Here is a 115,343-nt window from a genome sequence, read left to right as displayed (position 1 = left end):
ATGCACCAGATGATTCAATTACGATATCAACACCAAGATCTTTCCAAGGAAGATTTGTTGGATCTTTTTCGGCAAACATCTTGGTTCTTCTTCCATCAACAACAAGCTCATTTCCTTCCAATTTGATATCCTTTTGCCAAATGCCATAGTTAGAATCATACTTGGCAAGGAAAGCAAGCTGATCTGGCGGGAAAAGGTCATTAATTGCTACAATTTCAATTTCGGGATAGACCTCAGTAAGTCTTTTGAATACTTGTCTTCCAACTCTTCCAAAACCATTAATTGCGACTTTTGCCATATTTTACCTCCTAAATTTTTTACTAAAATCAAAACTAAAAATATTTTAGCAAAATACAAATTCGTGTCAATACCAGAATTTACAACTTTGTGTAAAAAATAACTAATAAATACTTAATCAAACTACGAAACTTTCCTTTTTGAGGAATTCGGAATCTTTAGTTTCTCTCTGTACTTTGAAACTGTTCTTCTTTTTATATCATATCCCTTATCTTTCAAGATCTTCTCAATTTCCTCATCTGTATATGGACGAGCTTTATCTTCTCCATCAATTATTTCTTTAATTAATAAAAGAATTTTCTCCTCGTCAAATTTCTCGTTTTTGTGTCTAAAAAAATAACGTAGGGGAAACATTGAAATAGGGGTTAGAATATATTTCCCCTGAATGAGTCTTGAAATTGTCGAATAGTCAAAATCCTTTGAAACAAAATCTTCTATTGAGAATTTCCTTAACTCACCAACCCCTTTAAAGAAATCTTTATTTTCGGAAACTATTTTCTCAGCAATTTTTTCAAGTAGATTGTCTCTTTCTTCAATCGCATGTATTGACCACCGAGCTCTGTTTAATAAATCCTCGAGTTCCTCTTTTTCAATTTTGTCCTGCAACTTATCTATCAATTTTGCATAATCTTCTACAAGACGGATAATCCTTCTTGAAGACTTATTTACTACAACTCTAAAACTATCATCGTATTTTTCGACAATAACATCTGGGAAATGACTTACAAAATTCACGGTCTTAAATTCCTTTGCAGGGCATACATCCATTGAAAGTAATTTTTCTCTTAGAGAAAAGAGTTCTTCTTTTGAGATCTTGTATTTTCTTACAAGTTCTTTATAGTTTTCATTCATAAGGAGGTCAAGGTCTTTTTGGATCAATTTTTTAATTTCAGTTGATATTTCTGCTTCATTTGATAATTGAATAATAAAATATTCTTGAATATTCCTTGCACCAACTCCAATAGGTTCAAGAGTCTGAACAAATTCAAGTGCTTTCTTGAAATCACTTGCCTTTATTCCAAGATCTTTTATAAGTTTTCTCTCATCTTCTGTCAAAAAACCACACTCATCAAGATTATCAACAATTTTAAAAGCTATTTCTTTAATTCTCTCGTCTATTGGAGAAACTTCAATTTGAGTCTTAAGAAAACTATATATATCATCATCTTGAGGTGCTGTAACTCCTTCAAATTCTTCATAAACAACAGTATCACTCTCATCAACAAAAGGATTACTTTCAATTAGTTCTTCTATGTATTTGTTAATTTCAAGATTTGGAAGTTCAAATATGTGTGATTTTAAAACAAGGTATGGCAAAAACTTCTGCCTTAAAACTTGTTTTGCTCTACTTTTATTCTCCATAGGATTCAATCTTCTTCAACCTATAGTAAATTTCCTGTTTTGAAAACCGCCCTTTTGTTTTTTCTGAGAGTTCTCTTAGAGACATAAAGGGATATTCAAGCCTTAGAATAGCAACTTCCTTAAGATCTGGATCAAGACTATCAAATTTTCCTTTTTCAATTAGTGATTTTATGGCTTTTATTTCTTTTGAGGCAGAATTTGTTTGCCTTTTTAGATTCGCATATTCAAAATTCGCAAGTCTGTTTGCCTCATTTATAACAGATTTTTCAACGGCATCCTCCTCAAGTTCAGTATAAATATGAAATGCCTTCACCACATACAGAAAATCCTTTATATTCTCGCGGCCTTTTATAAAAATCCTTCCAGGCTTTACAGAATGCTTAACCTTAAATTGAGAAAGAATAATAGAGACAAAATCTCTCTCAGTGTCTTTTTCAAATCTGAATTCAAGATGATATGAAGGGGGCGTTGAAATAATTCCACAGCCAATATAAACTCCGCGCAAAAATGCCTTCTTTTCGTTTGACTTTGCATGTTTCACTGACTCAAAAATTTTATCAATTTCAAATTCTTCTATAACATTAGAAAAAATTATTTCATAAATACCTCGTTCAGTAGAAATAATGTCTTTTTCCCTTCTTATATTAAGATCATTAAAGAGTGAAATTATCTTTCTTATAACGAATAACTCACGTGAAGAAAACTTAAGCATCTTCTCATTTGATATCACAATGTGTCCATTTCCCACTGCTATACCATAAAGCTCGAAAAGAGGCTCCTCATTAACCGATGAAAGCTCTCTTTTAAGTCTTATATTCAAGCTCTCTTTTGCACTAATTTCATTATTATCTCGCCCAGTGCTTCTGGATCGTGTCGTATGAGACCACCTCTTTCTTTTGCAAAATAACCTAATATAGGTTTGACTCCAAGCTTAGAAACATTTTCTACATCAGGTGTAACAGGTTCAGAATTTGAGAGTTTATATCTTGATAGCGTTTCCTTTGAAAATTCTTTAGTGTTTATTATAGCGTAATTTAAAACCCCATCACCAATAGTATCAACAATAACTTTCACATGATGAGAGGCCGTAAAGCCATCAGTTTCGCCATGCTCAGTCATTGCATTAACAACATAGATCTTGATGGCATTTGACCTCCTTATTGTATCAACAATTGAAGGGATTAATAAAGGTGGCATAATGCTTGTAAACAAACTACCTGGGCCAATCACAATAACATCTGCATTTAATATTCTCTCCAAGGCGGGTAAATAAGGTTTAATTTCTCCGTTTTTTAAAAACACTCTTTTTATTTTCTTTCCTCTTTCTGTAATCTCTGCTTCACCTTCAACTATTTCTCCATCCTCAAACTCTGCACAAAGAATGGCCTCATCCTCTGTAAATGGTAAAACTTCACCGTCTATGTTAAGAAGTTTTGAGAGTTTCAGAACAGCATCCCCAAAATCATTTGTAACTTTAGTAAGTCCTGCTATTAGAATATTTCCAAGATTATGACCATCAAGGCAAGAATTAGGAGCATTGAATCTATAGGAAAGAATCTTCCTTGCAAGGGAATTTTCATCTGTCAACGCAAGAAGACAGTTTCTTATATCTCCTGGGGGTGGGACATTTAATTCACGTCTAAGCCTTCCCGAGGAACCTCCTGAATCCGCAACAGTTATTACAGCGGAAATTTTTAAAAATTTTCCTCTTAGTCCTTCAAGAACTGCTGTAGTGCCAGTGCCACCACCTATATTTACAACACGTTTCTTGAGACTCTCTTTCCTTCTTTCAAAAAGAAGGTTCATTATCTCCTCATAAGGTTTGTCTGGCACAAGCGCCTTTGCAACTGATTGAACAAGCAAGGAAATACCAATATAAAGCAAAATAATGGAAGCAATAATCACAAGAACAGATACAATCTGAATATAAAAACCTTCGAAAGGCACATCGAAATATTTCCCAGGATAAAGAAAGCTGTTCATAAAATATTCATTTTGAGAGAGAACTGTTGAGAATACAAAAATCCCATACATAAGAAGAAGAATAGACAAAATAATTAGAATTACGTATCTTTTTAATTTTAAACCCGGTAAAAGAAATCTTAATCTGCTATTTTCTATCTTCATTTTCCAAATCCCTATGTACTACAGAAACATTAAAACCCTTCTCTTTAAGTTTTAGAGATAAAATTTTTCCGACTGCAACAGACCTATGATGACCTCCTGTGCAACCAAGCGAAATCGTAAGGTAGGACTTTCCCTCTTTTATGTAGTAGGGAATTAGAAATAGCAAAAAGTCCATGAGTTTATTTAAAAATTCTTTTGTCTCGTCAAAACTCAAAACAAAATCTTGAACTTCTTTGTTAAGTCCAGACTTTAATGTAAGTTCTTCTTCATAGAAGGGATTGGGAATAAAGCGGAGATCAAACACAAGATCAGATTGAAGCGGCACACCATATTTGTACCCAAACGTAATAATTGTAATATGAAGAGCTTTTTCTTTAGGCAATGTGAGAATTTCTATAATTTTTCTTTTAAGATCCTGGACTTTGAAATTTGAAGTATCTAACACAATATCTGCCATTTCCTTTATAGGCATTAGGCAATTCATCTCTTCTTTGATTTTTTCCTCAAGTGTTACCGAAGTAGTTTCATCAAAAGGATGCTTTCTTCTTGTTTCTGAAAACCTTTTTACAAGCGTTTCAACTGATGCCTCAAGAAATATAATTTTAATGTTTATATCTTCTCTTTTTTTTAATTCTCTTACGATTTGTGGAAATTGCTTCAAAAAATCTTTGCTTCTTATATCAATTACTGCACATATTTTATTAATCTTTCCCTCTGTACTTTGAGCAATTTTTATGAAGTCATTTATAAGAGTTGGTGGAAGATTATCAATACAATAGTAACCCAAATCTTCCATTACACCCACTGTTTTAGTTTTACCTGCTCCGCTTAATCCAGTTATAATTACAAAATTTATTCGATCTTTCATCAAAATATTATACACGCCATTTGAGTTTTTATAAAAATACAATATAATAAAAACAGTAAATTTAAATCTTAAAAAGGGAGGCTAAAAATGGCTTTAACTGGGGATTTAAGTGAGCTTGATCTTAAAGGTATATTAAACTTAGTTCAATCAATGAAAGGGACAGGAAAACTTGCAATCATTGGAGACTCAACTAATGTTTTTCTCTACTTTAAAGACGGAGTCATTGTTAATGCTGAAGGAGATAAAGATCCAATTTCCTCTTTTGAGAAGGCTGCAGGTTTGAGATCAGGCAAATTTGAGTTCATAAAGACGGACGATGTAAAAGAAGGTGAAAAAGCAAAAGAACTTCAGGTTCTCGCGAAGGACATAGATAACATCTTAAAACGCTGGGATGAACTAAAAAAGAGATTTCCAAATTACGATATCGTATTCGACATAGGTGAATCACAATCAGAAGAAGTAAAACTCACACCTGAGGAATGGAAAATACTTGCACTTGTAAGAGAGCCCACGACACTTTTGCGATTGCTTATGAATTCCCCCATGGGAGAAATGAAAACTCTTGAGATCCTTTCTTCCCTTTTTGATAAGGGTCTTATCACAATGAGTTTTGAAAAAGAGGATATATTAAAAGAAGAGGACCTTGTCATTCCCGTAAAAGAAACTGGATGGTATGCAGTCAATACCCCGATTTACGGTGAAAGGAATATAACCTTTTACAATAAAATTGATGGACGTAAGGATTTTCAAACAATATGCAAAGAGATGGGAATTACACTCAGAGAAGGAAGACAAATTTTAAGATACTTAGTAAGTAACGGAAAAATTTCTTTACGTAAGAAAACTAAATAAATTCACGAAATACAACATTTGCATACTGTACTCCCTTTTCGGTGAGTGCAATTTTATTTTTTAGAACTTTCAGTAAATTGAAATTTCTCAATTTTTCAATCTTTTCCTTGAAGTCTTCAAGAAGAAAACTCCCGAATCTATAATAGTAATCGTCAAAATATACACCTTCAAGAAGCCTAAGACCCATAAAAATAAACTCACTTTTCAATTCTAAAGCGGAAAGTTTCTTTCGAAAAGAATGTGGTAATTTTCCCTCATCAAGTCTTTTAAAATATTTATCAAAACTCCTAACATTCACATAACGAATGGAATTATAAAAGCCACCCCCTGATATTCCAAACCCCAAATATGGAAAACTTCTCCAGTACGAAATATTATGAACGCATTCAAAGGATTTTCTTGCGTAGTTTGATATCTCATAGTGAATATATCCGTTGTCTTCCAATAACCTTTCTCCATATTTATATTCATTTAACCAAGTTTCTTCATCGGGAAATTTGAACTTTCTTTTCATCCTATTTAAAGGTGTCCCTCTTTCGAGCATAAGTGCATAATAAGAAATATGCTCTGGTTTCAAAGAAATAGCTTTTTTTAAAGAATTAATCTCGGTATCAAACGATTCGTTAGGTAAGGCAAATATAAGATCAATATTAATATTATCAAAACCAAGTGAACGTAAGAGCTCAAACTTTGCTATTGCAGTTTTACTATCATGAACCCTTCCGAGGATTTTTAGTGTTTCGTCATTAAAAGATTGAACGCCAATACTTACTCTATTTATTTTAAGGGTTTTGAATGCTTTAAACTTTTCTTTTTCAATACTTTCGGGATTCGCTTCGATTGTAAACTCTTTAAGATTTGAGAGGTCAAAATGACACTTTAAAAAACTCAAAAAGTTAGATAACTGCTCAGCCTCTATAAGACTGGGTGTGCCACCGCCAATATAAATTGTTTGCACCCTTTTAATAGATTCCTTTGGGAATTTTTCTAAGAAAAGTTCAACTTCTCTTTTAAGGTATAAAAAGTATTTTTGTGAAAGTTCCTTATGAAACTGATATGATACAAAGTCACAATAAGAACACTTTTTTATACAAAATGGAAAATGTATATAAAGCCCAAAACCCTCAAAAACTCTATTCTTCTTTTTCTCCACTCTTTACCGAAAGGATCGAGAAGAATGCTTCCTGTGGGATTTCAACATTTCCAACCATCTTCATCTTTTTCTTTCCCTCTTTTTGCTTTTCAAGAAGTTTTCGCTTTCGAGTCACATCTCCGCCATAACATTTGGCAAGTACATCTTTCCTATACGGCACTATTCGTTCCTTAGCAATGATTTTACTTCCAATGGCAGCCTGTAAGCTTACTTCAAACATCTGTCTTGGAATAACTTTTCGCATCTTTTCAAGCATTGATCGAGCAATATAATAAGCTTTATCCTCGTGTGCCATAAAGGAGAGAGCATCAACAGGCTTTTTATTTATCAAAATATCAACTTTAACAATATCGGCTTTCCTAAAGCCAACGAATTCGTAATCAAGTGTTCCATAGCCTCGTGTAACAGATTTTAAAGTATCAAAAAAGTCAGTAATTATTTCCTGCAATGGCACCTCAAAACGAATAATTACCCTTTTTTCTTCCGGATAGAGCATCTCTTTATAAACTGCTCTTCTTGTTGTAATTAAATCCATTACATTACCAATGTAATCTGGTGGAATCATTATTGAAGCATCCACTATTGGCTCCCTTATCTCAAGAATATTTGAAGGATCTGGAAATTTGGCAGGGTTATCGATTGTAATGGTACGACCATCTCTTAAAACAACTTCATATTCTACGTTTGGGATAGTTGCTATAATTTCTTGTCCAAATTCTATTCTCAATCTTTCAATTGTTATTTCCATATGTAAAAGTCCTGAAAAACCACATCTAAAACCAAATCCAAGCGCTTCTGAAGACTCTGGCTCAAAAGTAAATGCTGGGTCATTTAGGTGAAGTTTTTCAAGAGACTTCTTTAATTCCTCAAACTCGTTTGTGTTAAGTGGGAATATACCTGCAAAAACCATTGGGACATTTTTTCTGAATCCAGGAACTGGTTCTTTTGTAGGATTCTCTGAATGTGTTACTGTATCGCCAATTTGAACATCAAGGGGATCTCTTATAAGAGCAGTAAAGTATCCAACAGAACCTACGGAAAGCATATCAGTTTGCTCCATTTTAAGTCTAAAGATCCCAACCTCTTCGACCTCAAACTCTTTTCCATTAGACATGAATCTAATTCTATCACCCTTTTTTATTGTCCCATCCTTAATACGCACGTATACGACGACTCCTTTATAGGTATCAAAATGAGAGTCAAATACAAGTGCTTTAAGCGGTGCATTTGGATCACCTTGAGGTCCTGGTATTCTTTCTATGATTGCTTCGATTAGATCATCTACACCTTCGCCTGTTTTAGCGCTAATTTTGAGAATCTCATCCTCTTTAAAACCAAGAATATCAACGATTTCTTTTGCAGTGCCTTCGATATCTGCATCTTTTACATCAATTTTATTTATCACAGGAATTATTATAAGGTCATTCTCCAAGGCAAGATATGTATTTGCAATGGTTTGTGCTTCAACTCCTTGCGTTGCGTCAACAAGAAGGATTGCTCCTTCACATGCCTTAAGGCTTCTTGAAACTTCGTAAGAAAAGTCCACATGTCCTGGCGTATCAATGAGATTAAAAAGATACTTATTGCCTTCTACCTCTATATCAAGGCTAACGGGGTGGGCTCGTATAGTTATACCTCTGTCTCTTTCGAGTTCCATACTATCGAGAATTTGCTCTCCCTTAACAACAAGCCCACCCTTTTCTAAAAATCTATCAGCAAGTGTAGATTTTCCGTGATCAATATGTGCAATGATTGAGAAATTACGAATTTTATCCATGTGATGGAACTTTCTCTTTTATTTCGAAAATAATACCCTCGTCTTCTTTGTAATCAACAACAACAAGACTTCCTTCCTTAATTTCACCTTGGAGGATTTTTACAGCAATTGGATCCTCAACTTCCTTTTCTATAAGTCTCTGTAATGGCCTTGCGCCATATTCAGGGCTATAGCCAGTTTTTGCAAGGTATTCTTTAGCCTTTTCTGTAAGTTCGATTCCAATATTATTTTCAGAAGCATTTTTCTCAATTCTCTTCATGATAATATCAACAATTTTCTCAATCTCTTTAAGCGTAAGTGGATAGAAAACAATAATATCATCAAGCCTATTTAAGAATTCAGGCTTAAATAATCCTTTAAGGGATGATAATAATTTCTTCTTTTTTTCCTCAAAGGACTCGATAGTATTGCCTAATTCAAAACCAACGCTTTTTTCTTTAAGGCTCTCTGTTCCAAAGTTAGAAGTAAGAATTATGACAGTATTTTTGAAATCGACAGTTCTTCCTTGTGAGTCAGTTAGCCTTCCTTCATCCATTATTTGCAAAAGAATATCGAAGACGTCAGGGTGTGCTTTCTCAATTTCATCAAATAGAACAACAGAATATGGTCTTCTTCTAACTGCTTCTGTTAATTGACCACCTTCTTCATACCCAACATATCCAGGTGGAGATCCTATGAGCCTTGAAACTGAGAATTTCTCCATGTATTCAGACATATCAAGTCTAATAAGTGAATTCTCATTTCCAAAAAGAAACTCTGCAAGAGTCTTAGCAAGCTCAGTCTTACCAACTCCGGTTGGTCCAAGGAACAGGAATGTGCCAATTGGTTTATTAGGATTTTTCAAACCAGATCGAGCACGTCTTATTGCACGCGATACTGCTCTAACAGCCTCTTCCTGACCAACAATTCGCTTATGCAACTCTTCTTCCATATGGACAAGACGTTCTTTTTCATCTTTAACCATTTTTTCAGTTGGCACTCCTGTCCAAAGGCTTATCACTTTACGCACATCCTCTTCACTTAATATTGGAATTTCTGTTTCCTTTTCACTTGCTATGAGCCTCAAAGCATTAAGAAGATTCTTCTCCTCTTCTCTAAGTCTTTCAGCTTCAAGAAGCCTTTTTTCTCTTATTGCTTGGAATCTTCTATCTTTAATTTCTTTAATTTTTCTTTCAAGTTCCTTTATCTCAGAATTTTTCGAAAGTTGAAGTTTCAACCTTGCAGAGGCTTCATCAATAACATCTATTGCTTTATCTGGAAGAAATCTGTCGTTTATGTATTTTACCGAAAGCTTGACTGCAAGTTCAATTGCTTCATCTGGGATTCTCACTCCATGGAATTTTTCATATCGCTCACGGATACCTTTTAATATTTGAATTGCCTCTTCAATTGAAGGCTCTTTAACATAAACGGGCTGGAATCTTCTTTCAAGTGCAGGATCTTTTTCCACATATTTTCTATATTCCTTAAGGGTCGTTGCACCAATAACTTGAATCTCACCACTTGCCAATGAAGGCTTTAATATATTAGATGCATCAATTGCACCTTCAGCTGCTCCTGCTCCAACAAGCGTATGGAATTCATCAATAAAAAGAATTACACTCCTATTTGTCTTTGCAACTTCTTTAAGGATCTTTTTCATTCGTTCTTCAAATTCGCCTCTGTATTTTGTCCCTGCAATAACAGATGCAAGATCTAAAGATACAATTCTTTTCCCTTTAAGTAAATCAGGAACATCGTTATCTGCAATTTTTTGCGCAAGGCCTTCAACTATTGCGGTTTTTCCAACTCCTGGATCTCCAATGATTGCAGGATTATTTTTCTTTCTTCGCATGAGGATTTCAATGACTCGCTCAATCTCAGATTCTCTTCCAATGACAGGATCAAGTTCGCCACGAGAAGCAAGATAAGTGAGATCTCTTGAAAATTGGTCCAAAGTTGGTGTCTTTGTTTCTCTAAATTCAGAAGTTTTCATTGCATCTCTTGTTGACTTTTCGCCAATCATTGAATAAATTGTTTCCTCAAACTTCTGTATATCAACTCCTAAGTCCTGAAGAATCTTTACTCCTACACCACCGCCCTCATGAAGAATTGCAAGAAGAATATGTTCAGTACTTATATAATTATCGCCAAGATTAATCGCCTCACGCTCAGCAAGTTCAAGTACTCTCTTCGCACGTGGGGTAAGAATTACCTCATCGCTTGTCTTTCCAGTAAAATTCCTGTTTTCCTTAATGAAGTTCTCAATTCTCAGAACAACCTCTTCTGGATCAACGCCCATATTGAGAATCGCATTGTATGCAATACCTTCCTCAACCTTGATAAGTCCAAGCAATAGATGCTCCGTCCCGAGATAATCATTCCCGAGATTGTGAGCCTCTTCCTGGGCAATTAAAATCGCCTTTTGTGCTCTTTCTGTTAAATTGTTCCAATTCATAAAATCATCTCCTAATAATATTGTAGCGAATTTTTAAAATTTTAAAAGGGGATTTTGAAATTATATTCGTGTTTTTTGAAAATGCAAGCGAATAAATGTTTGTTTACGCTTCATTAAAAAATTTAACTTAAATAAATTGAGATTTGGATTTTTTGCAATTTTTGATAAAATAAATTGTTTGGAGGTTAAGAGATGGATGAAAAAGAAAAATTTAATAGTGAAAACAAAACCGAAAGACCCGAAACAATTGAATATAACGCAGAAAGTTTAAAAGTTCTTGAAGGGCTTGAACATGTAAGAAAACGCCCTTCAATGTATATTGGCTCAACATCAGAATCAGGGCTTCACCACCTTGTTTTTGAGGTCGTAGATAACTCAATTGATGAAGCAATGGCCGGTTTCTGTACCGAAATAACTGTTAAAATGGGACGCGATGGCTCGATTACCATTATTGACAATGGCCGTGGAATTCCCGTAGACGAGCACCCGGAACTTCACATATCTGGTGTTGAGGTTGCGCTTACAAAACTCAATGCGGGAGGAAAATTTGAAGGAAAAGTATACCATGTTTCAGGTGGTTTGCATGGTGTTGGAGTATCTGTTGTAAATGCACTTTCAAAGCACCTAAAAGTAAGGGTTTACAGAAACGGAAAAATCTACGAACAGGAATATGTAAGAGGGAAACCGCTTTACCCTCTAAAAGAAGTGGGTAATTCACTTTTCAACAATACAGGGACAGAAATAACGTTTATCCCTGATGATGAAATTTTCGAGACAGTAGAATTCAAAGAGGAGATAATAAAAGAAAAACTAAAAGAATTGGCGTATTTAAACAAAGGTTTAAAAATAAAGTTCATAAATGAGAAAACAGGGGAAGAAGTTACTTATGAATCAAGAGAAGGTATTTTAGACCTTGTAAAAGACATAAATAAAGATGAACAAGTAATTCCTGAAAACCCAGTTTATTTTAGTCAAGAAGAAGATCATTTTTTTGTTGAAGTTGCAATGCAGTACAATGCAGGATTTTCATCGGAGATACACTCATTTGTAAACAATATAAGAACAACAGAAGGTGGCACACATGAATTAGGTTTCAAGCAAGCTCTAACAAAGCTCTTGAATGACGAGGGCGTTCAACTTAAGATGATAAAAGACGAGGCATTAACATTCGATGATGTTAAAGAGGGTCTTGTTGCGATAATTAACGTAAGGATGCTTGACCCTCAATTTGAAGGACAAACAAAAACAAAATTAGGTAATGCTGAAGTAAAAAATAAAGTTTATAATATTGTAAAGACTCAATTGACACTTTACTTTGATAAACATGTGGACGAACTTCAACAAATTCTTAAAAAGGTTCTCCTTGCTCAATCTGCAAGAATTGCAGCAAAAAAAGCAAAGGAGCTTGTAAGAAGAAAAGGGGCATTAGACTTTTCTGGTAGACTTCCTGGAAAACTTGCCGATTGCTCCCTAAATGATCCTGCCCAAACTGAACTCTACATCGTTGAAGGAGAGTCAGCAGGTGGAAGCGCAAAACAGGCAAGAGATAGAAAATTCCAAGCAGTGCTTCCCTTAAGAGGAAAAATCCTAAATGTCGAAAAAGTTAATATGGCACATGCCCTATCATCTGAGGAGATTAAAAACTTAATAACTTCACTTGGATGTGGAGTAGGGGAAGACTTTAGAGAAGAGCACCTTAGATACCACAAAATCATAATAATGACAGATGCCGATGTTGACGGTGCTCACATAAGAACATTACTTCTAACATTCTTCTTTAGATACATGAGGCCATTAATTGAAAAAGGTTATCTTTATATTGCTCAACCTCCGCTTTATAGAGTTTCCTACGATAAGGAAGTAAGATATGCCTATTCAGATGAGGAATTGAAGCATATTATGGAACACTTAAAAGACCCAAATAAAGCAGAGGTTCAAAGATACAAAGGTCTTGGAGAAATGGATCCACAGCAACTTTGGGAAACAACAATGGATCCAACAAGAAGAATAATCAAAAGAGTAACAATAGAGGAAGCAGAGCAAGCAGACAAACTCTTTGAACTTCTCATGGGAAGCGAAGTTCAGCCGAGAAAAGAATTCATTATGAATCACGCAAAAGAAGTTGTTAATCTTGATATTTGAGGTGATGTATGGCAGATCTATTCCATGAAAAGGTTATAAATGTTCCAATTGAGGAAGAAGTTAAAAAATCATATCTTGACTACTCAATGAGTGTTATCATAGGAAGAGCGCTTCCAGATGTGAGAGATGGCCTAAAACCAGTGCATAGAAGAATTCTTTATGCAATGAACGATCTTGGATGCCTCCCAAATAAGCCATATAAGAAAAGTGCAAGAATCGTAGGAGAAGTTTTGGGTAAATACCATCCTCATGGCGAATCATCTGTTTATGATGCTCTTGTAAGAATGGCTCAGTCTTTCTCCTTGAGGTATCCATTAGTTGATGGACACGGAAACTTCGGTTCAATCGATGGAGATGTACCTGCGGCAATGCGATACACAGAAGCTCGTCTTGCTCCAATTGCAATGGAGATGCTTGAAGGACTCGATGAGAATACGGTTGATTTTGTGCCAAACTTCGATAATACTCTTAAAGAACCAGTAGTACTTCCTGCAAAAATACCAAACCTTCTCATTAATGGTTCTTCTGGAATTGCAGTTGGAATGGCAACAAATATTCCACCTCATAACTTAAAAGAAGTTATAGATGCTCTTATTTATCTCATAGATACAGAAATTCTTAAAGGAGATCAGGTAACAACTGAAGAGCTAAGACATTTCATTAAAGGACCTGATTTCCCGACAGGGGCATCGATTCTCGGCACTTCAGGTATAAAAGAATATTTCGAGACAGGAAAAGGATCGATTACTATAAGAGGAAAATACAGAATTGAAGAAGGCAAACATAAAAGAAAATATTTTGTCATTACAGAAATCCCATATGAGGTAAATAAGGCTGAACTCGTCGAAGAAATTGCAAATCTTGCGAAAGAGAAGAAGTTAAAAGGCGTTGAAGACATAAGAGACGAATCCGATAGAGAGGGTATTAGAATTGTCATAAAACTTTCCGAAGATGTAAAACCAGAAATATTTGAGGCAGAACTTGTTAAATTTACAAGATATGAAATAAAGTATGGAGTTATTCTACTTGGGATAATTGACAATCAACCAAAAATTTTTACACTTAAAGAACTTCTTAATGAGTTTTTACAATTTAGAGGAGAAGTTTTAAGAAGACAAACTCAGTTTAAACTCGAAAAGGCAAGTAAGAGTCTTGAAATACTAAGTGGAATTAGGAAGGCAATCCTTAAAATTGATGCAGTGATACCTCTCATAAAGGAATCAAAAGATAACGAAGAAGCAAGAAATAAATTAATTAATTTTCTTGAAATTTCTGAAGAACAAGCAAGGGCGATTCTTGACATGAGGCTTGCAAGATTGACAAGCTTGGAAGTTGAGAAGATTGATAAGGATATAAAAGAAACGGAAGAACTTATAAAAAATTTGAACGAGATTCTCACAAGCAAAGAAAGATTCTATAACGAGATTAAAGAAGATTTAAGAAGAATTGGAAACAAATTTGGAGATACAAGAAAAACAGAAATTCAACACTTCTATGAGACAATCGATGAAGAAGAACTCATACCAGATGAAAATGTGATCATTATTGTGACACGTGGCGGTTATCTTAAAAGAATGAGAGAAGATGTATTCAAAGTACAAAGACGCGGAGGAAAAGGGGTGATCGGACAATCAGTCTCACAAGAGGATTATCCAATTGAAATAATTCCAACAACACTAAAAAGTACAATGCTCTTTTTCACTAATATTGGAAAAGTATATTCACTCAGAGCATTTGAAATCCCAGAACTTGAAAGAACTGGCAAGGGCACTCCAATACACAGGCTTCTTAAACTATCTCCAAGCGAAAATATTAGCAAAGTAATCTCAATAGAAAAGGACAATAAAATTAAAAGTTTGCTCTTCGTAACTCGAAAAGGACTTGTAAAGAAAACAAAGATGGAAGAATTTGCCTATATTACTTCAGCAGGAAAAATTGCTCTTAAACTCAAGAATGAGGATGAGCTGGAAACAGTTATACCCCTTACAGAAGAAGCAGAAGTTATGATGATCTCAAATGTTGGGCTTTCAGTGAGATTTGACACAAGTTCAGTAAGAGAAATGGGAAGAGCTTCCTCTGGTGTTATAGGAATGAAAGTAAAAGAAGATGAGTATGTAGTTGATGCAGAAATACTTAAAGAGACCGATAAGGTGATACTTGTTACAGAGAAGGGATACGGAAAAATTTTAAGCGTAAAGGAGATAAGAAAAACAAAAAGAGGTGCAAAAGGCGTAAAGTGCATTAAATTGAGCGAAAAAACAGGAAATCTTGTTGCAGTAAAGGTAATACACGATGAGGAAAATTTATACTTGCTTTTAAAATCTGGAAATGTGATTAAAATAGAATTGAAGGATGTAAAAGAGTTGGGTAGAAATACAAGAGGTGTGATACTTGTAAGATTTAAAGAAGGAGAGGACACAGTTTCGGCAATAGCGTTAGAATGATGATATGAATAAAGAAATAAAAAATGCACTATTTACAAGCCTTGTATTAGTGATTGCAGTTATCTTAATATATCTTTTGTATCTAGTAAGGAATGTAATTCCTACAATTATCTTTGGCTCAGTTATTGCATATGTACTCCTTCCAATTACAAATTTCTTTGAAAAGCTAAAACTTCCAAGATCTCTTGCTTCTTTTTTAACGCTTCTTCTGTTTTTCTTTTTGTTAACTTTGCTTGGATATCTTCTTATACCGCTTATAATTCGAGAGCTTCTTGAACTTGCTCATAAAATTCCCAATTTGCAAGAAAACATTACTTCATTCTTTGAAAATATAGGCAGAGCATTAAATGCTCAAGTAGAAAGTGTTTTTATCAAAAATATAATTGCAAATACAACTTCAACGCTTCAGAGCGTTATACTAAACTTTATAACAAATTTTGCCAAGCAAATTGGAACAAAACTTTCTAATGTTGGATCTCTTGTAATTTCTTTCTTGCTTGCATACTTTTTTATGAAAGATTCGAAAGCCCTTTATAGAATAACCTTAAGAAGATTCGACCCTAAGTTTAGAATAAAAATAAAGAACTTCCTCGATCGAACAAACGATGAAATGAGGACATATTTTTCAACACTTGTTATTATCTCAATCATTATAGGATTTTTTATGGGATTTGGAAGTTACATTGTTGGAGTTAAATATGCAGTTTTTATTGGTGTAATTGATTCATTCTTAGAGATGCTGCCATATGTCGGCCCTACTGTTGTTTTCCTAACAGGCGCTGTATTATCACTTACCCAAGGGTTTAAAACATTCTTAGCATTTGTTGTGATGTTTTCAATAGTTGAAGGTTTGTTTAGTAATGGCATTATCCCACATATTGTAGGAGATAAATTAAAAGTTCCTCCGGTGATTATAATTCTTATGATATCAATAGGGGGTGCGATCTTCGGCCCTCTTGGAGTACTTATCGCAACCCCCACATTTCTGATTTTACGAAATATAAGATTAATTTTTAGTTAGTTATGGCTTTTTAGGGACAGAAAGCTTTATTTTAAATCTTATAATATTTGTAATTTCAACAGTGTTTACATCAATGTATTTTCCGAGAACAAGGATTTTATCATTAACATTTAGGTCTGTTATCATTACTTTTCCTTTATAGTCTTGAGGGAATTTAAAGGTGAGTAGTGGAAGCTCAGAAAGTTTTATTGTTTTGGTTTCAAGATCTATAAAGGATACGGTCCCAGCTATCGCAACGGCTGTGTTTGGCTTAAAAGAAAGCACAACAATCGAGGTTGCAAAATAATTTCCAGTTACCTTATCAAGTCTCACATGAATTTGAACTGGATCGGAGACCTTTAAATCAGAAAAGGAAATTTTTCCTTTGCCCACTTTAGTTATTGAAGTTTTATCATTTACAAAGATTTGGTAATCAAAGTCCTTTATCTTTAAGAAATTGGAACCAATCTCAGTTATATATGAACGCATCTCAAATTCCTTATGGTTAAGAATAAGGATCTCTTTTGCAATATACACATCCTGCGAATAATCACCATGAACAACCACTCTATCACCAACTTTTAGTTCCGAAAAACTTACTAATTTTCCTTGAAGTCTAATTTTTGTTTGGTCATTTACAATAATTGTTTTTCCACTTACAACAACTGCGTTTTGTGTAATTGATGTAATCTCACCTACAACTGTGAAAGTTTTTGATGAAAGGTTTCCATTAAACACTAAAACAAGTCTTGCAACAAGGTCTTTATCAATTGTTTCACATACTGCAATCGCATGCATACCTACTTTAATATCGCTTATAGTTGTCTTTTTCCCGTTCAACCTTAAAGCGGTATCATCTTTAATTTTAATAACCTTTTTATCAATGGTAATAGTGTTATCAGAAATAGCACTTATGCTACCTTTTACAATTTCAATTTTAGGTAAAGTTGCCTTAGCTTGAGCTTTTAATGGCATAAGTGTTACAATCAAGAATAAAACCAATACAAACACTACAAATCTCTTCATTCCCATCACCTCCAATACATAATATGCTCTATCTGTCGAAAATGTTACAAAACCAAAACGATACCTACTAATTAATTTTATGTCTTATATTATTTTTTTAAATATTAATTTTTCTTAACACACAAAAATTCTATTGACAAGGAGAAAAAGTGTTCTATAATACCTTAAAAATATGGAAAGGGTTAGATTAGTAGTAGCAATCAATAATAACAATAATAATAATAACTCGCCCGGCGCCGGTCGGTTTGGGTAGCTATTGCTAATCTTTACCCATAGGCCGGCAAAAAGCCGGCCTTTTTTAATTTAAAAATAAATTTTGAGGAGGAAAGCATGAAAAAAGAAACTTTAGAAGTGCAAAGCGAAGCAATCTTTAGGATGGGAGAATTTTTAAGAAGTAGAGGCTTTGTGGAAATCTTACCTGTTATTATTTCACCTCTAACCGATCCTTTGAACCATTCACTTTACGATGCAAGAATTCCATATGGTGGAGGATACTATTCACTTACAAAATCTATGATTTTTCACAAACAACTTGCACTAAGGGAATACCCAAAAATTTTCATTTTCTCGCCAAACGTTCGACTTGAAAGAGAAGACAAAAAAGACTCAAGAAGACACCTTATAGAATTTGTTCAACTTGATCTTGAGATAAAGGATGCAACCAGAGAAGATATTCTTGATTTAGTTGAGGATCTTATAATTTACACAATGAAAAAATTAGAAGAAAAATTTGGGGATTTTATAAAAGCAACAAACCCGAAGTTTCACATTCCAAAGAAACCATTTGAGCGAATAAAATTTCTCGAAGCAAAAGAAAAGTACGGAAACGATTTTGAAATGATACTCTCAAGGGAAAGAAACGACCCGTTTTTCCTAATTGATATACCAATTGAAGAGAGAGAATTCTACGACAGACTGAGCGATGATGGAAAAACACTTATTGATATGGATCTAATTTATCCTTATGGGTTTGGGGAAGGAATGTCTGGTGGAGAAAGAGAGTATGAGTATGAGAGAATAATAAAAAGAATGAAGTTCAAAAATATGAATCTTCAAGACTGGGATTGGTACCTAAAAGAAGTAAAAAAGGGATTACCGAGATCTGCAGGATGTGGAATTGGAATCGAGCGATTTACAAGGTTCACACTTGGACTTGAAAGTATAAAGGAGGCACGACTTTTTGCAAAACTTCCAGGGGAAATTGCCCTATAGCTTGACACAGCTCACAATTTTCATATAATGCATTTAATTTAAGGAGGCATATATGACTAGCATAAAGGAAGTTTTTAGAGAAGTCCATGAAAAGAAAATCGATTTGATTTGGCTTCAATTTACAGACATGCTTGGATTTCCGAAACTTGTTGAGATTTCATCCAAAATGCTTCCGCATGCTATAGAAAATGGAATTGCGTTTGATGGTTCATCAATAGAGGGTTTTGCAAGAATTGAAGAATCGGATATGCTTTTAAAACTTAATCCTGAAACTTTTTCCATACTTCCTTGGACTTTGCATAACGATATCAAAATTGCAAAAATCGTCTGTGATGTTTATATAAATGAAAACACGCCCTTCGAGGGAGACCCTCGCTATAGGCTTAAAAAAGTATTACAGGAAAGCGAACAAAAAGGATATATTATGCAGAATGGAGTTGAGGAAGAATTTTTCCTTTTTAAACTTAAAGATGGCTCTCCATCTACAGAACTTGTAAGCATGGGAAGTTACTTTGAAATGCTTCCAGAAGATGTGGGAGAAAAAACGAGAGCCTTAATTGCAAAAAATCTTGAAGAAATGGGCTTTGAAATAGAGACATCGCACCATGAGGTATCACCCTCGCAACATGAAATTGATTTCAAATACTCAGATCCAATAACGACTGCTGATAGAATCATTACATTTAAGATAGTCGCAAAGACAATTGCTCTCATAAATGGATTATATGCCACTTTCATGCCAAAACCAATTTTCGGTGTTAATGGATCAGGAGCACATACAAATATTTCTCTTATAGATAAAAACGGAAAGAACCTCTTCTTTGATGAATCAAAAGAATTTGAACTTTCTCAAGTTGCAAGATATTTTATAGGAGGCATCTTTAAACATATAGATGCAATTACAGCAATTGCAAACCCAACGGTTAACTCATATAAAAGAATTGTTCCAGGTTTTGAGGCACCAGTTTATGTCTCATGGGCAGTAAAAAATAGAAGTACTCTCATTAGAGTGCCTCAGGCAGATGAAAGAACAAAAAGAATCGAGTTTAGAAGCCCTGATCCAACTGCAAATCCTTATTTACTCTTTGCAGTAATTCTGAAAGCAGGACTCGACGGTATAGAAAATAGTATTGAGCCAGGTGAGCCAGCAAACGAAATAAACATATTCGAAGAAAACTCAAGAAATCCTCACAAATTTAAGACTCTCCCTTCAACTTTAAAAGAAGCAATAGAAGCGCTCAAAAAAGATGAGGTTGTAAGGAGTGCTTTAGGAGACAAGATCTTTGAAAAATACATAGAGGCGAAAGAAAGAGAATGGGACGATTATAGAACAAGTGTAACAGACTGGGAAATAAAAAATATTTTGCCCCAATACTAAGGAAAACAAAATAAATAAATTTTCTGTATAATAAGATATATGGATAACAAAACTTTACTTAAATTTTCCATTGTAATTCCTGCACATAATGAGGAAAAATATATTGAAGAGACACTAAAACATCTTAAAGAAATTGGATATCCCAATGATTTTTATGAGGTTGTTGTCGTTGAAAATGGCTCAAGTGACAAAACCTATGAAATAGCAAAAAAATATGAGTGTGAAAACTTTAAGGTATTTTCAATCGACAAAAAGGGAGTTTCGGTTGCAAGAAATTTTGGAGCAAAGAAAATAAAAGAAAATAGCGACTGGCTTATATTTTTAGATGCAGATACTCATCTTAAAAAAGGATTTTTGGACGATCTGAATGACTTCCTTATTAAAAACTCTTCTAAAAATTATGTTGTCGGAACAACTTCATTACTTCCACAAAAAAATTCATTGTATGCAAAATTCTGGTTCAAGTTTTACGACATTTCTCACATATTATTACATGCTTCACTAAGCATTCAAATTGTAAGAAAAGATGTATTCTACAAAGTATGGTATGACGAAAATCTACAATATACAGAAGATTGGAAGATGATGAAAAGTGCAGAAAAATTTGGAAAATTCTTTTTCATTTGGACAAACAAAGTTTACACTTCAACAAGGCGTTTCGACAGTGTTGGATACATAAAACAACTTATGCTATTTATATACTGGGGGATATTGCCAGAAAGGTACAAAAGAAAAGTAAATTACGAGGTGATAAGATGAGGATACTTCTTGTAAACGATGATGGCATTTATGCAAAAGGCATTAGGGTCCTTGCGAAGCATTTAAGAAACTTGGGGGAAGTTGTGGTAGTGGCACCAGACAGACAAAAGAGTGCTGCAGGTCATTCATTAACAATAAACGATGTTCTCCTCATAAAAGAGGTAGAAATCGAAGAAGGCTTTAAAGGTATTGCTGTTGTTGATGGTACACCAACAGATTGTGTTCTTGTAGGCGTAAAGGATCTAATGAAAGATGATCCACCAGACTTTGTTGTTTCAGGAATAAACCATGGTGCTAACCTTGGAGGAGATATTCTTTACTCAGGGACAGTTGCTGGTGCTCTTGAAGGACTTGCAAATGGTTTTAAAGCTATGGCAATTTCTCTAGATGTTCATAGTGATGATGGTTATTTTGAAACAGCAGCAGTTGTTGCTACAAAAATTCTTCAAACACCAGAATTATTTGAAGGAATCGTTGAAGAACGCTCAATTCTTAATGTAAATGTGCCAAATGTACCAATAAACGAGTTAAATGGATTTCGAATTACAAGGCAAGGCAAAACTCAGTATGAAAATTATCTCGAAAAATATGTAAATCCACAGAAAAAGACATTTTATTGGATTGGAGGAGATAGGCCTCCTCATGAATTAGAAGAAGATACAGACTCATTTGCTGTTGCAAATAAATATGTCTCAATAACACCAATAAAAATTGATTTAACTAATTATGCTCTTATAGGAAAACTCAAGAAAATTTTGCCGAAACTGACGATATAATTTTTGATTAATAAGACATCCACAATAAAACAATGGGGCTATTGAAAGCCCCATAATTAATTTACAAAAGAGAGACAAACTACTTTATAACCAACGCTCTAAGTCTTCTTACCCTCTCTTCAATCGGCGGATGTGTTGCAAATAGTTGATTAATATTTCCAAAGGGATTAGAGATAAACATATGCGCAGTAGCTTGAGAAGCTGCTCTCATTGGCTTCCCGTATGACCCAATTTTTTCAAGAGCACTTGCAAGCGCCTCTGGATCTCTTATGATATAGGCTCCTGTTGCATCAGCAAGAAATTCTCTTTGCCTTGAAACAGCAGCTCTAATTAAAGCAACAATAATTGGAGCAAGGATCGACAAAATCAGCCCAACAATTAAAATTATCACAGAGCCTTCATTATCTCTATCACGCTTCCTTCCACCAACTCCCCACCACATACTTCTAAAAAGTATATCTCTAAGAATAAGAACAAGCCCTACCACAACACCAATAACTGTCATAAGAAGAATATCCCTGTTTCTGATGTGGGCCATCTCATGAGAAATTACTCCTTGAAGTTCCTCTCGATTAACCATTGAAAGCAACCCAGTTGTTACGCATATTGCTGCGTGGTTCGGATCTTTGCCAGTTGCAAAAGCATTGGGTTGTTGTTCGTCCATTATATACACCTTTGGTTTCGGAACTCCTGCTGCAATGGCAACTTCCTCAACAACATTATGCAAAACGTAATATTCGTTTTCAGAAGCTAACCTTGCATTAACAGATGCAAGAGCAATTTTGTCAGAATTCTCATATGCAATCCAGTTATAAAGAAAAATAAACGCAACAAGCAGAATAATTCCGAATGTTCCACCGTTAAAATACCAAACAAAGAAATAACCAATTGCAAAAAGTATTAGCGAAAATATCATCATAAATAGGTATGTTTTTCTTACATTTTCAGCCTGTAATTCATACAGGGTTTTTCTTTCCATATTCTAACCTCACAAAACTTCTAAACTAAAATTGGACTTTTACTGTTTGTCTTTCTTCCTCCATAACAGGATAATATTCTTTTGGTGTAAGATTCATCATTCTTGCAACAAACATATCTGGAATACGCTGTTGTTTTGCGTTGTACTGCATTACAATATCATTGTAAAACTGTCTTGCAAAAGCAATCTTGTTCTCAGTATTAGTAAGTTCCTCTTGAAGTTTAAGGAAGTTCTCATTTGCTTTTAATTCTGGATAATTCTCTGCAATTGCAAAAAGAGTTTTTAAAGTTGCACTAATTTGGTTATTGGCGTCTCCTATATCCTTTACTGATGTTGCACCCATCGCTTTAGCTCTTAATTCACCAAGTTTTTCAAAGATCTCTTTTTCATGTGCAGCATAACCTTTAACAGTCTCAACAAGATTTGGAATGAGATCATACCTCCTTTTAAGCTGAACATCAATCTGTGCCCATGCATTTTCAACACGGTTTTTAAGATTAATAAATCCGTTGTAAGTTGCAATAAACCACAAAACGATCAAAACTAAAATTGCAATTAAAATTATTAAACCCATTCTACACCTCCTTTGAAATTATATCACAAATTATGAAAATTTTTCAAACGATACAACCTCTTCTAAAGATTTCCTATCCTTTTCGAAAATATTTCCGTTTCTTGGATATCCAAGTGTTAAAATAGCAGCTACGCGAACGTTCTGAGGAATGTTGAGAAGTTTTTTAACTTCGCCTTCATTGAAAGCTCCAATCCAACAAGTACCAAGTCCTAAATGTGCCGCCTGCAATGTCATGTGGTCAAGTGCAATTCCTAAATCGAGGATGTTCGAATCATACCATCCTCCCATGAGATATCCTCTTTCAGTAATACAACCTACAATCAAAACTGGCGCTTCGCCTACAAACTTTTGATTTGCACACGCAGAAACCATCTTCTTCCGTGTCTCTTTATCTTTTACAACAACAAACTTCCACGGTTGAATATTGCAGGCAGAAGGTGCAAGTCGCCCTGCCTCAAGAACTTCTTTCAACTTTTCTTCTTCAACATCTTTTTCTTGATAGTTTCTTACAGACCTTCTTTTTAATATTGCTTCTAAAATCATGGCTCATCACCTTTTTCTAATTTTAATAACTCTTCATTCAAAATTTTATTAACAAGTTCTGGCTTGCCTTTTCCTCTAAGCTCTTTCATTATTTGACCAACAAGAAAACCAAAAACTTGCTTTTTCCCAGAAAGATATTGACTTACTGGTGTTGGATTATTTTTTAAAACTTTAACAACAATTTCTTTTATTACGTTCTCATCTGTAATCTGGACTAATCCTTTACTTTCAACAATCTCTTTCACGGATATGCCTTTTTCGATACTTTCTTCTATTACGCTTTTTGCAATGTTCGTTGATATGAGACCAGAATCAAGGTAAGAAAAAAGTTCCTTAAACTCATTACTACCAAATGTAAGTTCATCAACATCTTTTCCTTTTTTATTAAGGAAACCAAGAATATTAACAAGGAAAAAGTTTGCAACTTCCTTAGGATGCCCAACTTTATTTACAATATCTTCAAAATAATCTGCATATTTCTTATTGTAAGCAATTGTCCTTGCATAATCCTCTTGAAGACCCAAAGTTTCTATATATCTAACGGCCTTTTTATTTGGTAATTCTGGAATTTCATTTTTAACTTCCAAAACAAATTCTTCTGAAAGTTCAAGAGGGGGAAGGTCTGGTTCAGGAAAATATCTATAATCGTTTAGCTCCTCTTTTACCCTCATGGGCTTTGTAGTCCCTTCCTTTTCATCGAAGTGGCGGGTTTCTCTTATGATACGCTCACCGCTTTCAATTGCCTTAATTTGGCGCTCAACCTCAAAATCAATTGCACGCTTTACGCTTCTAAAGGAATTGAGGTTTTTAATTTCAACCTTTGTTCCTTTGTTTTCATCTTTTGACACAGAAACATTAACATCACATCTAAGGGCTCCTTTTTCCATATCACCAGAAGAGACACCAAGATACCTTACTATACTTCTTAAAAGAGTTAAGAATTCGTATGCTTCATCTCCAGATTCAAAATCAGGTTGAGTTACAATCTCCATAAGGGGTACGCCCGATCGATTAAAATCTATAAAGGAATACTCTGACTCTGTTATATCGCCAATGTGAATTGATTTTCCAGAATCTTCCTCAATATGACCTCGTTCAATTCTTATTTTTTTAATTTTCCCCTCCATTGGAATTTCAAGAAAGCCATTAAAACCAAGAGGAAGAGAATATTGTGTTATCTGATAACCCTTTGGCAAATCTGGATAAAAGTAATTCTTTCTGTAAAATGTCGATTTGAGATTTATTTTCATATTCAAGGCATGTGCAAGTTTTACACCATATCTTATAGCTTCTTTGTTTATAACCGGAAGTGCCCCTGGAAGCCCGAGACATACAGGACACACATGTGTATTAGGCGGGTCACCAAATTCGGTTGAACAGCTACAAAACATTTTTGACTTTGTCGCAAGTTGAATGTGAATTTCAAGTCCAATTGTCGGCTTAAACATGTTTTGCCTCCTCTTGAAGAACATAAGCAGTATTAAGAAGCTCCTCTTCCTTAAACCATTTCCCGATCATTTGAATGCCTATGGGAAGTCCTTTTGAATCAACCCCAAATGGAACAGATATAGCCGGGAGGTAGGCCAAATTAACTGGGATTGTGAAGACATCGCTTAAATACATTTCAAGAGGTGTTGCCTTTTCACCAAACCTGAATGCAGTTGTGGGAGAAGTTGGAGTAAGAATGACATCGCAAATTTCAAACGCCCTCTTAAACTCCTCAAAAATTATTCTCCTAACTTTTGATGCCCTCAAATAGTATTGGTCATAATAACCTTCTGAAAGCGCAAATGTGCCAATAAGAATCCTTCTTTTAACTTCGCTACCAAACCCTTTAGTTCTTGTGTCTTCGTAAAAATCTCTCAAGTTATCAGCATTACCTTCAAATCCATACCTCACACCGTCATAACGTGCAAGATTTGCTGATGCTTCAGACGGAGCAACAATATAATAAACGGAGAGTGCATATTTAAGATGAGGCATAGAAATCTCAACAATTTCTGCACCATTTTTCTCAAATATCTCCAATGATTTCCTGAAAGCTTCTTCAACCTCAGGTTGAATTTTAAAATTCTGTATCTCTTTTATTAAACCGACCTTTTTCCCTTTTATATCGCCTGTAAGGTAAGTCTCAAAATTTAGAACGGGCACTTTTGCAGTTGTTGAATCACGCAAATCAAATCCTGAAATAACTGATAAAGTTATTGCAACATCTTCAACACTTTTTCCAATTGGACCTATTACATCAAGAGATGAACCAAATGCAACAAGTCCATATCTTGAAACTCTTCCGTAAGTTGGTTTAAGCCCTACAACGCCGCAAAAAGACGCAGGTTGCCTTACAGAACCTCCTGTATCAGAGCCAAGAGCAATAAGAGTTTCATTTGCCTTAACTGCTGCAGCAGATCCACCAGAAGAACCTCCAGGTACATACTCTGTATTAACAGGATTTTTAGTTTTAAAAAAAGCAGAATTTTCAGTTGAAGATCCCATTGCAAACTCATCAAGATTTGTCTTGCCAATTATTATTGCTCCTTCTTCTTTTACTTTTTCAATAACAGTTGCATCAAAAGGTGCAATATAGCCTTTTAGAATTTTGGAGCCTGCTGTAAGTTCAAAATCTTTCACAGAGATGTTATCCTTTACAGCAACCGGGACGCCTAAAAGCAAACCCTTTTTATTAGGATTATTATCAATCTCTTCTGCCCTCTTTAATGCATAATCGTGGAAAACATTTAGATAAGCCTTAATCTCGCTGTCAAGTCGGTCAATATTTGTTAAATATGTGAGAACTACATCTTTTGCTTTTAATTCTTTTGTCTTTATTTTCGAAACAATTTGAGAAACACTAAGAGCTGTTATATCCATATTACTCTCCTATAATCCTCCTTACTCTGAAAAAACCATCTCCAAAAAGTTCTCTCAGACGTTTAAGATCCGTTAGATGCAAACTATCTTCAACAATATCATCTCTCAGAACTAATTCAATCTTTTCACCATATACCATTGGTTCAATACTATCTGTCTCTACTTCCTTTAAATTTTCAAAGTAATTTATTATATCTTCAAGATCTTTTAGCATTGAACCTCTTTCATTCTCATCAAGTTTTAGAGCCGCAAGTTTTTCAATTCTTTCAAGCTCAATTTTCATAACTATTTTCCTCCATATCCAATCAATTTCTTAAATTCATCTTCATTTATGATTTTTATGCCAAGTTTTTGGGCTTTTTCAAGCTTTGATCCAGGATCAACTCCCACAACGAGGTAATCCACTTTTTTGCTTACGGTATCTGAAACGTTACCCCCGAGGCTTTCAACAATTTTGCTTGCTTCATTTCTTGTAAAATCTTTGAGTGTTCCTGTAAAAACAAACGTAAGCCCTTTTAATGGTCCTTCCTTTGAAGTTTCTACAAGTGTTTCGCTTGTGTTTACACCTGCCTTAATAAGTTTATCAATAACTTTTCTGTTTTCAGAGGAGCTGAAGAATTCAATAATAGATTTTGCGGTAACAGGCCCAATCCCTTCAATTTGTAATATATCTTCAACTTTCGCATTCATTAAATTATCAAGTGATTTAAAGTGTTCTGCAAGGAGTTCTGCTGTTCTCTTACCGACATTAAATATACCAAGTGCGTATATTAGATTTGAAAGAGGTCGCAACTTGCTTTCCTCAATATTTCTCAAAATTTTTTCGGCAAGTACTGGCCCCATTCTTTCAAGCGTGAGTAGTCTTTCTTTTGTAAGATAATAAAGATCACCATAATCTGTAACAAGTCCTTTATCGACCAATTGGTCTACAAGTTTCTCACCAATTGACTCTATATCCATTGCATCTCTTGAAACAAAATGGATTATACGTTCCTTAACTTGCGCAGGACATCTGACGTTTATGCAACGAGTTACAGCAAAACCCTCTTCTCTTACAAGCGGACCACCACAAACTGGACATTTATCAGGCATCTTAAAAGGTATTTCTTTACCCGTTCTCTTTTCTTTTACAACTCTTACAACCTCGGGGATAACTGAACCTGCCTTATGAACAATAACATGGTCTCCAATTCTAATATCAAGTGCCCTTGCAATATCTTCGTTATGAAGAGAAGCTCTCGAAACAACTGATCCATCAATTTCAACAGGCTCAAAAATTGCAACTGGTGTTACAGCTCCGGTTCTTCCCACGCTAAAAATAATATCTTTAACAATTGTTTCTGCTTCTTCTGCAGGGAATTTATACGCAATTGCCCAACGTGGTTCATGGGATGTTGCCCCTAATTTTTTTTGCAGTTCAATATCATTTACTTTAACAACTACACCGTCTGCACCAAATGGAAAAGAATCCCTTACGGAAGTTAGCCTTTTTACTTCTTGTATTACACTTTCGATATCCTTATGAACCCTTACTTCAGGACTTATTCTAAAACCAATTTTATTAAGATACTGAAGAAGTTCAAACTGTGTTTTGAATTCGACGCCTACAATTTCCCCAACACCATAAGCAATCATATGAAGTTTTCTTTGTGCTGTTATACGAGAATCAAGTTGTCTTATTGAGCCTGCTGCTGCATTCCTCGGGTTTGCAAACGGAGGTTCACCTTTTTCAATTCTTTCTTTGTTGAGTTTCTCAAAGTCCTCTTTATACATAATTACTTCTCCACGTACTTCAATAACAGAAGGAGGGGTATCAGTAAGAAGCTTTAAGGGAACACCTCTTACGGTTTTCACATTAGGGGTAACATCCTCCCCTCTTACTCCGTCCCCTCGAGTTGCACCTTTCACTAAAATTCCATTTTCATATCTTATTGATATTGCAAGACCATCCATCTTTAACTCAGTTTCGTATTCAATTTGATTTAAACCTGACTCTCTTTTAACTCTTCTATCAAACTCTCTTAAATCATTGTCATCGAATGCATTACCAAGAGAAAGCATTGGGACAGTATGAATAACTTCTGGAAACTCTTTAAGAGGTGGAGCACCAACCTTTTGAGATGGTGAATCAGGAGTAACTAAGTCTGGAAAACGCTCTTCTATTGCAAGCAATTCCTGAAATAGCCTGTCATACTCAGCATCTGTAATCTCAGGAGAATCAAGTACATAATAACGATAATTATGATAATTTATTAAATCTCTTAGCTCTTTAAGCCTTTTTTCAGCTTGCTCCCTTGTTAAATGAGAGACGTCAATTTTCATTTACACCCACCTCCTATCTTGTGAGCAGCTTTATATCCACCCCCTCAATTATATAAACATTTTGAGAATTCGAAGAGACTACAAAGATGGGATTATCTATCGAAAAGGCCTTTATGAATCGCCCTATTTCTCGGTCTTGTGAATCCTTTACCACTACTAGATAAAACACTGTCCCTTGCTGGTTTACATTTTTGTAAACATATGCATGTATTTGCGAGCCTTCAAGATACTCAAAAGGAGTAAAATCCACTTTTTGTATGCTATTTAAAAGTTTGCCTCTTGTGTCATAAAAGTAAAAACCGGATCCCGTAGAAAAAACTACTTTATTTTTACTAATAAAAATATTATGTATACTTGAATCAAAATTCGTTTTTGCAAGCATGGAAAGAGAACTATTATAGAAATATACAGGAAGGCTCGAATTATTTCCACTATTTTGAGTCTGATTAATTAATAATGTTTTATATCCTGCAACAATGTTTCCATCCACAAAATATCCAAAGACATTACCAATTGAACTTGTTTGTTTTTCAGTAATTGATGCTTTTGCTGCAATTCTTGAACCGTCAAGAAGATAAATATCTCCACTTTCAAGAACAAAAACTGCATTACCAGAGGAATCAATTGAGATTTGAGAATTTTGCCCCATGTCAGGAACAACATCTTTTGTAAGAACTTTTCCTGTTTTATCAATAGTTATAATCATATAAGAAAGATCTTTCAGAGATTGAAAGAGCAATTTTACATTGCCATTATTTAGAAATGTAACAAATGGATCCCTTGGGATATAGTTATCAAAACCCAAACTATAAATCTCCTTAAAATCTTTACCCAATACGTGGAATTTAACTCCTGCAACGTAAATAGAACCATCAGAAGGATTTACAACAAATCCAAAAATTTTACTATCAATTTTTTTTGAAAATTTCGTATTACCCTCGTTGTCAATTAGGGCTACGTATCCCTGAGTATTTCCCACAAGAATTCCATTCTGATAAGAAGTAGCAGCAGTAGGAGGTTCTTGAAGAGTTTTTAAAGTTTTTTCATTAAATACGATTTGTTTAATGAAAAAAAGCCTATAGATTATTAAACCTGCAAATACCAAAACTAAAATAATTGAAACGGCAACTAAAAGTTGCAATTTAGAAATCTTCTTAATATTTACTCTATTTTTGTTCTTCATGCTTCAATTTTATGTGAATTTCCTTTTTAGTCAAGATATAAACTTAATTCCTTGATAACATAAGGATTTATATGATTTTTATTATAATATGGCGGGTTTATGTGAAAAAAAACAATTTGGACGGAGGAAGTTTTAATGCAAGAGTTAAAACTGAGGACTATTATTTTAGCAGCATTAGGAAGTGCTGTAATCTCTATGAGTTCTATCTACGTTGCACTTCGAATTGGTGCATTACCTTGGCCTACCATTTTTGTTGCTATCTTATCAATGGCCATTTTAAAGGCCTTAAAAAACACAAATTTAAAGGAGATAAACGTAGCACATACAGGGATGTCAGCAGGTGCAATGGTTGCAGGTGGTATTGCCTTTACAATTCCTGGTATCTGGATGATTAACGAACAAACAAAGATAAGTTTCACCTATGTGTTCCTTGTATCCCTAATAGGCTCAGTAATTGGAGTTTTTATGGTTGCACTCATTAGAGAATTTTTTATTGAAAAGTCGAATTTACCTTTCCCTGTAGGGGTTGCAACTGCACAAACACTTATTGCAGGCGATGAGGGAGGAAAAAAATCAAAAATAGTATTTTCATCACTTAGTGCTTCAGCAATTTTTACCTTTCTAAGAGATGGATTTTCGAAAATTCCAAAAGCAATTATTTTCAGAGGTCTTGAAAATTACGGAATCGGATTATTTATGTCACCAATGGCATTTGGCATTGGTTATATTATCGGAATTATCTATATGGGGGTATGGTTCATAGGAAGCATTATTGGAAATATTCTTATCCCTATTTTCCTTTCCTCGGCACTTCAAGGGATAAATGCCGCTATAACTTTCAAAAACAATTTGGGCATTGGGCTTATTATAGGCGGCGGTATTGCTCTCCTAATAAAAGATATAACACCTAAAATTTTGAGTATTTTCAAAAATGCATTCAGCAAACTGAACATATCCTACAAGATTATCTCTGTTGTACTTTTATCTATTCTTGGAATTGAACTTATATTCCTCAAACTCGGAATTATTGCAAGTTTATTAACGCTTGTTGGCGCAGCACTATCAGTTGTAATGGCTGCCTACACTGACGGGGCAACAGGCATTGTGCCAATGGAAATTTTTGGAATAATAATCCTTCTCTTTGTAAAACTTGTAATTGGTGGTAATTCTCTTTCTTACCTTCCTCTCTTTGCTATCGTTGCAATTGTTGCTGTTGCAAGTGGTGTTGCAGGTGATAACCTTCAGGATTTTAAAGCAGGGTCAATTATTGGAACAAATCCAAAAGCACAAATTATATCAGAACTTGTTGGTGCCATAGTGGGAGCAGTGTTTGGAACAATAGCAATGTTTATTCTCCACTTTGCGTATGGAAAGGTAGGACCAGGAACATTTCTTGTTGCACCACAGGCATATGCGGTTTCCCAGATGGTACAAGGACTTTCCAATCCAAGAAGTTTCATGTTTGGTCTCATAACAGGCTTTGCCCTCTATTTCTTTAACATCCCAACAATGATACTTGGCATTGGGGTGTATCTTCCGTTTATTATTTCTCTTACCGCATTTCTTGGAAGTGTTTTGAGAGTTGTAATTGATAAGTTCTTTCCAAAACAAAGCGAAAACTTTACACTTATTTCTTCTGGACTTTTAGGTGGCGAAGGTTTTGCAGGTACAATTGTTGCCATTATTAAGTTTATATGGAGGCCGTGATGGGAAGTATTACCGATGTTAAAGGAGTTCTTGTTGGTAATTACGAAGACTTGGAAAATCTGACAGGGGCAACTACAATAATTATAGAGAAAGGGGCATCTTCCGGTGTGGACGTAAGGGGGGGTGCCCCCGGCACTCGCGAAACAGACCTTTTAAAACCCGAAAACCTCGTTGAGTATGTTAATGCTATTTATATTGGAGGCGGAAGTGCAATGGGTCTTGAAGGTGCAAGTGGAGTTTCAAGATACCTTGAAGAGAGAAATATCGGTTTTGATACAGGAGTAAAAAAGGTTCCAATAGTAAGCGGTGCAATAATTTTTGACCTTGCCATAGGAAAACCTGTTTACCCAGATATTCAAGCAGGTTATATGGCAGCAAAAAACGCGACGGATAACTTCAATGCAAATGGTAATGTTGGTGCAGGTGTGGGTGCAACAGTTGGTAAAATAAGAGGCATGAATTTTGCAATGAAGGGTGGATTGGGAACTGAAAGCATAAAAATCGGAGATATTGTAGTTGGTGCTCTTGTTGTAGTAAATGCACTTGGAGATATCTATGACTTTGATAACAAAATCATAGCTGGTGCACTAAACAATGGCAAAAATGGATTTATAAACACTGAAGAGTTTATTCTGAAGACTCAAACTAATGAAGTACCATTTAAGAATACAACAATAGGTGTAATTGCAACAAATGTCAAATTATCAAAATCAAAATTAAAAAGACTTGCTATCATTTCTCATGATGCAATTGCAAGAAGAATAAAACCATCCCATACAATCTTTGATGGTGACACAATCTTCACCCTTTCAACTAATGAAATTGAATTTGAAGATTTACTAACACTTGGGGTCTTATTCGAAAATGTTTTAGAAAATGCCATTATCAATGCAATAAAATACGCAAAGACTATTCAAAACATTATTGCATTTGAAGACTTTAAAGTATAATATATTGAAAGGAGGATTAAATGGTTGAAGAAGGAAAAATTGCTCCAGATTTTGAATTAAAAGATGCAGAAGGAAATTTAGTAAGACTTAGCGATTTTAGAGGAAAAATTGTAATATTATATTTCTATCCAAAGGCTCTTACATCTGGCTGTACAAAAGAGGCACAGGACTTTAGAGACCACTATGAGGAGATTAAGAAATTAAACGGAGAAGTAATTGGTATAAGTGGAGACAAAGTTCTTACGATAAAAAAGTTTAAAGAGAAAGAAAATCTTCCTTTTGTTCTACTCTCCGACGAAGGATTCAAAGTTTCAACCGAATACGGGGTTTATAAAGAGAAGAGTATGTATGGGAAAAAATATATGGGAATAGAACGCTCTACTTTCATAATTGATGAGAACGGTGTAATAAAAAAGATTATGAGGAAAGTAAAAGTTCCTAACCATGTTAAGGAAGTGATTGAAGAGGTTAAAAAATTAAGAGGTTTAAAATGAAGGCACTAATTATAGTTGATATGCTTAAAGACTTTGTGTATGATTGGGGAGCTTTAAAAATAAACGGAGCAAAGGAAATTATTCCTTATATTCAAGATTTAAAAACACAGTTTAAACAAGAAAAATTGCCTATAATTTATCTTGTAGATTCCCATGACACGTTTGATAAAGAATTTGAAATTTGGCCTAAACACTGCGTTGAAGGAACAGTTGGTGCAGAAGTAGTTGATGAATTAAAGCCTGATAAAGAAGACATTATTATAAAAAAGAAAACTTACTCTGGGTTTTTCAAGACAGACCTCGAAGAAACACTTAAGAAGTTAAACGTTAACGAAGTTTACATTGTTGGCATTGCAACAAATATATGTGTGCATTACACGGCATCTGATGCAGTTTTAAGAGGTTACAAGGTGGTAATACCTTGGAAAGGAACAAAAGGAATAACCGAGGAAGACGAAATATACATGAAGAAACACTTTGAAAATGTTTTAAAAATAACAATTATTTAGGAGGATCGTGTGTTTACAAAAGAAGGGATTTTGAAAATAATTATTGATAGCGGAAATAATGGAATCACAAGAAGTGAAATCTACAAAAAAAAGACAAAGGAAAAAGATATAGTTGAGTCACTTGTTAAAACACTTATAGATGAAGGCAAAGTAGTCGAAAAGAAAAAGAGACTCTATGCAAAAGAAAAATTGCAAGAACTTCATGCTAAAACAGCAGTTTCTCAAGAGGAATTTGTAAAGTTAAAGGATTTTATAGAATTCAAAAATAAGGTCGAGAAAGCAATTGACGAACTAAAAGGGCTCATTTCGCAACTTAAAAACGAAATTGATCGAGCCTATGATTATATTAATGATGTCTTTATTTATCTAAAAGAGCCAGATCACGTAAAAGTAGACGAAGTTGATGTTGATACATTGAGGATGATATATGATAACCTGAATGCAATTTATAATTTTGGTGACTCTGTACCAATTCCTGTTTTTAAAGACGAAGTTAAAAAACAATTTAATATTTCAGATGAAGATATTGACAAAATCCTTTTAGATCTCGATAGTAAAGAAATTATTTATCTCCAGACCATAGACAATCCAAAAGATTTTCCTGATACAAATAGAGGAATAAAGTTTGAGGGGAGAACTTTTTACTTTATAACATGGATGAAAAGAGAGTATTAATAGAGAAGTTTAAAAGCCTTCATCCTTTTAAAGAAAATATTATAAAAGACCCCTTCAGTAACGATATTATTGACGTTGAAACCATAAATAAAACTGCATTTGACAAAGTTATAGAAGAACTAAAGGAAGTAAAAGAATCTAAAAAACCAGATATTTTAATCTTACAAGGAGAACCAGGCTCCGGAAAATCGCATCTTCTTGCAAGGATCTATAGACATGCAGAAACTGAAAGATTTCTCTTTGCTCTATACAACCCACTTATCGTAAAAATTGATTCAACATATTCATCGCTTTTACGAAGTATCTTTGAAAGTTTTGAGCGAAAGCATTCTGAACTAAAAGCTAAACCCATAAATCATATAAGAGGAGAAATAATTCACATCGGATTGAAAGACTACAATTCACAAGAAGAACCAAAAATACAGGTACTTCTAAGAGAGATAAAAAAGCCCAAGAAAACACTCCTTCCTGCAGTTTTCTATGAGAACTTTATGTCATTGCCAAAAGATGCCCAAAATAGACTTGTAAAAGTTATCTCAGAAGAAACCTTAAAATACATTAAAGCTGAAAGTAATTATACCATAGGCAAAAAATACCTTAAAGCAATAATTGAAGCACTTATTGATGAAGAAAAATATCCTCTGTTGAGAGATCTTGTAAATGAAGGAAGCCTAACTAATGAAGATGCAAAAACACTAAATCTTACATCAGGATTTGTAGTAAATGAAGACATTGCTTTTGAAATTATTCAATCAATTTTTCTTGTATCACCATTCCCAATACTTCTTTCAATCGACCAAATAGAGCATTTTGATCAACACCTTGATGAAAAAGGGATAATCAATTTCCTTGAAGATCTTTACAGACTTGTTTCAAATACAAAAAATGTACTTCTACTTTTAAGTGCACAAACGGCTGTTTTCAGAAAATGGAATTCATTTTTACCAGAACATCTTAAAGATAGATTTGCAAATGTTGCATCCCTTGAGGGAATGAGAGCAGAAGAAGGACTGGAAATAATAAAAAAGAGAAACGCTTACTACTTTTCGAAATTGGGAGAACAAATTAACGATCCTTATTTCCCATTTAATAAAGAAGATATACTTTCAAAAATAAAAGAACATAAACTGAAATCACCAAGGAAAGTAATCGAGCTTGCAGATGAAATCCTTGAGGGCAAGATAATAGAGAAAAGGAGCCTAAAAAACGAGTTTGAAAATATTCTTAAATCACAAATATACAATAAGGATGACTTTGAAGAAGCTTTTGGTGAGTTACTTGTAACTTTATTGGGTGGAATTAATCTTTACCCTCGTGGAAAGAAACTTGTTATACAAGTAAATGATATGTCAGTTGGCATTGATAACTCCAAAAACTATTATTCAACTGTAAGAAAACTCGCAAGTTCATTAAAAAAGAGGAAGCTTAGCAGAGCAATCTTTATAAGAGATGAAAAGATGCAGCTTAGATCTGGAACAAAATCAATGGAGTTGATAAAACAAAACGATATTTCAATAAGATACTACAATTTCGAAGAAGGGAAAAAATTAATGGCAGTTCAAAAACTCATAAGTCTTACAGAATCAGGAGATTTGGAGTTAGATACTAAAGAGGTTTCAGATTTTGCAAAAGAATTACTTAAACAATTTTTGGGAGAAATCCCTAAAAAAGGAAAAGTTATAGCGCCTCTCACGATGAAGAAACAAACAAAAGAAAAATATACTGGGGAAGCAAATAATATTGTTGAAGAAATTGTTTCAAAGATAAAAAGTGATTTTATTGAAGGAAAAATAAATATTGCAAGATTGTCAAAATATATGGATAAAAAATATGCACACCTTATACCAGAAGTTGTCCAAAAACTTAAGATGATAGAAAGTCTTTATGTTAAAGAACAACAAAATGGAGAAATTTTTATTGCAAAGAAGAGTCTATGAACTGTCAGTTTCTGATGTATTAATGTTATCAAAGTGCGAAAAAGCACTTGAATTGAAGCTTAAAGGGTATAAAGTAAACTTTAAATTCGAAAAACTTTCATATACAGGAATGCTTCTACATAAGACTTTAAACTATTTTGCTAAGAGCACAAGTGAAGGATTGTTTGATGAAATTGATTTAAATAACAAAAATGTTGAGACTTATATTAAGAACAAAATATATGAGGTCTTTTTCAGAGAAGTCAACAAAGACCACAGGTCTACACTTGATATTGTTTGGAAATACCTTGAAGACTTTTCGGTACTTCTCTCAACCATAGTTGAAGAGAACAATATATCTCTAAAAGACTTATTTATATACTCAGAAAAGCCCTTCAAATTCAAATTGACGGATCAAACTTTTATAAGGGGCCGATTTGATGTACTTTTGAGAATCGGGAACAAGATAAAAATAATCGATTATAAGACAGGAAAAGATGATTTCGAAAGAGACACATTTCAAATTTCATTATATTATAAGGCAGTGAAGGACACGCTTGGTATTGAAGCCGATCCACACATAATGTACTTTGAAGATGGAAAAATCATCACAGAAAGTTATACCAAAAGCGAGATAGAAACGACGCTTGAAGTTATAAAAAATCTTATTAACACCTTTTTGAATAAATTTGAACAAGGAAAGATAGAACTTTCAACGAACAGAAAATTTTGTAAATTCTGCAGTATGAGAAACTATTCATTCTGCAAATTCACTTAGAAATTCCCCTATAGAGTCCTATAACTTTTCCAATAATTTTCACATCTCGAGTTATAAAGATTGGCTTATATTTTGGATTTGCAGGAACAAGATATAAGCCATCTTTCATTTTTTCAACTTTTTTAACAGTTGCTTCATCTCCAATAATGGCAACACAAATGTCTCCAATTGAAACAGGCGAATCAGGATCAACAATTACAAGATCTCCGTCTTCAATATGAGCTTCAATCATACTATCCCCCTTGACCTTAAGGACAAAGGCATGTGGATGTAATCTTGGGTCGACAGGAAATGGAAGAAATCCTTGAATATCCTCAACAGCAATAGTTGGATCTCCAGCATGTACTGCACCGACAAGTGGAAATTTATTCATCACGGGAGCAACAATTTTTATTGAACGCGCCTTTCCCTCAGTTTTCACATAGCCAAGGCGTTCAAGTCTTTTAACATAATCGTAAACAGTTGCAATCGAGCGTAAACCAAGTTTTTCTTGAAGATCTCGATAAGTAGGCATAATTCCTTCACTCAATAGTTCGATTAATGCATCAAGTACCCTCTTCTGCTTGTTTGTAAGTTTTTTGTCCATTCTTTCCACCTCGTTATATTGTACGAACATTTCTTCACTTGTCAAGGTCCAAATAATATAAAAATCAATCTACTCATTTTGCAAAAATTTTACAAAAGGTAAAATTAAATATGAAATACTTCATTATATTTTTAATTATTGCTACAATTGTTTACGGATTATTCATTGAGCCAAACGTTGTAAAGATTACAATCATAAATTTTCCTTCAAGCAAAATTGAAAACTCACTTGACAATTTTACAATTGTGCAAATATCAGATCTACATCTAAAGGATTTCGGCATGAAGGAGGAGTTCATTATAAAATCACTTATTACAATAAAACCCAATATAGTTGTTTTTACCGGAGATTTTATTGATGATAAAAAGTATCTAAATTTCTTGGATCAATTTCTAAATTCATTCAGATCAAACTATGATAGTCCTGCATACGCAGTGCTTGGAAATTGGGATTATGAAAGTGCACCCAATGAAATTGAAAATCTTTTAAGAAATAACAATATTACATTACTAAAAAATGAAAATGTTTATTATTCATTCAAAGACACAAGTTTCTATATAGTAGGTATCGACGATACCATTACAGGACACTATGATCTAAACTCTGCGCTATTTAGAGTGGATTTAAGCAAATTTACTCTGGCTCTATCGCATTCTCCAGATATTGAAACAAAATTCTCTAACGATCTAAAATTTGACTTAATTTTATGTGGACATACACACGGCGGACAAATTGGTATCCCATTTATCGCAAGAAAACTTGCTCCAACATCAACAAAATACATTAAAGGTCTTTACACTACTCAACACGGATCAATTTATGTAAATCGAGGCATTGGAACATCAGTCATACCTTTTAGATTCCTTTGTCCACCAGAGCTTACAGTCATAAAACTCAAAAGCAAAAAAATAAAATGGTGCGGGAGGAGGGATTTGAACCCTCACAGGTCGCCCTACTGGAACCTGAATCCAGCGCGTCTGCCGTTCCGCCACTCCCGCAAACTACTTCTCAGTAAGCACTGAGGAAATTACCATAGGTGGTTTTACGGTCTTTTTTAGTATACTCTTTACGCTTCGCTCGATTTCCTTAGATATATTACCAAAATCACCCTTCTTTGCAAAGGTTTTTACTATCCTTTCTACTTCTACTTTAATCTCACGAATTATATCACCTTCTTGACCTCTTGGTAAGACAAATCCACGAGTTTCAATATGAATTGGACGTGCAAATTCCCTATTCTTTTTTAAAAATACAATTATGAGAAGTACCCCCTTTGTTGCAAGCTCTTTCCTCTCACCAATATGAGCAAGATCAACTTCGTTTTTCACAGGAAACTTCATATTCCCTTCAACAAGTATTTCACCGGTTGAAATTCGTGGTAGTTTTCTTAACTTGTGATCAGCGAGTGCAACACCCAGTCCATTTTCAAGAAGAACTATGTTCTGAGAGGGAATCCCTTCCTCTTCACCAATTTTCTTTGCATATACAAGATGCTTATATTCACCATGAACAGGAACAAAATACTTGGGTTTTACAAGATCTATCATAAACCTTATGTCTTCTTGGGAACAGTGTCCAGAAACATGAATTCCATCTTCTTTTCTGTAATAGACAAAAGCACCTAATTTAAATAATTTGTTCACGACTTCCGAAACAAGTCTTTCATTTCCTGGAATAGGATCTGCAGAAATTATAACAATGTCTCCTTTAGTTATTTTAATACCATTATGCTCGCCATTTGAAATCCTGACAAGTCCCGACATTGGTTCACCTTGTGTACCTGTTGTGATTATTGTTATCATTTTTTTGGGTAGTGCATTAATATCTGATAACTCAACTTCAACATTATCCTTCAGCTTAAGATAGCCGAGTTTCGAAGCAATTTTTACTGATTCAATAATGCTCCTTCCATCAAATGCTACTTTCCTACCAAGTCTTTCTGAGATATCAATTACCTGTTGTATCCTGTGGATATTTGTAGAAAAAGTTGCAACGATTACTCTTCCCGGAGCTTGCTCAATTATCTTGTAAAGACTCTGGCCAACAATCGATTCAGAACCTGTGAGACCACTTTCATCAGCATTTGTTGAATCTGAAAACAAAACATCAATTCCAGATTTAGATAATTCCTCAAGTTTTTCGATATCCATTTGTCGTCCATCTATTGGAGTAGCATCAAACTTATAATCTCCTGTAAAGAATATCCTTCCTTCTTCAGTTTTAACAACAACACCAAAGCTCCCAGGTATGCTATGTGTTACAGTTAAAAATGTGAATTCAAAATTTCCAACTTTTACAGTTTGCCTTGGTTTTACAACTTCAAAATTCAAAGTGCTTTTTAACTTTGGGGGAATATTTTCCTTCACAAGTCCAAGTGTTAAGTCAGAACCTAAAATAACGGAAGGTTTAGCTTCTTCAAGCAAGAATCTTAAGCCTCCGATATGGTCAAGATGACCATGTGTTAGCACTACTACTTTTAACTTATTTTTGTTTTTCAAAACATAATTATAATCAGGGATTATAAAGTCTACACCAAATAGATCAGGCGGTGGAAATTTAAATCCAAAATCAATAAGGGCAAGATCACCTTTATATTCAAGCAAAGTTGAATTCTTGCCAATTTCACCAATTCCGCCTAACGGAATAATTTTAAATTCATTTTTCATCTCTTGACTTCTCCTTAAAAATCATTAAAATATAAAGGCGTTGGGGCGTAGCCAAGCGGTAAGGCAACGGACTTTGGATCCGTCATCCGAAGGTTCGAATCCTTCCGCCCCAGCCATTAAAAAATATCTCTAAAATAATTTATTTCAAATTTATTTTCTAATTTAAGTATATCTAAAATTCCAATTTCGTAATCAACATTTTTACCATTGATGTAAAAATTAACCGAATTAATAATATGATCTAATTTTCTTTTGCTTACTGCCTCAACTCCACTACCAAACTCTTTACTGCTTCTCGTTTTAACCTCAATAAAATATAACTTTTTACCCTTCTTTGCAATAATGTCTATCTCACCAAACGGTGTTCTAAAATTTCGTTTAAGAATTTTAAAACCTTTTGACAAAAGGTACTTTGCTCCAACTTCCTCTCCCTCTTTACCCAAAGAGTGAGACATTGTTGATACCTCTTAAAAATTTTTTCCTATGGATTGGACAAATCCCAAAGTTTTCAATTGCCTCTATATGCTCTTTTGTCCCGTAGCCTTTATTTCTATCAAATCCATAACGAGGAAACTCCTTAGAGAAGGCAATCATAATATTGTCCCTGTATACCTTCGCAAGTATAGAAGCACAGCTTATTTCATAAATAACACTATCCCCAGAAACAATGGCCTTTTGTTTGTAAGGTAAATCAGGAATTGTTCTATTTCCATCAACTAAAATTAGAACATCTTTTGGATCTAACTTACCAAATTTACTTGTAAAACTTAAAAATAAATTATCAAGCGCTCTTTTCATTGAAAGATAAGTTGCATTCAGAATATTTAAATTGTTTATTTCTTCGCAAGATGAAACACCAATACCAAATGCAGTTGCTTTCTCTACAATTTGATTAAAAAGAAACTCTCTCTTTTTAGGGGCAAGTTTCTTACTATCGTTCACGTTATCAATTTTCTGATTAATTATTATAGCAGCAGAAACGACAGGACCTGCAAGTGGTCCACGTCCTGCTTCATCGATTCCTATCCTAAGGATGTTCCCCACTGTATGCAAGTAGGAATTGAAAATGATTTATAGGCCAATAAACAAGAATTGCTCGACCTATAATACTTGAAATCTTAATTGGACCAAAGTATCTTGAATCAAAACTAACAGACCTATTATCTCCCATAACAAATACAGAATCACTTGGAACTTTAACTGGTTCCATATCTCCCGTAGGAGAATTCAAATATGGCTCATGTAAAGGTTTATGATCAATATAAACCGTGCCATTTTTAATAGAAATTGTCTCACCTGGAAGACCAATAACTCTCTTTATGTATCTATCGTTTGGCCTATTTGGGGGGATAAAAACAACAACATCCCCCCTATGAGGTTTCGAAAATCTATATGTAACCTTTTCTACAAGTACAAGATCCCCCGGCTCAAGTGTTGCAACCATCGAAGTCATCTGAACCCTAAAGGGTTGAATAACATAAGTTCTAAGTAAAAAAGAAATTAAAAATGCAATTAATATTAAAATAATCCAACTACGAAGTTCTTTATTAAAGTCACTCATTTATTGCTCAGTCTTTTCCTCGTTTATACTTTGAGTGGGTTCTTCTTTACTTGCTGTTTCAATTTTCTCTTTTACATTCTGTGCTTTTCCAAGTCGCTCTCTAAGGTAATAAAGCTTTGCTCTTCTTACATCACCTTTTCTTTTAACTTCGATCTTCTTTATAAGAGGAGAATGTAAGGGGAATACTCTTTCTACTCCAACACCATAAGAAACTTTTCTAACTGTGAATGTCTCATTAATGCCGCCGCCTCTTTTGGCAATAACGATTCCTTCAAAGACCTGGACTCTTTCTTTTCCGCCTTCTTTAACAATTGTATGAACTCGAACAGTATCACCAACATTAAAATTAGGCCTTTCTTTCAAATATTCCTTCTCAACTTCCTTCAAAATTTCCTTCATATAAATCAACCCCTTTCACATTTTCAAATATACCAAAATATTATACAGATTTCAAATACTTTTGCAACAAATTTTTGAAAATTTTGTTATAATATCCATAAAATGCTTTTTGGAGGTTACATGGAAAAGAAAACTGGTTTATGGGTTAATTTGAGTTTATTTTTGCTTTTTCTTGTATGGGCAAACTCATATACTTTCATTAAAATTGCAGAAAGACAACTTGAACCTATTTCACTTGTAATCGCAAGGTTTTTTATAATCTTCCCTTTTCTGTTTTTGTTTAAAGACTTTTATACTGGTATTAAAAAGATTCAATCGATTAATGATTTTCTCAAAATATTACTTGTGGGGCTACTTATTGTGCCAGCATATCACATATTTTTAAACACAGCTGAAACAATGATAAACGCATCTGTTGCAGCTCTTGTTGCAGGGTTTAGTCCTGTTATTACAGGAGTGCTTTCTTCAATTATTCTCAGAGAAAAACTTGAACAAAAAAGGATAATTGGATTAATAATTTCTCTTGTGGGAGTTATAACGTTTACATACGGTATTTCCCATAAATTTGAAATAAAAAATTCATTTGGAGTTTTATTAAGTTTAACGTCTGTAACCTCATGGGCACTTGCAACAGTAACTTCAAAATCCCTATACAATAAGTTCAAGCCAATAGAAGTAAATACATTAGGACTATTCTTCGGAACATTAGCGCTTATTCCTTTTGTTAAAACTAGATATATTCAACAAATATTGACCATGAATTCGCAAACACTGATTGCTGTTCTGTATTTGGGAGTGTTATGCATTCTTATAGGCTATGCAGTCTGGTTTAAGGCACTAGAATATAAAGAGGCTTCGACAACCGCAACATTTATATATTTGAACCCCATAATTGGAAGTATAAGTGGTATTATCTTTTTAAAAGAGCCAATGAACATTGTTATGATAATTGGAGGAATTACAATTATTCTTGGTCTTTTCTTTGTAAATCCATTAAAAATGGAAATCAAAAGACAAGAGTCTTTTGAAAACAAATAAAAAGAATCACTTTTAGATTTAAGAATGTATGTTAGGTGTTAAAAAGGTTAATATTTAACTATTTATAATTCTTGAATGTTTCTCAAAGTATCTAGTAGCATAGGTAATAAGATAGAGGAACATAACTTTTAAAAATAATCTCAGGTATTGGTAAAAGGTATGTGGGGAAGTGCTGATTTTTCTTTCGTTATTATAATCATCAAAATGAGGAAAAATCACCATATTTTGAGGGGGCAACACCCCCCTCAATACTCCCCTAAACAGAGGAGATTCCTCAGGCTAAAGCCTTCGGAATGACAACCATTTTGAGGGGGCAACACCCCCCTCAATACTCCCCTAAACAGAGGAGATTCCTCGTGGCTACGCCACTTCGGAATGACAAATGAAAATTGACTTCGGAATGACAAGGAAAAATCGGCTTCGGAATGACAAATGAAAGTGATAAGTTATTCTTTTTTTAGGGGAAAGTTGGAAGGGGGATGCGCCCTCTTCCAATAATTGTCATTTCGAAGGAGCGCAAGCGACTGAGAAATCTCCTCTTTTTGGGGAAGTTCGAAGGGGGACTTTTACCCCTTCGATTAATAGAAATCTCCTCCTTTTGGGAAGTTGGAGGGGAAGACTTTCAAATCCCCTCTAATTTGAGCACTCTCTATGAACTCTGCCCCAAAGGATTCTTGACTTATGGTATTAAGTTAAAAAAGGCGTCATGCTTTTCCAATTTTTTAAAAGGTAATGCATCCTCTTAAAATATTTAAGAACTCTACGAAAAATAATTTGAAGTATTAACATTGCTTGGAATAATACTGATATGATTTTAGAATTAAATCATCAATAAATAGGAATGATAGGATTAGTTTCCACTTAAAATTATCTTAACCACCGTATTAACCACTTAAAGAATCGTTAGAGGAACAAGATTTGTATGTATTTATAATTCTATCAAGAATAATTGAAGCAGCACTTCTTACTGAAAGATGGTTGAAATCTGTTATTCCAACAATTGGTGGAAAGAAACCATCAAAGTTTCGTTCAAATTCCTCGGGGATTCCCCACCCTGTACCAAAACAAACGAGAACAGGATGGTTGTTTTTTAACTCTCTTGAAACAAACTCATATGTAACAAGCTTTTCTCTTTCTTTAGCTGATGTTCCAATGATTAAAGGTTTTTCTCCTTCTTTTCTTTCGATTTCCTTAATTACATCAAAGAGCGAATCTTTTACGTCCATAACTGAGATTGCATCTAATCTATTCGGATTGTATTCATATCCTACTGTCTGCCAGAAATGGACTATACGCGAGACAACTTTCTTCTGCTCTTCCATAGGTTGTACAACATAGAAAGTTTTTACCCCATAAGTCCGCGCCGCTCTTGACATATCATGTAAATCATGGATTACTATACTTGTTGCAACAATTTCTTTGTTTTTGTTATAAGCAGGATAATGTAGAAGTGCCATATACAGTTTAATCATGTTAATCTCCTTATTAAATCTTCAATATCATTAAAGATTTCTTTAAGAAGTTCTTTTTCTTCTTCAGAGAACGCATGTTTCAAAAGCAAATCAGGTCTTTTAAGTAAAGTTCTTCTGAGAGATTCCATCTTTCTAAACTTTTCAATTTCCTTATGATTACCACTTCTTAAAACATCTGGGACAGTTTCTCCTCTAAAATCATACGGGCGAGTATATTGAGGATACTCAAGAAGATAATTTTCAAAACTCTCCTCGGATAATGATTCTTTATTATGAAGAAGTCCCTCAACAAGCCTAAGTGATGCGTCAAGAATTACAAGTGAAGCAATTTCTCCTCCACTAAGGATATAATCGCCAATAGAAATCTCCATATCAATGTAATTCATAACCCTTTCATCAACACCTTCATAGTGAGTAGGTATAAAGAGTAATTTTTCTTTTGTTGAAATTTCTTTTGCAAGATCTTCACTAAACTTAATACCCTGTGGAGATGTGAGGATTTTAAACTGTTTGCCATAATTTTCTTCAACAAATTCTATCCCCTTTACAATTGGTTCAACAAGCATAACCATGCCTGCTCCACCGCCATAGGGAGTGTCATCTGTCGATTTGTGCTTATCTTTAGTAAAATCTCTTAAATTATGAACGTAATATGATAGAACAAGTTTTTCTCTTGCAACCTTAAAGAGACCGAAATCCTTTGCACATTCAAAAAATTCAGGAAATATTGTAAGAAAATGAACTTCCATAAAGTAAAAGAGGCACCCTTAGGTGCCTTCTTTAATCTCGATTACAACACCATCTTTTATAATAACTTCTACGCCTGCAATCTTTTTAAACAAGTTGTCTCCAACATCAATATCGACTAAGCCTTCAATCACTGTATAAGGATAAATACTATCAATTGAAAGAGCATCGACTTCTTTGAGTTTTTCTCTCAAATCAGAAGCAATTGCCTCTTGGAGCATTCTTTCTTCTTCGATTCTTGCTTTTAAGCTTTCAACATAAGTTGGATTCTGGATACCAGCACTTTCAATAACAAGGCGCGCAAGAGAAGACTTTAACTCACGCGCCTTGCTTTCTGCTGTTTCTAACTGCCTTGAAAGTTCTCTTTTAAAGTCTTCTTTAAATTTTTCAGTTACTATTACTTTAACTATTACATTTTGTTTAAGGTGAAGCACACTCATCGAGCACTCCTAAGGCTTATGCTCCTCTTGGCTTGGAATTGATTTGAATGCTTGCTGCTTTTCCAATCTTAGAGGATGCTGCTTTTACAATTGTTCTAAGTGCGTTTGCAGTCTTTCCCTGCTTTCCAATAACTTTTCCAATATCGGAATCTGCAACCTTTATTTCATAAATAACTGCAGTTTCACCTGCAACTTCCGTAACCTTAACTTCTTCTGGCTTGTCAACCAATGCCTTAACAATAGTTTCAATAAGTTCTTTCATCATTTACCTCCTTTGAGTTTTAGGTACTCTTCCCAAATTTTTGCGCGTTTAAGAAGATTAATAACGCTTTCAGTGGGCTGTGCGCCTTTTTTTAGCCAATCAAGAACCTTTTCCTTGTTAAACACAAGTTCTTCTGGTTCTACAACTGGATTCCAGTGCCCAATAATTTCAATCACTTTACTATCAGTTGCAAAACGAGAGTCGGAAACTATAACCCTATAGAATGCTCGATGAGGTGCTCCAACTCTTGCAAGCTTAATTTTTGTAGCCAACTTTCGCCTCCTAAGTCAGTTTCATCTATAGCAAACTTATTATAACAAAAATCAAATTTGTTTGCAAGTTAAAAATTTACTACTCTAATAGAAACCCTGTTATCCTTTTTAAGAAGCTCTGTAAAATCCAAAAGTAAGTCTTCGTCAATTTTTAAGACTAAAATACCTAAATCCTTAAATTCCCTTTTTAAAACTTCTGCTTGGAACTTGTTTGAAACATAGTTAACATAATTAAACGAACTATATGGAAATACTATTTCAATAGTCTTTGTCGTTTTTTCTTCGACAATTTTAGCATTGTTAATCGCAAATTCTGCAGTTTTTCCATATGCTTCTATAAGCCCTGGAATCCCAAGTTTAACGCCACCAAAATAACGAGTCACTACAATACAAACATTGTATATATCAAAACGTCTAATAGCATTGAAGATTGGTAACCCAGCGGAACCACTTGGCTCACCATCATCAGAGTAATGGTATTCACCTGAAGTTAGTCTAAAAGCATGAGGATTATGATTTGCATCCTTATACTGCACCTTTAAGCTCTTTAAGAATTTTTCGGCTTCAGCTAAATTTGAAACATACTTAATAGTCCCAATGAATACCGATCTTTTAATAACATTTTTTACAATAACATCGTCTCTTATCGTTTTGAATTTCATATAACAAGGCTTCTCAATTTTGAAAGAAGTCTCTCTTTCTCTAATTCAGAAAGCTTAGCTTTTCTAATTGCAGTCTCAAATACCTGTATCGTTTTATCGTAAGTACCCCTCATTACAGGGTAGGGATATCCATCTTTTCCACCGTGTGCAAATGAAAATGTTGCAGGATCTTTATAAGAAAGCGGAGAGCCAAAAAGTAAGTGCGAAGATAGCGCAAGTGCGCGCAAACTCTTTTCACCAAGCCCTTTAATGAGAAGTAATTCTTCAAAATCTTTGGGATTTAATTCAGAAACGTAGGAAAAAATTTTTGAGAGATGTTCCTTATCAAAATCATCTTCATAAATGGGATGATGGGCTGGAAATTTAATGCTTTTTATTTCTTTTGAAAGATTTTTGTCATTTGCAAGCTCTACCATCTTTTGTTGAGTTTTTTCTATTGTACTATCGACAAGATTTAGGGGAGCTTCAAATTTTACAGTTATAACCCCTTTATGAGGATCTTTTACAAAACTTTTTAGTCCAAACGAATTCCAATGATATCTCCGAGCATAACGAGTTGTTTCCTTCATACCTTGTTGAATAATTGCCCAGTTACCATCTTTATCAAAAATAACAAAGTGATGATAAAGTTTATAGCCATCTTGTATGCAGGATGAATCAATTTTAGCAACGAGACGGGAAGTTTTCTTCATTGAATTTGCAAGATCTAAAGAAATAAAACCATCCTCGAATATTCTATCAATTTGAGATGGTGTATCAAGTGCCCTTGCACCTTTACCGCCAGCAAAAAACAAACCTAAATTTTTACTTTCACTTGATAAACCAGAGATAATTGCACCTGTTGTTGTGGTAGTAAGGCCAGAACTATGCCAATCAAATCCAAGAAGACAACCAAAAGATTGAAACCATATTGGATCAGAGAGACGCTTTAAGTACTCTTCTATCCCAAAAAATTCAATAATTGCAAGGGAAAGATACCTTGCTAATTTTTCCATTCTTTTAAATAACCATGATGGTGCATCACCATTATGCAAAGGCAAATCAAAATAACCTTTCTTCATACAACTCAATTATATACTCTTTGTAAAAAATCCTTATTTTACATATAATAAAACTATGAAGAGGATAGCGATTATTGATGACGAAAAGGACATCGTAGATCTTGCCTCCTTTTATGTGGAAAGAGAGGGGTTTAGGGTCGACAAGTATTACACAGGAGATAGTTTTCTTAATGCAATTGGTTCGAAAAAGTACGATTGTATTGTATTGGACTTGATGCTCCCGAATGTTGATGGGCTTACGATTCTCAAAACACTTAAATCAAGGGAAGATACAAAAGACATTCCTGTTATTATCCTTACTGCAAAAAACTCTGAAGGTGATATGGTTCTTGGACTTGAAATGGGTGCAAACGATTATATTCCAAAACCATTTTCACCAAGGGTACTTGCAGCAAAAGTTAAGGCTTTTGTAAGGGAAGGCAAAAAAACTGTTATTCAGGCGGGAGATATTACTCTTGATGTTGCAAACTACCTTGTCTATTGCAAGGATAAACCTGTAAAACTTACACCTACGGAATTTAGACTCCTAAAGATTCTTATTGAAGGAAAAGGAAAGGTTTTCACAAGAGAGGAACTCCTAAATGAAGCGTTCCTCCATACGGTTTCTCCCACAGAGCGTGCTGTTGATGTGCATATTAAAAGCATTAGAGACAAACTTCATGATTGCGGTAAATACATCGCAACTGTAAGGGGGGTTGGCTACAAATTCCAGCTCGAAGAATAAACCTATATTTACTAACAGCAATAGTTATTATAACAATTTCAACAGTTTTATTATCTTTTAGGTTTTTCCTAAGATTTATTATTGTGTTCCTTTCGTTAGCTATTGTAATATTAATCTTCTATCTCTTTAATGAGCTAAACGATTTAAAAAACCTGGAACAACTTCTAAAATTAACTCTTGATGGAAATGAGATTAAAGGTGTAGAAAAATCACTTCTAATTTTTGATGAAATCAGAGAAAACACACTTTTGCTTAACAAATCATATATTTCAAAATTAAAAGAGTTAAATGATTTGCAAACTATTTGCAATGAACTCTCCAAAAAAATTGACGAAGCAATAATTATCATAAATTCTCAAGGAGAAATTATCTTTAAAAACCCTCAGTCTGATAGCATTATTAAACTTAAAGATAAGAAAATTTACTATGAAGCCATAAGAAATAGTGAAATGATATCGTTAATTAGTAATGCTTTAGAATCCGAAAAAGAAATTAAAAAGCAAATCGAAATAAATGGAACACTGTATGACATTTCAGCATTCCCTATCATAATAAAAGAGACCCCGCATTTACTTCTAATAATCAAAAAATTGGATGACTTTAAAGTAGAAACACTTCTAAAAACACAATTTTTGGAAGCAGTTTCTCATGAAATGAAAACGCCACTTTCCTCAATCCTCGGGACAGTTGAAATACTTGAAAATGAAGGCTTTATAAAGAAAAAGGGTGAAAAATTCTTGCAAATTCTCAAAGAAAACACTGAAAGACTTAAAAAACTTACAGAAAGAATTCTTAAACTAAGTGAAATTGAATCGGGAAGAAATAGTCTTAAGGAAATTGTTGATTTTTCAAAACTATCTAATGAAGTTATAAAAAAATTTGAAAATCATTTTAAGGAAAAAGGTCTTGAATTTTCGTATAACATAGAACTAAATTCAACAATAAGAGGTAATTACTTTCTTTTAGAGGATGTACTAATAAATCTCCTTGAAAATGCTTTGAAGTATACAGAAAAGGGCAAAGTAATGCTAAATGTTTTTAGTGACGACAAATTTATATATGTTGTAATAGAAGATACAGGAAAAGGTATTAAAGAAGAAAATGTTGATAAAATATTTGAACCATTCTATAGAGAAGACTCTTCAAGAAATGAAATAGTAAAGGGTACCGGGCTTGGATTAACAATTACTAAAAGAATAGTGCAGATGCACTCAGGAGAAATTAAGGTAGAAAGTAAATTAGGCGCAGGTACTAAATTTACCTTGAAATTCCCAAAAATTATTTAACTTTATTTAACCATATTTTAACTGAATTTTAACCAAAAACTCTTTTATTTGAAATTATACACCTCTATTATATAATTGGAGGCGAGGGCATGAATAATAAAAGGAAATTCTTAGCGTATCTTTTGGTAGGTATCATGGTATTTTCAGTTGTCTTTATCTTTACGGGATGCAAACAAGCTTCTCAGAAGGAAGCAACACAAGAAGCTAAAATCACTATGAATGGATCAACAACTGTATTCCCAATCGCCCAAAAGGCAGCTGAAGTGTACATGAACAAACACCCTAATGTGAAAATTTCAGTTGAAGGAACAGGTTCAGGAAATGGAATTGCCGCACTTATTGATGGCACGACAGATATTGCAAACGCTTCAAGAGAAATAAAGCCAGAAGAAATTGAAAAAGCAAAGGCAAAGGGAGTAAATCCCTACGAAACAAAAATTGCACTCGATGCAATTGCTATTATTGTAAACCCTGCGAATCCTATTACAAATCTTACAAAACAACAGGTGATTGACATTTTTACTGGAAAAATTATAAACTGGAAAGATTTAGGTTGGAAGGATACCCCAATCGTTGTAGTATCAAGAGATACATCTTCAGGTACATACGGAACATTTATGGAACTTGTAATGCCTCATGGTGCTCAGATTACAGATAAAGCAACATTTCAATCATCAAGTCAAGCATTGAAAAACACGGTTGCAACAACAGAAGGAGCAATAGGTTATGTTGGTTTAGGTTATTTAGATTCTCAAGTTAAGGCCGTAGCATACGAAGGTATAATGCCTTCTAAAGAAACTGTAGTTAATCATACATACAAATTGTCTCGATTCCTTTATATGTATACAAATGGCGAACCTAAAGGTGAAGTAAAGAATTTTATAGATTTTGTTTTGTCGCCTGAAGGACAGGATATTGTAGAGAGCGTTGGATTTATTAGAATAAAGTAGCATGAAAAGAAACTTAATAGAGTACTTACTACCAATATTTGGTTACATTGCGATTCTGATAGTTGGAGGTATCATAGTAGTTATTTCAATAGAAGGAATGCCACTTCTTTCAAAGTACTCTATTATTGAACTTACAACTTGTAAAGAGTGGAGACCGACATCAACACCTCCACTCTTTGGCTTTTTACCTTCAATCATTTCAACGTTTTTTATTGCCTTTTTCTCGATGCTCTTTGCAATTACTTTATCACTTGGAACTGCAATATATTTATCAAAATTAACCTCACCGAAATTAAGAAGTATTCTGAAACCAACAATTGAACTTCTCGCAAATATCCCTTCTGTTATATATGGAGTTTTTGCCCTTCTTTTTTTGGCACCATTAATAAAAAAGTTATTTAATCTTCCAATAGGATTAAACGGCTTAAACGCAAGCATTATACTTGCCATAATGTCTATCCCCACCATAACTACTCTTTCAGAAGATGCAATTTCCATGGTCCCTAAAGAGCATGAGCTTGCATCATATGCACTTGGTGCGTCTAACCTTGAAACAATCTTCGGAATCACGCTACCAAGTTCTTTAGAAGGAATATTTGCATCTATAATTGCAGGATTTGGCAGGGCAATTGGCGAAACTATGGCCGTTCTTATAGCATCCGGAAATTCCATAAGAATTCCTCGCTCAATTTTAGAACCAATGAGGCCAATAACAGCAACAATTGCACTTGAAATGGCAGAAACTCCCGTAGGTTCAGACCATTACCGGGCTTTGTTTTTACTTGCATTGATACTACTTTTCTTAGTTCTTTCCTTTAATTTACTAAGCAGATACCTAAAATCACTTTATAGGCGAAAACTATATGGATAAAACTAAAAAAGAATTCATTTTCTTTACAATCTTTAGATTCTTTGCGTTCGTTTCGGTATTAATAGTTTTAACACTTCTTTTCTATATTTTCTCGAGAGGATTAAAAGTCATTTCTCTCAATTTTATAATTGATTATCCAAGAAATGGCTTTACAGAAGGTGGAATATTACCTTCTATAGTTGGTAGTATTTATCTTTTGGGACTTGCAAGTCTTTTTGCTGTACCCATTGGAGTTTTAGGTGGAATATACCTTTCAGAATACACAAAGGAAAATACACTAACGAATGCTATAAGACTTTCTATCGATACACTTTCTGGCATACCCTCAATCATTTTTGGCCTTTTTGGTCTTGCAGTATTTTCAAAGATGTTGGGATTTAAAATATCTCTTCTTTCCGGCAGTTTAACGCTTTCAATTCTAATGCTTCCCACAATCTTTTCAGCAACAATCGAAAGCCTAAAGCTTGTCCCCAAAGACTTTAGAGATGCATCATTTGCACTTGGTGCAACAAAATGGCAAACAACATTTGAAATTGTTTTAAAAACTGCTATGCCAAATATTATAACAGGAGTACTTTTAAGCATAGGAAGAGCAATTGGTGAGACAGCACCAATATTGTTTACTGGAGCAACCTTTTACACAAGAGGTCTCCCTACAAGTATTTTTGAACCAGTAATGGCGCTTCCCTATACGATTTACGGACTCCTTACAGAAGGAACATTCCCACAAAAACAAGTACCGATTGCCTTTGGTGCTTCAATTGTCCTAATATTGATTGTTTTTATTATTACACTTCCAGGTATAATAATAAGGAATAAATACAGGAGCAATAAAAAATGGTAAAAATTGCTGTGAGACACTTAAATGCATACACAAAAAAGCAAAAAATTCTTAAAGACATAACTCTTGACATTTATGAAAACGCAGTTACTGCAATAATAGGACCCTCTGGATGTGGAAAATCAACATTTCTTAGAAGTCTCAATAGGATGAATGACTTTTTTGAGGATATAACCATAGAAGGAGAGGTCCTGTTGGATAACAAGAACATCTACGATAAAGATATGAATGTTTTTGAACTAAGAAAAAATGTTGGCATGGTTTTCCAGAGACCAAACCCATTTCCAAAGTCAATCTTTGAAAATATAGCATATGGACTCAAAATTCATGGAGAAAAAGACAAAAAAGTCATCGAAGAAAAAGTTATTTGGGCTCTCAAAGAAGCAAATTTATACGAAGAGGTAAAAGACAAACTAGGTGATTCTGCTTTTAGTTTATCTGGAGGACAACAGCAGAGACTTTGTATTGCAAGAGCAATTGCAATAGAACCAAAGGTGCTCTTAATGGATGAACCAGCTTCTGCTTTAGATCCAATTTCAACAATTCAACTTGAACGGTTAATAGAAAAATTGAAAAAAGAATTCACTATTGTAATTGTAACACATAATATTCAGCAAGCAGGAAGAATTTCTGATTATACAGCTTTTTTCTACATGGGTGAATTAGTAGAATATGACAAAACAGAGAAGATATTTACAACTCCAAAGAAAAAACTCACAGAAGATTATCTTGAAGGAAGATTTGGATGAGGTGAAAAATGTTAGAAGATAGATTAAAAGTTTTAACTGAAAAAGTCTTAAAAATGTCTTCCATTGCAGAAGAAATGGTTAAATTATCAGTTAAATCAATAGTAGAAAAGAAAATGGAATTAGCAGAAAAGGTTATAAATGAGCTTGAACCTCAGGTCAATGAACTTGAAATTGAGATTGATGATATTGCAATTGAAACACTTGCGCTCTATTCACCACAAGCAAAGAATCTAAGAAAAATTGCGATGATTATCAAAATGGTAAAAGACCTTGAAAGAGTTGGAGATCTCTCTGTTAATATCGCAGAATTTGGCAGAGAATTAATTCCGCAACCAGATGTAAAACCATATATTGATCTACCGAGGATGACTGAAACTGCTTTACAAATGTTAGACGATGCAATTACTGCATTTGTTAATGAAGATAGCAAATTGGGAAGAGAAATTTGCGTGCGTGACGATATTGTAGACCAATTAAATGATCAGATTATAAGAGAGTTAATCACTTATATGTTAAGCGATCCAAGAACAATTAACAGAGCAATACTTATAATAAGAGTTTCTGAAAATGTCGAGCGTATTGCAGATCAGGCAACTAATATTGGTGAATATGTTGTTTATATTGGTGAAGGAAAAATAATAAAACACCATCATTTTGAAAAAGAAGAAAACAATTAAAGGTTAAGCTTTATTTTTGCGTATTCGAGAAGAAGCCTCGAAAAACCATTGAAGTATTTTAAAGAATAAAGTAAGGCTTCATTGTATTGGGTTTGTATTTTTCTATCAAGTTTAACAATTTTATCATCTGTAAGCTTAAATTTGGCGTTTTTGCTATTTACATCGTCATGAAACAACTTTGTTTCAAGAAACCACAAAATTTTTACTCTTTCTCTATTAAGTGATGCTGCATAATTTCCAAGCTCAGTAAGAGAATTCACATTTCCCACATCAATGGGCAAGTAATTTTCTTCAAGAGTTTTCACAAAATCTGGATTTCCTATATTTACCATATAGCCTTGGTAATCCTCAAGTGCATAATGGTGATTTGAACACATTATAGTAAGTCCTTGAACGCCACTAAATATATTTTTTAAAATAATTGACGTGGGTCCTGGAGTTCCATGATAAGGTTGGGTTAAGTCCTCCATATAATGAAGTGCTCTTGCAAGGAATCTAAATGTCCAATAAAGATCACTTTTTGATTTCGCGATCTCCGCCATGTGAAACCAAAATTCAATCTGATTCGGTGCAGTTCCAATTGTAATTGGTCCCATTTTGTAATACATATGTCTATAACCCTGAGGACCACCTGTAAGAATTTGAAGTTTGGAAAGTTTCATGTTTTCATCAAGTCCCCAATCAGGCTCATCTGCATATGTTGTAAGTATTGTTATTGCATCAGTTTTATCCCCAATGCTACCTTCAAGATACTTAATTTGAAAATCTGGATTTATTGGTTGTGTCTCGTATTCTTTGTAGGTATATGGTGTAATTTTAATGCTACTATACTTTTTAAGCCAGTAAATATTTGAGACAACATAAGAGAGTGTTAATCCATGAGAATTCCAACCAAAAACAGAAGCAAAAGGTAAGAGTACAAAAATCAACACCAAGACAACTAATTTTTTAATATTTTTCATTCCTCCTCCTTTAAGTCTTCTACTACTGCTCTAAAAACCTCCAACAACTGTATCTTGGCCATCTTTCATATATGCAAAAAACATTCCTTTGGTATTAAAGGAGTATCCTATATTGCCATTTTTATCAAGCGCTATTAGACCTCCGTGGCCGTTAATTCCACTTAAATCATCTATGCATTTTTTAACAGCATCACTAATAGAGTAGTTAGGGTAATACAACGAAATTCTAAAACTTAAAATAACTTTCATTATATCCTCACCAATGCCAGTTGAAACTGCGCCAAACTCAGAATTCGCATAAAATCCTGAGCCAACTATTGGGGAATCACCAACGCGACCTACATGTTTTTTAGGCGTACCACCTGTTGAAACAGCAGAAACAATTTTATTTCCATCTAAAACCACCGCTCCTACTGTATCACCGTATGTACCTTCAAAAATTTTTATAATGCGATCCGTATAAAAATAGTATGATGGAACAAATTCAAGACCGTTTTCTAAGGCAAACTTTTCTGCTCCATCTCCTATAAGAATGTTATGGTGTGATTTTTCCATTACAAGACGCGCAAGTTCAATGGGATTTTTTAGCCTTTTAATACCTGCAACAGCACCAATTGAAAGTGTAGATCCATCCATAATTCCTGCATCCATTTCTACAAAACCTTCCTCATTGAGATATGAGCCTCTCCCTGCATCAAAAAGCGGATGATCCTCAAGCATTTTTACTACTCTAACTGCTACTTCAACTGCATTAAGACCGCTTTTTAATAAATCAAATCCATAGTTTGCAACCTTTTTAACAAAATTAACCCTTTCGGGTATTTCTTCTGTTCTTTTTGCATCACCTGCACCACCATGTACAATTATTGCCCTCATTTTGCCTCCTTTCAATTCATGCCTTTAAATTATACGAATATAAGCCTTATTTTGAAAACATTACTGTTTAAGTTATAATTGCATGCAAGTAAAATTTGGAGGTTATTAAATGGCAAAAGCCTTAGTTTTATTTTCCGGTGGAATTGATTCACAACTTGCTTGCCTCATATTAATGAAGCAAGGAATAGAAGTTGTGCCTATATTCTTTGAAACTTACTTTTTTAAGGGAGAAAAGGTAAAAAGATTTGCCGAAGAAATTGGGCTTAAATTAAGGATTGAAGATATATCAGAAGAACACCTTAAAATTGTACAAAATCCACCACATGGGTACGGAAAAAACATGAACCCATGCATAGACTGTCATATGCTTATGATAAAAAAAGCAAAAGAAATAATGGAAAAAGAAGGTTTCGACTTTATAGCAACAGGCGAGGTTCTTGATGAAAGACCTTTTTCCCAAAGAAGAACAGTTTTTGAAGAAATGGAGAAAACACTTGGTCTTGAAGGAAAAATCGTTAGACCTTTATCTCAAAAACTTCTTAAAGTTTCAGAACCTGAGTTAAAGGGAATAATCAAAAGAGAAGAAATGCTCGATATCCGAGGACAATCAAGAAAAATTCAACTTAAACTTGTAAAAGAATTTGGACTTAAGGAATATGAAACCCCTGCATCAGGTTGCATATTGACCGATCCTGAATATGCTAAAAGGCTGAAAATGCTAAAAAATATTAACCCAAATTTTGATGGAAATGATTCAGAGATTCTAAGAAATGGAAGAGTTTTATTTGAAGGTAAGACTATCTTCGTTGTCGGAAGAAACGAAATTGAAAATAAACGGCTTGAAAGTCTGAGAAAGCCTAATGATGTTATGCTTGTGCCAGATTTTCCTGGTCCAAGTGTGCTTATAAGAGGTTTTGACAATAAAATTGACGAGGAAATAATTAATAAAGGAAAAGAGCTCTTACTAAATTACTCAAAAAAACAAAATAAAGATCCTCTCAATTCCATTAAAGAAATTACGGGGGCATAAAACCCCCGTAAATCGCTCATAAGCTAATTTTTTATTTTCCTTTTGTTACAGTTTCGATCGCCTTATCAAGAACATCAAGACCTTCTTTTAGCTGTTCTTCAGTTATCACAAGTGGTATTAATAATCTTATTATATTCTTGTGTAAACCTGCACCTGCAAGAACGACACCGTTTTTGAGTGCCTCTTGTATAACAGCTTGGCAAGTCTCAGCATCAGGTTCCCATGTGTCATGATCCTTAATAAATTCAATTGCTTGCATAGCACCAACACCACGAACTTCCTTCACAGCTGGATACTTTTTCTGGAATTCTTCAAACCTTTCTCTTATGATTTTCCCCAGATGAACGGCCCTATCAAGAAGTTTTTCTCTTTCTATCATCTTTATCACTTCAATGCCAGCAACGCATGCAACAGGGTTTCCACCAAAAGTTGAACCAATAGAACCTTTAGGTAATGAATCAAAAATCTTTTTATTTCCAACAACAGCAGAAAGCGGAAAACCTGCGGCAATTGACTTACCAAGTGATATCAAATCAGGCACAACACCCCAATTTTCAACTGCAAAGAACTTTCCAGTTCTTCCATAACCACTCTGAACTTCATCAGCAACAAAAAGAATGCCGTATTTTTCAGTTACCCTCCTTATCTCCTCAAGAAGACCAGGTTGTGGAATATTAAAACCACCTTCTCCTTGTATTGGTTCAATGACAACTGCTGCAACATCGTCGGGAGCAACAGTATCAAGAAGAAGTCTCTCAAAATCCTTCGGAGTGTATTTATTTCTGTGGACATTCGGTCTCGGAATTCTATAAACATCAGGTGCTGATCCAAAAATATATTTATATGGCATTGGTCTATGGGTCATTGTCATAGTAAGAAGAGTTCTTCCATGGAAGGCCCCGTCAAAAACTACAACTGCTCTCCTCTTTGTATAACCTCTTGCAATTTTTACAGCATTCTCCACAGCTTCTGCTCCAGAATTAAAAAAAGCAACCGCTTTTTCATAATTACCTGGGGCACGTTCCGCAATCATTTTTGCAAGTTCAGCATATGGTTCATAAGGAATTGAAGTAAAATCTGTGTGAATGTAGTTTTCTACTTGTTTTTGAACTGCTTCAATAATTGGCTTTGGTGAGTACCCAACAACAAGACAACCCCAACCACCTGTAAAATCAAGGAATCTGTTTCCATCTACATCTTCTACAACTGCACCTTCACCTCTTGCAATAAAAAAAGGCGCAAGCGGTTCAAGAGGTGAAGCTACATAGCTTTCTTTTTTCTTCTGAATTTCTCTGCTCTTTGGCCCGGGAATTTCAGTCTTTATAAGAATGCTTCCCATTATAAAACCTCCTTTCGTTAACCTATAATATCAGATTTTACATATTAAGTCAAGAAAATTAATTTTTCTTAAAAAAAGAAAAAAGGAGGGCTTTAAGCCCTCACTGGAAAACCTTATTTTTCCTGTTTCTTATTCTTCGTTTTTTTCACTGCCATCATCAACAAAATCTTCAAGTTCAACATACTCATAGTCTTCGTCACCTTTAAGCGTAAATACAAATGGAATACCAAATAAGGCAGTAAGTGCAATAATTTCAAGAATTACTCTTCCAAAATCTACTGTTACTGCTTCGAAATTACTGCTAACCGCTCTTACAGCCCAAATTGGTGCATAACCAACTGAGTTTATAAGAACTGTTCCTTGTGCGACAGCTTGATTTATCCTCCAAGGCACTATGATTGTAATAAGTGCTAGAAAGAAAAAGTAAACTGCTAAAACAATTTTCGATGCTTTAGTCATTTTAACCTCCAAAATTAATATGTTTCATTTTACCACAAAAAGAAAAAATCTATATTAAAATCTATTGACTTCAAATTCAAAATTCGTATAATTTTTAAAATTTAAGAAAGGGGGAAATTATGGACGAAGAGTCGGTAGTGTTTACAAGAAAGGCGTCAGGACTTGTAAGGGAATTAAACTGGTGGGATGTATTATTGTTCACTATTGCTGGACCTGCAGCATCGGGCATGACCTATTACACAGTAAAGGTACCTGGGCTTTATCCTGGTGGTAATATGACTTTGGCATTTTTAATTGGGCTTCTTGTCTGGCTTCCGCCTGTTCTTGTTCTTGCAATTCTTTCCGCTTCATTCCCAAGAAGTGGTTCTTTGTATGTTGTAATTTCAAGAGTTCTACATCCTATACTTGGCTTTATACCTAATTGGTCTTATGTAGTTGGAGGCGGTGCTTCCCTTGCAGTTGGATTCTTAAACTATCTTGGGCTTATTCCACTTGCATCAAGCATTCAGATTGCTGGCATTGTTTCTAAAAATGCATCACTTGTGGCTTTAGGTGAAGGACTTGCAGACCCCTGGACAAGACTCTGGATTGCTTTGGGAATTACTATTATTATGTGGATACTTGAACTACTTGGCATAGACAAACTCAAGTGGGTATTACGTGCAATCATTTATATCCCACTTGTAATAACTGGAATTGCGATAGTAATATTTTTTGTAAAAAGTGGAGAGCCTTCTTTCAATGTAATTTTTGGCGCAAATTCATACCAAGCAGTTCACGACCTTGCAACCAAATTAAACATAAAAGATTCATATCTTGCACCTGGACAGGCACTGCAAGGAATGCTACTTTCTGTTTTATGGGCTTATACTGCAGTTGAAGCTGTTTCTTATGTTGGATCAGAAGTAAAAACACCGAGACTTTCTTATATGAGAGGAATGGTATTGGGACTTATTGCAGTTGGAATCCTCTATGTTTTAAATGCAGTTGCTGTATATCACTCTTTTGGGTACAACTTTATAACTGAATATAGCTGGCTTTATTACAATCACTTTGATGAATTAAAAACTGTTTTAGGAACAACTCCTCCTGCTCCATCAATTCCATTCTATGCTGCAATTATCGGCAAGAACACAATATTTTCAATAATTTTAGGTATAGGATACTTCCTTTGGTATATCAATACTTCAATGATTATATGGATGGCAGGCGTTAGAGGCATTTTCGCAATGGCATTTGATAGAATGCTTCCCCTAAAACTTACAGAGATTGGACGTCTTGGTTCGCCAACTTGGGCAAACCACCTTGTTGGAATTGTTGCAATAATTGGAGTTTTTATCGGTTTAGGAGATTCATTTGGTACTAAACTATCTTCTGCAATGCTTGCTCTTGAAGATTACACTTGCCTGATATTTATCTGGCCTTTAGGACTTGCGGCAATGTTTTTGCCATTTGCTCGTCCAGATCTATACGAAAAATCAACTTTTCAGTACAAGTTTGGAAAGATACCAATTATTACAATCCTTGGTGCAATTACATTCAGTATAGGTTGGTGGATGATTCTAAACGTAACAACAGAACAAAATACCCTCGCAATGATAATAACAACGCTTCTAATACTTATAGGTCTTTTGTTTGTTGTGTATATGTGGCACAAAAATAGAGAAGAAGGCGTTGATCCTAACAAAATATTCAAAGAGATTCCACCTGCATAATAATATTTTTGTTAGGGGGAGAGAGACCTCTCCCCCCTTAAAATTAATTTAGGGAGGCAAAAATGAAAGTGTTCTTTGCTGTAGATGTACATGGAGCAACAACTGTATGGAGAAAATGGATTTCTGCAGTTTCAATATATGAGGCAAATGTATTGATTCTTTCAGGTGATCTTACAGGAAAGGTTTTAGTTCCTTTAATTCTCCAGGATGATGGTTCATACAAGGCAAGCTATTTTGGAAATACATGGATTCTTAAAAGTGAAGAAGAAACAAAAAGTTTTGAAGAAAAACTATCAAACGCTGGCGCATATTATAGGAGAGTATCTAAAGATGAACTTCAGGAACTAAAAAATGATCCCGATAAAGTTAAAAAAGTTATGGAAGAAGAAATGGTTAAAAGAATGAGAGAATGGTTAAACCTCTTGACCGAAAAAGTTGATACAAAGAAAATTCTTACCATTGTTATGCCAGGAAATGACGACGAGTTTGTAATAGATCCAGTTATAAAAGAATTTGAAAATAAGGGAATCATTTATCCCCTTGACAAAATTTTTGAAATTGAAGGACATGAGGTTTTGAGTTTTGAATATGTAAATCCAACCCCATGGGACACTCCTCGTGAAAGAGACGATAAAGAAATCCAAAAAATGCTTGAAGAAAAAATTGCAAAATTAAAAGATCCCAAAAACGCAATTTTCAATATTCACGCACCACCTTACAATACTGCAATTGATCTTGCACCAAAATTGGATAAAAACTTAAGGCTTGTTGGTGGCCTTGATGGCGTAAAGTTTGTTCATGTCGGCTCAAAGGGTGTTAGAGCGGTTATTGAAAAATATCAACCTATACTCGGCTTACATGGGCATATTCATGAATCCTCAGGGTTCGAAAAAATCGGAAAAACTCTATGTTTAAACCCTGGCTCCGAGTATGGCGAAGGCTTACTGAGGGGATACATAATAGATATCACAAAAGATGGTATTGTAAATTACTTTAAAATTCAAGGTTAGAGGTGGAAAATGGGTGAAAAATTTGTAAATATGAGTGAAAGCGATTTTGTAAATCTTGCAAAAGAAATTATTGAAAAGGCAAAGGAAAACAATGTTGTCTTAAGAGTATTGGGTGCTCTTGCAGTTTATATGCACACAGAAAACCCATATATAAGAAATCTTTTTTATGTCCTCGAAAGACTTGGTGCAGGAAAACCACTTTTTACAGATCTTGATACAGTTGCTTATTCAAGACAGCAACCGCTTGTTAAGAAGTTTTTTGAAAATACTCTAAAATTTAAACCTAACATTTATGTAAATACCCTTTTTGCATACAAGAGAAATATTTTTGAACACCCAGAAGGACTGTTTGCCGTGGATGTTTTCTACGATAGGCTTGAATTTTCGCATAATGTTGAGTTCGGAAATGCTCCAGGGAGGGGACGTCTCGAAATTGATTTCCCAACAATTAGCTTAACTGATATCGTACTTGAAAAACTTCAAATTCATAAAATAAACAAAAAGGACATTGTTGACCTTATTATTCTTTTCTTACAGCACAATGTAGAGGAAGAACAAAAGGAACAAACAATTGATGCTTCATATATCGGAAAGGTTTTATCAGACGACTGGGGATTCTACTACGATGCCAACGCAAACCTCGATAAAGTTATAGAATTTTCTAAAGCATTTCAAAACGAAGGTAAGATAACAAAAAACGACTTCGATAATATAAACTCTAAGATAAAAATACTCAGGGAAGTAATTGAAAAAACCCCTAAAACGAGAAATTTCCAAAACAGAGCAAAAAAGGGAACATCAATTCCCTGGTATAGAGATGTAGAAGAGGTTGAAAGATAAAAACTTTATTTAGTTTATTCTTCTGAAAAATAAGTCCAATTTTCAAAAGTTTTGGGTAAATTCTCTAAGAATTTTTCAAGCTCTCTTGGTGTTTTTTGTGGATCTGGTTTCACAATGCAGTAAATTGTGTTATTTTCAAAATTTAAAGAAACCTGACCTACACGTTTTAAATCAAAGGAATTTTCCAGGAGTTTTAATAAATTTAATACATCGCTTTTCTCTTTGTAAAGTGCAATAAACTCAGCGTCATTAACTTTTAAATTCTCCTTATTTAGGTCTTTCTCTTCTTTTATCTTTGCCCCAAACCTATGAAACATTCTCCTTATAAGATGAGCATCTCTTCTTACTCTAAATTTAGGAGACACAACAATGTAAAGTCTATCTCCGCCACGCATAACATAAGAAAAAGGCAACCATAAAAAACTTTGACGAGGTAGCATTGTAAGTGTCAAATCAACATCTCTTATAAATTTATTTTGGAGTTGATATCTTGCCTTGAAACCAACTGTCCCACCTAAGTAGATGTAATCCTTATCTTTTGGTTTAAGAACATTCTCAAAACCCCTAATATAGTGAACCATTAGCATTGCATTAAGCTTTCTTCCCTTGTAAAACTGAAGCGCAAGAACGCCACCAAAAACAAGAAATATAATAACCAGAGTTGAGCTCATCAAAACCTCCTAATTTGAAATGTAATTTTGATACAATTGATAAAGCGCTTCAATACCTCTTGGAGATGATCTCAGAAGTGGTATTTTCTTAATTTCAATATTTGAAAATTCTTTTTTCATTTCTTCAAGAACTCTCTTCTGCTCTTCTATTTTGCCTAAAAGCTCTGGTGGCGGATTTTCTATTTCTAAATACTTATTAAGATATATACTCGAAAGCCTTATATTATTTTCACGAAGCGCTCCTCTAATTCTTTTAGATTCTTCAAATGCTAATTCTTCTGCCATTGTAACAATACTTACATAATTATCTAAAGATGAAAATCTTTCAGTAAGCTTTATCATATCGCTCTTATAGGAAAACAATTCCTGCATCACTGGATCCTCTTTTTCATTAGAGGGAATTTTAACTTCCTCACCATTAATTACATCTTTAATAGGTCCCTTAACATTTTCGACCATCTGCCTTTTTGTAAGAATCCTCCTTCGCATTTCAATAAGACTATTTGTCCAAATAACAGATATCCTCGGCATTGCAAAGACTCTTAATGTTATTCCTGTTGGAGGAGTATCAAAAACAATGGCATCATAATCCAATTGAAGAAACTCTTTTATTGCTTCAAGGGTAACATACTCTTCAATTCCAGGAGAATTTTTAAGAATATCAAAGTATCTATCAATGTTAAGAACTGACAAATACCTATATGTGTTTTTCATTTTTTTAGACATAAGAGATAAATAATCTACTATTTTTTTATCTATGTTAACTTCCGTCGCATCAAGAAAATCAGATACTTTTACAATCTTCCCAAATACATCCATATTAAGTGCGTCACCAAGATTATGAGCAGGGTCAAGCGAAACAATAAGGGTCTTAATTCTCTTTTTTGCAAGTCCTACCGCATAAGCAGAAGAAATTGATGTTTTGCCAACACCACCTTTGCCAACAAAAAAATAAGTTTTCATTTCGATCTCCTTAATCTATGTCAAAATGTGAGAGTGTATTTGCAAATACATCATCAAGCTCTGAGCTCTTTTTTACCATTATCTGAATTTCCCTTTCCATATAAGGAAGAATACGTAAAATTACACCTGTTGGAGGGGAAGGTAGTCCAGAAAACATACTCATAGTAACGAGCGCAAAAACATTCTCTTCTTCCCTTAATTCATGTTCTATGAGGGAGAGCGCGCTCTCCCTCATAGCAGTATCAATTCCCTTAAAGAAAAGTTTGAGAGCCTCAAGAATTTTTTTCATTTCTATTTTGCTTTGCCTGTCTCCATCAAAGGCTTATACTCTTTATTGTAGGTTCTAAAGAAACCAACAAGTAAATACACTGCAAGTACAATCTCAATTACAACAAACGCACCAAGTATAGGTCTTATTGCAGCTGCTTGAGCTGGAACAACCTTGATAAGATACCAAATAAGTGCTACAAAAACGGTTAACCAGAGGAACATTGCAGGTATCAAAACAAGAAGAAGCACTCCCCCTGATACTTTTTGTACTCTCTTAACCCAATTTGCACCAGTAAGAAGTGCAATGGAAGCAAGCATTTGGTTTGTTCCCGAAAAGCCTGCCCAAAGAGCAGTATAAGCATTTCCACCAAATCTAATTAAGATGAAGCCAAGTACTGCAGCAATTATAGAAGCGACCCATCTATTGTGGAAAATGTCATGAAGAACTTTGGAAACATTTTTTAGGGGCTCAACTAATTCCTGGAAGGCGTATCTTGCAAGTCTGTTTGTTGTATCAAGTGTCGTAAGGACAAAGGCAGAAAGCCAAAGTCCTCCTAATACAATTCCAACTCTTGAAGGAACTCCATATGCAGCTTTAAGAAGTTCACCAAAGGACTTTGTGAAAAGTCCCCCAGCACCACCTACTATAGCTTTTCCGCTTGCGTCCTTAAGGTTAATTATTAGGTTTCCATATTGTGCCATATAGGAAGGATTGGAAAGTTGCATTGCATCAATTCCGGGCTTTGCTTGAGCTATTACATCTTTAAACCCCTGAATAATGCCTAAACCAAAGGCTCCAATTGAAGTAATAACAAGAGTAGAGACCATTCCTTCCATAAACATGGCACCATATCCTACAAAAAGACCTGAAAGTTCGTTATCAAGCTGTTTTGATGAAGTGCCAGATCCTACAATTGAGTGGAAACCAGAGAGAGCACCGCACGCAATAACAAGAGGAATTGTAGGCCAGAAAGGAGAGGGAACTGTTGGTGAAACAACATTTGCAGAGAAACTTGTAAATGCAGGCCAATTGAAAGGCTTGAATACAATCAGTGCAGCAATCATTCCAATTATTACCCCACCCCAAAGTATATAAGAATTGAGGTAATCTCTAGGCTGAAGTAAGACCCAAACAGGAAGAGATGCAGCAAGAATAATGTAAATAAATTGACCCCAGTAAAGTGCATCAAGTGAAACTTTCCAGGGAAACACAAACCCAAGATAAATTGCAAGTATTGTTAGTGCAACTCCTATTGCAGAAGATAGCCAGAAGGGTAACTTTGTCTTATAAAGCAATTGACCTTCAATAAGTGCTGCAACCATAAATAAAAGTGATGCAGTTAAAATCTCGGGAGAGCTGTTTGCAAGAGGACCAAATACTCCCATAAATGCTGCGATAACAAGAATCATTGCAAAATAGACATAAAGCTCAAATATATACTTTATGTCCTTACCCATTAGCTCTCCTGCAACCCATTGAATAGATTTTCCATCATAACGGACAGAGGCCATTAATGCAAGATAGTCATGAACAGAACCAATAAACAAGTTTCCAAACCAAACCCAGAGCAATGCAGGAAGCCAACCCCACACAACTGCAATTGCTGGTCCTACAATTGGTCCCGCACCTGCAATTGAGGCAAAGTGGTGTCCAAAAAGAACAAACTTATTCGCAGGAACATAGTCCACATTGTCCCTTAATCTTACAGCGGGTGTCTCTTTGTTAGGATCTGCCTTTACTACATTTTTTTCAAGGCTCTTGCCATAGGTAAAGTAGAAGAAGAGATAAAAAATTGCACCTACTAATACACTAATACCAGTATACATAACTCACCTCCTTTAAATTTTTTAAAGTTTCTTGAGGCTCTCATACAAACCCTCAATATATTTTAACACGAAATTTAACAAGTCAACAAAAATCAAGTGAAAGTAAAAAATTGACTAATAAAAGTTAAAAAATTGAAGTTAAATTTCTTAAAATTTAAAGATTTCTCTAAACTCACTTTGTCGATGCGGTGAAAGTGGAAGTCTATCTCCATTATCCATTTCTATAAGATACCTTCCCTTAAACCAAGGAATAATTTTAGAGATTTTAGATAAATTAATGAGATACTCTTTATTTATTCTAAAAAAACCAAAAGTAGAAAACCTATTTTCTGCACCTTGAAGATTAAGTCCCTTAACAGGCATCTCCTCTTTTCCTTTTTTAATGTATAGTTTGCCCCCTTCAGAAAAGAAATACGATATATCGCCTAACCTCACAAGCAAAAGTTCGTCCTTTAAATTACACACAACAAAATTCTCTTTTTTGTTTTCTTTTTGAGAAAGCACATTTTTAATCTTTACAATTGTTTTAAAAAATCTACCTTCATCAATTGGCTTTAGAATATAGTCAATTGCACCAACATCAAAGGCATCTACTGCGAATTCAGAATAGGCAGTTACAAAAATAATCATTGGAAAATCTTTAAACTCTTTTATCTGATTTGCAAGTTTTACACCAGAAATGCCACCTAAATTTATATCAAGAAAAATAACCTCTACTGCATTTTGAGATACAAAATTAAATGCTGTAACTGCATCTTCAAATTCACCCAAAATTTTCACTTCGGGAAATTTTTGAAGAAGTCTTTTTAACTCTTCCCTTGCAGGTTCTTCGTCATCGACGATAATCGCTCTAATATCCAATTTGGAGTGCCTCCTTTTGGTATCCCAATTATAACTTTAGTTCCTTCATTAATTCTACTTTTAATCTTAAACATTGCATTACTACCGAAAAGATTTAAAACCCTATCTCTCACATTTTTAAGTCCAAAAGATTTTTTATTTTCAGAACTATTAAATATAGTTTTAAGAGTTTCTTCGCTTATACCTTTCCCATTGTCTTCTACAACAAGATAAACATAATTCCCCCTTCTGTAAGCTATGATTTTTATAGTAATATTCCTTTTAGTTAAAGAAAACCCATGCTTTACGGCATTTTCAACAATTGGCTGCAAAATCAATGCTGGAATCTTTATATCGTAAAGGCTTGAATCAATATTAAATTCATAATTTAGGCGCTCTTTGAACCTTTCTTTTTCGATCTCAAGATATGCCTTCACAAGACTAATTTCTTCGTCCAATGTGGAAAGTGTCTCTTCGGCTTCAATTGTCTTCCTCAATATAAATGAGAGCTTTTTAACCAATTCCCCACCTTTTTCAGGGTCGGTTCTTGTAATATAACTTATAGTATTCAGACTGTTAAAAAGAAAATGTGGGTTAATTCTTGATTGGAGCGCCTTAAGTTGAAAAAGGGTATTCATCTTTTTTTCAGTCTCAAGCTTATTTAGTTCAACCTGTAAAGAAAGGATATTAGCTAATCCTTTTGCCATTTCAACATCAAATAGTGTCATCGTATTGCGTTCTTTTCTATAAAGTTTAAGGGCACCAAATACATTTCCCTCTGAATCTTTTAAGGGAACAACGATGCCTGACATAAGGGGACAATCTTTTACGGAACAACCTATGTCAAATTCATTCTTCATAAGAATTATCTTTCCGCTACTCAATGCTTTCTTTGTTGATATTGTTAAAATAGGAGAAAGCGGCTTGTGGTGATAAGAACCAATTCCACGGAAAGCAAGAATTTTTTCTGTATCAGTTATTCCAACTGCATCAAGGTTAGTATTTTCAAGTATAACTTTAACTGTTTCATCAGCAGTTTCAGGTGTAAGCCCTTTACTTAGGATTGGCAAAGTTTTTTCGGTAATCTTAAGAACCTTTTCCGCAGTTATTGCCGAAACGATTTCTTTTTCCATAAAGGACACTTTTATTACAAGCAAAAACAACCCAACACCCACTGCATTTGCTGAAATCATTGGTCCTGAAACAGTTTTAATGAGAGTAAGCGCCTTGTTAAAGGGAGGAGATATGAGAAGCACAAGCAACATATGAAAACTTTCTGCTAAGATAGCGAATGTAAATCCTAAGAGAGGGGAAAAATATTTTCCTTTTTTTCTTGTATAAAGTAATCCTGCAAAAATACCATTTAATATCGTCGCAAGTGCACAAGAATTTGCCGTAAAGCCACCAAGATAAGCCCTATGCATACCCCCCATAATTCCTGCAATAAGACCAACAATAGGACCTCCAAAAAGCCCACCGGTGATTGCACCTACATCTCTAATATTTGCAATCGCATCGTTAGTTTGGACGCCAAGAAGCGTTCCCAACATTGAAATAAAACCAAAGAACAAACCAAGGTATATTTGTTTTTTTACAGAGGATTCGAGATTGAATAGAGCTCTTGCAATTGGAGTTTGGGTAAGAATAAATGCAACAGTTATTATAACTGTAAGTGACTGAAATAACCATACATACAAAGAAAATTTACTCAAATACAAATTAATCATCAATAAATTATACAAAAATACTATAATGTTATAATGGAAAAAATAAAAGTAAAAGGAATTGAGATTTTAAAATTCGTGTTTAATCCTCTTTCCACAAACTGCTACCTTATAAATGCAAATGGTTATTCTATTGTTGTTGATCCCTCAAATATGAGTGACTATGAGACAGAGGCACTCGTCCATGAAATTAGAAATCCAAATTTATATATTTTCAATACACATGGTCATTTTGACCACATAGTGGGTAATGGTATTTTAAAAAAGTTTTATGCTAATTCTAAAATAGTTATCCATAAAAACGACTCAGAAATGCTTTTAGATCCAAATAAAAATAAATCTTACATAGCAGGAATCGAAATAATTTCGCCTCCACCAGATATCGAAATCGAGGAAGAAACTGAGTACTTAATATGTGGAATAAATCTAAAAATCATACATACACCCGGCCATACGAAAGGAAGTATATCGATTATCGGTGATAATTTTATTTTTACAGGAGACACATTATTGCAAGAAACTGTGGGAATTGCAAAAGATTATCAAAACGCCTTTAACGAACTCATTGATTCAATAAAAAATAAATTGCTTATTTTAAACGACGAATTTATCGTCTTGCCCGGACACGGAGAAATAACAAAAATCGGTGATGAGAGAGCTTTTAATCCATTTTTAAATTAACTTTGCAAAATCAGAAAATTCCATAAAATATTTACGTATGAGAAAAATATTTGGAACAGATGGAGCAAGAGGCATTGCAAATATAGAAATTACACCTGAAATTTCTTTAAGAATAGGTGTTGCAATAGGGAAACTCTTTTACGGAAATGGACCAATTCTTATTGGTGAAGATACAAGGCTGTCATCAGAAATGTTAAGGCTTGCTCTTGCAACAGGTATTATAAGTGCTTCAACAGATGTAACAATCGGCTTTATTATGCCAACACCTGCGGTATCTTTGCTTTTACGAATTATGAAAAATTTCTCAGCAGGGTGTGTCGTTTCGGCATCACACAATCCCATTGAATTTAACGGAATCAAGATATTTGACAAAAATGGGTTTAAACTGAGCGATGAGAATGAAGAGTATATTGAAGAACTTATGGAAAGTAACATCGAAAGAAGCCCTGTAAACATTGGCAGAGTTTTTTACGACGAAAATATAAGAGATTTTTATGTTGACTATATAGCAGGTAGATTTCCTTTAAATCTTTCAAATTTGAAGATTGCGCTTGATTTAGCAAATGGATCTACATACTACACAACTCCTCAAACTCTAAAAAAACTCACCGCACAAATTTTCCCAATTAACGATAAACCTGATGGACACCGAATTAATGTAGAATGTGGTTCAACCCATCCACAGGTAATTTCAAGACATACAGTAAATAGTGGAGCTCACATTGGCATCTCACACGATGGTGACGGCGATAGAGTAATACTTTCTGATGAAACAGGAAGAATTGTAGATGGCGATGATATAATGGTTATACTTGGAAGACACTTCAAAAAGAAAGGACTTCTTAAAAATAATACAATTGTTGGAACTGTTATGACAAACCTTGCTATAGAAAATATTTTGAAAAGCGAAGGTATAAATTTCAAGAGAGCTCCCGTTGGCGACAGATATGTACTACAAGAGATGCTAAAATCAGGAGCAATTCTTGGAGGAGAACAATCAGGGCATATTATAAACTTGCTTGAGAGTGTTACAGGAGATGGCTTAATTACAGCACTAAGTGTGCTAGAAGTTATGGTAGAGGAACAAAAACCTCTATCAAAATTAGTTGAAGGGCTTGAAAGGTACCCTCAAATATTAGTTAATGCAAAAGTAAAAGACAAAGATGTCATAAACGATGAAAAATTCAAACAATTCGTAAGAGAAATGGAAAAGGAGTTAAAGACTGGAAGAATTATAATAAGATCTTCAGGAACCGAGCCTGTAATACGTATAATGGTTGAAGGTGATAACGAGATAAAAATTAGAGATATAGCAAATAGAATAAAAGAATATTTGGAGGTTTGAAATGTGCGGAATAGTTGGTTATATTGGAGATAAAGATGCATTACCAATTCTCATTGATGGACTTAAAAGACTTGAATACAGAGGATATGACTCAGCAGGAGTTGCCATTCTGGGAGATGATCTTCATGTTGTTAAAACGGCAGGACGCATTAAAGACCTTGAGGAAAGACTTAAAGGAACAGAACTTAAAGGACATCTTGGCATTGCACACACAAGATGGGCGACCCACGGTATACCAAATGATGTAAACGCCCACCCTCACTTTAGCGAAAGCAAAAATATAGTTGTAATTCACAATGGAATAATTGAAAATTATCTTGAATTAAAAAAAATGCTTATAAAAGAAGGAAAAACTTTCAGAACTGAAACTGACACAGAAGTAATAGCATATCTTATTGAAGAGTTTTATGAAGGAGATCTCCTAAAAGCAGTTCAAAAAGCTATATCTATGTTGGAAGGCTCTTATGCACTTGCAATCCTAAGTAAAGAAGAAAAAGATCACTTTGTTGCGGTAAGGAAGGATAGTCCTCTTGTTGGAGGTCTTGGAAAAGGGGAAAATTTCATCGCATCAGATATTCCCGCAGTCCTTCCATACACAAAAGATATAGTTATATTTGAAAATGGAGATATAGTAGATGTCTTTAAAGACAAAACTATTATTTATGATAAGAATCTCAACATCATTGAAAGAACAGTTCATAAAATTGACTGGGACATAAGTGATGCTCAAAAAGGTGGTTTTAAACACTTTATGCTTAAGGAGATTTTCGAAGAACCTGATGTGATAGTTGAAGCAATGAGAGGACGTGTTAAAAATGGAAAGATTGAGGTTTCAGAGTTAGATTTTGATAAGGATTACTTAAAGAATGTTAATCAAGTTTATTTTGTTGCATGTGGTACTGCATATCATGCAGGACTTGTTGGAAAGTATCTTGTTGAAAAATATCTTGGAATTCCCTCGCAAGCAGAGGTTGCATCTGAATTCCGATACAGAAATCCAGTTATCGATGAAAGAACTCTCGTGTTTGTCGTAAGTCAATCGGGAGAAACCGCTGATACTCTTGCGGGATTAAGACTTGCAAAAGAAAAGAAGGCAAAAACAATAGGAATAGTCAATGTTGTAGGAAGCTCCGTTGCAAGAGAAGTTGACAAAGTTGTTTACATCCAGGCAGGACCTGAAATTGCTGTGGCTTCAACAAAAGCCTATGTTGCACAGGTGGAAGTTATTACTCTAACAATTTTATACTTAGCAAAACTTATTGGAAAACTTGATGAATACAACGAGAAATTGTTTGTTGAAGAATTCCAAAAATTAGAAGGTTTTGCGAGAGAAATTTTAGATAACAAAGAGGAAATTGCAACCTTTGTTTCAACGACAAAAAACATCGAGGAGACCTTCTTTATAGGAAGAAACCTTGACTTTGCGTTGTCTTTGGAGGGAGCACTTAAACTTAAAGAAATCGCCTATGTACATGCAGAAGGATATCCAGCAGGAGAACTGAAGCATGGACCCCTTGCGCTTATCACTCCAAACTCGCTTACCATTGCAGTTAACACTTATTCTCCCTTGTTAGATAAAACCATAAGTAATATTAAAGAGGTCAAAGCAAGAGGTGGAAAGGTGCTTGCAGTTGCAAAAAGAAACAACGAAAGAATAAAAGATGTTGCAGATTCTGTCTTTTATGTTCCGAATGTTTTAGATGACCTAACGCCAATTATTACTGTTATTCCATTACAACTTTTTGCATATTACATGGCAGATGCAAGAGGCCTTGATATAGATAAGCCAAGAAACTTAGCAAAGTCGGTAACAGTCGAATAAATAAAAACCAAAAAATTCTACATAAACCCTTGACAATAATTTAAAAATCTGTATCATTGTGTATAGTGGGGCTATAGCTCAGTTGGTAGAGCGCCTCCTTGGCGTGGAGGAGGTCAGGGGTTCGACTCCCCTTAGCTCCACCAATTTTTTTAACACTACGAGGTGTTAGATGGAAAAAGAATATAACCCAAAAGAATTTGAAGAAAAATGGTACAAGTATTGGGAAGAAAATAAACTATTCAAAGCAGAAGACTTCTCAAAGAAGCCGAAGTTTTACATATTGGTAATGTTTCCATACCCTTCAGGATCAGGTTTACATGTAGGACATTGCAGAAATTACATACCTGCAGATACCTATGCAAGATATAAACGAATGCAGGGCTTCAACGTTTTACACCCTATTGGATATGATGCATTTGGGCTTCCAGCAGAAAATTACGCAATAGAACATGGTGTGCATCCAAAAGAATCAACTTACAAAAATATCGAAAATTTTAGAAGGCAATTAAAAATGCTTGGTCTTTCATATGACTGGGATAGAGAATTTGCAACATCAGATCCCGAATATTACAAGTGGACGGAATGGTTTTTTGAGTTACTCTTTAAGCGTGGACTTGCATATCAGGATAGAAGCTTCCAATGGTGGTGTCCTCATTGTAAAACGGTTCTTGCAAATGAACAAATCATAGATGGGAAGTGTTGGCGTTGTGGAACACCGGTTGTAAAAAAGGAACTCAAAGAGTGGTTCTTTAGAATTACACAATACGCAGACAAACTTCTTGAAGGTCTCGATAGAATTGATTGGCCTGAACGCATTAAATCAATGCAAAAGAACTGGATCGGTCGTTCAGAAGGAGCAGAGATTATATTTAAAGGAATTGGTCCTGACGGAACAGAATATGACCTTCCTGTATTTACAACAAGAATTGATACGATTTTTGGTGTAACATTTCTCGCAATTGCACCAGAACATCCACTTGTAATGAAATTAACAAGAGAAGACAAAGTAGAGGAAGTTAAAAAATATATCGAAGAGGCTCTTAGAAAATTCGAAACAGAGAGACTTTCGACAGAAAAAGAGAAAACCGGAGTTTTTACAGGTTGTTTTGCACGAAATCCTTTTACAAATGAACTTGTTCCAATTTATGTTGGCGACTATGTGGTTTATTCATACGGGACAGGTGCTGTAATGGGTGTTCCCGCACACGACGAAAGAGATTTCCAGTTTGCAAAAAAGCATAATCTTCCAATAAAAGTTGTAATCTCAAAAGACGGCAATCCTGTTGAAACCCTTGAAGAAGCATTCACAGAAGATGGAATCTTAATAAATTCAAACGGTTTTTCAGGCTTAAAGTCAGATGAAGCAAGAAAGCAACTTACAAAATATGCAGAAGAAAGCGGATTCGGAAAAGGTGTTGTAAGATATAAAATAAGGGATTGGCTTATATCAAGGCAAAGATATTGGGGAGCACCAATTCCAATCATTCATTGTCCCGAGCATGGAGCAGTTCCTGTACCCGAAGAGGAATTGCCAGTTCTCCTTCCAGATGAAGTTGATTTTACACCACGCGATACAGGTGAATCTCCTCTTGCAAATAACCCTGATTTTGTAAATACCACATGTCCTTTATGCGGCAAACCTTCCAAAAGGGAGACTGATACGCAAGATGGGTTTGCTTGCTCTTCGTGGTATTTTTTAAGATATGCAGATCCACATAACGACAAAGCACCATTTGATAAAGAAAAGATAAAATATTGGCTACCTGTTGATCTTTATATTGGCGGAGCAGAACATGCAGTTATGCACCTCTTATACTCACGCTTCTACACTAAAGTAATGTATGATGCAGGCCTTATAGATTTTGACGAACCATTTAAAAAATTGCTCAATCAAGGAATGATTCTCGGAGCAGATCATCAAAAGATGAGTAAATCAAGAGGAAATGTAGTAAATCCAGATGATGTGATAAAAGAGTATGGAGCAGACACTCTAAGAGCATATATACTCTTCATTGGACCTCTTGATACAGATGCTCCCTGGAGTACCGAGGGTATAAATGGCGTTAATAGATTTATAAAAAGAATGTGGAATCTATTTATTCAGTTAGAAAATAAATCCATAGGGAAAGAAAAACCTATAGAAAAAGAAATAGAGCTAATGACTGATAAGATGATCGTTAAAATTACAGAGCAAGTAGAGAAATTTAAGTTTAACACGATGATAAGTAGTTTTATGGAGTGGCTCAATTTCCTTTCAAAAATTATGCAAGAAGACCCGGAAGTAATGGAAACTAAGGCATTTAGAGAATCAGTTCTCACTTTCCTAACCATGATTGCACCTGCAACACCATTTGTATCAGAGGAACTCTATCATAGATTAGGAGAAACTGGAAGCATTCATACAAAAGAATGGCCAAAACCAAAGGGAATTTATAAAGAAGAATATGTAACAATTATAGTTCAGGTAAACGGAAAACTGAGAGATAAGATAGAGGTAGAAGCAGGAAGCGAACTTGAAGATGTACTTGATTTAGTTAAAAAATCTGATAAAATAGCAAGGTTAGGTATTGATTTTGATAAAGCAAAATACATTTTTGTAAAGGATAAATTAATAAATATTGTTGCTTAGGAGGATAAAATGGCGCAACCTAAAAAGAAAACAACGCACTCAAGAAGCAGAATGAGAAAGATTAAAGAGAAACTCGATTCCTTAAACCTTGTTGAGTGTCCTCATTGCCACAACCTTATTCCACCTCACAAAGTATGTCCTTACTGCGGATATTACGAAGGAAAAGAGGTAGTTAAGGTAGAGACAAAGGAAAAATAATTCTTTAAAGATCTCTCATGGCAGAGAAACCTTTAGAAAAGGCTTTTAAAGAACGAATTGATGCCTTGGAGAAGATTGTAGGACGGAAGATTCCCAAGAGATGCAGAGAAACCTTTATAACTGCAGTTACTCACTCATCTTTTTCAGGAGAACACAAAAATTACCGTTCGAATGAAAGGCTTGAGTTTTTGGGAGATTCCGTCCTTTCGCTTTCAATCACTCATTATCTTCTCTGCACTTATAAGGATTTAACTGAAGGTGAATTGAGTAGAAAAAGGGCTTATCTTGTTTCCGAAAAGAGCCTTTCAAAAAAAGCAGAGATTGTTGGAATTGGAGATTTAATGCTCTTTGGAAAGGGAGAAAATAAAAGTGGTGGTAAATTTAAAGGAGCAATTCTTGCAGATGCATTTGAGGCATTAACAGCTGCAATATTTCTGTGCTTCGGTTTCGAAGAAGCAGAAAAATTTATAACGAATGTTTTCAAAACAGAACTTGAGAATGCAGGTAGCATTGAAACTATTGACGCAAAAACAAAACTGCAAGAGAAAATTCAAAAGGTCATACATAAAGTCCCTGAATACAGAATTGTGAAAGAGGAAAAGATCGACGATACAAAATATTTTGTTGCGGAAGTAAGGCTCAACGGAAAAGTTTTAGGAGAAGGAAAAGGAAAAACTAAGAAAGAAGCAGAAGAAAAAGCTGCTGAGGTTGCACTTGAGAATGAATATATTCGAGAAATTGAAAAATCTGTTTAGCAAAAAGGATTTAGCAACAGAAGAAATTGAAGAATTTCTTATTTCAAAAAATTTCGGAATAAAGTTCACAGAAGAGTTTATAGAAAAACTTAAGGAAAGCAAAATTGACTATTTGGAGCTTTTTGAAAAACTAATTAGAGAAACATTCAACAGTGTTGATACAAAAGTTAATACGGATGGGCCAAAGCCTGTGATTTTTGTCTTTGCTGGATCAAATGGATCTGGCAAAACAACAAGTATTGCAAAAATAGCAAATTACCAGAAAAAGAGAGGATTTAAAAATATTTTACTTATCGCAGGTGACACCTTTAGATCTGGTGCAACGGAACAGCTCTCAATATGGGCAGAACGTATTGACGTTGATATAGTTAAAGGGCAATCAGGTCAAGACCCTGCAAGCGTTGTATTTGATGGACTTTCAAAAGAAGGCATCTATGATCTAATTCTTGTTGATACCTCAGGAAGAGTCGAAACAAATGAAAACCTACTTAGAGAATTAACAAAAATAGAGAAGGTTATACTTAATAAAAAAGGACATATAAATGAGGTTTTTCTTGTACTTGATAGTCTCACAGGCTTGAATGCATTTAATCAAATGGAAGCATTCGTAAAAGCAATAAATGTTACAGGCATTATACTCACTAAATTCGACTCAAATAGTGCACCAGGAGTCGTTGTTCCAATTGTTCAAACCTATAAAATCCCAGTTAAATTCATTGGAACAGGTGAGGGAATTGAAGATTTAGAAGAATTTTCTGTCGATACTTACATACACAAACTAACGGGAGGTACTAAATGAAAAACATAACGCCAAGAGAAAAGAAACTTATAAAAAAAGCAAGAGTAAAAGAATTACTGGAAGTTTATTCAAATTTACTCACGGATAAAGAAAGAAAGATTCTCACACTTTATACTGACCCAGCCTTAAGTGGAGCTGCCATTGCAAAGAAGTTAAAAGTTTCAAGGCAGGCAATTCATGATCACATAAGACGTGGCATCAACAAAATGGAAAGATGTGAAACAAAATCAAAATTATTAGAAAAAAGAAGAAGAAAAATGAAAATATTCCTTGAAATTGAGGGCATCCTTTCCAAAAAAGAACTCTCAAAAGAGGATGTGCAAACTTTGAATAAACTATTTGAACAATTAAAAGACTTGGATTAGGAGGCATACCATTTTTGAATCTTTAAAGGAAAGCATAAACACAGTCCTTAAAAAGCTACGTTCAAAAGGCCATTTAAGTGAAGCAGATATAAAAGCAGCTATTAAAGAAATTAGATTTGCACTACTTGAAGCAGATGTTAATTATAAGCTTGTAAAAGAAATTACCGAGAAAGTTGAAACTGAGGCAAAGTCCTCAAAAGTGCTAGAGAGTTTCACTCCCGCTGAACAAATTTTGTCAATTTTATATTCAGTCCTTGTAGACTACGTTGGACACTCAGAAAAGCTAAAACTTCATGGAGGTAAAAACTTCATTATACTTGTAGGTTTACAGGGAAACGGTAAAACTACCACAGCTGCCAAACTTGGATATTATCTAAAGAAGAAATTAAATTACAATCCAATTCTCGTGCCTTTTGATTTCAAACGTCCTGCAAGTTTCGATCAACTTATTCAACTTGGAAAATCAAATGACATTGCTTATCTTGATTTAAGAAATGAAGAAAATATGAGAATTGCTCTATCTAAAATTGATTCATATATGGAAAAAAATGGTTTTAATGTCGCTATCATAGATACTGCTGGGAGAAAAGAGATAGACACCCCTCTTATGGAAGAATTGAAGTTAATAAACAACTATTTTGAGGATCCAGAGACACTCATGGTAATGGATGTTACCTTGGGACAAACCTCATTGGATATAGTAAAGGGCTTTAAAGAATATCTCAAGATAACAGGGGGCATATTTACAAAATTTGATTCATCTGCTAAAGGTGGTAGTGTTTTATCCTTTAGATATGTAACGGGGAGCCCTGTAAAGTTTGTTGGAACTGGAGAAAAAATTCAAGATCTTGAACCATTTGACGGCGATGCTCTTATTTCAAGATTGGTTGGAAGAGGAGATTTAAAAGGACTCTTTGAAAAGGCACAAGAGGCAATTTCTCTTGAAGAGAGTGAAAAAATAGCAAAAGATTTCCAAAGTGGAAATTTTGACTTAAATGATTTAAAGATGCAACTTGAAAGTCTTCTTAAAATGGGAGGACTATCGAAAGTATTCTCAATGCTTCCAAATTTTTCAAATCTAAAGATTCCAAAAGAGTATATGGATGAAAAGGCATTGAGAAGGATGATTGCTATCATAAACGCAATGACAAAGGAAGAAAGAGCACATCCAGAAATTATAAATGCATCAAGAAAAGAACGCATTGCTAAGGGCACTCATGTAAGCAAAGCAGAAGTAAATCAACTTCTCAAAAACTTTGAAAATTTCAAAAAATTATCGAAAAACCTTAAGAATCTTGATATATCAAAATTTAGATTTTAATCCCCTTTTAAATTTACTCGATTTATAAAATAACTTGAAATAAGAATTAATATACCACCCAAAACTGCATATATTGTAAGTTTTTCTTTAAGAAGAAGTGTGCCGTAAAGCGTAGAAAAAAACGGAACAAGGTAGCCAACAAAAGAAGACTTTCCTGCACCAAACTTTGATATTGCGTAAAAGAAATATGTATATCCAATCCCATTGAGTACAACGCCAGCAAAAATAAGAGCAAAAATAGACTGATAAGTGAAATCTGGCGCTGGAAGTTTAAAAATTGGAATTGCAATCAATGAAAACAAAAAACCAAATATCATCAAATAGAAAGATGATGTAAATGCATCCATAAAGCTTGAAACCTTCTTAAGAAGAATAACCCCAATCGCATAAGAAATCGAAGCAAACGCTACAAGCAATAAATTCAGTATATTAATTGAAATCTTTGCTTTGATGAATTCGTTAAAGAAAATGAAAAATACACCTAAAAATCCAAACAGAAAATAAGGAACTAATTTGCAATTTAGCTTTTCATTCGTAAATAAAATTGAAAATATCAATGCAAAAATTGGCGAACTTGCCAATAATAAAGATGCAATATAGCTTGGAACAGTCCTTTCACCGAAAGATATAAGAATTTGGGGTAAAAATGTGTCAAAAAAGGCCGCACTCAAAACAAAAATTAATGCATTTTTTTCAAATATAATATTCCTCTTTAAAATGAACTTTAAGATTATAAAAATTGATATTGCTCCAATAAGAAGTTTTAATGACACAAAAAGAATTGGATGAAAACTCTTTATGATGATTTTAATAAGTATATAATCTGACCCCCAGATAAGCGAAAGTGAAAGTATACTGAAAGTAAAATTATCTATGAGACTTTTAAGTTTTGCCATTTGTAAATTATACACAGTTCAAAATGCAAAAAAAATAAAAAAGCCCTGGCAGCGTCCTACTCTCCCGCACCGTCGCCGGTACAGTACCATCGGCCCTGAAGGGCTTAACTTCCGTGTTCGGAATGGGAACGGGTGTTTCCCCTTCGGTATAGCCACCAGAGCAAAAGGATTGTACCTTCAAAACTGCATGGGGTATAGTAAGTCCTCGACCTATTAGTACCCGTCAGCTAAACGCATTGCTGCGCTTACACCTCGGGCCTATCAACCTCGTAGTCTACGAGGGGTCTTACTCCTTGCTTGCGCAAGGATGGGAGGTCTAATCTTGGGGTAGGCTTCGCGCTTTAGATGCTTTCAGCGCTTATCCAGTAGAGACTTAGCTACCCAGCTCCTGCCCCTGGCGGGACAACTGGTCCACCAGCGGTCTCCTTCCCGGGGTCCTCTCGTACTACCGGGAAACCCCCTTCAAACTTCCTACGCCCGTAGCGGATTAGGACCGAACTGTCTCACGACGTTCTGAACCCAGCTCACGTACCGCTTTAACCGGCGAACAGCCGGACCCTTGGGACCTTATCCAGCCCCAGGATGCGATGAGCCGACATCGAGGTGCCAAACCTTCCCGTCGATGTGAACTCTCGGGAAAGATCAGCCTGTTATCCCCGGGGTAGCTTTTATCCGTTGAGCGACGGCGTTTCCACACACCACCGCCGGATCACTAAGCCCCACTTTCGTGTCTGTTCGACCTGTCGGTCTAAGCAGTCAAGCTCCCTTATGCCTTTGCACTCAACGGCTGATTTCCAACCAGCCTGAGGGAACCTTTGGGCACCTCCGTTACCTTTTAGGAGGCGACCGCCCCAGTCAAACTGCCCGCCTGACATTGTCCTCCCGCCCGATCAGGGCAAGGAGTTAGAACTTCAGCATACCAAGTGTGGTATTCCACCGGCGGCTCCCCCAGAGCTGGCGCCCTGGGTTCTCAGCCTCCCACATATCCTATACATGGTATACCGAAGTTCAGTATCAGGGTACAGTAAAGCTCCACGGGGTCTTTCCGTCCTGCTACGGGTAGGCCGCGTCTGCACGACCACCGTTATTTCACCGAATTCCTCTTCGAGACGGCGCTCAGATCGTTACGCTTTTCATGCGCGTCGGAACTTACCCGACAAGGTATTTCGCTACCTTAGGACCGTTATAGTTACGGCCGCCGTTCACCGGGGCTTAAGTTCGGAGCTTCGCGGGCTTACGCCCACTAACCCCTCCCTATAACCTTCCGGCACCGGGCAAGCGTCGGCCCCTATACGTCGTCTTTACGACTTTGCAGAGACCTGTGTTTTTGTTAAACAGTCGCCTGAGCCTGTTTACTGAGACCCGAAGAAGCAGTAGGAAGCAATGTTCCTACCACCCCTCCAGGCACCCCTTCTCCCGAAGTTACGGGGCAAACTTGCCGAGTTCCTTGAAGAGGATTCTTTCGAACGCCTTGGGAGCGTGCTCCCCGTCTACCTGTGTTGGATTGCGGTACGGGCACACATCTTCCTCGTTAGAGGTTTTTCTCGTGAGTGTGGAATCAGCCACTTCGCCTTGCGGCTCCCCATCGCTTCTCGGAGTTATCGCATCCAGGGATTTGCCTCCGGATGCCTCCTACCAGCTTGGACGCGGACGACCAAAACCGCGCATGGCCTATCCTCCTCCGTCACCCCTTCCTGATAACGGAAGATATGCGGTACAGGAATATTAACCTGTTGTCCATCACCTACGCCTTTCGGCCTCGGCTTAGGCCCGACTAACCCTGGGCGGACGAACCTTCCCCAGGAAACCTTAGACTTACGACGGCAGGGATTCTCGCCCTGCTTTTCGTTACTCAACCCAAGATTCTCACTTCCAGTCGCTCCAGCACTCCTCACGGTATGCCTTCTCAGCAACTGGAACGCTCGCCTACCGCTCAAGATGTCCGAAGACATCTTGAACCCGCTGCTTCGGTAGTAGACTTAGCCCCGAACATTTTCGGCGCAGGACCGCTCGACTAGTGAGCTGTTACGCACTCTTTAAAGGATAGCTGCTTCTAAGCTAACCTCCTAGCTGTCTAAGCAGTCCCACATCCTTTGATGCACTTAGTCTACTTTAGGGACCTTAGCAGACGATCTGGGTTGTTTCCCTACTCGACGATGGACCTTAGAGCCCACCGACTCACTGGTAGGATACGGCAATGCGGTATTCGAAGTTTGGTTGGGTTCGGAAGTCTGGTAAGACCCCTAGCCCATCCAGAGCTCTACCCCCGCACGCTAATTTCCTACCGCTGCACCTAAATGCATTTCGGCGAGAACTAGCTATCTCCAGGTTCGGTTAGAATTTCTCTCCTACCCACAGCTCATCCGACGAGTTTTTTCCCCCGACCGGTTCGGGCCTCCACGGGCTCTTACACCCGTTTCACCCTGGCCATGGGTTGGCCACCTGGTTTCGAGTCTGATGACAGCGACTAACGCCCTATTCGGACTCGCTTTCGCTACGGCTCCGGGTTTCACCCCTTAGCCTTGCCACTGCCATCAACTCCTTGGGTCATACTTCAATAGGCACGCAGTCAGGCTGAAGCATTGCTGCTTCATAGCCCTCCTACCCATTGTAGGCACATGGTTTCAGGTTCTATTTCACTCCCCTCCCGGGGTTCTTTTCACCTTTCCCTCGCGGTACTATGTTCACTATCGGTCGCCGGAGTATTTAGCCTTGGAAGGTGGTCCTCCCTGATTCCCGCAGGGTTCCTCGTGTCCCGCGGTACTTGGGATCAAGCCTAGGAGTAAACTGCTTTTCGTCTACGGGACTATCACCCTCTTTGGTTGCTCTTTCCAAAGCATTCGACTAAGCAGTTTATTTTTAACTCCACACTCTCCTCACGGGGAGAGATGGCTTGTCCCACGACCCCGTTTGTGCAACGCCCGTGAGCTTATACACACAAACGGTTTAGGCTGTTCCCCTTTCGCTCGCCACTACTCAGGGAATCTCTGTTTTGATTTCTTTTCCTCAAGGTACTAAGATGTTTCAGTTCCCTTGGTTCCCCTCCTTGCCCTATGTATTCAGACAAGGATGTGAGGGTTTTACCCTCACGGGTTTCCCCATTCGGACATCCACGGATCACAGCTTGTTTTGCAGCTCCCCGTGGCCTATCGCAGGCTTGCTGCGTCCTTCATCGGCTCCGTGCGCCAAGGCATCCACCATGTGCCCTTACTAACTTACTATACCCACATGCAGTTTTCAAGGTACAATCCGCTTTAACAGCAGAGGGACTGTGCCCTCAAAACTAAACAGCGAAAAGTAAGACCCAAATAAGTTTCGACGAGAAACTTAAAAAACACACCGATTTTAAGGATGCTCCTTAGAAAGGAGGTGATCCAGGCGCACGTTCTCGTACACCTACCTTGTTACGACTTCACCCTCCTCATCACGCACACCTTCGTGACTCACCGAGCCACTTCGGGTGCACGCAACTCGGGTGGTGTGACGGGCGGTGTGTACAAGACCCGGGAACGTATTCATCGCCGTATAGCTGACCGGCGGTTACTAGCAACTCCAGCTTCATGAGGGTGAGTTGCAACCCTCAATCCGTACTGAGGTCGGTTTTTTGCGATTAGCTCCCCATTACTGGTTCGCAACGCATTGTCCCGACCATTGTCGCATGTGTGTAGCCCTGGGCATAAGGGCCATGAGGATTTGACGTCATCCCCTCCTTCCTCCAGCTTATCGCTGGCAGTCTCCTTAGAGTGCATAGGCCGAAGCCTATTAGCAACTAAGGACAGGGGTTGCGCTCGTTCACGGACTTAACCGTACATCTCACGACACGAGCTGACGACAACCATGCAGCACCTGTGCATGTGCCATAGGGTGTAACCCCTATGGGGGCCCGAGTTTCTTCGGGCTTTCACATGCATGTCAAGCCCAGGTGAGGTTCTTCGTGTAGCATCGAATTAAACCACATGCCTCGCTGCTTGTGCGGGTCCCCGTCAATTCCTTTGAGTTTCAACCTTGCGGCCGTACTCCCCAGGTGGGGTGCTTAACGCGTTAGCTACGGCACTGAGGGAATTACCCCCCAACACCAAGCACCCATCGTTTAGGGCGTGGACTACCAGGGTATCTAATCCTGTTTGCTCCCCACGCTTTCGTACCTGAGCGTCAGAGACAGGCCAGGGAGCCGCCTTCGCCACTGGTGTTCCTCCCGATATCTACGGATTTTACCCCTACACCGGGAATTCCACTCCCCTCTCCTGCTCTCTAGACCTGTAGTCTTGAATGCAAGCTCAAGGTTAAGCCCTGAGTTTTTACATCCAACTTACAGGTCCGCCTGCGTACCCTTTACACCCAGTAATTCCGGATAACGCTCGCCCCCTACGTTTTACCGCAGCTGCTGGCACGTAGTTGGCTGGGGCTTATTCGCAAGGTACCATCAAGGATAGGGCCCTATTCGAACCCTTCCCTTTTTCCCTTGCAAAAGGAGTTTACGACCTTTCGGCCTTCGTCCTCCACGCGGCGTCGCTGGTTCAGGCTTTCGCCCATTGACCAAGATTCCCCACTGCTGCCTCCCGTAGGAGTCTGGGCCGTGTCTCAGTCCCAATGTGGCTGACCACCCTCTCAGGCCAGCTACCCGTCATAGCCTTGGTGAGCCGTTACCTCACCAACTAGCTGATAGGAGATGAGCCCATCCTGAAGCGGTAGCTTGCGCCACCTTTCTTTAGAGAACCGAAGTTCTCCAACATTATCGGGTATTACCCATCCTTTCGGATGGCTATCCCCGTCTACAGGGTAGGTTACTCATCCATTACTCACCCGTTTGCCGCTAAGAAGACTCCTGTGTTGCCACAGGAAATCTTCTCCGCTCGACTTGCATGTGTAAGGCACGCCGCCAGCGTTCATCCTGAGCCAGGATCAAACTCTCCGAAAAATATTCAAAGGGCCTTACTTTCGCTGTTTAGTTTTCAAGGTACAATCCGCTGTACCAACTTGCCTATCTTTACATAGGCACACTATTATACTACTTTTTACTCTCTTGTCAAGGGGGATAACCCCAAGACATTCTACTTTTTTCAAGGTGCCTTGCTCAAGTTTTCGGTTCCTTGAGTCTCAGCGATTACAATAATACCAAAAACTATATCCTGTGTCAAGAGGGGATAGGAAGATTTTCAAAAATTCTTTCAAAATTCCAGATAGATGTGTTAAAATAACGAGTTTGCGCAATTTAAAAGACAAATATTTTCAAAATTTAGATTATTTTTGAATGAGAAACTACAATAATAAAAATTAGCCTAATTTAGATTTTGAATGATCTTTATGTAAAAATAACATTAATTTAACTATTCTTGCGTTCTAATTCTTCTTATATAATCTGATTCAACTTTTGAGAAAATACACCCACAGTAATTTTGCCTGTAAAGCCCGTAGTATTTGCTTAAAATAACGCTTGCCTTGAAGCCGTTCTTCTTTTTGAAATCAATCTCAAGAAATTTTACTCCATATATATTCTCAAGTTCATGAGCAATTTCAAAGACCCAGTCAGACCTTTTATGCGGACTGATAGTTATAGTAGTAGTAAAATAATCAAAGCCGAGGTCATGTGCAAGTTTTGCGGTTCTTTCAAGACGTTCTTTATAACAAAGATAACATCTATTTCCTCCCTCTTGTTCTTTTTCAAGACCTCGAACCAAATAGAACCAACTCCTCAAAACTTCATCGTTATACTCGCCAACGATAAGAGGAAAGTTTTGGTATTCTGAAAGTTTTCTCACCTCTTCAAGTCTTTTTTCGTATTCTTCTTTTGGATGAATATTGGGATTGTAGAAAAATCCAGTTACATTGAAATGGAGACCTTTGAGTAAAAGCACAGGATACGTCGCATCAGGTGCACAACAAATATGCAAAAGCACTTTCTCAAAATTTCCTCTCGGCAAAATCTGTTTATTTTTTCTATCTTTCATATTACAATTATAGTATGAATATACTTACACAGTTATTTTCTAATAATATACTTATAGCTTCTATCTTTTCTAACATCATTGCACAAGTACTTAAGGTTATATTTACATATTTAGTTGAGAAAGAATGGGATTGGGAGATGCTCACTTCAACTGGTGGCAACCCAAGTTCCCACACAGCAACAGTAACAACATTAACAATTCTTTTGGGAGCAAAATTTGGATTTGACTCACCCTATTTTTCGATTGCATTTGTATTCTCTGCGATAGTCGTTTTCGATGCTATTTCTGTAAGAAGGGAAGTTGGAAAACACGCAAAAACAATGAATGAGATATTTTTTGAAACACCCCTTGGTAAAAGACTAAGAGAGAGCATTGACATTGAAACTTTTAAAGAGCTTGTAGGACATTCTGGAATAGAAGTCTTTATAGGCTTTCTTTTAGGACTTCTTATTGCAATTATTGATATTATATTTTTCTTTTAAATCAGGTATTAAGAGAAAGGTCAAATCTATATTGAAGTGCTTCTGCAATATGAGGAAGTCGCACAAGCTCACTTCCTTCAATGTCTGCAATGGTTCGGGCAACTTTAAGAATCTTATCAAATCCCCTTCCAGTAAGTCCAAGTCTTGTTGATGCATTTTCAAGGAAAACTTTCTCTTCATGTCCTAATTTTATAAAAGCCTTTATTGAACGTGGCGTAAGAGAGGCGTTATTTTTAATCTTCGTGTCTTTGTATCTTTCCTGTTGAATAATTCGAGCTTTAATAACCCTATCCCTTATGGATTTTGATGATTCTGATTTCGAATCATGAACAAGTTCATGAGGCAAAAGTCTTGGCACTTCAATTTGGATGTCAAATCGATCCCATATGGGACCTGATACTCTATTCCTATATCTCTTAATTTCCGAAATAGAACAAGTGCATGGATGTTCTTTATCTCCAAACCATCCACAAGGACAAGGATTCATTGCGGCAACAAGCATAAAGTTAGAGGGAAACATAACTCTTTCTTTAGCTCTTGTTATAACTACAAACCCATCTTCCATGGGTTGCCTTAGAGATTCAAGAACATCTCTTCTAAATTCTCCCAATTCATCTAAAAATAAAACTCCATTATGCGAAAGACTTACTTCTCCCGGTTTTACTGGGTTTCCACCTCCAATTATTGAGGGAAGAGTAGCAGAAGAGTGAGGAGATCTAAATGGTCTTTTATTAACAACACCACTTCCCAATAAATTAGACACACTATAAATTTTTGTAATCTCAAGTGACTCTTCCTTTGTAAGTGGCGGAAAGATTGACGGAATTCTTCTTGCAATAAGTGTCTTACCTGACCCAGGTGAACCAATCATAACTATGTTATGTCCACCTGCAACGGCAATCTCCACTGCTCTTTTTGCTTGGTATTGCCCTTTTATATCCGAGAAATCCTCTTCCTCTAAAAATTCCGATTCAAGAATTTTTGTTAGATCAGTCCTCACAGGTTCAATAGATCTATCCCCGTTAATGAATTCGACAACTTCCTTTAAGTGTTTAACAAAGTAAATATCGACATCTTCAACAATGCTTATCTCACTCATTAAATCGTAAGGAGCAATTACTTTTGAACCTTTTTTAAGAGAAGAAACCATTGGCAATGCACCAACAATTTTCCGTATACTACCATCAAGCGACAGTTCTCCCAAAAAGTAAAAATCATTCATTTTATCCTGATCTTTTACAACACCTATTATCGAAAGAATCCCCACGGCAATGGGTAAATCGAAATATGTTCCATCTTTCTTAACATCGGCAGGTGCAAGATTAACAGTTATTTTCCGAATTGGAAATTCAAAACCTGCATTTTTGATGGCTGCCCTCACACGTTCCTTTGATTCTTCAACACTTTCAGTGGGCAACCCAACAATTGTAAAAGAGGGAAGTCCATTTCCTATATCAACTTCAACAAGGACTTCAACTCCATCAATACCCTTAAGCGTTGTTGTTTTAACCTTAGAGAGCATTATGGCCTCACAACATAAGTCTCATCGTCAAAGTAAAGAGAACGGTCCCAATTCACGCCATCAACAATTTTAGGCTTTGGCGAATCTACAAGTTCAACTCTAATAAATGTCGATCTATACCACGAAAATGTTGGTGGTAAAACCTTAACAGGAGCTTTTTCAACAACATAATATCCTTCATGAAGTATCCTTTCGCTAACAAGCAGATATTCATTAAAGTCCCTTAGCATATCAGTAATAACAAGATTCATATCAAGAAGATCTTTCTCAACCTCAAACCATTTCTTAAGGGAGGATTCAAAATGACTCAACCCAAAATATCCAGAAGAGCCTTTTCCTTTAAGAGAATGAACACAACGTGAAAGAAATAGTTGCATACCCTTTACAGTCTCAACAGGGTCTGTTAAAAAAGTATCAAATTTATTTATAAATTCCTCATCTAATCTGTCTGCTGCATTGTAATTATATGCTTCAATATTTAACTTATAATCTTTAGAAACCTCATTTATATAATCGACTATTCTCTTATCGATATCAACAACTACAACTCTTTTTGGCATCTTTGAAAGAGCAAAAACTATACTTGTTAAATCATCATCTCCAAGGAAAAATATCTCTTTTCCTTCAAGGTCCCCCCTTTCATAGACAAATTCAAGACGCCTTACTGAATTTTCTTCGCTTACAACTCCTTGATCAAACTCGGTTGTTTCTAAGGGGCGATTCTTAAAAATCTCCTTGAAAGTCTCAAGAATATCCTTAAAATATGATGGGTCATGAATTTTACCATGGCAATAAGGACACTTTGTATCAATATAGGGCATTGAATTATTCTTTTTTAATTCTAAAATTCCTGCTTCTGTTATCTTAATTTTGTTGCCGGAATATTCAATCAATTTTCTTTCTTTTAAATTTTCAAGAGTATCATATAAACTTTTAATATCATTATCCTGCATTATTATAAGTTCCCATATATCAAGAGGCCTTTTCCATAAGGCTCTCAAAATCTGAAGACTCATTCTATCCATAATTACCTCCTTCACAAAAATTTTCAAACCCTTACATTTTAGCACATTTGACTATTTTAGAAAAAAATTATTAGTAGTATAATTTTGCTGTGATAAAAGGAGTGGGCATAGACATAGTGAACATAAAACGGATTGAAAAAATTCTTGAAACCTATGGTGAAAGGTTTATCTTAAGAGTTTTAAGTAAAAGCGAATTAAAGGAATTAAAGAAAAAAGGCAACATCGCTGAATTTATTGCTGGACGATTTGCAGCAAAAGAAGCAATAACAAAAACTCTTGAAAATGCAATCCCCTTTAACCAAATTGAAATTACTTATAATGATTATTCAAAACCCACGGTTAAAAATTTTCCTGATATTTTTGTTTCAATTTCACATGAAAAAGAATTTGCAATTGCAATAGCGATAAGGATAGGGATATGAAAGTTGTAACAAGTGAAGAAATAAAAAAATTAGACGAACTTGCAATTAATAGTGGAATTTCTGAAGAAATCCTTATGGAAAATGCAGGTAGTGCTGTTTTTTATTTTTTAAAGTCAAAATTTGGTCTTTTAAGAAAATTTCTCATATTTGCAGGCTCTGGAAATAATGGGGGAGATGCCTTTACCGTTGCAAGATTACTTTCTTCACACAATGCCGAAGTAACTCTTTTTACCGTTTCTGATGCAACAAAACTAAAGGGAAGTGCTCTGAAAAATTTCGAACTCCTTAAAAACTATCCTGTTGAAGTTCTCGAATTTACATCAATTAACAGAGTTTTGCTTTTAGCAATAAAAGAAGCAGATGTAATCATTGACGGTATTTTTGGAACAGGATTAAACCGACCAATTAACGGGAAAATAGAGGAGCTTGTTGTTGAAATCAATAATTCAGGAAAACCAGTTGTTGCAATTGATATCCCATCGGGAGTCTCCGCAAACACTGGCGAAGTTTTAGGAGTTGCAATCAAAGCAAACTATACTATCACAATGGGGCTTCCTAAAAGAGGTTTCTTTGCATATCCAGGATGTGACTATGTAGGAAAAATTATCGTAAATCACATAACATACCCTCCTGAAATAACTCATTCAAAGGATATTTCCGTGGAAATAAAAATCATTGAGCCATATACGGCTCGCCCAACAGATGCGCACAAGGGAAGTCTTGGGAAGGCGCTTTTCATTGCAGGTTCATCTCACTACACGGGTGCACCTTACTTTAATGCTCTTTCGTTTCTCAAAGGTGGTGGAGGTATCTCCTACCTTGCTACAACTGAATATGTTTCAAAGATAGTATCTGAAAGATCTCCAGAAATAGTGCAAATTCCTTTGAAAGAAAACAAAAATGGAGCAATCTCAAATGAAGACATTGGAAAAATAATCGAATTTTCCAAAAATGTCGACGTTGTTGCAATTGGTTCGGGGCTTTCAATTGATGAAGACACAGAGCAACTGGTTTTAAATGTTATTCAAAATGTTCAAAAACCACTTATTATAGACGGCGATGCAATAACCATCATTTCAAAATATAAGGAAATTCTTAAGAAAAGAACGTTTGATACAGTCCTTACACCTCATATTGGCGAATTCTCAAGACTTACAGGACTTCCTGTTAACGAAATAAAAAAAGATAAGTTCTCAGCCTTATTCAAAGCAATGAAAGAAATCCAACATTTGATAGTTCTAAAAGGAGAGTATTCGCTAATTGGTTTAAATGGAAATATATACATAAATACTTCTGGAAATCCTTTGCTTGCAACGGCAGGAAGTGGAGATGTGCTTGTAGGAACAATAGCAAGTTCTATTGCACGAAAAGGAAATACCTTAGAAGGTACTATTTTAGGCACATATATTCATGGTCTTTCGGGGGATCTTTTAGCAAATGAATTTAAAGAAGGGATAACTGCTTTGGATATTTTGCAAAATATCCCAAATGCTATAAGATATTATTGGGAGCATTATAAAGAATTAGAGGGGGCATTCTATGAAAGATTATGAAATAATTGGCAGATTACAAGAAATAAAAGAGAGACTCAATTCAAGACCTTATGCCCCAATACTAAATATTCTATTTCTCACATACCACTTAATGCTAAAAAATTATGATATAGTGGAAACACATGCAGAAACACTTTCAATGGACTCTCCAACGCCGTCTACCTTTTATGAACTTTTTAGAGGAATCTCATATCTCATAAAAGGGAAGGACATTGACGCGAATATAGCTTTCAAATACGTTTTAAACATCGATCCAGAAAATCAATACGGATACCTTTTTAAGGGAATAATCAATCTCAAAGAAGGTAAAATTGCAAAAGAACTCTTTGATAAAGCAATTGTGCTTGCACCAAAATACGAAAAGGAAATAATTAAGGAGATTACAAATGCCGAGGAAAACGAAAAACTTAAAATAATTCTATCCGAAGAAAATATCTCCCGAAAAGAATTCATTGATATTCTTGAAGAGCTTGATAAGTCAGCAAAATTTGACCCAATCATCAAAACAACTCTTGCAGAAGCTTATTTAAGAGCAGGAGAATATAAAAAAGTCCCGCCCATACTAGAAAATGTATTAGTAAATTATCCAAACTATCCAAGAGCATTGTACCTTATGGGACGCATGATTGATGAATACCTTGGAAATCACGAAAAGGCAAATGATTACTTTAAAAAAATAATAGAAATAAATCCTCTTTGCAGGTTCGCCGTTGTCCCAATTGAGGAAGATAAGCTTCTAAAAATGGATGAATTAAACGAACTCAAAAATTTATACAAAATTGAAATGCCAGTTATTAAATTCTTTAAAGAAGAATTTGAAAAATTAGTTGAAAAACCACAAGTACAGGAAAAAGCTCAAAAGGAGGAACCTCAAAAAACAAAGCCTAAAGAAGCCGAAATAAATAAGAATAATGTAGACGATTCCCAAAAAGAGAAAAATCAAAGTGATATAGATGAACTATATGCTGGTATTAACCTTTTAAAAGAGAAAAAATACGAAGAGGCATTGAAGTTTTTCTTAAATAAGCTTAAAGAGTCTCAAAATAAAGAAAAATAAGAAGAAAAAAGACATACTTACATCAACCAAGCTTCCTGTCCTAAATCCAATAATATGGAATTTTCTTGAACTAATTGGATAAAAAATTGGTATTCCTTCAACTGTAATAAAGTCAAGAAATAGATGCGAAAATACTCCTACAATAAAAGGTGCTATCCCAAAATTTCCGAAGATAAAATAATATATGCAAAGAATCACAACATAAACAAAAGGCGTATGTAATATCCCTCTGTGCTTCAAATTTCTTGGTTTGTTTTTCACTACTTTTGAAAGCACACCAAATGTATCAATATCCGGAAATAGACTTCCAAAGGAAGCAAGTGTAACGTTAATAAGGCTTGTGTTGCCCTCTAAAAAAAGCGCAAAGGTTAAATGTGTAAAACCAAGCATAAAACTATTATATCAATGAAGGCATAACTGTAGAAAATGCTATAATTTATATGGAGGTGATAAAAATGATTATAAAGTACTATGGACATTCAAGCTTCCTAATTGAGACAAATGGTTTTAAAATTCTCACAGATCCATACGATCCATCAATGGGATATCCTGTAAAATTTCCAGAAGTAGACATAATAACCGTATCTCACGAGCACTTCGACCACAACGCAGTTAAGTATGTGCCAAGCTACAAGAAAGTTTTAAGAGGGGTAATAAATGAAGAAATTAACGGCATAAAATTTGAAAGTATCGAAGCCTATCACGATGAGAAAAATGGGCTTGAAAGAGGATTAATTCACCTTTTTAAGATTACTTCGGAAAACATTACCCTTATACACTTTGGTGATTTAGGAGATAAAAGGTTTAAAGAGAAACAAAAAAATTTCATAAAGGGCACAAATGTTTTCTTTATACCTGTTGGTTCAGTTTACACAATCGGACCCAATGACGCAAAGGAAATAATTAGCGAATTTAAGCCAAATATTGCAATTCCTATGCATTACCGATTAAAAGGATCAACACTAAATGTTTTACCTCTTGAGGAATTTACAAAAGGAATCCACTTCAAAACCTTAAAGGAACTCAATATTAATAAAGAAAACCTTCCTCAAGGTGAGATTATTGTTCTTGAACCTCAATTTTAGAAATTCTTTTATTGTATAAATCAAACAAAAATGCAAAAATAACAAACCCTATTGAGAACCACTGATTTGGCGTAAGTCCAAAAAATCTATTTGGAATATAACGAATAAACTCAACAAGAAAAAGCATCGGAGAAAAGATATATCCAAAATAGGTAAAAAGTTTTCCATCATAAAGATTTTTATTCTTTCTTAGAATATAAATCAAAGCAAAGAAAGTAAGCCAACCACTAAGTGCATTGAGGAGTTGTGCAGGATAAAGTGGCGTATTAAGAAGATCACACTGGGATTTTGGATTTGTAAACACAAGTGAAAATGGAAAAACTTTGGGCCACCAGGATGGCACAGGAATTCCGTAGCAACAACCATTAAAGAAACATGCAAATTTACCAATACCATAGCCAATTGCAACACCCAATGCGCCGCCATCAAGTACCTTTTTTAAAGAAACTTTGTAGAATTTTGCAGATATTACAATGGCGAGAAGTCCACCTAAAATCATTCCTTCAAAAGATAAGCCACCTTCCCAAAATGCAAAAATTGTAAGCGGATGTTTTAGGTATGTTGAAAGATAAGGCGACACAAACACCCAAAAAACCCTTGCGCCTAAAATCCCACCGATAAGTGCCCATATAACTACATTGAGGAAAGTATCTTCATCTATACCCCTGTCTTTCACATATCTAAGTGCTGTTAATATTCCAACAATTGCAGCAATTGCAACTATAACTCCATAAGTTCTCAGTTCAAAATTTCCGATTTTTATTAGCACTGGATACATTCTAACCTCCTTTATTAATAAATATCGTCTTTTACGCTTTTTGTAGTTTTTTCTTGCTTCATTTCTTTAATAAATCCTTCATCATAGGACCTTACATTTATAGGAAGTGGTAATGGCACCGCATAGCCAAATACAAGTGCTTGCTTTTGTTCTAATGTAGACAGTATTTTTACAAGCCTTTTTGTATGTGAAGCACCTTGAAAAACAGCATTGATATCATTTTCATCTTTCAGTTCCATTACAAGTCTTGTTCCAATTTGCGAAAGAACTTCTGGATCAATTTCGCTTGGCCTCTGATCAATAATGAAAAGAGTGACATTAAACTTTCTCATTTCTCTTGCAATTCTTCCAAAGACATTGTTTGCCTGATACTGCTTTGAGAGAAATTTGTGTGCTTCTTCAATTGCAATTATCACACGATTCTTTTGGGTATCTTCCGTTAAATTAGAAAATTCATTAAAAATTCTTCTTGTGATAATATTCGAAACAAAATAGTATGTAAGTCTATCGTCTTTATAATCACCAGAAAATTGCACAACCACGCTTATCCCATTTTTTAGGTTCTCAATTATGCTTTTTATTGAATCGCTTGAACTAGTTTCTTTAAGAAACTTCAAATTTTTCAATTTTTGGAGGTGTCTTGAAAGTGCATCAAGTGATTCTAAATTAACGGCAAGCTCGTCAGAAACCTCCTTTTTATCTTTTACATTTGGATACTCATCTAAAAGAAACTTAAGCCAATCTTTACGTCTCCTTGAAACTATTTCAAGCGTTTCTTCTGATTTTGGAGAAAATTGTAATATATCTGACACAAGCACAACATCTTCAGGCTCAACATCTTCATATGCAATTTCAATGTATGTATTTGCATCTTTACTTGATTTTGATACATCAAAAATTTTGACAGATTCTGAAAACAAACTTGCAAGAGAATCAATTTTTCCACTTTCACTTCTAATACTTCTTCCATGTTCATTATGCATATCAAAAATGAGCAAGGTAGAAATTTTATTCTTTATGAGACCTGCAAAAATTATTCTTGCAAAGAAAGATTTTCCAGATCCTGTAATACCAAAGAGTCCCGAATTTCTCATTGAAAGTTTTTCAAGATCTATGTAAAGTTTTTCTTTACTTGTAAGAGGTGTGCCTATGTAAAAAGCATTCTTCTCAGGAATAATTCTCCGAAAATCGGTCGACTTCACACTTCTTACTTTTGAAAAATGGGTTGGCAATGTTTTTACTGTGGTGCCATAAGAATTCGGATCCTTAGGTAGCGAAAGATATGGAAAAATGGAAATTTCATTATATACAAACGACGATACTGCAAGTTTTTCGATTCCATCATCAACATCCTCATCAACTGGCGGATCAAAAAATACTTCATCTGTGGTCACCTTAAGCCTTATATCATCAACGACACACAAATAGTCCATATTTTTCCCTTCAACAACAACGAAATCTCCAATTCTTATATTTTCTGGATTCACATAGGTATTTAATTTAAATGTAAGACCTTCTCCAAAAGAGCCAGATGTAATGTACCCAATGTAATTGCTTAATTCCTTTTCCATTAACCCTTCACTCCCCTTACAATCTCCATAAGGGATGCATAATCCTTTCTAAAAGCAGTTGAAAGCTCTAATATTAGTTCTTTTAATCTTTCAGATCTTTCATCCTTATCAAACTCAGAAAGATAATTCTTTAATAGACCTATAATGGCTTTGTTTCTTTTCGGAAATCTATTTGAATCAATTCTTGCAAGTTCAAGCATTACGAAAATATTATCAAAAATTTTTTTAGTCTCCTCAAATTTTACCTCGTAAAGAAGCGCATTCATAACAGGCGACTTTGTAAAAGGAAAGTAATGCTCTTTATCAAACTCTGCAAGCGGATATATCTTAATAAGGTATCTTAGATAATCATTAACATGTGGGTATTCTTCCTGAAGTTTTTCTTCGGGTATATCATATGACTCGTGGCTTCCACCAGGGATCATATTTATATAAAGATCATCAAGCACTAAAAATATCAGATTATTAATCTTTGTAGTTTTTAAAAGAGTCCCAACTTGAATAGTTGCCTTTTCCTTTGGTTCGGCAAGAATTTCAAGCCCGTCAATTGAAATTATTTCTGCTATGTGCTTTTCTTCCATTTTTCAATATATTATATTAAAATACTTGAAAAAAATAACTTAATTTGTATTATTAAAGCAAAGGAGGTTAGGAAAATGATTTTGGATGGAAAAGAGATTGCAGTAAAATTACAAAACGAAATTAGGACTAATGTCGAGGAATTAAAGAAAAGGTTAATTAATCCGGCACTTGCAGTTGTGCAAGTTGGCGAAGAGAAGGCATCTGAAAGCTATGCAAAGAACATTAGAAAAGAAGGAGAAAACCTTGGCATTTATGTAGAGCATCATAAACTACCCACTGAAATTACGGAAGAAGAATTTCTTTATAATATTAAAAATCTTAATCTAAGAAAAGACATTCACGGAATCCTGATTGAACTTCCTTTGCCAGAGCACATAAACAAGTCAAAGGTAATAGAAACAATTGCACCAGAAAAGGATGTTGATGGTTTTCATCCCATAAACTTTGGAAAACTCTTTGAAGGAACCACTCCTTTTCAACCAGCAACTGCACAAGCAATACTTACCACCATAAAAACTGTCGTAACAATAGAGGGTAAATATGCTGTTGTGATAGGAAGAAGCAATATTGTTGGAAAACCAACTGCAGCATTACTTCTCCAAGAAAATGCAACAGTAACAATTTGTCACTCAAAAACAAGAAACCTCCAAGAAATAACAAGATTAGCAGATATTCTTGTTGTATCAGTAGGAAAAGCAAAACTAATCGATAAGAGTTATGTTAAACCTGGTGCTGTTGTAATTGATGCAGGAATCAATAAAATTGATGGAAAACTAGTTGGTGATGTGGATTTTGAGAGCGTTAAAGAAGTTGCAAGTTATATAACACCTGTCCCTGGTGGCATTGGAGTATTAACAACGCTTATGCTTTTCAGGAATACATTAAAAGCTGCAAAACTACAAAATAAAATAATTTAGGAGGTGAATTGTGCACGAAGGAGAAAGGAAACTTGAGTGGGCTTTTACACATATGAAAATTCTTCAAAAAATAAAGGATGACTTTGAGAAAAGAAAACCTTTTAAAGGAATTAATATTGCACTTTCAATTCACCTTGAAGCCAAAACTGCAAATCTTGCAAAAGTCCTTAAAATTGGTGGTGCAAATATCTATGTGTCTGGCTCAAATCCTCTTACTACACAAGACGATGTTGCGGAGGCTCTAAGAAATTTTGGAATCCCAGTTTTTGCAAGAAGAGGGGAAACTGAAAGTGAACATCTTGAAAACATCATGAAAACTCTTGATGTAAAACCACATATTGTGATTGATGACGGCGGAGATCTTGTACACCTTTTACACTACAAAAGAAAAGATCTTCTCAAAAATGTTATTGGCGCATGCGAAGAAACTACAACGGGTGTTATAAGAAACAAAGCACTTGAGAATGCAAGACTCCTCAAATTCCCAGTTATTGCAGTAAACAATGGGAAATGTAAGCACCTTTTTGATAATAGATATGGAACAGGTCAATCTACATGGGATGCCATAATGAGAACAACTAACCTAAACATAGCGGGAAAAAACGTCGTTGTTGCAGGTTATGGCTGGGTAGGAAAGGGTGTTGCAATGAGAGCTCGGGGATTAGGAGCAAAGGTAATTGTAACTGAAGTTAACCCAATAAAAGCAATTGAAGCACATATGGATGGCTTCGAAGTAATGGAAATGAAAAATGCCGCAAAAATTGGTGATATTTTTGTTACCACGACTGGTAATATAAATGTAATTGATTCAAGACATTTTGAACTTCTAAAAGATGGAGCAATTTTAACAAATGCTGGGCACTTCAATGTTGAAATAGCAATGGACGAACTTGAAAAAGAAAAAGTCTCAAAACGTGAAGTTAGACAAAACATCGAGGAATACACTCTTAAAAATGGAAGACATGTCTATGTATTAGGTGAAGGAAGGTTAGTGAACCTTGCATGTGCTGACGGACATCCAATTGAAATAATGGATTTATCCTTCGCGCTTCAAGCTCTTTCTGCAGAGTACCTCTTAACACACAAGCTTGAAAACAAAGTCTATGATGTCCCAGAAGAAATAGACACAAAGGTTGCAAACATATTCCTTGATGCTAATGGTATAAAAATTGATAAACTCACCAAAAAACAAATAGATTATCTTACAAAGCCACATTAAGAGGGATAAATGAAAAAGGAAGAAATTGAACGAATTGAATCAATTGAAAGAAAATTGTTTGAAATAGAGGAACGTCTATCGGATATTGAAAATGCAATTGAGAACATACTCGAGTTCTTCCAGAATGTGCTTTCAAGCGATCCAAATGCAACACGAAATTAGAAGGTTATTAAAAGGAGGCTTATATGTCTTTAATTGTTACCGTTTATGTGCCATCTGGAATTGTAATGGCATCTGACAGTAGACAAACTGTATCCTTGCAAAGGCAGGATATGCCAAATGCAACTCCAATTCCAATTGTGAGTTCAGATTATGTCTACAAAACATTTCTCCTTTCAAAAAACAATGTAGGTATTTCTACTTTTGGAGAGACCTTCTTGGGCGGAATTCCAATGGACTTTTACATTCAAAAGTTTGAGGAAGAAATTGTTCAGCCACACGATACAGTTGAAGAAATTACAAATAAACTCCTGAATTTTTTTAGAACTTCTTTTCCAAATGCCGATACCTCGTTCCATATTGCAGGGTATGTAAAAGAAGGAAAGAGTAGCATCCCTTATGTGTATCACATAAACATAAAAAGAAGTGAAAAATTTCGAGTAAATTACTCAAATGAAATGCGAAAAGTTGTTTATGGGGCAAGTTGGGGAGGAGAAGGAGATATTCTAAACGAAATACTTAATCCCGTTTTTATAAAAGACCCACACGGCAATTTTGTGCAGATCCCTAAAGCACCAATCCTCTGGGATGCTATGCCACTCCAAGATGCAATTGATTTTGCAGTCTATGCTATCCAAACTACAATTGATACAATGAGATTCCAAGCTCGCCCAAAAACGGTAGGCGGTCCTATTGATGTACTTCTTATAACGATGGAGGGAAGTAAATTCATACGGAGAAAAGAAATTAGGTAATGATTTTTAGGTTAATCTTTGCTTTAATATTTCTAATTATTCTATACGGATATTTTATTGAGCGATTTTTAGTTCAAAAAACAAAGATTGCATTCAATAATTCATTTAATATAAAATTTGCTCATATTACTGATCTACACTTTTCAAGAGAAACTAAACGTGAGAGAAGAATTCTTGCAATTTTAAAAGAAGAATCTCCAGATATCATCTTTATAACAGGTGATGTAGTTAATTACAGGGAAGAATTTGTGGCTTATTTTTACCTTAAGAAGATAAAAGAATTGGGAAAACCAGTCTATTTTGTCTTTGGTAATTGGGACTACAAAATAAAAGACTTCAAAAAGCTTAAAACAGATCTAAAAAATCTTAAGATCACTGTGCTTGAAGATGAAAATACGGTTTATACAAAGAACGGCCAGAAAGTAAATATTGTTGGCGTAAATGATCCATATACAAAAAGAGCAAATCTTAAAAAGGCAGTTTCTGGCATTGATAAGTCCTTATATACCATTCTTTTGTCACATTCACCTGATATCTTTTATGAAGCAAAGGAAAAGAGCATAAATCTTGTCTTATGTGGACATACACATGGAGGACAGATTAAATTCCCATTTATTAAATTTGCGCTCTTTGTACCTTCAAGATACGGATCTCGGTTCCTTTGCGGGCTATTTAGAGAAGGGAATACTACAATGTATGTAAATAGAGGCATTGGAGAAAGCCGTTTACCTATAAGAATTTTTGCAAGACCAGAGATTCTTATCGGAACAATTTAAATATAAGTATAATAGGTTTGGAAAGGTGGTGGTATCATGAAAGAAATTAAGAAAGTTGTAATTCCAGTAGGTGGTTTTGGCACTAGACTTCTCCCAATCACAAAATCCCAACCAAAAGAGATGCTTCCCATTGTTGACAAACCTGCAGTTCAATATGTTGTTGAAGAAGCAATAAACTCAGGTATAAAGGATATCTTACTTATAACAGGAAGAGGAAAAAGGGCAATCGAAGATTATTTTGATTATGCAATTGAACTCGAACAGGAACTTGAGCAAAAAGGGAAGCATGATCTTTTAAAGATAGTAAGAGAAACAAGCGAACTTGCCTCAATTTTTTACGTAAGACAAAAACTTGCAAGAGGCTTAGGAGATGCTGTATATCATGCAAAGGGATTTATTAATGATGAATATTTTGGCGTGCTACTTGCAGACGATATTATTGATGCTGATGTGCCCGTATTAAAGCAAATGATACAAATTCATAAAAAGTATGGTGGTAATGTTATTGCTGTAATGAAAGTCCCAATGAGCGATGTTAAGTCTTATGGAATAATTGAAGCAAAAAAGATTGAAGATCACGTATACGAGGTTAAAGATCTTGTTGAAAAGCCCGAACCAATTGAAGCGCCATCTAATCTTGCAATTGTTGGAAGATATATACTAAATCATACAATTTTCGAAGCCCTCGAAAAAACACAACCTGGCAAAAATGGGGAAATACAATTAACTGATGCGATAAGAAAACTTCTTTTAAATGAGAGAGTTTTTGCATATGAATTTGAAGGCACACGTTACGATGTAGGTGAAAAACTGGGTCTCATAAAAGCAAATATAGCCTTTTCATTTAAAAGGGAGGAGTTAAAAGAAGAACTTAAAAATTATCTAAAAGATCTATGTAAGGAAGACTAATTCCCCAAACATAACATCAGGCGAAACATCTGTAATTTTAACATTGGCAAAAGAATTAATGGGAACATCTCCTCTAAATTCTACCTTAAGGTAATGGGGAGTAAAACCTGTTAATTTTCCGTTATTATCTTCTTCAACAAGCACTTCAACAACACGCCCCAAAAAACGTTCTTTAAATTCCTTTGCAATTGCATTTGCAAAATCCCTTGTACGCTCGCTTCTAACCGTTTTTGTAATTTCAGGTACATTTTCTTTAAAGTAAAATGCGGGTGTAAATGGCCTCTTCGAATACCTAAATACATGCACCTTTGAGAATGTAACCTCTCTTATTATTGACAACGAATTTAGAAATGCATTCTCAGTTTCAAAAGGAAAACCAACAATTATATCAGTTGAAATTGAAAAGTCAGGGTCAATTTTTCGTAATTTCTCAACAATTTTTAAATAATCTTCCCTTGTATAACCTCTATTCATCTTTTTCAAAATCTCGTTATCGCCTGATTGAAGGGATATATGCATATGAGGTGTAAGTGCATATGGTTCTTTAAACTCATCAATGAGCTCGTCACTCACATGTTTTGGATGAATTGAGGAAATTCTCAGTCTTTTTAAGCCATCTATTTTCTTTAAGTCCCTAATAAGATCAACAAGTGTAATACCTATATCTTCGCCAAATTTTCCAATCTCAGTTCCTGTAAGCACTATTTCTTTAAATCCTTTATCAACAAGCCTTTTTACTTCATTAATCACAAGATCCTTTTTCTTACTCTTTATTTCATATCCACGGACAAATGGTACAATGCAGTATGTACAAAAATTATTGCAACCTTCTTCAATCTTTACAAACGCACGCGACCTTTCAAGAAAACTCTCTATTCTTTCAACTTCTCCGTCTTTTGCTTCAATTCCCGTCTTTATAAAATCAGCAATTTTACTTTTTGCACCGCGATAAAAATAAACTCTTGAAATTCTATCTTCGTCATGGAGTTTTACATAGCAACCTGTAAGAATTATGAGAGCATTTGGATTCTTTCGTATAGCCTCGTTCAAAGCCTTTCGTGTTTCCCGTTCTGCCTTTTCTGTTACAACGCATGAATTTACAATGTAAATATCTGCCATATCCTTAAAATTGACTTCTGAGTAACCTGCACTAATTAAAGACTCTCTCATTAATTCTGACTCGTATTGATTTGTTTTGCAGCCTAATGTGAAAATCGCAAAGTTCATCCTAAGATCTTTTCTGATAGTTGCTCTAATTTGTTTGCAATTTCCTCAAGGACAAAGATTCCCTTAATATAATCCATTCTTATTGGACCCAAAAGGCCCAAAGTTCCTTCAAGTTCTTTAATTGAGTATTTAACAGTAATAAGACTGTAATCCCACAATTCTGGCAGTTTGTTTTCCTCTCCTATAACAAGTTGCAACTTCTCGTCCTTCGTAACATCGTTTAGTATCCTTTCAAGTACTTCTTTTTCTTCAAGAATGTTTAATAAAAATTTGAGCCTTTCTTCAGCAATTTGAATTTGAGTGGTAAGAAGATTGGAAATTCCTCTTATAAATATCTCTTTTGTTTTCCTTTTCTCATATTCATTTTTAAGAGTCTCATAGAATTTTCCAATGATTTGTGAAAAACTTTTTCCTAATTCGTCAATGTAAAAAGCATTACTGAGGATTTCCTTTAGAGCCTGTTTAAGAGTCAAATTCTGCAATTTTCCGTTCAAGAAATTTTCAATGAGCCTCAGGTTTTCTTCTGAAAGTTGGTAGTTTCCAAGGAGTATTGCTTCAGTTGTTTGTGTTGTAGTTACAATTACGGTGAAAAGAAGATTTGTTGCTAAAAAGAAATGAATATAACGTAGTTTTTCGTCTTCAAAGCATGGAGAAACAACAAGAGAAATTTCATTTGTATATTTTGAAATGAGTTCCGAAATTTGTGAGAGTATCTCAGAAAGGCTCTTAATTTTCTCTGGCTCTGGAAATTTAATTTCCGACAATTTCAAACGCTTTCTTTCTTTCAAAGACTCTTCAACAAAGTATCTAAAGCCCTTTGTAGTTGGAATTCTTCCAGAGGAGGCATGGACCTGTGTAAGAAAACCCATTTCATCAAGTTCCGCCATATAGTTTCTTACGGTTGCAGGAGAAATAGGAAAATTAACATTCCGTGCAACCCGTTCAGAAGAGACGGGCTCGCCAGTTTCAATATATTCTTTCACAACTTCCTTCAATACTTCGGATTTTCTCTTGTCAAGTTCCATGGCATATATATTATAACACAAATTTTGATGTAATTTGATTTTGAGTATAATTACTCTGATAGATATTAGCTTGTTGTAAGAAAGGATGGTAAACATGCTTAAAAAACTAATAGAAGAGCCTCATTCAAACGAACGAGTTTCAAACTTCAACATACTTTTAAAGGACTTAAAGGCATTTGTTTCGGTTCCTTTTTCTATCTCTTGGTATAGGAGTTCAGAATCCAAAAAGGTTTTTCCACTTCTCTTACAGGAACTTCAAGACCTTAATCCCGATAGAATTAGACTAAAAAAGTTTTTGCCAGGATACAATCCTTTCTTCAAACACTTAGATTATCTTCAATACTACCTATACGAAGAAAATGGAAAACCAGTTGGAAGAATTGCTTCTATTATCGATAGAAACTACAAAGAAAAGAAATACCAAGGACGGATTGGTATAATTGGCCTCTTTGAAGCAGAAACAAAAGAAATTGGATTTAAACTTCTCGATGAAGCGATAAAAGACCTTAAAAATGAAGGCTGCACAAAAATCATTGGCCCTATGAGATTTAATGCATCAGGAGAAGCAGGACTTCTTATAAATGGCTTTGAACATACACCGATGCCAATGGAACCATACAATCCACCATACTATAAAGAAGTTTTTGATGAGTATGGAGAAAAAGAAAATGATTGGTATTCCTTCCTAATAGACGAAGAGAGGGCTTCAAAATACATGGAAAGAGTAACGGCAGTTCTCAATAATAGTCTTAATATTGAAGAAAAGCTCAGAAAAGAAGGTATAGTAATAAGAGATGCGAACCTAAAAGATTATGCAAATGAGATAGAAAAGATAAGAAAAATTTACAATGCTGCCTGGGATACAATAGAACATCCACAATTTGAAAAATTTAGCGATGAAGAATTCAACTATATCGCAGCATCGCTCAAACAAATTGCAATACCTGAACTCATATATATCGTAGAAGAAAACGGAAATGCAATTGGCGTATCAGTTACGATTCCAAACATAAACGAAGTCATAAAAGAAATTGATGACAAACTTTTCAAAAAATTCTATCCACACAGAAGTTCTTTTTCTTTAGCAGATACATACAGAGACATAATTATTTTTAGGGAAATAATGAGGCGTCTTAAAAACAAAAAATTCATGAGTGCAAGAATTTTTATCTTGGGACTTCTCAAAAAGCGAACTGGCCTCGATGCACTCCTCTATAAGAGGACATTTGATGTTGGAAGAAGTCTTGGAATGAAGTATGCATCAGCCTCACAAATTGCCGATACGAATGTAGATATGACAAATCCACTTATGAAAATGGGAACTATTGGCTTCACTTGGAGAGTATACAATATTAACTCTTCTTGAATAAAAGGCTTAAAAGGAAAATTACTGAAATTACAAAAATAATCGCAGGACCTGTTGGAAGATTTAAAATGTACGAAGAACCAATTCCAAGAATGCTTCCTGCAATTCCAAAAATTACAGAATAAATAAAAGTTTCTCTCATATTTCTTGATATATTAAGAGCTGTCGCCGGTGGAATAACAACAAGTGCAGAAACAAGAATTATACCAACAATTTTTGTGGAGATTAAAACTATAAGAGAAAGTATCGCCATAAAAATGTAGTCAATGAGAATCACATTGTATCCTCTTATTTTCGCCAAATCGATATCCACCGAAATAAGAATAAATCTCTTCATAAGAATCGCAGTTATTATTATCACTGGAATTGAAATTGCAATTATGAGGTATATATCAAACTTTGATGTTGAAAGAATATCTCCAAAAAGATAACTCATTAAATCTGGTTTATAACCTTTTACAAAAGATACAAGAATTAGCCCAATACTCATTGAAAAAGGAAGAAGGATTCCTATTATTGTGTCTGAAAAAAGCTGGGATTTTTCGACAAAATATGAAACACCAACCCCGGTTAAAAGTCCCACGCCAATTGCTCCAACAAATGGATTTGTATTTGTAAGGTACGCAAGTGCAACACCTGCAAGAGAAGCATGCGATACTGCATGTGCAAAGAAAGACATCTTTCGTAAAACCACAAACACTCCAATTAATGCACACAAAAAACTTGTTAAAACCCCTGCAATAAGACTTCTAATGATTATTGGATTCATGGTCTTTGTAAAACTCGCACGGCCCTCCTTCCTTACAAATCTTATGCTTGTAAGTTGAAACATCCTCTCCAAAAATACCTGCAAAGTTTTCCTCAAGAAATACATCTTCAGGATTACCAAAGCACACAAGCCTTTTATTTATGCAAATAGCAACATCAGCCATTTTAGTTATATTATAAACATCGTGCGACACAAGGAGGATCGTAACATTATAAGTTTCTTTTGTATATTTCAAAAACTCATAAAAGGCACGCTCTCCAATTTTATCAACACCAGAGAAGGGTTCGTCAAAAAGCATGAGTTTAGGTTTAGATAAAAGTGCTCTTACAATTAAGACTCTCTGAAGTTCGCCGCCAGAAAGAGAAGAAATTTTTTTAGATAGAAGGCGATTAACATCGCCTACCGTTGCAAATTCTGAAATTGAATCTTTTAAGTTTCTTACGTAAGGTGGGAAAGATATCTCAAGAAACTCATAAACAGTTAAGGGCAAGCTCTTTGTTCCTTCAAAACGTTGCGGCACATAGGCAATTTTAAATCTATCTTCTTTGGTTAATTCTTCTCTTCTTTTTTGAAATATTTTTACAGTTCCTTCGTAAGGTATAAGCCCTAAGATTGCTTTAAGAAGAGTAGTTTTACCCGCTCCATTTGGACCTAAAATAACTGCAAATTGTCCCTCATCAACTTTAAATGAAATATCTCGAAGAGCAAAGCTATCATTAAATTTTACATTTAAATTTTGAACTTCAAGAATTGTATTTTCCATCATTTTAGCGCATCATAGATGGTATTTACATTGTACTCAATAAGATCAGTATAAGTCTTTATCTTCACTCCATCCCCAAGGGGATCCAAACTTAAAACTTTTACATGGGTATCCTCAACGATTGACTTATAAATATCAGAGGAGAGCTGTGGCTCTTTAAAAACCACTTTAACATTGTATTTCTTGATTAGATTTTCTATTTCGATAATCTGTTTTGGAGTAGGTAGTTTATTTGGATCTGGTTCAATTGACGCAAGGATATTAATTCCAAAATATTCTGCAAAATATGGAAATGCATCGTGGAAGGTTATTACATTTCTATTTGGCAAATTGACCAACTTCTGTCTAAGCTCTGATGCTTTATTAAGTATCGCCTTTTTGTAATTTTCGTAATTCTTTTCATAAACATCCTTATGTATTGGATCAAGTTCGACAAGTGTATTTTTAATAACTTCACTTTGGATTACAAAATATTCAGGATTGAGCCAAAGATGGGGATTGCCGTTATGTAACTCAACAACATTTTTAAGTGGTTCTGAGACATTGACAACCCTTGCAGTAAGAGATGAAATTACTGACTTTAAAAATTCTTCAAGTCCAAAGTTGTTTTCAAAAATTACTGATACATTTTCAAGATTTTGTAAATCCTGTGGAGTAAGAACATAAGTATGTGGAGAGCTTCCAGGTAGTACAATCACAAACACATCTACAAGATCTCCCCCAATCGACTTAACCGCATCATAAAAAGGGTAAATCGTAACTGCAACCTTCAATTTCGAACTCTCAGTTTTACTTCTGCAACCCGTAAATAAAGTCCCCAAAAACAAAACAACAAGAATTAAAATAAAGACCTTTCTCAAACTCATATAAATCACCTTGTATATTATAGCACGGAATTAAAGAAAGATTAAAAAACCTTAAACTAAAGTTATAGTTTATTTTGCATTTTTATTAAATAACAATTTATAATCACCATGGGGTACTTGCTTATTTCTCTATTTTTTACTATCTCTTCAATAACCTCTTTAAATTCAACAGGAGTATGGCTATATTTTTCGTAGAAATCACAATCGATAAAATACAACGTGAACCTCAGGCATTTTTTAGGGTTTATAAAACTCTCAACGGATACATTGAATAAAATACCCTCAATATTACAAATAACTAAATATTTAGAAAACTCCTGTAATTTCTTTTACAGCTTTCTCTATTCTTCGAAGACCTTCTTCAAGGATTACTCTGGGAGTTGCAAAGTTAAGACGTGCAAAACCTTTACCCGATTCACCAAAAATATAGCCATCATCGAGGCCAACTTTTGCCTTTTTTCTTAAGAATTCACTTAATTCATGTTCATCTAAACCAAGTTCTCTAAAATCAAGCCATGCAAGATAAGTACCTTCAGGTCTTATGACTTTTACATTTGGAATTCTTTTTTTAACAAAATCCATTAAAAAATTTATGTTTTCTTCAAGATACTCAAGAAGTTGTGAAAGCCATTCATCGCCATAGCGAAATGCAGCTTCCATTGCAACAAGCCCAAAGGCATTTGGTGTTGAGAGAATTCGCCCTTTTGCCTCAATGAATCGTGCTCTTATTCTTTCATTAGGAATTATAATAACGGACGTTTCAAGACCTGCAAGGTTAAAAGTTTTACTTGCCGACATACAAGTAATAGAGTTCTCTTGAAACTCTTTAGAAATTGTTGCAAATGGAATATGTTTATGCCCTTTATAAACTATCTCACAATGAATCTCATCAGAAATCATAACTGCACCATGTCTTAAAACGATTTCTCCAATTTTTTCAAGCTCTTTTCTATTAAAAACTCTTCCAACAGGATTATGGGGATTAGACATAATCATTGCCCTAACCCTTGCAGGTGTTGGAGTAAGACCAGGTTTAGGTAAGAATTTTTTCTCAAGATCTTCAAAATCAATTTCATAATGACCATTTACAAGTTTTAAATCAGAACTCACAACATGCGCACCGTTATCTCTAATTGCATGGAAAAACGGATAATACACAGGTTCTTGAACAAGAACGCTATCTCCAGGTGATGCAAATGTTTTAACAGCTGTGTAAAGAGCAGGAACAACCCCGGGTGTAAAAACAAGCCATTCAGGCTTTACATCCCAATTATATTTTCTTTTTAACCTATCTATAGTAGCCTCAACAAGCGAATCTGGAACAACCGTGTATCCGTAAATTTCATGTTCTGCACGTTTACGAATTGCATTTGTGATCGGCTTTGCAATTTTAAAATCCATATCAGCAACCCACATAGGAAGCACATCGCTATCTTGAAATATGAATTTTACACCATCCCACTTGTAGGAAGCAGTACCAATCCTATTAACAACTTCATCAAAGTTATATTTCATAATTTCGCCTCCAATAAATCAAATCGCCTTGCTTCTTTTATTAAAATCTACGGATAAATTTTAATTAATTTCGTAAAAATTGACTTATCCTCTGAGAACGAAGCAACTCCAGGCTTATCTGAAACACCAAACACTATAGCACCTTTCGAAAGCGCATATTTTCCAATGTCAAAAACTTCACCTGTTATAAGAATCTCTTCTGAAAGAAGAGTCTCTAAAGGTGTGTCATCAGGTAAAAAGTTCATTCTTGCAAGAGTTTTTTCGAGTTCGACTTTTCTAAAAGTCGGAAATAATGTCGGTGATTTTGCTTTGATATTTTCTTTTACTTCATAAACAAGGTCTTGAAGTTGTCCTGAAACTCTAATATCTTCTATAAATTCCTCAAAAGATGTTGTTTTCGCAAGCTTTAGAAATTCATCAAGAGAAATTGCATTAGAATAAATAATGAGGGTTGTAATTGAGACAATATCCTGATTATCCTGAGTAAAGTTCAAAAGATCCTTTGTGTGAATTGATTTGTAGAGTTTCAAAAAATTTCCTTTTTCCAACGAATCAAATTTCTTCTGAAAAATTGCTTCAGCGATGGAAACTATTGCGTCGGTTCTTGCCTTGTCAATTGGAAGATGATTTCTTCCATGCGCACCAATTGCTGTTTTATCAATGTCAACAATTACAATTGTTTTCTCACTAATTTTATCAGAGACAAAATCTTTTATCTTTGCCCAACTATTGTTAAAAACAACATAAGGATAAGGAGATTCAAAGTTTGTTTCCTCCTCATCAGTAATTACTCCAAAAATATCAAATCCTAATTCTTCGAGATTTTTTATAACTGTGAGATCCGAAAGAAACGTATCACCAAGATAGACTATGTTTGAAAAGTCCATCGCACTTTTCAAAATCTCAGAAATTACGAGCGCATACTCTTTGTCCTTTTTCCTGGGAAGTGCTTGAAGCTCGAGCTTATCTTTCAAAGTTTCAAAATTTGGAAGAGACTTTTTAACCGGATTTAATTCTCTAAAAATTATATAATCCCTAAAAATATCGTTTAATATACCTTTTTTAAACATCATATAAGCCCCTTTGCAAACGCAAATTCTGCATTAAGTATGCTCCCTCCTGCGGCACCTCGAATAGTGTTATGGGATAAAATAGTAAAAGTTAGAACATCACCTTTGAGTTTTATCCTCCCAACGCTTACACTCATTCCCTTTCCATTATTTAAATCAAGGGTAGGCTGAGGGCGTAGAGTATCCTCAAATACAATGATTGGTTTTTCTGGTGCTGTGGGAAGCTTTAATTCCTGTGGAAGACCTTTGAAATCCCTAAACGTTTGTATAATTTCTCTCAAATATGCCTCAACTTTCAAAAATACAACCTCTGTGTGTCCTTCACGCACTGGCACTCTATTAGTTCGAGCAAAAATATCGATATCAGAATCTTTAAATTCGTTCCCAAATGTTCCTAAAATCTTTTTTGTTTCAATCTCAATTTTCTCTTCTTCTTTTTCAATGTAAGGTAAAATATTCCCATGTATTTCCAAAGCAGAAAGCCCATGAATGCCTGCGCCTGAAATTGCTTGCATTGTCACGACAAACAGATCACTTATTCTAAATCTTCGAGAAAGTGCTTTTAAAGGTATCACAAGCCCTGTTGTGGAGCAATTTGCATTGGTAATGATAAATCCCTTTGTGCCCTGAAATTTTACAGCCTCAATATGATCAGGGTTCACTTCTGGAATTAAAATGGGAACGAATTTATCGTATCTATGAGAAGATGCATTTGAAAAAACAAAGTGCCCATTTTCTGCAAGTTCAACTTCAAGGGTATATGCAACATCAGATGGAAGAGCTGAAAATACTATACTTTCCTCAACCTGTGGCAAGTCTTCAAAGGATTTTAAGACTATATCTTTTGCGTATTCTGGAATATCAGTTTCTAAAATCCAATAAACAGCATCCTTATACCGCTTTCCCTCACTTCTTTTACTTGCATATAGACTTGTCACTTCAAAGAAAGGGTGATTCTCTAAAAGGTTTACAAATCTTTGACCAACTAAACCAGTTGCACCCATAATGGCTACTTTTTTCTTCATATGTACGCCTCCAAACTTAAAATGTCCTGTAGCACCCCTTCAGCTGTAATCCTGAGGCCTGCACCAAGCCCACGAATTGTTATAGGTATTCCGGAAAAGTTCTTTAAATAAATTTCAAAGATGTTTTCACCCTCTTTAAGTGTTGCAAATGTAGAATCCTTTGGAAAACTCTTTAAAGTAATCCTTAGTTTATCTTCAATTTCTACAACAGGATAGACAACACCATTTTTAGAAAGTTCCTTCAGGCGATGTTCAAAATTCATTAAATCATTTTCAAAAAATTCGTCAAGCGTCTTTGCCTTCGTAAAACACTCAAATTCAATATCCTTCTCTTTAAAGTCTTTTCCTATAAGATATGAAAGAATTTTTCCCTTTCTAAGCAAATCCATCCCTACAAGGTCATCAACAGGATTTGGTTCTGTATATCCCAATTCAACTGCCTTCAAAATTGCATCTTTAAGTGATTTACCTCTATTTACAAGCGTAAAAATAAATGAAAGTGTACCAGAGGGAAGCCCTACAATTCTATATACCTCATCGAAAGAATTGATAAAATCTCTTATAACCTTAATCAAAGGAAGCGATGCACCCACTGTTGTTTCATAAAGGAATTTTCCTTTTGCACTTGTGAATTTTTTATAAGTTTCATAATCAGTTGCAAGGTTTTTCTTATTTGATGTAACCACATTGTAACCCAAAGAAAGTAGTTCAAGAAGATCCATTCCAATCGTATCAGAATTCGTTACATCAACTACTATTGTATTTTTGGGAAGCGTTTTTACATAATTCAAAGGAGAGCCTACATTCTTGAATCTAAAATCCCAATTCTTAATGTGTGTCTCAACTTCATCACTCTTTGCAAAACTTCCTGATCTTGCAAGTCCCGCATAACGCAATCGAAAGTGTAGGTTATTCTCGAAATACTCTTTGTTTTCTTCAATGAGTTTTATAAGCTCCTTTCCAACAGCGCCAACCCCAAACTGGAAAATATTAAGAGTTTTTATCTTGGGATTTGCAAGTCCAAGTTCACTGTGAAGCGCATTAATACTCTTTGAAACATCTCCCCTTTTAACAACAAAAGAAAGGCTATTTTCTGATGAACCTTGCACAACTGACAGGATTCTAAAACCATATGCATATGAAATCCTAAATATTTCTTTTTGAATCGATTCATCGCTATTTAAACCATCGCCAACAATTGAAATAATTGATAGATTCTTTTTAGATGAAATTCTATCGATAAGTTCAAGTTTTATTTCGTTTTCAAATTCGTGTTCAAGTCCTTTTAGAAGAAGATCTACTTCACTCTCTTTTATAAATAGATCAACAGTTTGCTCTGATGAGGATTGTGCAATCATTATTATGTTTACATTTGATCTATTTGCAACATCAAAAATTCGTTTTGAGATCCCTTTAAGTCCCTGCATACCCTTTCCCTCAACTGAAACAAGTGCAATATCCTTTATGGATGTTACCGCCTTTGGTCCCAAAAATGATGTCTCATCTGAAATAAGCGTATGTGAGCCATTGGGATTAAAAGTATTAATAACACGAATGGGAATATGTTTTTCAATTGCAGGAATAAGAGATTTTGAGTGCATTACTTTTGCGCCAAAATAGGATAGTTCTCTTACCTCTGCATAGCTCAATTTCTCAATAGTCTTTGCATCAGAGACTATCTTTGGATCTGCACTTAATACCCCGTTTACATCTGTATAAATCCAAACCTCTCTTGCATCAAGAAGCCTTCCTAAAATAGTTGCAGAATAATCGCTTCCTCCACGCCCAAGTGTAGTTATTGATGAATCAAAAGTTACTCCAATATATCCTGTTACAACTGGGGTAAATCCCTCTTTTAGGTATCTTCCAAAGATTTTTTCGGCTCGTTTCTTACTTTCTTCATAAAGAGGATTTGCGTCAAGAAAATCAGAAGTCGTAATAAGATATTTTATTGCATCCACAGACACTGACTTAAGACCCATATTCTGAAAATATTTTGAGACTATCCTTGCGTTGAGACGCTCTCCAAAAGATTGAATAAGTGCATTTGCTCTATCTGATAGTTCCCTCAACCTATAAACTGCAAAAATTATTTGTTCAAGTTCGTCCAATAATTCATTAACTGATTTAAGTGTGCTTCCAAATAGTTCAATTGAAGTTTCATTGTGTTTTTTCCTAATCGATTCTAAAACATCTTTGAAACTCTCATCACCTGATACCGCAAGATTACCTGCCTTTATAAGACTATCGGTTATACCGCTCATTGCTGATACAACAACAATCTTAGATTCAGGAATACCTTTAACAATATCATAAACTTGCCTTATTGCCTTTGCGCTCCCAACAGATGTGCCACCAAACTTTAAGACAAGCATATCAAGATACCTCCGATGTAATCTTCTTTAAAATAATTTCAAGATCTTTAAGATTTGATATTGCAAAAAACCTATTCGTAACGGAAACACCTTGAATCATTCCCGTATGCAGGTTGATAGAAGTATCAGGGTCTTTAAGAAGATTTCCTGTAAGAATCAAAAGAACCTTATCGCTACTCCTAATTACACCTGATCTTCTAAGCTTTCTTAAACCAGCAAGCGTAGAAGCACTTGAGGGCTCACATCCTATCCCAATATTATCAATATCTCTTTTTGCTTCAAGGATTTCAGCATCGCTTACACTTTCAACAATACCGTTTGTAAATTTTATTGATTGCACGGCTTTTTCATAATTTACAGGGTTTCCTATACGAATTGCTGTTGCAATCGTTTCGGCTTTCATTGGTTCAAATTTTTTAAAGTCATTCTTAAATGCTTTATAAAAAGGCGAGGCAGCTTCTGCTTGAATGACTGCAAGACGAGGGATTTTATCAATAAAATGAAACTCATAGAGTTCCTTTAGCGCCTTTCCAAAGGCTGAAGTATTCCCTAAATTGCCACCCGGCACTATAATCCAATCAGGCACCTCAAAATCAAGTTCTTCAAGAGCATTTATGATAATTGTCTTTTGCCCTTCAAGGCGAAGAGGATTTAAGGAATTAAGAAGATAAAGTTTATATTCATGACTTGCATCTTCTACAAGCTTCATTGCATAATCAAAATCACCTTCAATTTCAAGTACATTTGCCCCATACGAAAGCGCCTGCGATAACTTTCCAATAGCAACTTTACCTTTGGGAATAAAAACAACACTTTTAAGCCCCGCATGAGAAGAATAACTTGCCAAAGATGCAGAGGTATTTCCAGTTGAGGCACATGCAGTAATTTTAAAACCGAGTTTCTTTGCAACACTTACGCCAACTGTCATTCCCCTATCCTTAAAAGAGCCCGTTGGATTTTCCCCTTCATGCTTGAAGTATACTTCCATCCCATCTATGATTTTCTTGTATAAGTTTGTCCTTCCCTCAGGAAGCGTGACAATTGAATCTTCCTCAATATCAAGGACAAACTCCCTGTATCGCCATACGCCACTTTGATCATAGGGCTTTAAAGACATTCTTCTTTTAAGAAATGTTTCTTTAAACGATGGATGAAGAGGTTCTTTAAGGCTTACTTCTAATAATCCGCCACACTCACAACGAGTTTTTGATGAAAAAACATCGTATGTTTTCCCACATCTAATACATCTAAGCTCCCTTTCCATATTGGGATAATTATAATATAAATTGCAAATTTTGAGAAGAAATGGAAATGGAACTTTTCCGTTATTTTTAATTCTATTATATAATTTAATTACAACAATCTAAAATTAGGAGGTAGATATGGAAGAATTAAAGGATTTTGACCCAAGAGACGTTGAAGAAAATAAGGTAATTGCAAGCTTATCATACATTTCAATTCTATTTTTAATTCCTTTGCTTGTAAAACGTGATAGTAAATTTTGTATAGAGCATGCAAAACAGGGGCTTGTGCTTTTTATTTTTGAAATTGCCTTAAGTATTATTGAATATATCCCAATACTTGGATGGATTATAGGTTTGCTTGGTGGAATTGTTTTATTTGTTGTTTCTCTTATTGGCTTTATCTATGCATTGCAGGGTAAGTTTTGGAAGATACCTATCGTTTATGATTTAGCCCAAAACTTCAAATTCTAATTTAAGGAATGAACTATGGATTGGGATATAAGCACAAAAAAAGTGCTCATTACGGGGGCAACATCTGGCATCGGCAAGGCAACCTTAATAGACCTTGCAAAGTCAAAAGCATTTGTTATCTTTACCGCAAGAGATAAAAATAAGGCTCTTACGGTGCTCAAAGAGGCAAAAGAATTATCTAAAAATGAAAACATAGAATTCTTTGAGGTAGACCTTTCAAGTTTCAAATCAATTTTAGATTTTCTTAAAAGATTCAAAGAAAAACATAACAAACTTGATATTCTTATAAATAATGCTGGCACATGGAACATGAGACTTGCACTTACAGAGGACGGCATTGAAAAAACCTTTATGGTGAATTATCTTGCACCTTTTTACATTACACACTCCCTTTTGCCGCTTCTTTCTGAAGGTAGTCCTTCAAGAATAATCAATGTATCATCTGCAATGCACAAAGGCGGTAAAATTAATTTAGATGACCTTGAATCGAGAAATCACTATAATGGTATTCAATCTTATAGTAATTCAAAACTCATGATACTTATGTTCACAATTGAACTTGCAAAGAGACTAAAAGACAAAGGTATTTATGTCTTTGCAGTTCACCCTGGACTTGTTAAAACTGGGATATTTTCAAACTTTCCGAAACCTATAAGAGATTTGTTCTTAATTGGCGCAAAAACCCCAGAAGAAGGTGCGAAGACAAGTATATACCTTGCAAAGACTAAGGATATAGAATATCTTACAGGAAATTACTTTGCAGACTCAAAACCAACAGATTACTTAAAAATCGCAGATAACGAGGATTTGCGAAAAAAACTTTGGGATAAAACTACAGACTACATAAAGAAATACATAAACGATTTCGAACCCTTGGTTTAATTAAAAAAGCCCCTCTTTAGGTTGAGGGGCTTTATCATAATCTATCTGCTTGCTCTTTTAGTAAGTTTCTCCAGAGCGATAGAATGCTTCGATTTTTTCTTCATTTTCTTTGAGTACCTTTTCTTTTCTTTGTTTATATTCCCGTATTCTCTTTGCAACTTCTGGGTGATCATGTTCAAACACAGGCCGAGAGATTTCTTCCCATTTCTTTGAAAGCTCATCAAGGTGTTTTCCAACATCTTTATACATATTTTCTAAGGTGCCATCTGTGGAACA

At 35.1% G+C, this 115,343-nt stretch carries 108 protein-coding genes, 3 tRNA genes, 3 rRNA genes and 2 pseudogenes (1 of these 116 running past the window's edge); 53 read left to right on the top strand and 63 right to left on the bottom strand.

Translation table 11 applies throughout. The annotated features are described in order from the left end of the window. The 5 genes from gap to rapZ form a co-directional block, all read right to left on the bottom strand. Positions 1-298, bottom strand: the beginning of a protein-coding gene (gene gap, locus ACMV0E_RS00580; RefSeq protein WP_416084437.1) for a type I glyceraldehyde-3-phosphate dehydrogenase. Its footprint begins 713 nt before the window's first position; only the first 298 of its 1,011 coding nucleotides appear in the window; its start codon is at positions 296-298; the stop codon falls past the left edge of the window. A gap of 122 nt (positions 299-420) precedes the next feature. Beyond that, positions 421-1,659: an RNA polymerase factor sigma-54 gene (rpoN, locus tag ACMV0E_RS00575; protein ID WP_416084436.1), complete on the bottom strand. Its 1,239-nt coding sequence runs from the start codon at positions 1,657-1,659 to the stop codon at positions 421-423. Continuing rightward, positions 1,649-2,479, bottom strand: coding sequence for a DNA-binding protein WhiA (gene whiA / locus ACMV0E_RS00570; protein WP_416084435.1), 831 nt, complete (start codon positions 2,477-2,479; stop codon positions 1,649-1,651). The genes rpoN and whiA overlap by 11 nt, the downstream gene beginning before the upstream one ends. Further along, positions 2,476-3,786, bottom strand: coding sequence for a gluconeogenesis factor YvcK family protein (locus ACMV0E_RS00565; protein ID WP_416084434.1), 1,311 nt, complete (start codon positions 3,784-3,786; stop codon positions 2,476-2,478). Before ACMV0E_RS00565 ends, whiA begins: the two co-directional genes overlap by 4 nt. Next, positions 3,770-4,642, bottom strand: coding sequence for an RNase adapter RapZ (rapZ, locus tag ACMV0E_RS00560; RefSeq protein ID WP_416084673.1), 873 nt, complete (start codon positions 4,640-4,642; stop codon positions 3,770-3,772). The genes ACMV0E_RS00565 and rapZ overlap by 17 nt, the downstream gene beginning before the upstream one ends. A 99-nt stretch (positions 4,643-4,741) precedes the next feature. On the opposite strand from rapZ, the gene ACMV0E_RS00555 reads away from it, so the two are divergent. Then, on the top strand, positions 4,742-5,506 hold the full coding sequence (locus ACMV0E_RS00555; RefSeq protein WP_416084433.1) for a DUF4388 domain-containing protein: 765 nt from the start codon (positions 4,742-4,744) through the stop codon (positions 5,504-5,506). On the opposite strand, the gene hemW is transcribed toward ACMV0E_RS00555, so the two are convergent. From hemW to ACMV0E_RS00540, 3 genes are read right to left on the bottom strand one after another with little or no spacing between them, the layout of a single operon-like run. Continuing rightward, positions 5,499-6,659 (bottom strand): radical SAM family heme chaperone HemW, encoded by a 1,161-nt coding sequence (hemW, locus tag ACMV0E_RS00550; protein WP_416084432.1) that lies wholly within the window; start codon positions 6,657-6,659, stop codon positions 5,499-5,501. The genes ACMV0E_RS00555 and hemW overlap by 8 nt on opposite strands. Beyond that, positions 6,640-8,436 carry a translation elongation factor 4 gene (gene lepA / locus ACMV0E_RS00545; RefSeq protein WP_416084431.1) on the bottom strand — a complete coding sequence of 599 codons (1,797 nt, stop codon included), beginning with the start codon at positions 8,434-8,436 and terminating at the stop codon, positions 6,640-6,642. Before lepA ends, hemW begins: the two co-directional genes overlap by 20 nt. Beyond that, positions 8,429-10,873 (bottom strand): ATP-dependent Clp protease ATP-binding subunit, encoded by a 2,445-nt coding sequence (locus ACMV0E_RS00540; protein WP_416084430.1) that lies wholly within the window; start codon positions 10,871-10,873, stop codon positions 8,429-8,431. The genes lepA and ACMV0E_RS00540 overlap by 8 nt, the downstream gene beginning before the upstream one ends. 192 nt (positions 10,874-11,065) lie before the next feature. Between ACMV0E_RS00540 and gyrB the strand changes: the two genes are divergently transcribed. From gyrB to ACMV0E_RS00525, 3 genes are read left to right on the top strand one after another with little or no spacing between them, the layout of a single operon-like run. Continuing rightward, the gene (gyrB, locus tag ACMV0E_RS00535) at positions 11,066-13,015 is read left to right on the top strand and encodes a DNA topoisomerase (ATP-hydrolyzing) subunit B (RefSeq protein WP_416084429.1); all 1,950 of its coding nucleotides are present in this window, start codon (positions 11,066-11,068) and stop codon (positions 13,013-13,015) included. A gap of 8 nt (positions 13,016-13,023) precedes the next feature. Next, the gene (gyrA, locus tag ACMV0E_RS00530) at positions 13,024-15,459 is read left to right on the top strand and encodes a DNA gyrase subunit A (protein ID WP_416084428.1); all 2,436 of its coding nucleotides are present in this window, start codon (positions 13,024-13,026) and stop codon (positions 15,457-15,459) included. Between the two features lie 4 nt (positions 15,460-15,463). Then, positions 15,464-16,480, top strand: a complete 1,017-nt coding sequence (locus tag ACMV0E_RS00525; RefSeq protein WP_416084427.1) for an AI-2E family transporter — start codon at positions 15,464-15,466, stop codon at positions 16,478-16,480. Here ACMV0E_RS00525 and ACMV0E_RS00520 read toward each other — a convergent pair whose 3' ends face one another. Continuing rightward, positions 16,481-17,485: a DUF5666 domain-containing protein gene (locus tag ACMV0E_RS00520; protein ID WP_416084426.1), complete on the bottom strand. Its 1,005-nt coding sequence runs from the start codon at positions 17,483-17,485 to the stop codon at positions 16,481-16,483. 309 nt (positions 17,486-17,794) lie between these two features. On the opposite strand from ACMV0E_RS00520, the gene ACMV0E_RS00515 reads away from it, so the two are divergent. From ACMV0E_RS00515 to surE, 4 genes are read left to right on the top strand one after another with little or no spacing between them, the layout of a single operon-like run. Next, complete coding sequence (locus tag ACMV0E_RS00515) at positions 17,795-18,697, top strand: asparagine synthetase A (protein WP_416084672.1); 903 nt, start codon at positions 17,795-17,797, stop codon at positions 18,695-18,697. A gap of 52 nt (positions 18,698-18,749) precedes the next feature. Then, the gene (locus tag ACMV0E_RS00510; protein WP_416084425.1) at positions 18,750-20,075 is read left to right on the top strand and encodes a glutamine synthetase family protein; all 1,326 of its coding nucleotides are present in this window, start codon (positions 18,750-18,752) and stop codon (positions 20,073-20,075) included. 39 nt (positions 20,076-20,114) lie between these two features. After that, the gene (locus tag ACMV0E_RS00505) at positions 20,115-20,834 is read left to right on the top strand and encodes a glycosyltransferase family 2 protein (RefSeq protein ID WP_416084424.1); all 720 of its coding nucleotides are present in this window, start codon (positions 20,115-20,117) and stop codon (positions 20,832-20,834) included. Then, positions 20,831-21,610 (top strand): 5'/3'-nucleotidase SurE, encoded by a 780-nt coding sequence (surE, locus tag ACMV0E_RS00500; RefSeq protein WP_416084423.1) that lies wholly within the window; start codon positions 20,831-20,833, stop codon positions 21,608-21,610. The genes ACMV0E_RS00505 and surE overlap by 4 nt, the downstream gene beginning before the upstream one ends. A 79-nt stretch (positions 21,611-21,689) precedes the next feature. Here surE and htpX read toward each other — a convergent pair whose 3' ends face one another. Genes htpX through ACMV0E_RS00460 form a run of 8 tightly spaced genes read right to left on the bottom strand, consistent with a single transcriptional unit; the run spans position 21,690 to position 30,079 of the window. Further along, complete coding sequence (gene htpX, locus ACMV0E_RS00495; protein WP_416084422.1) at positions 21,690-22,589, bottom strand: zinc metalloprotease HtpX; 900 nt, start codon at positions 22,587-22,589, stop codon at positions 21,690-21,692. 25 nt (positions 22,590-22,614) lie between these two features. Next, on the bottom strand, positions 22,615-23,163 hold the full coding sequence (locus ACMV0E_RS00490; RefSeq protein ID WP_416084421.1) for a LemA family protein: 549 nt from the start codon (positions 23,161-23,163) through the stop codon (positions 22,615-22,617). Positions 23,164-23,193: 30 nt separating this feature from the next. Next, entirely contained in the window at positions 23,194-23,706 is a 513-nt protein-coding gene (locus tag ACMV0E_RS00485; RefSeq protein WP_416084420.1) for a nitroreductase family protein, read from the bottom strand. Continuing rightward, positions 23,703-25,154 carry an Asp-tRNA(Asn)/Glu-tRNA(Gln) amidotransferase subunit GatB gene (gene gatB / locus ACMV0E_RS00480; RefSeq protein ID WP_416084419.1) on the bottom strand — a complete coding sequence of 484 codons (1,452 nt, stop codon included), beginning with the start codon at positions 25,152-25,154 and terminating at the stop codon, positions 23,703-23,705. The genes ACMV0E_RS00485 and gatB overlap by 4 nt, the downstream gene beginning before the upstream one ends. Then, positions 25,147-26,574 (bottom strand): Asp-tRNA(Asn)/Glu-tRNA(Gln) amidotransferase subunit GatA, encoded by a 1,428-nt coding sequence (gatA, locus tag ACMV0E_RS00475; RefSeq protein WP_416084418.1) that lies wholly within the window; start codon positions 26,572-26,574, stop codon positions 25,147-25,149. The genes gatB and gatA overlap by 8 nt, the downstream gene beginning before the upstream one ends. 1 nt (position 26,575) lies before the next feature. Further along, positions 26,576-26,857, bottom strand: a complete 282-nt coding sequence (gatC, locus tag ACMV0E_RS00470; RefSeq protein WP_416084417.1) for an Asp-tRNA(Asn)/Glu-tRNA(Gln) amidotransferase subunit GatC — start codon at positions 26,855-26,857, stop codon at positions 26,576-26,578. Between the two features lie 2 nt (positions 26,858-26,859). Next, entirely contained in the window at positions 26,860-28,896 is a 2,037-nt protein-coding gene (gene ligA, locus ACMV0E_RS00465) for an NAD-dependent DNA ligase LigA (RefSeq protein ID WP_416084416.1), read from the bottom strand. Positions 28,897-28,909: 13 nt separating this feature from the next. Next, positions 28,910-30,079: a hypothetical protein gene (locus tag ACMV0E_RS00460; RefSeq protein WP_416084415.1), complete on the bottom strand. Its 1,170-nt coding sequence runs from the start codon at positions 30,077-30,079 to the stop codon at positions 28,910-28,912. A gap of 135 nt (positions 30,080-30,214) precedes the next feature. On the opposite strand from ACMV0E_RS00460, the gene ACMV0E_RS00455 reads away from it, so the two are divergent. Genes ACMV0E_RS00455 through ACMV0E_RS00425 form a run of 7 tightly spaced genes read left to right on the top strand, consistent with a single transcriptional unit; the run spans position 30,215 to position 37,108 of the window. Next, positions 30,215-31,786, top strand: a complete 1,572-nt coding sequence (locus ACMV0E_RS00455) for an OPT/YSL family transporter (RefSeq protein WP_416084414.1) — start codon at positions 30,215-30,217, stop codon at positions 31,784-31,786. After that, positions 31,786-32,736, top strand: coding sequence for a P1 family peptidase (locus ACMV0E_RS00450; protein ID WP_416084413.1), 951 nt, complete (start codon positions 31,786-31,788; stop codon positions 32,734-32,736). Before ACMV0E_RS00455 ends, ACMV0E_RS00450 begins: the two co-directional genes overlap by 1 nt. A 20-nt stretch (positions 32,737-32,756) precedes the next feature. Continuing rightward, the gene (gene bcp / locus ACMV0E_RS00445) at positions 32,757-33,230 is read left to right on the top strand and encodes a thioredoxin-dependent thiol peroxidase (protein WP_416084412.1); all 474 of its coding nucleotides are present in this window, start codon (positions 32,757-32,759) and stop codon (positions 33,228-33,230) included. Continuing rightward, positions 33,227-33,739 carry a cysteine hydrolase family protein gene (locus tag ACMV0E_RS00440; RefSeq protein ID WP_416084411.1) on the top strand — a complete coding sequence of 171 codons (513 nt, stop codon included), beginning with the start codon at positions 33,227-33,229 and terminating at the stop codon, positions 33,737-33,739. The genes bcp and ACMV0E_RS00440 overlap by 4 nt, the downstream gene beginning before the upstream one ends. A gap of 9 nt (positions 33,740-33,748) precedes the next feature. Continuing rightward, on the top strand, positions 33,749-34,414 hold the full coding sequence (locus ACMV0E_RS00435) for a hypothetical protein (RefSeq protein WP_416084410.1): 666 nt from the start codon (positions 33,749-33,751) through the stop codon (positions 34,412-34,414). Continuing rightward, positions 34,393-36,351, top strand: coding sequence for an NB-ARC domain-containing protein (locus ACMV0E_RS00430; protein ID WP_416084409.1), 1,959 nt, complete (start codon positions 34,393-34,395; stop codon positions 36,349-36,351). Before ACMV0E_RS00435 ends, ACMV0E_RS00430 begins: the two co-directional genes overlap by 22 nt. Then, positions 36,332-37,108: a PD-(D/E)XK nuclease family protein gene (locus ACMV0E_RS00425; RefSeq protein ID WP_416084408.1), complete on the top strand. Its 777-nt coding sequence runs from the start codon at positions 36,332-36,334 to the stop codon at positions 37,106-37,108. The genes ACMV0E_RS00430 and ACMV0E_RS00425 overlap by 20 nt, the downstream gene beginning before the upstream one ends. Here ACMV0E_RS00425 and lexA read toward each other — a convergent pair. Continuing rightward, positions 37,101-37,694: a transcriptional repressor LexA gene (lexA, locus tag ACMV0E_RS00420; RefSeq protein ID WP_416084407.1), complete on the bottom strand. Its 594-nt coding sequence runs from the start codon at positions 37,692-37,694 to the stop codon at positions 37,101-37,103. The genes ACMV0E_RS00425 and lexA overlap by 8 nt on opposite strands. Before the next feature lie 110 nt (positions 37,695-37,804). Between lexA and ACMV0E_RS00415 the strand changes: the two are divergent. Then, positions 37,805-38,407: pseudogene (locus ACMV0E_RS00415) on the top strand (metallophosphoesterase); the annotation flags it as partial. 201 nt (positions 38,408-38,608) lie between these two features. Here ACMV0E_RS00415 and ACMV0E_RS00410 read toward each other — a convergent pair. Next, a tRNA-Leu gene (locus ACMV0E_RS00410) sits at positions 38,609-38,692 on the bottom strand. A gap of 3 nt (positions 38,693-38,695) precedes the next feature. Next, entirely contained in the window at positions 38,696-40,360 is a 1,665-nt protein-coding gene (locus ACMV0E_RS00405; RefSeq protein ID WP_416084406.1) for a ribonuclease J, read from the bottom strand. Positions 40,361-40,401: 41 nt separating this feature from the next. Here ACMV0E_RS00405 and ACMV0E_RS00400 point away from each other — a divergent pair. After that, positions 40,402-40,476, top strand: a tRNA-Gln gene (locus tag ACMV0E_RS00400). On the opposite strand, the gene ACMV0E_RS00395 is transcribed toward ACMV0E_RS00400, so the two are convergent. The 4 genes from ACMV0E_RS00395 to rplS are packed head-to-tail and all read right to left on the bottom strand — an operon-like array spanning position 40,477 to position 42,320. After that, the gene (locus tag ACMV0E_RS00395) at positions 40,477-40,815 is read right to left on the bottom strand and encodes a YraN family protein (protein WP_416084405.1); all 339 of its coding nucleotides are present in this window, start codon (positions 40,813-40,815) and stop codon (positions 40,477-40,479) included. Continuing rightward, positions 40,796-41,404 carry a ribonuclease HII gene (gene rnhB / locus ACMV0E_RS00390; protein WP_416084404.1) on the bottom strand — a complete coding sequence of 203 codons (609 nt, stop codon included), beginning with the start codon at positions 41,402-41,404 and terminating at the stop codon, positions 40,796-40,798. The genes ACMV0E_RS00395 and rnhB overlap by 20 nt, the downstream gene beginning before the upstream one ends. Beyond that, positions 41,388-41,921: a signal peptidase I gene (gene lepB, locus ACMV0E_RS00385; RefSeq protein ID WP_416084403.1), complete on the bottom strand. Its 534-nt coding sequence runs from the start codon at positions 41,919-41,921 to the stop codon at positions 41,388-41,390. The genes rnhB and lepB overlap by 17 nt, the downstream gene beginning before the upstream one ends. Beyond that, positions 41,922-42,320 (bottom strand): 50S ribosomal protein L19, encoded by a 399-nt coding sequence (rplS, locus tag ACMV0E_RS00380; protein WP_416084402.1) that lies wholly within the window; start codon positions 42,318-42,320, stop codon positions 41,922-41,924. A gap of 120 nt (positions 42,321-42,440) precedes the next feature. Between rplS and ACMV0E_RS00375 the strand changes: the two genes are divergently transcribed. Then, on the top strand, positions 42,441-43,358 hold the full coding sequence (locus ACMV0E_RS00375) for a DMT family transporter (RefSeq protein WP_416084401.1): 918 nt from the start codon (positions 42,441-42,443) through the stop codon (positions 43,356-43,358). Positions 43,359-44,242: 884 nt separating this feature from the next. Here the strand turns inward: ACMV0E_RS00375 and ACMV0E_RS00370 are convergent. The 7 genes from ACMV0E_RS00370 to ACMV0E_RS00340 all read right to left on the bottom strand — a co-directional run bounded on the left by ACMV0E_RS00370 (position 44,243) and on the right by ACMV0E_RS00340 (position 48,274). Continuing rightward, positions 44,243-44,830: an RNA methyltransferase gene (locus tag ACMV0E_RS00370; RefSeq protein ID WP_416084400.1), complete on the bottom strand. Its 588-nt coding sequence runs from the start codon at positions 44,828-44,830 to the stop codon at positions 44,243-44,245. Further along, a complete protein-coding gene (gene trmD, locus ACMV0E_RS00365; protein WP_416084399.1) occupies positions 44,827-45,579 on the bottom strand; it encodes a tRNA (guanosine(37)-N1)-methyltransferase TrmD in 753 nt (250 codons plus the stop codon). Before trmD ends, ACMV0E_RS00370 begins: the two co-directional genes overlap by 4 nt. Before the next feature lie 18 nt (positions 45,580-45,597). After that, complete coding sequence (locus ACMV0E_RS00360) at positions 45,598-46,017, bottom strand: YlqD family protein (RefSeq protein ID WP_416084398.1); 420 nt, start codon at positions 46,015-46,017, stop codon at positions 45,598-45,600. A gap of 16 nt (positions 46,018-46,033) precedes the next feature. Further along, entirely contained in the window at positions 46,034-46,282 is a 249-nt protein-coding gene (locus tag ACMV0E_RS00355) for a KH domain-containing protein (RefSeq protein WP_014453135.1), read from the bottom strand. After that, positions 46,279-46,551, bottom strand: a complete 273-nt coding sequence (gene rpsP / locus ACMV0E_RS00350; protein ID WP_416084397.1) for a 30S ribosomal protein S16 — start codon at positions 46,549-46,551, stop codon at positions 46,279-46,281. The genes ACMV0E_RS00355 and rpsP overlap by 4 nt, the downstream gene beginning before the upstream one ends. A gap of 68 nt (positions 46,552-46,619) precedes the next feature. Next, positions 46,620-47,213 (bottom strand): IMPACT family protein, encoded by a 594-nt coding sequence (locus ACMV0E_RS00345; protein ID WP_416084396.1) that lies wholly within the window; start codon positions 47,211-47,213, stop codon positions 46,620-46,622. Next, complete coding sequence (locus tag ACMV0E_RS00340) at positions 47,210-48,274, bottom strand: DUF763 domain-containing protein (protein ID WP_416084395.1); 1,065 nt, start codon at positions 48,272-48,274, stop codon at positions 47,210-47,212. Before ACMV0E_RS00340 ends, ACMV0E_RS00345 begins: the two co-directional genes overlap by 4 nt. Before the next feature lie 55 nt (positions 48,275-48,329). Between ACMV0E_RS00340 and ACMV0E_RS00335 the strand changes: the two genes are divergently transcribed. From ACMV0E_RS00335 to phoU, 7 genes are all read left to right on the top strand, one after another. Beyond that, a complete protein-coding gene (locus ACMV0E_RS00335) occupies positions 48,330-48,998 on the top strand; it encodes a response regulator transcription factor (RefSeq protein ID WP_416084394.1) in 669 nt (222 codons plus the stop codon). 83 nt (positions 48,999-49,081) lie between these two features. Next, on the top strand, positions 49,082-50,284 hold the full coding sequence (locus tag ACMV0E_RS00330; protein ID WP_416084393.1) for a sensor histidine kinase: 1,203 nt from the start codon (positions 49,082-49,084) through the stop codon (positions 50,282-50,284). Positions 50,285-50,373: 89 nt separating this feature from the next. After that, on the top strand, positions 50,374-51,234 hold the full coding sequence (locus ACMV0E_RS00325) for a PstS family phosphate ABC transporter substrate-binding protein (RefSeq protein ID WP_416084392.1): 861 nt from the start codon (positions 50,374-50,376) through the stop codon (positions 51,232-51,234). Between the two features lies 1 nt (position 51,235). Further along, positions 51,236-52,105, top strand: coding sequence for a phosphate ABC transporter permease subunit PstC (gene pstC / locus ACMV0E_RS00320; protein WP_416084391.1), 870 nt, complete (start codon positions 51,236-51,238; stop codon positions 52,103-52,105). Then, positions 52,098-52,949 carry a phosphate ABC transporter permease PstA gene (pstA, locus tag ACMV0E_RS00315; protein ID WP_416084390.1) on the top strand — a complete coding sequence of 284 codons (852 nt, stop codon included), beginning with the start codon at positions 52,098-52,100 and terminating at the stop codon, positions 52,947-52,949. Before pstC ends, pstA begins: the two co-directional genes overlap by 8 nt. Beyond that, positions 52,943-53,695 (top strand): phosphate ABC transporter ATP-binding protein PstB, encoded by a 753-nt coding sequence (gene pstB, locus ACMV0E_RS00310; RefSeq protein WP_416084389.1) that lies wholly within the window; start codon positions 52,943-52,945, stop codon positions 53,693-53,695. The genes pstA and pstB overlap by 7 nt, the downstream gene beginning before the upstream one ends. A gap of 8 nt (positions 53,696-53,703) precedes the next feature. Beyond that, a complete protein-coding gene (phoU, locus tag ACMV0E_RS00305) occupies positions 53,704-54,372 on the top strand; it encodes a phosphate signaling complex protein PhoU (protein WP_416084388.1) in 669 nt (222 codons plus the stop codon). On the opposite strand, the gene ACMV0E_RS00300 is transcribed toward phoU, so the two are convergent. Together ACMV0E_RS00300 and ACMV0E_RS00295 are read right to left on the bottom strand one after the other, a co-directional pair. Continuing rightward, positions 54,369-55,334: a phospholipase C/P1 nuclease family protein gene (locus ACMV0E_RS00300; RefSeq protein ID WP_416084387.1), complete on the bottom strand. Its 966-nt coding sequence runs from the start codon at positions 55,332-55,334 to the stop codon at positions 54,369-54,371. The two genes, phoU and ACMV0E_RS00300, sit on opposite strands and share 4 nt — an antisense overlap. 30 nt (positions 55,335-55,364) lie before the next feature. Next, complete coding sequence (locus tag ACMV0E_RS00295) at positions 55,365-56,210, bottom strand: isoaspartyl peptidase/L-asparaginase family protein (protein WP_416084386.1); 846 nt, start codon at positions 56,208-56,210, stop codon at positions 55,365-55,367. A 109-nt stretch (positions 56,211-56,319) separates the two neighbouring features. On the opposite strand from ACMV0E_RS00295, the gene ACMV0E_RS00290 reads away from it, so the two are divergent. Next, positions 56,320-57,240 (top strand): tRNA 4-thiouridine(8) synthase ThiI, encoded by a 921-nt coding sequence (locus ACMV0E_RS00290; protein WP_416084385.1) that lies wholly within the window; start codon positions 56,320-56,322, stop codon positions 57,238-57,240. Positions 57,241-57,271: 31 nt separating this feature from the next. On the opposite strand, the gene ACMV0E_RS00285 is transcribed toward ACMV0E_RS00290, so the two are convergent. Together ACMV0E_RS00285 and ACMV0E_RS00280 are read right to left on the bottom strand one after the other, a co-directional pair. After that, a complete protein-coding gene (locus tag ACMV0E_RS00285; RefSeq protein WP_416084384.1) occupies positions 57,272-58,579 on the bottom strand; it encodes an aspartate aminotransferase family protein in 1,308 nt (435 codons plus the stop codon). Between the two features lie 129 nt (positions 58,580-58,708). Further along, a complete protein-coding gene (locus tag ACMV0E_RS00280) occupies positions 58,709-59,038 on the bottom strand; it encodes a hypothetical protein (protein ID WP_416084383.1) in 330 nt (109 codons plus the stop codon). A 119-nt stretch (positions 59,039-59,157) separates the two neighbouring features. Here ACMV0E_RS00280 and ACMV0E_RS00275 point away from each other — a divergent pair, with 119 nt between their 5' ends. The 3 genes from ACMV0E_RS00275 (at position 59,158) to ACMV0E_RS00265 (ending at position 62,603) form a co-directional block, all read left to right on the top strand. Continuing rightward, a complete protein-coding gene (locus ACMV0E_RS00275; protein ID WP_416084382.1) occupies positions 59,158-60,753 on the top strand; it encodes an APC family permease in 1,596 nt (531 codons plus the stop codon). 62 nt (positions 60,754-60,815) lie between these two features. Further along, the gene (locus ACMV0E_RS00270; RefSeq protein ID WP_416084381.1) at positions 60,816-61,763 is read left to right on the top strand and encodes a metallophosphoesterase family protein; all 948 of its coding nucleotides are present in this window, start codon (positions 60,816-60,818) and stop codon (positions 61,761-61,763) included. 9 nt (positions 61,764-61,772) lie between these two features. After that, on the top strand, positions 61,773-62,603 hold the full coding sequence (locus ACMV0E_RS00265; RefSeq protein ID WP_416084380.1) for a hypothetical protein: 831 nt from the start codon (positions 61,773-61,775) through the stop codon (positions 62,601-62,603). Positions 62,604-62,617: 14 nt separating this feature from the next. On the opposite strand, the gene ACMV0E_RS00260 is transcribed toward ACMV0E_RS00265, so the two are convergent. The 6 genes from ACMV0E_RS00260 to ACMV0E_RS00235 form a co-directional block, all read right to left on the bottom strand. Beyond that, positions 62,618-63,274 carry a hypothetical protein gene (locus ACMV0E_RS00260; RefSeq protein WP_416084379.1) on the bottom strand — a complete coding sequence of 219 codons (657 nt, stop codon included), beginning with the start codon at positions 63,272-63,274 and terminating at the stop codon, positions 62,618-62,620. A 9-nt stretch (positions 63,275-63,283) separates the two neighbouring features. Next, entirely contained in the window at positions 63,284-64,237 is a 954-nt protein-coding gene (locus ACMV0E_RS00255; protein ID WP_416084378.1) for an ArsA family ATPase, read from the bottom strand. 10 nt (positions 64,238-64,247) lie between these two features. Beyond that, entirely contained in the window at positions 64,248-64,526 is a 279-nt protein-coding gene (locus ACMV0E_RS00250; protein WP_416084377.1) for a DUF7990 family protein, read from the bottom strand. A 2-nt stretch (positions 64,527-64,528) separates the two neighbouring features. Then, a complete protein-coding gene (locus ACMV0E_RS00245) occupies positions 64,529-66,334 on the bottom strand; it encodes a carbon starvation CstA family protein (RefSeq protein ID WP_416084376.1) in 1,806 nt (601 codons plus the stop codon). A 147-nt stretch (positions 66,335-66,481) separates the two neighbouring features. Then, complete coding sequence (locus tag ACMV0E_RS00240) at positions 66,482-67,195, bottom strand: LytR/AlgR family response regulator transcription factor (RefSeq protein ID WP_416084375.1); 714 nt, start codon at positions 67,193-67,195, stop codon at positions 66,482-66,484. Further along, positions 67,141-68,901 carry a LytS/YhcK type 5TM receptor domain-containing protein gene (locus tag ACMV0E_RS00235; protein WP_416084374.1) on the bottom strand — a complete coding sequence of 587 codons (1,761 nt, stop codon included), beginning with the start codon at positions 68,899-68,901 and terminating at the stop codon, positions 67,141-67,143. The genes ACMV0E_RS00240 and ACMV0E_RS00235 overlap by 55 nt, the downstream gene beginning before the upstream one ends. 33 nt (positions 68,902-68,934) lie before the next feature. Here ACMV0E_RS00235 and ACMV0E_RS00230 point away from each other — a divergent pair, with 33 nt between their 5' ends. The 10 genes from ACMV0E_RS00230 to ACMV0E_RS00185 all read left to right on the top strand — a co-directional run bounded on the left by ACMV0E_RS00230 (position 68,935) and on the right by ACMV0E_RS00185 (position 78,813). Further along, entirely contained in the window at positions 68,935-69,579 is a 645-nt protein-coding gene (locus ACMV0E_RS00230; RefSeq protein ID WP_416084373.1) for an MBL fold metallo-hydrolase, read from the top strand. A gap of 37 nt (positions 69,580-69,616) precedes the next feature. Next, a complete protein-coding gene (gene glmM, locus ACMV0E_RS00225) occupies positions 69,617-70,924 on the top strand; it encodes a phosphoglucosamine mutase (protein ID WP_416084372.1) in 1,308 nt (435 codons plus the stop codon). Position 70,925: 1 nt separating this feature from the next. Further along, positions 70,926-72,746: a glutamine--fructose-6-phosphate transaminase (isomerizing) gene (gene glmS / locus ACMV0E_RS00220; protein ID WP_416084371.1), complete on the top strand. Its 1,821-nt coding sequence runs from the start codon at positions 70,926-70,928 to the stop codon at positions 72,744-72,746. Between the two features lie 67 nt (positions 72,747-72,813). Beyond that, positions 72,814-72,889, top strand: a tRNA-Ala gene (locus ACMV0E_RS00215). Between the two features lie 26 nt (positions 72,890-72,915). Further along, a complete protein-coding gene (gene leuS / locus ACMV0E_RS00210; protein WP_416084370.1) occupies positions 72,916-75,375 on the top strand; it encodes a leucine--tRNA ligase in 2,460 nt (819 codons plus the stop codon). A 9-nt stretch (positions 75,376-75,384) separates the two neighbouring features. Further along, positions 75,385-75,573 (top strand): 50S ribosomal protein L32, encoded by a 189-nt coding sequence (rpmF, locus tag ACMV0E_RS00205; protein ID WP_416084369.1) that lies wholly within the window; start codon positions 75,385-75,387, stop codon positions 75,571-75,573. Between the two features lie 17 nt (positions 75,574-75,590). Further along, positions 75,591-76,328 (top strand): ribonuclease III, encoded by a 738-nt coding sequence (rnc, locus tag ACMV0E_RS00200; protein ID WP_416084368.1) that lies wholly within the window; start codon positions 75,591-75,593, stop codon positions 76,326-76,328. Then, positions 76,294-77,127, top strand: coding sequence for a zeta toxin family protein (locus ACMV0E_RS00195; RefSeq protein WP_416084367.1), 834 nt, complete (start codon positions 76,294-76,296; stop codon positions 77,125-77,127). Before rnc ends, ACMV0E_RS00195 begins: the two co-directional genes overlap by 35 nt. After that, a complete protein-coding gene (locus ACMV0E_RS00190) occupies positions 77,124-77,492 on the top strand; it encodes a sigma factor-like helix-turn-helix DNA-binding protein (protein ID WP_416084366.1) in 369 nt (122 codons plus the stop codon). Before ACMV0E_RS00195 ends, ACMV0E_RS00190 begins: the two co-directional genes overlap by 4 nt. Then, positions 77,488-78,813, top strand: coding sequence for a signal recognition particle protein (locus ACMV0E_RS00185; protein WP_416084671.1), 1,326 nt, complete (start codon positions 77,488-77,490; stop codon positions 78,811-78,813). The genes ACMV0E_RS00190 and ACMV0E_RS00185 overlap by 5 nt, the downstream gene beginning before the upstream one ends. On the opposite strand, the gene ACMV0E_RS00180 is transcribed toward ACMV0E_RS00185, so the two are convergent. The 5 genes from ACMV0E_RS00180 to ACMV0E_RS00160 form a co-directional block, all read right to left on the bottom strand. After that, positions 78,810-79,709 (bottom strand): DMT family transporter, encoded by a 900-nt coding sequence (locus ACMV0E_RS00180; protein WP_416084365.1) that lies wholly within the window; start codon positions 79,707-79,709, stop codon positions 78,810-78,812. The genes ACMV0E_RS00185 and ACMV0E_RS00180 overlap by 4 nt on opposite strands. Before the next feature lie 43 nt (positions 79,710-79,752). Continuing rightward, positions 79,753-79,869: ribosomal RNA gene (gene rrf / locus ACMV0E_RS00175) — 5S ribosomal RNA — on the bottom strand. Between the two features lie 33 nt (positions 79,870-79,902). After that, positions 79,903-82,930 (bottom strand): 23S ribosomal RNA (locus ACMV0E_RS00170). Between the two features lie 141 nt (positions 82,931-83,071). Next, positions 83,072-84,627 (bottom strand): 16S ribosomal RNA (locus ACMV0E_RS00165). The 16S, 23S and 5S rRNA genes sit together here, the layout of an rRNA operon. 409 nt (positions 84,628-85,036) lie before the next feature. Continuing rightward, entirely contained in the window at positions 85,037-85,657 is a 621-nt protein-coding gene (locus ACMV0E_RS00160) for an epoxyqueuosine reductase QueH (protein WP_416084364.1), read from the bottom strand. 14 nt (positions 85,658-85,671) lie between these two features. On the opposite strand from ACMV0E_RS00160, the gene ACMV0E_RS00155 reads away from it, so the two are divergent. Further along, complete coding sequence (locus ACMV0E_RS00155; RefSeq protein WP_416084363.1) at positions 85,672-86,139, top strand: divergent PAP2 family protein; 468 nt, start codon at positions 85,672-85,674, stop codon at positions 86,137-86,139. Position 86,140: 1 nt separating this feature from the next. Here ACMV0E_RS00155 and ACMV0E_RS00150 read toward each other — a convergent pair whose 3' ends face one another. Next, complete coding sequence (locus tag ACMV0E_RS00150; RefSeq protein WP_416084362.1) at positions 86,141-87,661, bottom strand: YifB family Mg chelatase-like AAA ATPase; 1,521 nt, start codon at positions 87,659-87,661, stop codon at positions 86,141-86,143. Continuing rightward, a complete protein-coding gene (locus ACMV0E_RS00145) occupies positions 87,661-88,686 on the bottom strand; it encodes a bis-aminopropyl spermidine synthase family protein (protein WP_416084361.1) in 1,026 nt (341 codons plus the stop codon). Before ACMV0E_RS00145 ends, ACMV0E_RS00150 begins: the two co-directional genes overlap by 1 nt. Before the next feature lie 89 nt (positions 88,687-88,775). Here ACMV0E_RS00145 and acpS point away from each other — a divergent pair, with 89 nt between their 5' ends. Genes acpS through ACMV0E_RS00130 form a run of 3 tightly spaced genes read left to right on the top strand, consistent with a single transcriptional unit; the run spans position 88,776 to position 91,718 of the window. Then, a complete protein-coding gene (acpS, locus tag ACMV0E_RS00140; RefSeq protein ID WP_416084360.1) occupies positions 88,776-89,108 on the top strand; it encodes a holo-ACP synthase in 333 nt (110 codons plus the stop codon). Further along, the gene (locus ACMV0E_RS00135) at positions 89,105-90,661 is read left to right on the top strand and encodes an NAD(P)H-hydrate dehydratase (protein ID WP_416084359.1); all 1,557 of its coding nucleotides are present in this window, start codon (positions 89,105-89,107) and stop codon (positions 90,659-90,661) included. Before acpS ends, ACMV0E_RS00135 begins: the two co-directional genes overlap by 4 nt. Then, a complete protein-coding gene (locus ACMV0E_RS00130) occupies positions 90,648-91,718 on the top strand; it encodes a tetratricopeptide repeat protein (RefSeq protein ID WP_416084358.1) in 1,071 nt (356 codons plus the stop codon). The genes ACMV0E_RS00135 and ACMV0E_RS00130 overlap by 14 nt, the downstream gene beginning before the upstream one ends. Here ACMV0E_RS00130 and ACMV0E_RS00125 read toward each other — a convergent pair. Then, positions 91,680-92,108 carry a metal-dependent hydrolase gene (locus ACMV0E_RS00125; protein WP_416084357.1) on the bottom strand — a complete coding sequence of 143 codons (429 nt, stop codon included), beginning with the start codon at positions 92,106-92,108 and terminating at the stop codon, positions 91,680-91,682. The two genes, ACMV0E_RS00130 and ACMV0E_RS00125, sit on opposite strands and share 39 nt — an antisense overlap. A 65-nt stretch (positions 92,109-92,173) precedes the next feature. On the opposite strand from ACMV0E_RS00125, the gene ACMV0E_RS00120 reads away from it, so the two are divergent. Then, the gene (locus ACMV0E_RS00120) at positions 92,174-92,803 is read left to right on the top strand and encodes an MBL fold metallo-hydrolase (protein WP_416084356.1); all 630 of its coding nucleotides are present in this window, start codon (positions 92,174-92,176) and stop codon (positions 92,801-92,803) included. Here the strand turns inward: ACMV0E_RS00120 and lgt are convergent. From lgt to ACMV0E_RS00105, 3 genes are read right to left on the bottom strand one after another with little or no spacing between them, the layout of a single operon-like run. After that, a complete protein-coding gene (lgt, locus tag ACMV0E_RS00115; RefSeq protein ID WP_416084355.1) occupies positions 92,778-93,581 on the bottom strand; it encodes a prolipoprotein diacylglyceryl transferase in 804 nt (267 codons plus the stop codon). The genes ACMV0E_RS00120 and lgt overlap by 26 nt on opposite strands. A gap of 14 nt (positions 93,582-93,595) precedes the next feature. After that, a complete protein-coding gene (locus tag ACMV0E_RS00110) occupies positions 93,596-95,152 on the bottom strand; it encodes an ATP-binding protein (protein WP_416084354.1) in 1,557 nt (518 codons plus the stop codon). After that, positions 95,152-95,733, bottom strand: a complete 582-nt coding sequence (locus tag ACMV0E_RS00105) for a hypothetical protein (protein ID WP_416084353.1) — start codon at positions 95,731-95,733, stop codon at positions 95,152-95,154. Before ACMV0E_RS00105 ends, ACMV0E_RS00110 begins: the two co-directional genes overlap by 1 nt. A 75-nt stretch (positions 95,734-95,808) precedes the next feature. Between ACMV0E_RS00105 and ACMV0E_RS00100 the strand changes: the two genes are divergently transcribed. The 6 genes from ACMV0E_RS00100 to galU are packed head-to-tail and all read left to right on the top strand — an operon-like array spanning position 95,809 to position 100,469. Further along, on the top strand, positions 95,809-96,651 hold the full coding sequence (locus tag ACMV0E_RS00100; protein WP_416084352.1) for a bifunctional 5,10-methylenetetrahydrofolate dehydrogenase/5,10-methenyltetrahydrofolate cyclohydrolase: 843 nt from the start codon (positions 95,809-95,811) through the stop codon (positions 96,649-96,651). A 10-nt stretch (positions 96,652-96,661) separates the two neighbouring features. Then, entirely contained in the window at positions 96,662-97,870 is a 1,209-nt protein-coding gene (locus tag ACMV0E_RS00095) for an adenosylhomocysteinase (RefSeq protein ID WP_416084351.1), read from the top strand. A 9-nt stretch (positions 97,871-97,879) separates the two neighbouring features. Continuing rightward, a complete protein-coding gene (locus tag ACMV0E_RS00090) occupies positions 97,880-98,032 on the top strand; it encodes a hypothetical protein (RefSeq protein WP_416084350.1) in 153 nt (50 codons plus the stop codon). 23 nt (positions 98,033-98,055) lie between these two features. Beyond that, a complete protein-coding gene (locus ACMV0E_RS00085; protein WP_416084349.1) occupies positions 98,056-98,784 on the top strand; it encodes a hypothetical protein in 729 nt (242 codons plus the stop codon). Next, positions 98,784-99,560: a metallophosphoesterase gene (locus ACMV0E_RS00080; RefSeq protein ID WP_416084348.1), complete on the top strand. Its 777-nt coding sequence runs from the start codon at positions 98,784-98,786 to the stop codon at positions 99,558-99,560. Before ACMV0E_RS00085 ends, ACMV0E_RS00080 begins: the two co-directional genes overlap by 1 nt. Before the next feature lie 36 nt (positions 99,561-99,596). Continuing rightward, a complete protein-coding gene (galU, locus tag ACMV0E_RS00075) occupies positions 99,597-100,469 on the top strand; it encodes a UTP--glucose-1-phosphate uridylyltransferase GalU (RefSeq protein ID WP_416084347.1) in 873 nt (290 codons plus the stop codon). Here galU and mtaB read toward each other — a convergent pair. Together mtaB and hrcA are read right to left on the bottom strand one after the other, a co-directional pair. After that, the gene (gene mtaB, locus ACMV0E_RS00070; RefSeq protein ID WP_416084346.1) at positions 100,452-101,696 is read right to left on the bottom strand and encodes a tRNA (N(6)-L-threonylcarbamoyladenosine(37)-C(2))-methylthiotransferase MtaB; all 1,245 of its coding nucleotides are present in this window, start codon (positions 101,694-101,696) and stop codon (positions 100,452-100,454) included. The two genes, galU and mtaB, sit on opposite strands and share 18 nt — an antisense overlap. Then, a complete protein-coding gene (gene hrcA, locus ACMV0E_RS00065; protein ID WP_416084345.1) occupies positions 101,693-102,721 on the bottom strand; it encodes a heat-inducible transcriptional repressor HrcA in 1,029 nt (342 codons plus the stop codon). Before hrcA ends, mtaB begins: the two co-directional genes overlap by 4 nt. Positions 102,722-102,815: 94 nt before the next feature. Between hrcA and ACMV0E_RS00060 the strand changes: the two genes are divergently transcribed. After that, positions 102,816-104,087, top strand: coding sequence for a hypothetical protein (locus ACMV0E_RS00060; RefSeq protein ID WP_416084344.1), 1,272 nt, complete (start codon positions 102,816-102,818; stop codon positions 104,085-104,087). On the opposite strand, the gene ACMV0E_RS00055 is transcribed toward ACMV0E_RS00060, so the two are convergent. The 8 genes from ACMV0E_RS00055 to thrC form a co-directional block, all read right to left on the bottom strand. Continuing rightward, positions 104,074-104,856: a metal ABC transporter permease gene (locus ACMV0E_RS00055; RefSeq protein WP_416084343.1), complete on the bottom strand. Its 783-nt coding sequence runs from the start codon at positions 104,854-104,856 to the stop codon at positions 104,074-104,076. The genes ACMV0E_RS00060 and ACMV0E_RS00055 overlap by 14 nt on opposite strands. After that, positions 104,837-105,622: a metal ABC transporter ATP-binding protein gene (locus tag ACMV0E_RS00050; protein ID WP_416084342.1), complete on the bottom strand. Its 786-nt coding sequence runs from the start codon at positions 105,620-105,622 to the stop codon at positions 104,837-104,839. Before ACMV0E_RS00050 ends, ACMV0E_RS00055 begins: the two co-directional genes overlap by 20 nt. After that, on the bottom strand, positions 105,619-106,485 hold the full coding sequence (locus ACMV0E_RS00045) for a metal ABC transporter substrate-binding protein (protein WP_416084341.1): 867 nt from the start codon (positions 106,483-106,485) through the stop codon (positions 105,619-105,621). Before ACMV0E_RS00045 ends, ACMV0E_RS00050 begins: the two co-directional genes overlap by 4 nt. A 306-nt stretch (positions 106,486-106,791) precedes the next feature. Then, positions 106,792-108,000: a MalY/PatB family protein gene (locus ACMV0E_RS00040; protein ID WP_416084340.1), complete on the bottom strand. Its 1,209-nt coding sequence runs from the start codon at positions 107,998-108,000 to the stop codon at positions 106,792-106,794. A 47-nt stretch (positions 108,001-108,047) separates the two neighbouring features. Further along, on the bottom strand, positions 108,048-109,073 hold the full coding sequence (locus tag ACMV0E_RS00035; RefSeq protein WP_416084339.1) for a hypothetical protein: 1,026 nt from the start codon (positions 109,071-109,073) through the stop codon (positions 108,048-108,050). Then, the gene (gene asd, locus ACMV0E_RS00030; RefSeq protein WP_416084338.1) at positions 109,070-110,095 is read right to left on the bottom strand and encodes an aspartate-semialdehyde dehydrogenase; all 1,026 of its coding nucleotides are present in this window, start codon (positions 110,093-110,095) and stop codon (positions 109,070-109,072) included. The genes ACMV0E_RS00035 and asd overlap by 4 nt, the downstream gene beginning before the upstream one ends. Then, on the bottom strand, positions 110,092-112,470 hold the full coding sequence (locus ACMV0E_RS00025) for an aspartate kinase (protein ID WP_416084337.1): 2,379 nt from the start codon (positions 112,468-112,470) through the stop codon (positions 110,092-110,094). The genes asd and ACMV0E_RS00025 overlap by 4 nt, the downstream gene beginning before the upstream one ends. 1 nt (position 112,471) lies before the next feature. Next, positions 112,472-113,734, bottom strand: coding sequence for a threonine synthase (gene thrC / locus ACMV0E_RS00020; RefSeq protein ID WP_416084336.1), 1,263 nt, complete (start codon positions 113,732-113,734; stop codon positions 112,472-112,474). A gap of 118 nt (positions 113,735-113,852) precedes the next feature. On the opposite strand from thrC, the gene ACMV0E_RS00015 reads away from it, so the two are divergent. Next, the gene (locus tag ACMV0E_RS00015) at positions 113,853-114,185 is read left to right on the top strand and encodes a DUF4870 domain-containing protein (RefSeq protein WP_416084335.1); all 333 of its coding nucleotides are present in this window, start codon (positions 113,853-113,855) and stop codon (positions 114,183-114,185) included. 15 nt (positions 114,186-114,200) lie between these two features. Continuing rightward, positions 114,201-115,067, top strand: coding sequence for an SDR family oxidoreductase (locus ACMV0E_RS00010; RefSeq protein WP_416084334.1), 867 nt, complete (start codon positions 114,201-114,203; stop codon positions 115,065-115,067). 57 nt (positions 115,068-115,124) lie between these two features. Here the strand turns inward: ACMV0E_RS00010 and ACMV0E_RS00005 are convergent. After that, positions 115,125-115,343 (bottom strand): annotated as a pseudogene (locus ACMV0E_RS00005) (radical SAM protein); the annotation flags it as partial.

Source organism: Caldisericum insulae, from assembly GCF_047785965.1.
Lineage (GTDB): Bacteria > Caldisericota > Caldisericia > Caldisericales > Caldisericaceae > Caldisericum > Caldisericum exile_A.
Note: the sequence above shows the minus strand (reverse complement) of the source record. Positions and strands in the feature narration are given on the sequence as shown.

Coding starts and splice junctions, on each gene's coding strand:
- ACMV0E_RS00360 (WP_416084398.1), bottom strand. CDS start 46,017: ATGAGTGTGCTTCACCTTAAACAAAATGTAATAGTTAAAGTAATAGTA.
- ACMV0E_RS00250 (WP_416084377.1), bottom strand. CDS start 64,526: ATGAAAAAAATTCTTGAGGCTCTCAAACTTTTCTTTAAGGGAATTGAT.
- ACMV0E_RS00255 (WP_416084378.1), bottom strand. CDS start 64,237: ATGAAAACTTATTTTTTTGTTGGCAAAGGTGGTGTTGGCAAAACATCA.
- ACMV0E_RS00125 (WP_416084357.1), bottom strand. CDS start 92,108: ATGCTTGGTTTTACACATTTAACCTTTGCGCTTTTTTTAGAGGGCAAC.
- phoU (WP_416084388.1), top strand. CDS start 53,704: ATGTTAGAAGATAGATTAAAAGTTTTAACTGAAAAAGTCTTAAAAATG.
- lexA (WP_416084407.1), bottom strand. CDS start 37,694: ATGGACAAAAAACTTACAAACAAGCAGAAGAGGGTACTTGATGCATTA.
- ACMV0E_RS00565 (WP_416084434.1), bottom strand. CDS start 3,786: ATGAAGATAGAAAATAGCAGATTAAGATTTCTTTTACCGGGTTTAAAA.
- ACMV0E_RS00405 (WP_416084406.1), bottom strand. CDS start 40,360: ATGAAAAATGAATTTAAAATTATTCCGTTAGGCGGAATTGGTGAAATT.
- ACMV0E_RS00015 (WP_416084335.1), top strand. CDS start 113,853: ATGGAAGAATTAAAGGATTTTGACCCAAGAGACGTTGAAGAAAATAAG.
- ACMV0E_RS00155 (WP_416084363.1), top strand. CDS start 85,672: ATGAATATACTTACACAGTTATTTTCTAATAATATACTTATAGCTTCT.
- ACMV0E_RS00505 (WP_416084424.1), top strand. CDS start 20,115: ATGGATAACAAAACTTTACTTAAATTTTCCATTGTAATTCCTGCACAT.
- ACMV0E_RS00260 (WP_416084379.1), bottom strand. CDS start 63,274: ATGAGCTCAACTCTGGTTATTATATTTCTTGTTTTTGGTGGCGTTCTT.
- glmS (WP_416084371.1), top strand. CDS start 70,926: ATGTGCGGAATAGTTGGTTATATTGGAGATAAAGATGCATTACCAATT.
- ACMV0E_RS00100 (WP_416084352.1), top strand. CDS start 95,809: ATGATTTTGGATGGAAAAGAGATTGCAGTAAAATTACAAAACGAAATT.
- ACMV0E_RS00180 (WP_416084365.1), bottom strand. CDS start 79,709: ATGGCAAAACTTAAAAGTCTCATAGATAATTTTACTTTCAGTATACTT.
- rnc (WP_416084368.1), top strand. CDS start 75,591: ATGGCAGAGAAACCTTTAGAAAAGGCTTTTAAAGAACGAATTGATGCC.
- ACMV0E_RS00300 (WP_416084387.1), bottom strand. CDS start 55,334: ATGAAAAATATTAAAAAATTAGTTGTCTTGGTGTTGATTTTTGTACTC.
- ACMV0E_RS00080 (WP_416084348.1), top strand. CDS start 98,784: ATGATTTTTAGGTTAATCTTTGCTTTAATATTTCTAATTATTCTATAC.
- lepA (WP_416084431.1), bottom strand. CDS start 8,436: ATGGATAAAATTCGTAATTTCTCAATCATTGCACATATTGATCACGGA.
- ACMV0E_RS00555 (WP_416084433.1), top strand. CDS start 4,742: ATGGCTTTAACTGGGGATTTAAGTGAGCTTGATCTTAAAGGTATATTA.
- ACMV0E_RS00110 (WP_416084354.1), bottom strand. CDS start 95,152: ATGGAAAAGGAATTAAGCAATTACATTGGGTACATTACATCTGGCTCT.
- rpoN (WP_416084436.1), bottom strand. CDS start 1,659: ATGGAGAATAAAAGTAGAGCAAAACAAGTTTTAAGGCAGAAGTTTTTG.
- ACMV0E_RS00450 (WP_416084413.1), top strand. CDS start 31,786: ATGGGAAGTATTACCGATGTTAAAGGAGTTCTTGTTGGTAATTACGAA.
- ACMV0E_RS00025 (WP_416084337.1), bottom strand. CDS start 112,470: ATGCTTGTCTTAAAGTTTGGTGGCACATCTGTTGGGAGCGCAAAGGCA.
- pstA (WP_416084390.1), top strand. CDS start 52,098: ATGGATAAAACTAAAAAAGAATTCATTTTCTTTACAATCTTTAGATTC.
- ACMV0E_RS00290 (WP_416084385.1), top strand. CDS start 56,320: ATGGCAAAAGCCTTAGTTTTATTTTCCGGTGGAATTGATTCACAACTT.
- rplS (WP_416084402.1), bottom strand. CDS start 42,320: ATGAAGGAAATTTTGAAGGAAGTTGAGAAGGAATATTTGAAAGAAAGG.
- ACMV0E_RS00270 (WP_416084381.1), top strand. CDS start 60,816: ATGAAAGTGTTCTTTGCTGTAGATGTACATGGAGCAACAACTGTATGG.
- ACMV0E_RS00040 (WP_416084340.1), bottom strand. CDS start 108,000: ATGAAATATAACTTTGATGAAGTTGTTAATAGGATTGGTACTGCTTCC.
- ACMV0E_RS00345 (WP_416084396.1), bottom strand. CDS start 47,213: ATGAAATTCAAAACGATAAGAGACGATGTTATTGTAAAAAATGTTATT.
- ACMV0E_RS00325 (WP_416084392.1), top strand. CDS start 50,374: ATGAATAATAAAAGGAAATTCTTAGCGTATCTTTTGGTAGGTATCATG.
- ACMV0E_RS00195 (WP_416084367.1), top strand. CDS start 76,294: ATGAATATATTCGAGAAATTGAAAAATCTGTTTAGCAAAAAGGATTTA.
- gatA (WP_416084418.1), bottom strand. CDS start 26,574: ATGGATATAACAGCTCTTAGTGTTTCTCAAATTGTTTCGAAAATAAAG.
- thrC (WP_416084336.1), bottom strand. CDS start 113,734: ATGGAAAGGGAGCTTAGATGTATTAGATGTGGGAAAACATACGATGTT.
- leuS (WP_416084370.1), top strand. CDS start 72,916: ATGGAAAAAGAATATAACCCAAAAGAATTTGAAGAAAAATGGTACAAG.
- ACMV0E_RS00295 (WP_416084386.1), bottom strand. CDS start 56,210: ATGAGGGCAATAATTGTACATGGTGGTGCAGGTGATGCAAAAAGAACA.
- bcp (WP_416084412.1), top strand. CDS start 32,757: ATGGTTGAAGAAGGAAAAATTGCTCCAGATTTTGAATTAAAAGATGCA.
- gatB (WP_416084419.1), bottom strand. CDS start 25,154: ATGTTTAAGCCGACAATTGGACTTGAAATTCACATTCAACTTGCGACA.
- ACMV0E_RS00190 (WP_416084366.1), top strand. CDS start 77,124: ATGAAAAACATAACGCCAAGAGAAAAGAAACTTATAAAAAAAGCAAGA.
- ACMV0E_RS00375 (WP_416084401.1), top strand. CDS start 42,441: ATGGAAAAGAAAACTGGTTTATGGGTTAATTTGAGTTTATTTTTGCTT.
- ACMV0E_RS00265 (WP_416084380.1), top strand. CDS start 61,773: ATGGGTGAAAAATTTGTAAATATGAGTGAAAGCGATTTTGTAAATCTT.
- ACMV0E_RS00045 (WP_416084341.1), bottom strand. CDS start 106,485: ATGAGTTTGAGAAAGGTCTTTATTTTAATTCTTGTTGTTTTGTTTTTG.
- ACMV0E_RS00335 (WP_416084394.1), top strand. CDS start 48,330: ATGAAGAGGATAGCGATTATTGATGACGAAAAGGACATCGTAGATCTT.
- ACMV0E_RS00150 (WP_416084362.1), bottom strand. CDS start 87,661: ATGCTCTCTAAGGTTAAAACAACAACGCTTAAGGGTATTGATGGAGTT.
- ACMV0E_RS00135 (WP_416084359.1), top strand. CDS start 89,105: ATGAAAGTTGTAACAAGTGAAGAAATAAAAAAATTAGACGAACTTGCA.
- ACMV0E_RS00235 (WP_416084374.1), bottom strand. CDS start 68,901: ATGATTAATTTGTATTTGAGTAAATTTTCTTTGTATGTATGGTTATTT.
- ACMV0E_RS00035 (WP_416084339.1), bottom strand. CDS start 109,073: ATGATGTTTAAAAAAGGTATATTAAACGATATTTTTAGGGATTATATA.
- ACMV0E_RS00340 (WP_416084395.1), bottom strand. CDS start 48,274: ATGAAGAAAGGTTATTTTGATTTGCCTTTGCATAATGGTGATGCACCA.
- ACMV0E_RS00060 (WP_416084344.1), top strand. CDS start 102,816: ATGCTTAAAAAACTAATAGAAGAGCCTCATTCAAACGAACGAGTTTCA.
- gyrB (WP_416084429.1), top strand. CDS start 11,066: ATGGATGAAAAAGAAAAATTTAATAGTGAAAACAAAACCGAAAGACCC.
- ACMV0E_RS00085 (WP_416084349.1), top strand. CDS start 98,056: ATGTCTTTAATTGTTACCGTTTATGTGCCATCTGGAATTGTAATGGCA.
- ACMV0E_RS00010 (WP_416084334.1), top strand. CDS start 114,201: ATGGATTGGGATATAAGCACAAAAAAAGTGCTCATTACGGGGGCAACA.
- ACMV0E_RS00090 (WP_416084350.1), top strand. CDS start 97,880: ATGAAAAAGGAAGAAATTGAACGAATTGAATCAATTGAAAGAAAATTG.
- gatC (WP_416084417.1), bottom strand. CDS start 26,857: ATGAAAATTGAGCTTGAAAGAATTGAAAAACTTGCGGCTCTAAAACTT.
- ACMV0E_RS00520 (WP_416084426.1), bottom strand. CDS start 17,485: ATGAAGAGATTTGTAGTGTTTGTATTGGTTTTATTCTTGATTGTAACA.
- ACMV0E_RS00525 (WP_416084427.1), top strand. CDS start 15,464: ATGAATAAAGAAATAAAAAATGCACTATTTACAAGCCTTGTATTAGTG.
- lepB (WP_416084403.1), bottom strand. CDS start 41,921: ATGAGTGACTTTAATAAAGAACTTCGTAGTTGGATTATTTTAATATTA.
- ACMV0E_RS00440 (WP_416084411.1), top strand. CDS start 33,227: ATGAAGGCACTAATTATAGTTGATATGCTTAAAGACTTTGTGTATGAT.
- galU (WP_416084347.1), top strand. CDS start 99,597: ATGAAAGAAATTAAGAAAGTTGTAATTCCAGTAGGTGGTTTTGGCACT.
- surE (WP_416084423.1), top strand. CDS start 20,831: ATGAGGATACTTCTTGTAAACGATGATGGCATTTATGCAAAAGGCATT.
- ACMV0E_RS00540 (WP_416084430.1), bottom strand. CDS start 10,873: ATGAATTGGAACAATTTAACAGAAAGAGCACAAAAGGCGATTTTAATT.
- pstC (WP_416084391.1), top strand. CDS start 51,236: ATGAAAAGAAACTTAATAGAGTACTTACTACCAATATTTGGTTACATT.
- ACMV0E_RS00275 (WP_416084382.1), top strand. CDS start 59,158: ATGGACGAAGAGTCGGTAGTGTTTACAAGAAAGGCGTCAGGACTTGTA.
- ligA (WP_416084416.1), bottom strand. CDS start 28,896: ATGAAAATTGACGTCTCTCATTTAACAAGGGAGCAAGCTGAAAAAAGG.
- htpX (WP_416084422.1), bottom strand. CDS start 22,589: ATGGAAAGAAAAACCCTGTATGAATTACAGGCTGAAAATGTAAGAAAA.
- ACMV0E_RS00485 (WP_416084420.1), bottom strand. CDS start 23,706: ATGATTTTAGAAGCAATATTAAAAAGAAGGTCTGTAAGAAACTATCAA.
- ACMV0E_RS00430 (WP_416084409.1), top strand. CDS start 34,393: ATGGATGAAAAGAGAGTATTAATAGAGAAGTTTAAAAGCCTTCATCCT.
- gyrA (WP_416084428.1), top strand. CDS start 13,024: ATGGCAGATCTATTCCATGAAAAGGTTATAAATGTTCCAATTGAGGAA.
- trmD (WP_416084399.1), bottom strand. CDS start 45,579: ATGGAAGTTCATTTTCTTACAATATTTCCTGAATTTTTTGAATGTGCA.
- asd (WP_416084338.1), bottom strand. CDS start 110,095: ATGAAGAAAAAAGTAGCCATTATGGGTGCAACTGGTTTAGTTGGTCAA.
- ACMV0E_RS00395 (WP_416084405.1), bottom strand. CDS start 40,815: ATGTCTCACTCTTTGGGTAAAGAGGGAGAGGAAGTTGGAGCAAAGTAC.
- ACMV0E_RS00230 (WP_416084373.1), top strand. CDS start 68,935: ATGGAAAAAATAAAAGTAAAAGGAATTGAGATTTTAAAATTCGTGTTT.
- ACMV0E_RS00455 (WP_416084414.1), top strand. CDS start 30,215: ATGCAAGAGTTAAAACTGAGGACTATTATTTTAGCAGCATTAGGAAGT.
- ACMV0E_RS00510 (WP_416084425.1), top strand. CDS start 18,750: ATGACTAGCATAAAGGAAGTTTTTAGAGAAGTCCATGAAAAGAAAATC.
- ACMV0E_RS00370 (WP_416084400.1), bottom strand. CDS start 44,830: ATGATTAAACTGTATATGGCACTTCTACATTATCCTGCTTATAACAAA.
- ACMV0E_RS00460 (WP_416084415.1), bottom strand. CDS start 30,079: ATGAAGAACAAAAATAGAGTAAATATTAAGAAGATTTCTAAATTGCAA.
- lgt (WP_416084355.1), bottom strand. CDS start 93,581: ATGTATCCAGTGCTAATAAAAATCGGAAATTTTGAACTGAGAACTTAT.
- ACMV0E_RS00280 (WP_416084383.1), bottom strand. CDS start 59,038: ATGACTAAAGCATCGAAAATTGTTTTAGCAGTTTACTTTTTCTTTCTA.
- ACMV0E_RS00355 (WP_014453135.1), bottom strand. CDS start 46,282: ATGATGAAAGAACTTATTGAAACTATTGTTAAGGCATTGGTTGACAAG.
- pstB (WP_416084389.1), top strand. CDS start 52,943: ATGGTAAAAATTGCTGTGAGACACTTAAATGCATACACAAAAAAGCAA.
- ACMV0E_RS00105 (WP_416084353.1), bottom strand. CDS start 95,733: ATGGAAGAAAAGCACATAGCAGAAATAATTTCAATTGACGGGCTTGAA.
- ACMV0E_RS00245 (WP_416084376.1), bottom strand. CDS start 66,334: ATGTATACTGGTATTAGTGTATTAGTAGGTGCAATTTTTTATCTCTTC.
- hrcA (WP_416084345.1), bottom strand. CDS start 102,721: ATGGAACTTGACAAGAGAAAATCCGAAGTATTGAAGGAAGTTGTGAAA.
- ACMV0E_RS00285 (WP_416084384.1), bottom strand. CDS start 58,579: ATGGGAAGCATTCTTATAAAGACTGAAATTCCCGGGCCAAAGAGCAGA.
- glmM (WP_416084372.1), top strand. CDS start 69,617: ATGAGAAAAATATTTGGAACAGATGGAGCAAGAGGCATTGCAAATATA.
- ACMV0E_RS00160 (WP_416084364.1), bottom strand. CDS start 85,657: ATGAAAGATAGAAAAAATAAACAGATTTTGCCGAGAGGAAATTTTGAG.
- ACMV0E_RS00130 (WP_416084358.1), top strand. CDS start 90,648: ATGAAAGATTATGAAATAATTGGCAGATTACAAGAAATAAAAGAGAGA.
- ACMV0E_RS00050 (WP_416084342.1), bottom strand. CDS start 105,622: ATGATGGAAAATACAATTCTTGAAGTTCAAAATTTAAATGTAAAATTT.
- ACMV0E_RS00490 (WP_416084421.1), bottom strand. CDS start 23,163: ATGGGTTTAATAATTTTAATTGCAATTTTAGTTTTGATCGTTTTGTGG.
- ACMV0E_RS00145 (WP_416084361.1), bottom strand. CDS start 88,686: ATGGATAGAATGAGTCTTCAGATTTTGAGAGCCTTATGGAAAAGGCCT.
- mtaB (WP_416084346.1), bottom strand. CDS start 101,696: ATGAACTTTGCGATTTTCACATTAGGCTGCAAAACAAATCAATACGAG.
- ACMV0E_RS00120 (WP_416084356.1), top strand. CDS start 92,174: ATGATTATAAAGTACTATGGACATTCAAGCTTCCTAATTGAGACAAAT.
- rpmF (WP_416084369.1), top strand. CDS start 75,385: ATGGCGCAACCTAAAAAGAAAACAACGCACTCAAGAAGCAGAATGAGA.
- ACMV0E_RS00055 (WP_416084343.1), bottom strand. CDS start 104,856: ATGAATCCAATAATCATTAGAAGTCTTATTGCAGGGGTTTTAACAAGT.